This is a genomic window from Streptomyces sp. B5E4 (assembly GCF_039871555.1).
Classification (GTDB): domain Bacteria; phylum Actinomycetota; class Actinomycetes; order Streptomycetales; family Streptomycetaceae; genus Streptomyces.
This window is the reverse complement of record NZ_JBDPMI010000007.1, coordinates 115,344-230,686: the sequence shown is the minus strand read 5'-3', so window position 1 is coordinate 230,686 and position 115,343 is coordinate 115,344. Positions and strand designations below refer to the sequence as shown.

Below are 115,343 nucleotides of genomic sequence, written 5' to 3'. Positions count from 1 at the left end.
AGTCCTGTAGTTCCGGTCCCGAGCCCGTCGACGCCAGCAGGAAGCCGAAGAGCACTGCGACGATCGCAGGCCCGGCCTTGACCGAGCCGCTGCGCATCAACACGATCAGGATGATCCCCATCATCAGCACCACGGACAGTGAAATCGCCACGCCTCATCACCCCTAAGTTCTCTTTTCTCCTCCCAGGGCATCCACCGCCTGCGCACCCTGGTGGCGTATCCGAAGTCGTGCAGGTCGCCGAAGCGAGAGGTGTCCACTTTCGATTTGTGTCGTACCGAGACCCGTCGGGAGGCGTCTCCGGGACCGGCGCTTCGCGGACCTGCGCGTCGCCGACGGGACGGGAAGCAACCCCGGGTGCCCGGTCGTTGACCATGACCAGGCCCGCGCCGCACAGCCTGGCGAGGGCATCGGTGTCAGGCACCGCGCTTGTCGATGAGGATCGGACTCCGGTCATCGGCCGGGGGCGCGGCGTGGGCCCGTTCGCCGCCGGTTGGCGCATCGACGGGTCCCTCGACGGAGACGTGGGGCAGGATTCGGTCGATCGCCTTGGGCAGATACCAGTTCCATTTTCCGAACAGCTGCATGGCCGCCGGTACGAGGATCGTGCGCACCACCAGGGCATCGAGCAGGATGGCCACGGCCACGCCGAGCCCGAACTCGGCGATCATGCGCATGCCGACGAACAAGAAGGCCGTGAACACGCAGATCATGATGATCGCGACAGCCGTGATGATCTGCCCGGTGGCGGCCTGGCCGCGGCGGACGGCGAGGTTGTTGTCGCCGGTGTGGAGCCATTCCTCGTGGATGCGGCTGACCAGGAACACCTCGTAGTCCATCGACAGCCCGAACAGGACGGCCAGCATCATCGGCGGCAGGAACGACTCCACGGGCCCGGCCGGGCCCGCGCCCAGGGCGGACGAGCCCCAGCCCCACTGGAAGACCGCGACCACGATGCCGAACCCGGCGCCGGCCGAGAGCAGGTTCATCACCGCCGCGGTGAGCGGGATGAGCACGCTGCGGAACGCGAGCATCAACAGCAGGCATCCCAGGACGACGACGATGGTGACGAACAGCGGCATCTTGCCGCTCAGTTCGGACGCGAAGTCCTTGTGCACGGCGGTCTGCCCGCCGACGTAGACGGTGAGCCCGTCCTCCTCGTGGGCGGGGATCACGCGGTCGCGCAGTGTGTCGATGAGGTCCGACGTCTGCTTCGACTGCGGGGATTGCGTGGGGATGACCTGCATGGTTCGCACCGTCGCGGCGGGCGTGGCCGGAGGGGTCCGTACGGACGACACCCCCCGAACGGTCCCGATCTCCCGTCCCAGCCGGGTGAAGTCGGTCGCGGCCTGCGGGGACGGGACCTTCGCGACGAGTTGCAGCGGGCCGTTGTGTCCCGGGCCGAAGCCGTTGGCGAGCAGGTCGTAGGCCTGACGCGTGGTGGTGTCGGGCGGGTTGTTGCCGGCGTCGGAGGACCCCAGCCTCAGCGAGAAGAACGGGATCATCAGCACCACCATGACCACGGTCGCCATGATCGTCAGCGGCACCGGCCGCTTCTGCACGAATCCGGCCCATCGGGCCCACCTGCTGGAGGCCTGAGCCTCACTCGGCCCTTCACGCTTGAGCCGGGCGCGTTGACGGCGGCTGAGCACTCGCGTTCCGAACAGACCGAACAGGGCCGGCAGCAGGGTAACGGCGACCGCGATGGCGAACGCCACCATGATCGCCGCCGACAGTCCGATCCCGGACAGGATGCTGAACCCGAGGATGAGCAGGCCGAGCATCGCGACCGCGACCGTACCGCCGGCGAAGATGACCGCCCGGCCGGAGGTGTTCATGGCCGCCACGGTCGCTTCCTGCGGACTGAGCCCGGCCCGGATGCCGTTGCGGTAGCGGGCGACGATGAACAGCGCATAGTCGATGCCGACGCCGAGACCGATGAACGCGGCGATGATCGGGGCGGTGCCGGGGACGCTCATCACCTGGGTGAGGAGGTCGATCGCGAAGATCGCGCTGCCCAGCGCCAGGACCGCGGCGATGAGCGGGATGGCCATCGCCACCAAGGACCCGAACGCGAACAGCATGACGATCGCCGCGGCCAGGATGCCGATCAGTTCGCTGCTCGATGTCGAGGGCTTGTCCAGCTCCCCGATCGCCTTTCCTCCGAACTCCACCCGCAGCGCGTCGCCGCGCAGCTTCGAGCCCAGGTCCACGACCTGCTCGATGTTCCCGGTGTCCAGGCTCTGGCTCTGCTCGGTGAAGGTGACCGTCGCGTAGGCGGTCTCGCCGTCCCGGCTGATCTGCGCCGACCCCTTGGGATCGAACGGGCCGGCCACCGCGCCGACCTCGGGCACCGCGGCCACCTCGGCCAGCATCCTGTTCACATCGGCCTTGACGGCCGGGTCGGTGACCTTCCCGCTGGTCGCATGCAGCACGATGGTGCTCGTGTCGCCGGAGGTGCGGTCGAACTCCGTCGCCAGCAGCTCTGCCGCCTGGGTCGATTCCGTGCCGGGCAGGGTGTACTCCTCCGAGAAGGAGGAGCCGCCCGCGGCGCGCACACCACCCGCCAGGACCGCGAGGAGCAGCAACCACCCGCCGATGACGATGAACCGGTGCCGGAAGCACCACCGCGCGATCCCGCTCATCGGCTTCCGCCCGGAAGCCGGATCTGATGGTTGTGGAAATGGAGCACAACTCTGCTTTCGTGAGTAGGTCGGGCTCAGCGCCTTGCCGCGCTGCACGGCCCGCTCAGCCTTGTCGCACGGGCCTCCCTGCAGCTCACAGCCTGCCTCCGCGGCGGCCCGGGCGTCGTCAGGCTGCGGACTGGAACGGGCGTCCGGCCAGGGGGGTAGCGGCCGTCGGCATACAGTCCTGGATGTACGCGCGGGTACGACCGTGACCCGAGGGCCTCGCCGCCGTGCGTCTGCCGTACGGGTCGGCGCGCGCAGCCGGCGCGTACGACTTGTACGGTGGCTGCCTGCGGTGCCCTTACCGACGTCCACATTCGGAGGCCGGCGATGACGATTCGGGTGGTCGTAGCAGACGACCACATCCTCGTACGGGCCGGCTTCAGCGTGCTCGTGAACGCCGCGGCGGGGATGGAGGTCGTCGCCGAGACCAGCACCGGCCGCGACACCGTGGCGGTCGGCCGCCGGCACCTGCCCGACATCATCCTGATGGACGTACGGATGCCTGACATGGACGGCATCGAGGCCACCCGGCAGCTACTCGGCGACCCGGCCACCGCGGCCATCCGGATCGTCATCCTCACCACCTTCGACCTCGACGAGTACGTGTTCGCCGCCCTCAAGGCCGGTGCCAGCGGCTTCCTCCTCAAGGACACCCCGCCCGAGCAGCTACTCGCGGGAATCCGCACGGTCGCCGCCGGCGACGCCCTCCTCGCGCCGAGCGTGACCCGGCGTCTCATTCGTGACTTCGTCAACCGCCCCGCCCTCGACTCGGGCGTCTCGCCCACCCTGCTCGACCCGCTCACGGAGCGTGAGAGAGAAGTCCTCGTCCATGTGGCCGCCGGACACTCGAACGCCGACATCGGCGCACAGCTCAACATCAGCGTCGCCACCGTCAAGACCCACGTCAGCCGGCTGTTCAGCAAGCTGCAGGCGCACGACCGCGCCCAGCTCGTCGTGATCGCCTACGAGACCGGCCTCGTCGAGCAGGCTCGACGGCGATAGGCCGGCGCCTGGGCGGCGGCCAAGCTCACCCGCGGAGGTGAGCGGACCTCGAACGGTCCTCGACCGGGCCGCTCAAGAGCCGGCCCTCGGTCCTGTCTGTGCAGGTCACAGAGTCGTGTCCGAGGGCTCGGGTGGCGCGGGGTCCTCGGGCGTCGTGGCGGCGGTCATGGGGCTGGATTCGCCCGTACGCAGCAGTGCCTGGACCCGGAAGCCGTGGCCGTGAGGACCGGCGCGCAGGTAGCCGCCGAACAGGGCCGCTCGCTCGCGCATGCCGATCAGCCCGTGACCGGCCGTGGTGGCAGGCCCGGCGGCGGAGCGGAGTACGGAGTCCTCCCGGCGGTGTGGCCCGGAGGGGCCGCTGTCGGTGACCTCGATGAACACCTCCTCGGTGCGGTACTCGATGCGGAGGGTGGCCCGGGTCGGCCCGGCGTGGCGTACGACGTTGGTGAGGGCCTCCTGGGCGATGCGATACGCGGACAGGTCCACCGCGGCGGGGAGCCGGCGGGCGGTGCCGCGGATATCGAGGCGCAGGTCGATGCCGGCGCTGCGGATCTGGTCGGCCAGCGCGGCGGTGTCGGCCAGCCCGGGGGTGGGAGTGAGCGCGGGATCGACGGCGTCCTCGTGGCGCAGTACCTCAACGAGCAGCCGCATCTCGTGGAGGGCCTGGCGGGTGGTGGTCTCGACGATACCGAGGGTCTCCACCACCTGGCCCGGATCGCTGTCCATGACCATGCGCGCGACACCGGCGCGTACGGCGACGAGGCTCATCGAGTGCGCCACGATGTCGTGCAGTTCGCGGGCGATGACCAGGCGTTCGTCGATGGCGGCCTGGCGGATCCGGGCGGCGTGCTGCCGTTCGCGTTCGGCCTCTTGCTCGGCAGCGGCGATGATCCTGTTCCGGCGCTCCCGGGCGGCAAGGCCGGCGAACCAGCCGACGCAGACGATCGCGACGTTGGCGACGAGCACGGCCGGCCAGCCCGGGGAGAAACGCCCGATGCCGACCCCGGCGGCCATCAGAAGGCCGGCGGCACCGGGGGGAACCCACCAGAACGCGTACTCCGCCGTCGCCGCGACGGTGTAGCCGGTGAGGGCGACGCAGACCGACACCTGCGGTGCCCCGCCGAGCGCGGCGACCGCGAAGGCAAGGAGCGACGCCACGGTGAACGACGAGCGCGGGCGGAGTCGGCGGGCAGCGACGGCGAGGGCGGCGAAGACGGTGCCCGCGGTCCGCAGCGCGTGCTCGCCGCCGGCGGCCTGGTGGGCGCCGCTGCGGGCGTCGGCCCAGAGCAGACCGACGCACAGCAGGACGGCGAGCGCGAAGTCGAGGAGGACGAGAGGGTGCGGTCGCCTGGTGAGAATTCGCTGGACCTGCCGTGCTGGAGCGTTGCCGGACACGCCGTCAGGCTACTCATGGGGAGGGGGCCGGTTCGTCAGGTCACAGTCGTGTTCACCGGGTGCATCGCCGACTGTACGCGGGCGGGCCGTACATCTCTGGTCGCATCCGAACCCCCTCCGACGCGGGCACGGCCGGGACAAACGTCGACGGAGTGGAGCCAGGACCGTCCTGGCTCCACTCCGTGCTGGGGCGTGTCACTGGAACTGTGCGAAGAACCTCCAGATCTCTGCCTTGGTCCAGGTGGTGACGCCGCTTTCGTTGGGGGAGCCGTCGACCGGACCGGGTATGTGGCCGCCGTCGAACGCGGCCCATTGGACCGGGTACCCGGCACGGCAGCCCGCGTAGGTGGTGGTGATGTGCGTTCGGCTGCCCGGTGCGGGCTCGCGCGGGCTCTGGGGGGTGCAGCCGTTGTTGCTGACGAATTTGTCGCGCAGGGACCGTCCTTGCGCGATGTTGAGGACGGAGTCGCTGATGCCGTGGATTCCGAAGTAGGCGATGGGCTGGGTGCCGCCGCTGCATCCGCTGATCTGGGCGCCGGAGATGACCGCGACGGCCCTGAAGACGTTCGCCCGGCTGCATGCGAGTGCGTAGCTCATGCCGCCGCCCCAGCTGAACCCGGTGGCGAAACGCTGTGCCGTGTTGACACAGAGGTCGCCCTCGATCAGACGGATCATGTCGTCGACGAACGTGACGTCCTCACCGCCCGAATTGGCCCAGCCGTTTCCGAGGCCCTGGGGGGCGACGAGGATGGCGCTGTTGTTCGACTGTTCTTGCTGGCCGTAGTAGGACCAGGCGGTCCCGCTCGTTCCGCCCGAGGCGACCTCGCCGGCGGTTCCGCCCCGCCAGTGGAAGGCGAAGATCAGCCGGTAGGGGCGGCTGTTGTCGTAGTTGGCGGGGACCCTGAGGATGAAGCTGCGGCTCTTGCCGCCGCTCTGAATCGTGTGCGTACCGCTCGTCAGGGTCGGGGGGCTGCCGCATCCACCGCCGCCGCCATCGGACGACAGCTTGACCATCTGCCATTGCTGGTTGGCGCCGCCCCAGTCGGCATACTGGACGACGTTGGCGCCGTCGGCGGTGGAGCCGTCCTGCACCTCCACCGCCTTGCCGCTGTTGCGGTTGATCAGCCGGACGTGGCCCGCGTCGGAGTCGGCCAGGCGGAACTGCTGGTTGGCCCCGTTGTGGTCGGCCCACTGCTGGATCGCGGCGCCGTCGGCGGTCGAGGCGCCGGACACGTCGAGGACCTTGCCGGAATGCCGGGCCTTGAGCCGGTAGAAGCCGCCGCCGGAGTCCACGAACTGCCACTGCTGGTTGGCCCCGTCGTGGCGCGTCCACTGGCTGACCCGCGCGCCGTCGGCGGTGGACACGCCGGAGACGTCGAGCGCCTTGCCGCTGGTGCGATTGACCAGGACGTACCAGGCGTTGGTGTCCACCGTCGCCGCCGCGGCGGGCGCCGGATTCACCACGGCGAGCATGCCGATGGCGAGGGCCGCCGCCACTACGGCGGCGATCCGGGACCACCAGCGGTGTCTTCGTGGAGAGGCGGAGGAAGCCGCACCGTAGGTCTTCATCGATTTCACCCTTTCGTTCGAGCAGATCCGCTCAGGTGCGGGTCCAGCGCTGGTTGCTGCCGTTCGAACAGGAGTAGAGCTGGATCAGGGTGCCGTTGGCGGTGCCGGCTCCGGTGGCGTCGAGGCAGAGGCCGGATTGGACGCCCACGATGGAACCGTCGGAGTTGAGGCGCCATTTCTGGTTGTCACCGCCCCAGCAGCTGTAGATCTGGACTCTGGCGCCGTTGCCGGTCCCGGCCGCGTCCAGGCACTTGTTGCCGTAGACCCGCAGCTCGCCGGCGTCGGTGGCGGCCCACTGCTGATTGGTGCCGCTGTGGCAGTCCCACAGGTGGAGCTGGGTGCCGTCGGACGTGCTGGCGTTCGGCACGTCCAGGCAGCGGCCAGAAGCGACGCCCTTGATCAGTCCGGAATCCCCGGGCGGTGTGGTGGAGCCGCCGTTGAGCGCGTTGAGGACGGCGGTGTAGGCGGGCTTCTTACTGCCGTCGCCGTTGAACAGCAGCGGTGTGTCCTGCGCCCGCCAGGAGTCGGTGTCGCGCACACCCCAGACAGTGATGCCGAGGCAGCGCGGGACGGCCAGGCAGTCGTTGGTCACGTTGGCGTACGTCGTGGGCGAGGCGCCCTGGATGTCGAGTTCGGTGATGGCCACGTCGACGCCGAGGGCGGCGAAGCTCTGCAGGGTGGTGCGGAAGTTGCTGTGGTAAGGGCTGCCGCTGTTGAAGTGCGACTGGAAGCCGACGCAGTCGATCGGTACGCCGCGCTGCTTGAAGTCCCGCACCATGGCGTACACGGCCTGGGTTTTGGCCCAGGTCCAGTTCTCGATGTTGTAGTCGTTGTAGCAGAGCTTGGCGGCCGGGTCGGCGGCGCGCGCGGTGTGGAAGGCGACCTCGATCCAGTCGTTGCCGGTGCGCTGCAGGTTGGAGTCGCGCCGTGCGCCCGAGCTGCCGTCGGCGAAGGCCTCGTTCACGACGTCCCACTGGGTGATCTTGCCCTTGTAGTGGCCCATCACACCGTTGATGTGGTCGACCATCGCCTGGCGCAGCGTGCTGCCGCTGAGGTTCTGCATCCAGCCGGGCTGCTGGGCGTGCCAGGCCAGGGTGTGGCCGCGCACCTCCTTACCGTTCTGCACCGCCCAGTTGTAGACGCGGTCACCGGCGGTGAAGTTGAACTGACCCCGCTGCGGCTCGGTGGCGTCGATCTTCATCTCGTTCTCGGCCGTCACCGAGTTGAACTCGCGGCTCGCGATCGACGTGTACGCCGAGTCGCCCAGCCTGCCCGAGGCGATGGCGGTGCCGAAGTAGCGGCCGCTCTGCGCCGCCGCGGCGCCGAGCGTGCTCTCGGCGGCGTGCGCGGGCGGCGGCGCGGCCAGCGTGCCGACCGCACCGAGGACGCAGACGACCAGCGCCAACAGCAGGCCGCGGAGCTTCCGGCGGACGACGGGTCTGGGAAGGGCATACGAGCCCATGACTGTGCCTCCAAGGTAGAAGAGGCCGGGGGGCCGCCACGCGGCGCCGCGTACCTCTCCGACGGTGCGAAGAGCCAGGACGCACTCGTGCGAACCTCACCGGGATGAAACGGGGTGGCACTGGTGCTGTGGTGCGCGGATCTGTCGTGCCGCAGTACGGGGGAATCTGTCGGTTCGAGATCTCGAACTATGGTCAGCCCCTCAGACGAGGATGATTGAGGGGTGGGCGTGGGTCGTCAACACTCTTCGCAGAAAAAGTTTCCGTTAACAGCTCGAAAATTTCGAACAGGCCGCGCAGTTCACGTGCTGGAGCGCGCGACGAGGCTGGTGGGGAGGATCAGGGAGCTGGGGTCCTCACCCGCGATGAGCCCGGCGAGCATGCGCGCCATCTCGTTGCCCAGGGCTTCGATGGGCTGGTGGACCGTGGTCAGCGACGGTTCGGCGATCCGTGCGATGTCCAGGTCGTCGAATCCCACGACCGCGACGTCGGCGGGCACCGCACGGCCCGAGCCGCGCAGCGTGCGCAGTGCGCCGGCCGCCATGTTGTCGTTGGCGGCGAACACTCCGTCCAGCTCCGGCTGCCGCTTCAGCAGCATTGCCATGGCGGCGGCGCCGCTGGGTTCGGTGAAGTCCCCGTACTCCGGCGGGAGAGGCCGCAGTCCTGCGAGGATCATGGCCTCCCGGTAGCCGCGGTGACGCGCACGGCTCGCCTCGGCGTCCGGCAGCCCGCAGATCATGCCCACCCGCCTCCGGCCGCGGGCGAGCAGGTGCTCCGTGGCCTCGCGGGCGCCACCGGCGTTGTCGACGTCCACGTACCACGGCGGATCGAATCCCGCCGGGCGCCCGCCGAAGACGACGGGGACCTCCGCCTCCCGAGCGAGGTGGAGCACGGGGTCGTTCTCCCGGACGGCCATGAACATGGCGCCGTCGACCCCCCGGGCGCGCAGGAGTTCCGCGAGCCGCCGCCGGCTGCGCTCACTTGCCGCGAGGCACAGCATCAGGTGCAGGTCGGCCCCCTCCAGGGCGCCGGAAGCGCCGACGATCACCTTCGCGAAGAACGGGTCCGCGAAGATCGACGGAGCCTCGCCCGAGATGACGAGAGCGACCGCGCCTCTCTGGCGGGTGGCCAGCGCCCGCGCCGTCGTGTTCGGCACGTAGTCGAGTTCCCTGATGGCCCGCAGGACCGCCGCACGCTTCGCCGGGCTGACGTGGGGCGCGTTGTTGAGCACCCGCGAGGCGGCCGAGCGGGAGACGCCGGCGCGCTCGGCCACTTCGTCGAGCGTGGGCTGTCGGCGCGGCACGTCTGTCATGGATCCCGGGGCCTCTCCGGGCGTGGTTGCGAGGACGTCCCCCATACGCCGGGAGCGCTTCCAGTCCTGGGACCCTAACGACTGCCCGCCCTCCGGTGAAGAGTGGCCGCGCGCCAACTCTTGACAGGTTCCCATCAGCGCCCACACGATGACCGGTAGCACTCGCGAATCTCTGCCACAAAATGGGAGCGCTCCCAAAGGTCGGCGCTCCCGTGCGCCACTCGTGCTCGGAGTGCGGCAGCCCGACATCGTCGCACCGTCATGCCGCGGGCTCAGGACGAGAGCCTCGCGGCGTTCCCCTTCATGAATGAGGTTCACCGATGCGCAAACTCATACGCGGGGCGGTGGCGGCGCTCCTCGCTCTGCCGCTGTTCCTGGCGTCGTCTCCATCCGCGCAGGCGGCGCCCACCCCGCTCGCCATGACCAGCGGCTTCTACGTCGACCCGAACTCCAGCCCCGCGGTCTGGTCGGCCGCCAACCCCGGGGACGGCCGGGCCTCCGCGATCCGCAACTCCATCGCCGGCACCCCCATGGCCCGTTGGTTCGGTTCCTGGAGCGGCGACATCGGCTCCGCAGTAGGGTCCTACACCGGGGCGGCCCAGGCGGCCGACAAGCTGCCGCTCCTCGTCGCGTACAACATGTACGGCCGTGACGCGTGCGGTGGGCACTCGGGCGGTGGAGCCGCGTCGCCGTCCGAGTACGCCGGGTGGATCGACGCCTTCGCCCGCGGTATCGGCAGCCGTCCGGCAGTCGTCGTACTGGAGCCCGACGCCCTTGGCGACTACAGCTGCATGTCCCAGGCGCAGATCGCCGAGCGGCAGAACATGCTCACCAACGCCCTCTCGCGGTTCCGGTCCAGCGCGCCGAACGCCTGGGTCTATCTCGACGCGGGCAACCCCCGCTGGGTCGACGCCTCGACCATGGCCCAACGTCTGCACTCCTCCGGACTCAGCCTCGCCCGGGGCTTCTCCCTCAACGTCTCGAACTACTACACCACCTCGGAGAACGTGTCCTACGCCGGCGGCGTCAACCAGGCACTGGGCCAGCGCTACGGCTACAGCAAGCCGTTCGTCGTGGACACCAGCCGCAACGGCAACGGCTCGAACGGCGAGTGGTGCAACCCCGGCGGACGCAAGATCGGCACGCCCACCCAGCAGGGAGGCGGCGCTGAGATGCTCCTGTGGGTCAAGACCCCGGGAGAGTCCGACGGCAACTGCGGTGTCGGATCAGGCTCCACCGCCGGGCAGTTCCTGCCCGAGGTCGCCTACAAGATGATCTACGGCTACTGACACCGGACAAGCCTGTCAGCCGTGCACGGGCCCGCAGGCCCGGGCCGACGCCACCCCTGCTGAACACCGGACAACCACAAGCAACCGCCCGTCCCGCGGCGAGCGGGACTCCCGCGGGACGGGTGCGCCGAAAGGAGCGGCATGCTCACTCGATCACGAAGGCGACTGGCCCGCCTGCTCGCGGCGACGGCCGCGGTGCTGACGCTGTCCGCCGCGGCGCCCCACCAGCCGGTCGCCCAGGCCGCACCCGGCAGCCCGGCCGTCACCCCGCCGCTGGGCTGGAACAGCTGGAACAGCTTCGGCTGCGGCGTCACCGAGGACATGGTGCGCCAGGCGGCGGACGCCATGGTCAGCTCGGGCATGCGGGATGCGGGCTACGAGTACGTGGTGGTCGACGACTGCTGGTTCGACCCGCAGCGTGACGCCCAGGGCAACCTGCGCGCCCACCCGGCGAAGTTTCCCAGCGGGATGAAGGCGCTCGGCGACTACATCCACAGCCGCGGCCTGAAGTTCGGCCTCTACCAGGTGCCCACCGAGCGCACCTGTGCGCAGCGCGTCGGCACGTTCCCCGGCTCGACCGGCAGCATGGGGCACGAGGTGCAGGACGCCCGTACCTTCGCCTCCTGGGGCGTGGACTACCTCAAGTACGACTGGTGCTCGCCCGCGGGCACGCGCGACGAGCAGGTGGCCCGGTTCTCCCTGATGCGCGACGCCCTGCGGAACACCGGCAGGCCCATCGTCTACAGCATCAACCCGAACAGCTTCCACGCGATCACCGGCTCCACGTACAACTGGGGCGAGGTCGCCGACCTGTGGCGCACCACCGAGGACCTGCTCGACATCTGGCAGAACGGCAACGTCAACAGCTACCCGATGGGCGTCGGCAACGTCGTCGACGTCAACGCCCCGCTCGCCGCCCAGGCCGGCCCGGGCCACTGGAACGATCCGGACATGCTGGTCGTGGGCAGGCCGGGGCTGTCGCTGACCGAGTCGCGGTCGCATTTCACCCTCTGGGCGCTGATGGCCGCGCCGTTGATGGCGGGCAACGACATCCGCACCATGTCCGCCGACGTCAGCGCGGTGTTACGCAACCAGCGGCTGCTGGCGGTGAACCAGGACCCCCTGGGCGCCGGCGGACGGCGGGTCCGCGACGACGGCGCCACCGAGGTGTTCGCCAAGCCCTTGTCCGACGGCTCGGTCGCCGTGGGCCTCTTCAACCGCGGCAGCAGCACCGCCACCGTCAGCGCCTCGGCCGCACAGATCGGCCTGGCCGGCGGGGCGTTCACGCTCACCGACCTGTGGACCGGTGCCACGTCGAGCACGAGCGGCCAGATCAGCGCGAGCGTACCGGCGCACGGCGTGACGGCCTTCCGGATCACCGGGGGCGCGCCGCTCGCCGCCGAGACCTCCCGGATCCGCGGTAACGGTTCCGGCCGCTGCCTCGATGTGGAGAACTCCTCCACGGCCGCGGGCGCCGCCGTCGTGATCTGGGACTGCCACACCGCCGCCAACCAGCTCTGGACGACGTGGGCCGGCGGAGAGATCCGCGTCTTCGGCGACAAGTGCCTGGACGCCGAGAACCAGGGGACCGCGAACGGCACCCGGGTGATCACCTGGACCTGCAACGGCCAGGACAACCAGAAGTGGAGCTTCGCCGCCGACGGTTCGATCCGCAACGTGCACGCCGGACTGTGCCTGGAGACGAGCGGTGCGGCCACCGCGAACGGCTCGCGGCTGGTCCTGGGGGCCTGCGGCGGCCAGACCCACCAGCGGTGGACCCGTAGCTGACCCCGATACGACCGAGGAGGCGACCCCCCATGTCCGACCCACTGCGCCCCTGGAGCCGCCGGAGCCTACTGACGGCCGCCACCGGCCTGGCCGCCGCGACCGCGCTGCCCCTCGCACAACCCGCCCATGCCCGGCCGGCCGCGGCATCCCCCGCCGCGGCGAACGCAACGCTGGCGACGTTCACCAACCCGGTCCTGTGGCAGGACTTCGCGGACATCGACATCATCCGCGTCGGTGACACCTATTACTACTCCGCCTCGACGATGCACTACTCGCCGGGCGCGCCCATCCTGCGCTCCTACGACCTGGTCAACTGGGAGTTCGCCGGCCACTCGGTGCCGGTGCTGGACTTCGGGAGCAAGTACGACCTGAACGGCGGCCGCGGCTACGTCCGCGGCATCTGGGCCTCCTCACTGGGCTACCGCCCGAGCAGCCGCACGTTCTACTGGGTGGGCCAGATCGACTTCGCCCGCACCTACCTCTACACCGCCACGTCCGTCGAAGGGCCCTGGACCAGACACGCCTCCCTCGGCAACGTCTACTACGACGCGGGGCTGCTGTTCGACGATGACGACACTCCCTACGTGGCCTACGGCAACACCGCCATCCACGTCGCCCAGCTCGCGCCGGACGCACGCACCCAGGTCCGCTCCCAGCAGGTGTTCAGCACCCCGCCGAGCGTCGGCACTCTGGAGGGAGCCCGTTTCTACAAGATCAACGGGAACTACTACATCTTCCTGACCCGTCCGGCCAACGGTCAGTACATCCTGAAGTCCAGCTCCGGCCCCTTCGGCCCGTACGACATGCGGCAACTCCTGCTCAACCTGCCCGGGCCGATCGCAGGGGGCGGGGTGCCGCACCAGGGCGGCCTCGTGAGCACCCCGGACGGACGGTGGCATTACATGGCCTTCGTCGACGCATACCCCGGCGGCCGGGTCCCGGCGCTCGCCCCGATCACGTGGACCTGGGACGGCTGGCCCGTACTGCAACTCGTGAACGGTGCCTGGGGACAGTCGTACACCGCACCGCTGCCTCTGCGCCCCGTCGCGCCGATGACCGGCACGGACACCTTCCAGGGCACCCGGCTCGGCCCGCAGTGGGAGTGGAACCACAACCCCGACACCTCCAGATTCTCCGTCGGCAACGGGCTGGCCCTGCGCACCGCGACGGTGACCGACGACCTGTACAACGCCCGCAACACCCTGACCCATCGCATCCAGGGACCCACCTCCACCGCCACGATCGAGCTCGACTGCTCCCAGATGGCCGACGGCGACCGGGCGGGGCTGGCCATGCTGCGCGACTCCTCCGCCTGGATCGGCCTCAAGCGCGAGGGCGGCACGACGCGCGTGGTGATGGTCGACGGCCTGACCATGGACGGCAACTGGAACACCACCGGCAGGGGGACCGAGCGCGCGAGCGTGGGTTTCACGGGCAGCCGGATCTGGCTGCGCGCCCGCGCCGACATCCGGCCCGGGAGCGGACGGCAGGCCCAGTTCTCGTACAGCACCGACGGCAGCGGCTTCAGCCCGCTCGGGCCCGCCTTCACGCTCAACAACGCCTGGCAGTTCTTCATGGGCTACCGCTACGCCGTCTTCAACCACGCCACCCGGGCACTCGGAGGCAGCGTGCGGGTGGCGCGTTTCGACGTGGCAACCCCGTGACCCGGGGCGCGGAGGCGACCGCGAAGACGGTTCACAGACGTGACCAGTGTTCCTGGGACTGACAAGCCGGGAGGGATTTGGTAAGACAGGTTCATGTCAATGAATCGACGGTCGTTCATGGGTGCGGTCGCGGCGGGCGCGGCCCTGGGACCGAACGCGGGCAGGCCCGCGGGCGCACAGGACCGCGAGGGCGCGCCCCTCGGTCCCGCCGAGACGCGGGACGACGACTACGACGGCTCCGACATGTGGCTGCGCTACGTGCCCGTCAGCGATCCGCACCTGCTCAGGCAGTACCGGCGGCAGGTGACGGCCGTCGTCGTGGAGAACGCCGACCGGAACGCTTCCTACCGCCACACACCGGACCTGGGCATGGCTCCGGGATCGACCGAGCGGCTGATGGCCTCCACCCTGGGGGCTGCCAGGGAGGAACTGGTCCGGGGCCTGAGTGGGCTGCTGGACCGGCCGGTGCGGGTACTCCCGCGGCCCGGGGACGTCCTGCCCGACGGCGCCGTCGTCGTGGGGACCCCGGAGAGTTCACAGGCCGTGCGCCGACTCCTGCCGGCCGGCGAGGTGGAACGCGTGGGCCGGGACGGCTTCGTCATCAAGTCGGTCTCCCAGGGGCGTCGGACGTTCACCCTCATCGCGGGCACCACCGAAGTGGGCGCGCTGTACGGCACGTTCGCCTTCCTGCGGCGCATCCAGACGCACAAGCCGATCACGGACCTGGCACTCACCGAGACCCCGAGGGTCGCCAACCGCCACCTGAACTACTGGGACACCGAGCGTCTCTACGCCGGCAACGACGAGCCGGGAACGGGCGGGCTGCGCGGCGAGAACGGCGCGATCTTCAACTTCGCCGCGACCGGCGCCAGTGCCCCGCTGAACCTGCCGGTCGTCCTCGACCGCTACCTCGTGGCGGCGCGGGCGATGGCTTCCGTCGGGATCAACGGGATCACCATCAACAACGTCAACGCCGACAACTCCTACCTCACCCCCGCGTACATCGCCCAGGAGGCCGCGCTGGCCGATGCGCTGCGGCCGTACGGGATCAGGCTCGCCCTCTCCATCCGGTACGCGGCGCCCCTGGACGGCCGCTTCGCACCGGACACGCTCACCGAGGAGCAGATGGCGCCCACGGACGCCGGCTTCCGGGCATGGTGGACCCGGAGGGCCCGGCGGATCCAGGAGTCCATACCTGATTTCCTCGGTTTCACCGTGAAGGCCAACTCCGAGGGCCAGCCGGGCCCTCAGGACTTCGGCCACGACCACGGAGACGGCGCCAACGGCATGGCGACCGCTGTGGCACCTCTCGGCCTGAAGATCTACTGGCGGACGTTCGTCTACAACCCCGACGTCGACAGCGACCGGCTGAAGCGCGCCTACCTGGAGTTCGGTCACATCGACGACGAGGCCCAGCCCGACGGAACGACCGGCCGCTTCCTGGACAACGTGTTTCTCCAGACCAAGAACGGCCCTCTGGACTTCCAGGCCAGGGAGCCCGTCCACCCGATGTTCGGCCGGATGGAGAACACCAACCAGGCCCTCGAACTCCAGATCACCCAGGAGTACACCGGCCAGAACCGGATGCTCTGTTTCCTGGCTCCCATGTGGGAGGAGATCCTCAAGACCGACACCCATGCCACGGACGCGCAGGGCCGGCCCCTCGACAGGCGCCTGGTCGGCCACATCGTGGACGGAACGGCCCAGGGCCACTCGGACACCGCGGTCGTCGGCGTGGCCAACCTGGGCAACGCGGACAACCTGACCGGACACCACTTCTCCCAGGCGAACCTGTACGCCTTCGGCCGCCAGTCCTGGGACTGGACCGCGGACTCCGCGGACATCGCCGTCGACTGGGTGAGGATGACCTGGAGCAACAGCCGGAACGTCGTCGACGCGATCGTCTCCATGATGATGGGCTCCTGGGAAGCGCTGGTGAGCTACCAGACCCCCCTCGGGATCGCACACCAGTTCACCGCCGACGTCCACTACGGCCCCGGCCCTTCGGAATCACACCTCCCGCGCGACGACTGGAACCCCGTCTACTACAACAAGGCGGACAGCGTGGGCCTCGGCTACGACCGTTCCCCCACCGGAAGCAACTTCACCGCCCAGTACTCCGCCACCCTGGAAGCGGCCTACGGAGACCTCGGCACCGTCCCCGAGAACCTCATGATGTGGTTCCATCACGTGCCCTGGGACCGCCCCATGAGCAGCGGCAGGATCTTCTGGGACGAACTCGTCCACCACTACTACTCGGGTGTCCGGTACGTCGGCGGCATGCGCCGAACCTGGGACTCCCTGGAACCCCGGCTCGACGCCCGCCGGTTCGCCGAGGTCAGGGCCAAGCTGGCGCTCCACGAGTCGGACGCGGCCGACTGGCGGGACACCTGCGTGAGCTACTGGCAGCGGTTCAGCGGCAGAGACGTCCGCGTACCGGACTGAACCGCACCCGGCCGCGGGCACGGGCACCGCCGTTGATGTGCCCGTGCCCGCCGGCCTAGCCGGTCGGACCCGCGCGGGAGATCACTTCGCGGGCCCCGGCGGGGATGTCGCCCACGTTGAAGGTGACGTTGTCGCGGGCGACGTTGCCGCGCTGGCCGTCGACGATGCCGGTGATGGCGGGGTTGGTCGTGTAGTTGCCGACCAGGGTGAGGTCGCCGGTGCGGTTGCCGTTCTGGTTGTTGGCGTGCGCCCACTGCCCGGCGCTGCCGACGAAGACGTTGCGGCTGCCGCTGAGATAGCGGGAGCCCTCGTCGAAGTACAGGCCGAGTTGCCCGCTGTTCTCGCAGTAGTTCTCGTCGACGACGCCGCCCGGAATCGCGGAGAGGCTGTAGATGCAGCCGGCGTCGAACATCGTCTGCACGACGTTGCGCACGTGGTTTCCCACGACACGCACGTCACGCAGCGTCGTGGGAGTCTGGTAGACCGGCTGGAAGTCGTAGAGCCCGCGGTTGACGTACTCCGGGCTGCCGCCGGGATCGTTGGCGCCCCAGCCGTAGCCGATCCCGATGCCGGTGTAGGGCATGTCGGAGACGTCGTTGTGCTCGATGGCCAGTCCGGAGATGTAGCTGGCGAAGATGCCGTCCTGGTCGAGGTATTCGAGGGCCGTGGAGTAGATGCGGTTGTTCCTGATCAGGATGTCGCTGTTGGTCATGCGCGGGTCGGACGGATGGTGCGCGTCCGGGCGTACTCCGCCGGCCACGATGCCGCCGCCGGCGCTCGCGGTGAAGGTGTTGCCCACGACCGACACGTTCTTCGCGCCCAGTCCCACTCCGGTGCCGTGCGCGTTGGCGTCGTTGCCGATGCCGAGGCCGACGGAGCCGAGGTTGACGAAGCTGTTGTCCTCGAAGCCGATGTCCTCTGCCGCCGACACCTGCACCGCCCCGGGGGCCTGTGCCCAGTTGTTGCGTGCACCCTCGAAGCCGCGGCAGCCGACCGCGCAGGAGGTGAAGGCGTCGGACGGCCGGTGGGGCTGGACTCCCGTGATGAACGCGCCCGTCTGCTGGTTGGCGTATCCGTTGGGGCTGCCGGGGTGCAGCCAGGTGGTGCCGGTGAAGGTCAGCCCTTCGAACCGGAGGTTGCGGGCCGGCTCGTCGTAGGTGCCGCCGACCTCCAGCAGCGACTCCAGCCGCGGCAGCTCGACCTGCGCGCGTTGCAGGTCCTGCCCCGGAAGCGGCTTGTAGTACAGCGTGCCTGCGGTGGTGTCCAGGTACCACTCACCGGGCTCGTTGAGGAATCTCTTGGAGTTCAGCAGGGAGAACACGGGCGTACGGAACGGGGACTGGACGGTGTCGTACCCGTAGGTGTTGTTGTCCCAGGCCGGTTGCTGCATGACGACCCTTGAGCCGGAGATGCTCTGTACGGGGGCGAACCGGTTGGTGAACGAGAGCTTCGCCTGGAGTTCGATGCGCCTCTGGTCGGGCAGCGTGGCGAGGTAGGCGAGGTCCGGGTTGTCGAGGGTGAAGCCCGTCGCGTCGAGCGTGATGTCGGACCGGGACAGCCCGGTCCGCGCGCGCTGCGCCGGTACGCCGTCCACGTAGAGCTGGCGGCTGTCGAAGCCGGTGCCGACGTCGGCCTTGTAGACGCCCGTCGCGGGGTCGTCGAGTTCCCAGTCCGTGACCGGTTCCGCGCCGCTCACCACGGCTTCCGCTCCCGGTGCCGCCGTCCAGGTCACGGTGTGGCCGTCACGGCCGGAGTCGGCGGCCCCGAGGCGCAGCGGGGAGCTGAGACGGTGGATTCCCTTCAGCAGGCTCACCTTCACGTCGCCGTCGCCGCGGCCGGCGAGGTTCCGTGCCCGTCGCTGCGCCTCCTCCAGGGTCTGCAACGGCCGCTCGGCGGTCCCCGGGCCGTCGTCGGCGGCCCGCGGAGCGCCCGTCGGAGCGACGACGAGGGTGTGATGCCGGGGTGCTGCGAGGGACTCGGTGGGCAGGGCGGCGAGGAGTCCGGCGGCCAGGGCCGCGGCTGCCGCCGCCGCGCTGATGCGTGCATACCGTGCGCGGAGTGGGGGCATGGCCGTGTCCTTTCTTCGCGGTGGGGAGTCAGGGCCGGGCGTCGTGGGGCACCCCGTCGAGGTGCTGTGGCGTGGGGAGCGGTCCGGGGTGGTGAGTGGCGGGGCGGCCGCGGTCATCCACGGCCAGCAGTCGCCGTCCGGCGTACTCGGGCCGGACGTCCGGGCCTTCGCACGCGGCGGCGGGCCGGGGGCGTACCGCCGCCGTGATCGCTTCTTCGTCGACCTCGATGCCCAGCCCCGCCGAGTCGCCGAGGACGAAGGCGCCGTCCTCGACCCGCAGGTCGAAGGAGAGACCGACGGGCTCCCGCAGGTTCTGCAGTTCGCTTGCGAAGTGGTTGGGCACGGCTGTCGCGGCGTGCAGCAGGGCGATCGGAGAGCCGCCGATCGGGCTGACCGGCAGGTCGTGGGCGTGCGCCAGGGCGGCCACCCGCAGGAAGTGGGTCACGCCCCAGACCGCGGCCGCCTGCACGATGTCGACCGCGCCCTGCGCCAGAAGCGAGCGGTACTGTTCGAGCCCGGTGAGGTTCTCCCCGCTCGCCACCGAGGCGCGGATCCCCCGTCCGACGGCGGCCAGGCCCTCGGCGTCCCAGCGCCGTACGGGCTCCTCCACCCAGGTGAGGTCCAGGGTCTGCTCCAGCTCCCGGACATGGCGGACCGCCTGCTTGCGGGTCCAGTTCTCGTTCACGTCGAGCATCAGGGCGGGCCGCATCCCGCGCCCGGCCCTGGTCAGCACCTCCCGTACGAGGGTCAGGCGGTCGCGGTCCCGCTCGATGTCGAGACCGCCCTTGAGCTTGGCCGCCCGCAGGCCACGCTCGGCGTAGACCTGATAGACCGTGGCCAGGTCGTCGTCGCCGAGTGCGATGTCGAGGCCGGACGCGTAAGCGGGAACTCGCCGGTCCCGTCCGCCCAGCAGGCGCCACAGCGGTTCACCGGCCGCCTTCGCCTTGATGTCCCACAGGGCGGTGTCGAGCGCGCCGATGGTCCCGAAGACGGCTCCGCCGTGGCCGGCCTTGAACGCCTGCCGGAGCATGCGGTCGTAGAGCGCGCTCACGCAGCGGGGATCCTCGCCGTCGACGGCGGGGAAGACGGCTTCCCCTGCCGCGTGGGGCCCCAGTCCGACGCCGGTGATCCCGGCGTCGGTGTCCACCAGTACCACCGGCACCGGCGTGATCCCGTCGGTGAGGACGCCGTTGGCGTCCCCGACGGGCCGGCCCCAGTCGAGGAAGGTCGTCAGCGTGCGATATCCGGTGATCCGCATGTCAGCCCTTCGTGGCACCGGCGGTGATCCCGTCGGCTATCTGGCGCTGGAAGAAGAGGTAGATCACGAGGACCGGCAGGGCGGCGATCAGCACTCCGGAGGCGAAGGTGGGGATGTCGTCGGAGTACTGTCCGCGCAGCGAGGTGACACCCACCATGAGCGTGCGGTGTTCGGCGGACGGCATCATCAGCAGGGAGATGAGTACGTCGTTCCAGCAGAACAGGGCGTTGAGGATGCCGACCGACAGCAGCGCGGGACGGCCGATCGGCAGCATGATCCGCCGGTAGACGCCGTACAGCGTGTTCCCGTCGACGCGGGCGGCGTCCACGATCTCGCGCGGGATCCCGGAGTAGTAGCTCGTCATCAGGAAGATCGAGAAGGGGAGGAACTGCGCGACATAGGCGAGGACCAGCCCGGGGTAGGTGTCGATGAGGCCGGTGTCCGCCATGACCTGCGCGAGCGGGACCATGACCACCTGGAACGGAACGAACAGCGCCGCGAGGAAGCACAGGAAGAGCGCCCGTGACCCCCGGAACCGCAGGTGGCTCAGCGCGAACCCGGCCATCGATCCGATCAGCAGGAGAAGCGCGACGGCGGACGACACCACGACGACGGAGTTGACGAAGTACCGGCCGAGCCCGACGCTCGTCCACGCCGTGGCGATGTTGTCCCAGCGCAGGGAGTCCGCCGGGGAGAACCGGTCGAGGATGTAGTCGCGGCGGGACTTCATGGCGACGTTGGCGGTGAACACAAGGGGGTAGACCGTCGCGAGGGCGAGAGCCGCCATCGGGACGGCGACCACCCAGCGCCTCCGGCGGGGAACGCGCATCAGTGCTCCCTCCCCGCGCGGCGGAGCAGCCCGATCTGGACCAGCCCCACCACGAGCATGATGAGGAAGAGAACCGTCGAGGCGGCCGAGGCGAGCGCCGGGCGGTTCATCTGCCCCTGCTGGATCCAGATGTAGTACTCCGGCAGGTAGGTCGACCCCTCCGGTCCTCCGCTGGTCATCACGTAGAGCAGGCCGAACATGGAGGTCAGCATCCCGATCATGGTGGTGACGAAGACGAACTGGATGGTGCGGGACAGGCCGGGGACGATCACGTGCCGGATGACCCGGGCGAGCGACGCACCGTCCACGCGGGCGGCGTCGAGGAGGGTGGTGTCCAGCGTGGAGAAGCCGGCGAGGAAGACCACCAGGGCCATCCCGAACGTCGCCCAGATATGCACCCCCACGACGGTGAACATGGTGACGTCCGGATCGCCGAGCCAGTCGACCGCACCGATGCCGGCCTTTTCCAGAAGAGAGTTGAGCGGACCGTCGAAGGCGAGCAGGAGGTTGAAGATCGCGCCGACGATCACCGGCGAGAGCACGGCCGGGAAGAAGTAGACGCTCCGGAAGAGCCGGTGCCCTGGCACGCGCAGGAAGATGAAGGTCGCCAGCATGCCCGGGATCGCCACCGCGACGGGGAGCAGCAGCACCAGCAGGCCGACGTTCTCCAACGCGGTGTGAAAGAGCGGGTCGTCGAAGAGTTCGGCGTAGTTGTCCAGGCCGACCGAGGTCCCGTCGCGCGCGCCGTCGCCGGTGAAGGAGTAGTTCACACCCAGGAGCAGCGGCCACAGCCGAAGCGTCGCGATGACCAGGACGGCCGGGGCCACCAGGACGTAGGGCGCGAGGCGCTCCGCACGCTGCGCGCCGAAAGCACGCGGGGAGCCCGTCCCCGCGCTCGTACGGCGTACGCGCCGCGGGGTCTTTGTCCTGCCGGCCCGCTCGGCACCGGCCCGGACGACCGACGGCTGCGTGCCTCCGAGCAGCACGAGGGTCAGCCCTTCCGGTCGGAGTCGGCCAGTTGCTTCAGCGCGTCGTCGACGCTGGTCGAACCGCTCAGGATCTGCTGCGAGAGCCTTCCCATCAGATCCAGCGTCTCGGTGGACAGTGCGACGTGCAGCGCGGGCTTGCCGGCGCCGATCTCCGAGGTGATCGTGGACAGGGCCGCGCCGCCGTCCGACACGTCGACGGTGGTGTCGGAGACGACCGCGCCGGCGTCGGCGTAGAACGCCTGGAGAGCGTCCTTCGAGGTCAGGGAGCGCACCAGGTCTGCGGCGAGGGCCGGCTTCTTCGTCCACTTCGCGACCGCGTAGCCGATTCCGCCGTCGTACGGCAGGACGGGCTCGGCGTCGGCCTCGGCACGCGGAGCCTGCATGACGCCGATGTCGTCCGGGTCCAGGAACTCGCCGAAGTCCTTCCAGTGCCCGACGTCCGACATCAGCCCGACGACGTGCGCTGCCTCGCCGGACTGGAAGAGGGCGAAGGCGTCGTTGAACAGTGCGGTCGAGTTGGCCCCGGCGTTGTTCAGACCGGCGTCGCCGGTCTCCTTCCAGAGTTCGAAGATCCGCCGCACGCGCGGAGAGGTCCAGTCCCGGTCACCTGTGATCCAGGCGTCGTACTCGCGCGGGGTGAGGACGCCCGGCCCCAGGCCCGAGAGGAAGAACTGGATGCCGAAGCCCTCCTTGTTCCCGAGGGAGAGGCAACTGGCGTCCGTCGCCTCGGTGATGGCTTCGCAGTCGTCGGTGAACTCCCTCCACGTGGTCGCCGGGCGGCCGGGGTCGAGCCCGGCCTCTTCGTAGAGCGCCTTGTTGTAGTAGAGGGGGTGGCCCTGCAACGTCACCGGTGCGGCATAGGTCTTGCCCTTCGCGGTGAAGGCTTCCCAGCCGGCCAGCCGCTGCCTGTCCTCGGTGACGTAGTCGTCAAGGGGAAGGAGGGCGTCTGTGCGGTCGCGTATCTGGCCGCCGCCGTTGAAGAGCATGACGTCGGGGCCCTTGCCGGCCTGAATGGCCGTGCCGAGCAGGGTGTAGTACTGGTCGAAGGGCTGGGCCACGAACTCGACCGTCACATCGGGGTGCTCTTCGGCGAAGTCGGCTTTCGCCTGCTCGATGTAGGAGGCTGCCGTCTCTTCGCCGGACTTCCAGTCCCAGACCACGAGTGTGCCGTCCGGGGTGCCGGACGACGAGCCGGAGCCCGCGCTGCCGCAGCCGGACAGCAGCCCGGCGACCAGGACGACCGACCACAGTGCTGGCCGCTTCATGTCGATCACTCTCCGTTGCTGCCGGAAGACGGCGGGCCATCGCCGATGGCTCGGAAACGTAACTCGTATGACGTATTACGTCAATGCCTCGTCGCGTATGATTGACCGCCTAGTCATGGCGCCGCGTGGTCGCGGGGCCGCCGGAGGAACCATGACGACATCCCAGTCAGCAGCCCAGAGCAACTCCCCGCCGCCCTCCTGGGCGCAGCGACCGGCGAGCCTCGCGCGGGCGGTCACGGCCGAACTGGTGGGACGTATCGTCCGCGGGGAGCACCCACCGGGAACGCCGCTGCCCCCCGAGCCCGCTCTCTGCGAGACCTTCGCCGTGAGCCGGACCGTCGTCCGGGAGGCCGTGAAGGTCCTCCAGGAGAAGGGGCTCGTGCAGGTTCGCCAGGGTTCGGGAACCACGGTGACCGCACCGGCGCTGTGGAACATGCTCGACGAGCAGATCCTGGCCGCGAGCATCGCCCAGGACGAGAGCCTGGCGATCCTCGACGACCTCGTCGTCACGCGGCGCCTGCTGGAGTCCGACATGGCCAACGTCGCCGCCCGGCTGGCCACTCCAGAAGTCGTCGACCAGTTGCGCACGCTGGTGGACCGCATGGACGAGCTGGTCGACGACCACGTCACGTACGCCGAGTACGACCGCGCCTTTCACGACGTGATCATGCAGTCGTCGGGGAACCGCATCGCCCGTGGAGTGGTGCGCGCTCTGGAGAGTCAGGTCGTCAACACCGCGCGGTACATGGGGCATCCGGAGCGTGCCATGTGCGTCGCGTCCAACCGCGGTCACCGCCGCATCTACGAGCGCATCGCCGCACACGATCCGGGCGGCGCCGCCGAGGCGATGTTCACCCACATCACCGAAGCCTGGCTCGTCCGCCGCAGCGCGCCGGGCGACCCGGTGCGGCTGGCACGTTAGCGGCCGTTCCTGCAGGCCCGGCGCTGGTGCGGCGGCCCGCGCCCGCAAGCGGGCCAGCGGGCGTTCACGCGCCGTCTCCGCTACGCCGCGATCCCAGGGCGTTCGCACGGTACGTGTGTCCGGACCGCGCGGCGAACTCGATCAGGTCCGGCTCGGTCTGCTCGGGCCGGACCTGATCGCCACCGGTCAGATCGAGGACCTCGTAGCCCCCGCGGAACATCTGGCTGCGGACTTTCACCGCTCCTTCGCGGTCGGGGGTGAGGGAGAGCTGCGTGGCCCGGCCGCCGGTCCAGGCCGCACCCACCGTGTAGCCGGCGCGCCCGCGCAGCCCCTCGACACTCCCGTTCGGCCAGGCCGGCGGCAGTGCGGGCAGCAGGTGCAGTTCGCCGTGGTGGCTGTGCAGCAGCATCTCGGCGATGCCGGACGTCGCGCCGAAGTTGCCGTCGATCTGGAACGGCGGGTGCAGGTCGAACATGTTGGGCGCGAGCCTGTCCGGCGTCACGAGATCGCGGATCAGGTCGTGTGCTCTGGCTCCCTCTTCCATACGCGCCCAGAAGTTGATCTTCCAGGCCAGCGACCAGCCCGTTCCGTCGTCGCCGCGCAGTTCCAGGGTCCGGCGGGCGGCCTCGAACAGCTCGGGTGTGCCGCGCTTGGTGATCTGGTTGCCGGGGTGCAGACCGTAGAGGTGGGAGACGTGCCGGTGGAACTGCTCGGTCTCCGTCCAGTCGTAGAGCCACTCCTGGATGTTGCCGCGGGCACCGATCCGCGTCGGGGCCAGCCGCTCCCGCGCCGCCAGGACCTGACCGCGGAAGTCGGCGTCCACGCCCAGGATCTCGCCGGCCCGGGCGCAGCCGTCGAACAGGTCACGCAGGATCTGCATGTCCATGGTGGGCCCCGCGCAGACGGACGCGTTCGGGTGGTGGGCGAGCTCCGGCGAGTTGGACGGGTTGGTGACCAGCCAACCCAGGTCCGGCTCCACGACCAGCGTGTCGAGGAAGAACTGCGCGGCGCCCTTCATGGCGGGGTAGTTGGCGCGCAGGAAGCCGATGTCGCCGGTGTACTGGTAGTGGTCCCAGATCATGGTGGCGAGCCATGCCCCACCGGTCTGCCACATGCCCCAGAACGCCCCGTCCACGACCGAGGTACCCCGCCATGCGTCGGTGTTGTGGTGCGTGACCCAGCCGCGGGCGCCGTACTGCACCATGGCCGTGCGGGCGCCGGTCGCCGTGAGGTCGTCGATCATGTCGAACACCGGCTCGCAGCACTCGGAGAGATTCGTCGATCCCGCCGGCCAGTAGTTCATCGGCAGGTTGGCGTTGAGGGTGTACTTCGAGTCCCAGGGCGGGGCCATCTGGTCGTTCCAGATGCCCTGGAGGTTGGCCGGCTGGGTGCCGGGCCGCGAGGAGGAGATCAGCAGGTACCGGCCGTACTGGAAGAGCAGCGCGGAGAACTGCGGATCGTCCGCACCGCCGTGCTGGGCGATCCGGACGTCCGTCGGCTGATCGGCCGCTCCGGTACGGCCGAGGTCGATCGTGGTCCGACCGAACAGTTCCTGGTAGTCGGCCACGTGCCGGCTGCGGAGGTCGTCGTACGGGATGCTCTGCGCGGCGCCGAGGTACTGGCGGGCGGTACCCCGGTAGTCGCCGCCCACGTTCCGGTAGTCGACGTAGCTGGTGCCGATGGAGACCAGCAGCGTGACGCTGTCGGCGCCGGCCACCCGGAGCGTGCCGCCCGAGCCGGATACGGTGCCGCCCTCGGCAACGGCTCTGGCCAGCGCGAGGAACCGGACCGAGCCGGCGATGCCCTCCATACTGCCCGAGATCCCTTCCAGCGCGATCGTCGTTCCGTCGGGGCTGGATGCCGAGGCGCTCTGCGGGCTGGCGAACGTGGCCGTGAACGAGAGGGACCCCGGCGTATCGGAGGTCAGGCGCATGACAATCACCTGGTCCGGTGCGCTGGCGATCACCTCACGGTGGAACCGCACGCCGTTCGCCACGTAGGTCACCGCGGTGGTCGCGGTGGTGAGGTCGAGCCACCGTCGGTACCCGGACGTTCCACCGCTGCCGGGAAACGTGAGGGTGAGGTCGCCGACGGGCTGGTAGGCCAGCTCTCCGGCCGGCCGCCCGAGCATCGTCCGGTCGATCAGCGACTGCGCCTGTTCCCACTGGCCGTCGAAGACCAGTTGCCGGATCTGCGGCAGGGCATCGGCACCCGCGGGGTTGGCGGGGTCGTAGGGGCCGCCCGCCCAGAGGGTGTCCTCGTTGAGCTGAAGCCGCTCGGTGCCGACGTTCCCGAAGACCATGGCGCCGAGGCGGCCGGCCCCGATCGGCAGCGCGCGCAGCCAGTCCGAGCCGGCCGGTGCGTCGTACCACAACGCCAGGTCGTCGACCGCCCGTACCTCCGGGGGTGCGGCCGAGCCGGCACGGGCGGCAGCCGTCCATGGGACAGGCATCATGACGGCTCCGGTGCCCGCCGTGCCGAGCCTGATCATCTCCCTGCGCGTCAGTCTCCGCATCCTGATCCTCCACTGAGTCCTGGCAGAGTCCCGGCGGTTCCCTCGTCGCTCAGGCGACCGGCGGGCGACGGTGACGCCGCGCCGTCGGCCCACGGCCTGCGCGGCTCGGTACGGCGAAAGGCACGGTCAACGCAGCTCAGCGGGCCTGCGACACCGCGTACGCGACACGCGCCGGCAGCCTCTGGTGAAACCGGGCCCGCATCCGGTCGAGCCGGGCCCGTCCGATGGCGCCCACCACCGGCCGCGTCCGGTCCGCCGATGACCTCATCGGGCGTGACACGCGGGAGACATTAAATGTCCCGGGACACCAACGCAACCCTTCTCACGCAGTCTTCAACCACGCAAAAGGGAAACAGCTCTCTTTACGCCTCTGATACACCGGATCTCACCGCGTGGAGACCGCGCTCCACCGACGGCTCACCTGGCTGGACATCAGATGTATCGTGCTTCGCATTACCCAGGAGGCCGAGGCTGGAGGCCGTGCGATGTCACTGACCGACAAGGCGATCAGGCGCATTCGGGAGCTGATCGCTTCAGGGGAACTCCCGCCGGGTGCGAAGCTGCCGCCAGAGCAGCAACTGGCCGCGGAGCTGGGCCTGTCCAGGGGGCTGATGCGCGAGGCGGTAAAGGCGCTGGTCGTCGCCCGGGTGCTGGAGATCCGCAGGGGCGACGGCACGTACGTCACGACCCTGGAGCCGAGGGTCCTCCTCGAAGGGCTGGGCTCCGCCGTCGAACTGCTCCAGGGTGACACCCTGCTGGAACTCACCGAGGTGCGCCGGCTCTTCGAGCCGGTCGCCACCGGTCTGGCCGCCACCCGCATCTCGGCCCGCGAACTCGCCGGGGTGGCGGGACATCTGGCCGCCATGCACGCGGCCAGGGACGACGTCGAACTGCTCAACAAGCACGACGCTGCCTTCCACCAGGCCGTCGCCTCCGCCACGGGTAACCAGACACTGGCGAGCCTGCTGGAGGGAATCTCCGGCCGAACGGTACGGGCCCGGGTCTGGCGCGGGATGGTCGACGGCGACGTCGCCGACCGGACACTCGCCCAGCACCAGGAGATCTACGACGCGCTGGCCGCCGGAGACGCCGCGCTCGCCGAGGCCGCCGCGCTCATCCACGTCAGCACCACCGAGGCGTGGCTCCGCAGACATCTCACCCCCGCCGCGAAGGACGCGTCGCACGCGGAGGCCGGCACGTGAGGGTGCAACTGGCCTACGGCGAGCACGGGCTCGGCATCGAGGTTCCCGATACGGCCACGATCGTCGCACCGGTGCACCGACGCGGAGCCCGCGACCCGTCGGCCGTGCTGCGTGCCGCGCTGCGCGAGCCCGTGGCCGGACCGCCGCTGCGCGAACGCGTGTGCCCCGGGCAGACCGTGGCGATCTCGGCCTGCGACGGCACCCGTCCGCAACCACGGCACCTGATGATCCCCGCCCTCCTCGCCGAACTCGACGGCATCGTCCGGCCCGAGGACGTGGTGATCCTGGTCGCCACCGGCACGCACCGCGGCAACACAGACGCTGAGCTGCGCCGGATGTTCGGCGACGCCGTCGTGGACACCGTGCGGGTCGTCAACCACGACGCGTCCGACCGCGCGGGCCTCACCTGGATGGGCATCCACGGTGCCGGCGTGCCGGTATGGCTCAACAGCGAGTGGGCCGCGGCGGACGTGCGGATCACCACCGGCTTCGTCGAGCCGCACTTCTTCGCGGGCTTCTCCGGCGGGCCCAAGCTCGTCGCGCCGGGGCTCGCGGCGCTGGAGACGGTCCTCGTCCTGCACGACGCCACCCGCATCGCCGACAAGCGCGCGACGTGGGGCGTCACGCACGGCAACCCGGTCCATGACGACGTGCGGGCGATCGCGGACGGCACCGGCGTGACGTTCGCGCTCGACGTCGTACTCAACCGCGGCCAGGAGATCGTCGCCGCCTTCGGCGGGGACCTGCCGGCCATGCACGCCGCCGCCACCGCGGAAGCCGCGCGGACGGCGATGCGTCCGGTCGGCACCCGTTACGACGTGGTCGTCACGACCAACTCCGGCTTCCCGCTGGACCAGAACCTCTACCAGGCGGTCAAGGGCATGTCCGCCGCGTACCAGGTGGTCCGTCCGGGCGGCACGATCATCTGCGCGGCCGAGTGCCGCGACGGCTTCCCCGACCACGGCGCCTACCGCGAAGTCCTCTCCTCCGCACCGTCGCCGCAGGCGCTGCTGGACGCCATAGGCACCCGCACCGAGACCGCGCCAGACCAGTGGCAGGTGCAGATCCAGGCCGCCATCCTGGCCCGTTGCCGGGTCGTCATGCACACCGACGGCCTGTCCGCCGCCGACCTCGCGGCCGCCCACCTCGAGCAGACCGGAGACGTCACCGCGGCTGTCGCCGAGGCGCTGGCCGCTGCCGGCCCCGCAGCCCGTCTGTGCGTGCTGCCAGAAGGGCCTCAGACCATCCCCTACCTGCGTGACGCGATCGCCTCATGAAGCTTCCCCACCGAATATTTCGAGCCTGAAATCGAAATTAGTTCGCGAAGGGGGTTGACGCGCCGGGCCGACCCTCCAATCATCCATGTCTGAGAGTTCGACCACAGTTCGACATATCGAACACTCGGGGCCTCTACGGCCTGCGATTCGGCAGGCCGCCGCGCACGGCAGTACTCGCAAAGCCAGTCCTTTCGTTCCGGTGAGGCTCCCCCCGCGCGTGTCCGGACTGCCGGACATGCGACGCCCGCGCGGCGGGCCCTCCGGCTGAGCCGCGATGGAGAACCCCCATGCCTCTGTCGAACCGACGCCGACGCACGCCTCTGATACGGGCCGCCCCGGCGCGTCGCGCCCAGGCGTCCGCCCCGCAGATCCCTTCCCCCCACAGGAGTGTCCTCGTATGTCCATGAAACGGCGCACGGCTCTGAGCGCCCTGCTGGGCGTGGGTATAGCCGGAACGACGGGGGCGGCCTCCCCGGCCGTCGCCGCACCGGCCGCCGCCCGCCTCGCTCCCCGGCCCGCCCTCCTCCGGCAGGCACCGGCCCAGGACTTCGCCATCGGGGTACGTGAATACAACTGGTCCCGTGGCAGCCGGCGGCTGTTCACCAAGATCTTCTACCCGGCCACCGGGTCCCCCGGCGGCAACCCCGTCCCGAACGCCCCGCTCGCCGACGGCGTCTTCCCCGTCGCCCACTGGAACCACGGCGCGTACGGCAACTCCGACTCCTACGCCTCGCAGACGCACGCGATAGCCTCCGCCGGCTTCATCTGCCCCGCCCCCTCGATCAGCGACAACACCAACATCGGTTCCGTGTACGGAGGCGAATGGTCGAGGGACGTCTCCGAGGTCATCACCCAGACCCTGGCGCTGAACGAGGCCTCGGGCAGCCCCTTCGCCGGACAGATCGACACCGTGGCCGGCGTCGGCGTCTCCGGCCACTCGATGGGCGGCATGACCGTCCACGGCCTGCTGACCAAGTGGCCGGACGACCGGATCAAGGCCGCAGTCCCGGTCGCCTGCGTGGACATGGGCGACCCGGCGGGGCCGGGCGCCAACGTGCTGTTCATCCACGGCGACCAGGACCCCACCTGCCAGTACGGCCTGGCCCGCCAGGCATACGAGGAGCTGTCCGCCCCCAAGGCGTTCCTCACCCACGTCGGCGCGGACCACGCCGCGTATCTCAACCCGGGCTTCCCGACCTTCGATCAGACCCAGGACACCCTCGTGGACTGGTTCCGCTGGAGCCTGTACGGCGACACCGCCGCCCGCGACCGCCTCCCCGGGGGCGCCACCGCACCCGGCACCCGCTGGGAATCCGTCCTCGACTGAACCACCGGGTCCGGTGCGGCCCCGGCCGCACCGGACCCTCGGCACCGTTTCCGGACAGAAGCCGGACGGCACCTGTCACCCTCCACCGGAACACAAGGAGCAGCCATGCCCAGCACCTCCCGCAGGCGGCGTACGCGCCGCCTTACCTGGTCGGCCGCCGCGGCCGTCACGTCCGCCGGTCTGGCGGCGGCCGGCCTCCTGGCGTTCCCCGGCAGCGCCCACGCCGCCGGCACACTCGGCGCCTCGGCGGCCGAGAGCGGCCGCTACTACGGCGCCGCCGTGGCACCCAACCTCCTCGGCGAAGCGAACTACACCGCCACGCTGAACCGTGAGTTCAACAGCATCGTCGCCGAGAACGTCATGAAGTGGGATGCCACCGAGCCCAGGCAGGGCCAGTTCACCTTCCAGGGCGGAGACCAGCTCGTCGCCCACGCCCAGAGCAACGGCATGTCCGTACGCGGCCACACACTGGTCTGGCACGCCCAGCAGCCCTCCTGGGTCAGCGGTCTGACCGGCGGCAACCTACGCCAGGCGATGCTCAACCACATCGACGGAGTCGCCGGTCACTACGCCGGGAAAATCGACTCCTGGGACGTGGTCAACGAGGCGTTCGAATGGGACGGCAGCCGCCGCCAGTCCAACCTCCAGCAGCAGATCGGCAACGGCTGGATCGAAGACGCCTTCCGCGCCGCCGACGCCGCCGACCCCGGCGCCACGCTCTGCTACAACGACTACGGCACCGACGGCGTCAACGCCAAGAGCGACGCCATCTACCGCATGGTCCAGGACTTCCTCGCCCGCGGCGTACCCATCGACTGCGTCGGCTTCCAGTCCCACCTCGACTCGAACTCCAACCTCGGCAGCTACCGGCAGAACCTGCAGCGCTTCGCCGACCTCGGCGTCGACGTGCAGATCACCGAGCTGGACATCGGCGGCTCCGGCACCGCCCAGGCCAATGCCTACCGCACGGTCACCGAGGCGTGCATGGCGGTGTCCCGCTGCACCGGCATCACCACCTGGGGGATCACCGACAAGTACTCGTGGCGCGGCCAGGACACCCCGCTGCTGTTCGACGGCAATTACCAGAAGAAGGAGGCGTACAACGCCGTACTGGAAGCCCTGAACAGCGCTCCCTGACGTCCGGCGTACGCCGTCCCCCACGGGGCCGGGCCGTCCTGCAGAGCGCAGGTCGCAGGGCAGCCCGCCCCGGCACCCCACGGAAGGTTCACATGCCCAGACACTTCAGAAGGTATCTCGCGGCGGCGGTCTGCCCGCTGCTCGTCACCGCAGGCGCCGCCACGATGCTGTCGCCGGCCGCGGCCGAACCTGCCGGGACGGGCGACACCCGGCAGGCGCAGTTCCAGCAGGTGACCCTCGCCAAAGGCGCGAGCGAGATGGGCGAGCCGATGGCGCTGGCCGTGCTGCCCGACCGCTCGGTGCTGCACACCTCGCGCGACGGCACCGTGCGGGTCACCGACCCGCAGGGCACGACCAAGATCGCGGGCAGGCTGAACGTCTACGCCCACGACGAGGACGGCCTGCAGGGGGTCGCCATCGATCCAGGCTTCGCCGCCAACCGCTTCGTCTACCTGTACTACGCCCCCGCGCTCGACACGCCGCCGGGGGACGCGCCGAGCACCGGTTCGGCCGCGGACTTCAAGCCGTTCGACGGCGTCAACCGGCTCTCCCGGTTCGTGCTCAAGAACGACGGCACCCTCGATACCTCCACCGAGAAGACGATCCTCGAAGTGCCGGCGAACCGCGGCCAATGCTGCCACACCGGTGGCGACATCGACTTCGACGCCGAGGGCAACCTCTATCTCTCGACCGGCGACGACACCAACCCGTTCGGCTCCGACGGCTACACCCCGATCGACGAACGCGGCAACCGCAATCCGGCGTTCGACGCACAGCGGTCGGCGGGAAACACCAACGACCTCCGCGGCAAGATCCTGCGGATCAAGGTCGCCGACGACGGCTCGTACGACATCCCGGAGGGCAACCTCTTCGCGCCCGGTACCGACAAGACCCGGCCCGAGATCTACGCCATGGGCTTCCGCAACCCGTACCGGATGAGCGTCGACAAACAGACGGGTGTCGTCTACGTGGGCGACTACGGACCGGACGCCGGGTCCGCCTCCCCGAGCCGGGGCCCGGCCGGCATGGTGGAGTTCGCCCGGGTGACCGGCGCGGGCAACTATGGCTGGCCGTACTGTGTCGGCGACAACCGGCCCTACGTCGACTACGACTTCGCCACGGGCGCCTCCGGCCAGGCGTTCAACTGCTCCGCGCCCGTCAACAACTCGCCGAACAACACCGGCCGGAGCACCCTTCCGCCGGCCCGGCCCGCGTGGATCCCCTACGACGGCGGTTCCGTGCCGGAGTTCGGCAGCGGTACGGAGTCCCCCATGGCCGGCCCCGTATACCGCTACGAACCGGACCTGGACTCGGCGGTCAAGTTCCCGCAGGAGTTCGACGGTGACTTCTTCGCCATGGAGTGGGGGCGCCGCTGGATCAAGAACATCGCCGTGAACGCCGACGGCAGCCGCGGCGCCATCGGCGGCATCCCGTGGTCCGGGACCCAGCCCATGGACGCGGCCTTCGGCCCCGACGGCGCCCTGTACGTCCTGGACTACGGCACCGGCTGGTACGCCGGGGACCAGAACAGCGCCCTGTACCGCATCGAGAACGTTCCCGGGGCCGCGGAGTCACCAGGGCAGGAGGGCTGACCGGGCACGGCCTGTACGGCACCCCGACCAGCCGGCGCCGTGCCGGGCACTTCGCCGCCCGGATCGGCGTCGGGACGACCACCACGGAAGGGAACATCCACATGTCCGAGCTCCCGACCCGCCGGACGCTCCTCGGAGGAGCCCTGGGTGTCGCGGCGCTGCCGGTCGTGACGGCTCCGGGCGCCGCGGCACTGCCGCTGCCGACCCCGGGCCCGTCCGCGGCTTCCGGCGACCCGTACGAAGTCCTCGTCTTCTCCAGGACGGCGGGCTTCCGCCACGACGCCATCGACGAGGGGATCACCGCGCTCCGGGAACTGGGAGCGGAGAACGACTTCCAGGTGACCGCCACCGAGGACGCCACCGCGTTCACCGGCGACAGCCTCGCGCGCTTCAAGGTGGTCGTGTTCCTGAACACCACCGGCGACGTGCTCGGCGCCGCCCAGCAGGCAGCGTTCGAGGGGTACATCGCGGGCGGCGGCGCGTACGTCGGCGTCCACTCGGCCGCCGACACCGAATACGACTGGCCCTGGTACGGCGGACTGGTCGGCGCCTACTTCCACTCCCACCCGCAGATCCAGAGCGCCACGGTCGTCGTCGAGGACCGGACGCACGACGCGACCGCCCACCTCGCCGCGACCTGGCAGCGCACGGACGAGTGGTACAACTACCGCACGAGTCCCCGCGCCGGCGCCCGCGTGCTGGCCTCGCTCGACGAGTCCAGCTACAGCGGCGGCACCATGAACGGCGACCACCCCATCGCGTGGTGCAAGGAGTACGCGGGGGGTCGCTCGTTCTACACCGGCGGCGGGCACACGGCCGAGTCGTATGCCCAGGCGGACTTCCGGCGGCATCTGCTCGGCGGCATCCGCTGGGCGGCGGGCGCCGTCGGCCCCGGCATGTGACGCGCTGCGGGCTCCCGGATACGCGGAGAAGGGTGCCAGGACCGGGACACGTGCGGTATCCGGGTGCTCCCAGAGTGGTGGGAAGGCTGCGGCGCGGGGGGTGGTGGGTCCCGCGCCGCGGCTGCTTCCGCGTCAGCGGGGCGGGGTCATGCGCTGCAGGAGACGGTGGGCCAGTTCCAGTTGCCGTTGGCCTGGATGGTCACGCCCCAGTTGTTGCCGCTGCCGTTGGGCCTGGCGACGAGTGTCTGGCTGTCGGGGTAGCTGGCGCTGATGTTCCAGGTCGCGATGATCTTCGCGGGCGACGGGACGTTCATTCTCACGGTCCAGTTGCTGGAGCCGGACGTCGCGACGTTCAGGTTGTACCGGTCGCTCCACCTCTCCCCCGCGGACAGGGTCGAGGTGCATGCGCCGGGTTCGCCGGGATCGCCGCCGCCGGTACCGTCCAGCGTGATGTTCGAGCTGCCGCTGCTCTGGTAGCCCTCGGTCGCCATGATCATGTAGTAGTTGAAGCTGCCGAGGTTCATACCGGCGCGGGACCAGGCGTCGAAGTGGTTGCCGGTGTTGATGGTGCCGCCCGTGCGCCTGCCACGGTTGACGCTCCAGTACTGCGGGAAGGTCTGGTTGCCCTCGACGGACGGGGCGTTGTAGCGCATCGTCCGGTAGATGTCGTACGTGACACCGTCGCTGGTCACCGAGCCGCGGTTCTCGCCGGTGGGCCGGTAGCTGCCGTAGTTGTCGACGATGTAGTACTCGACGAGCGGGTTCGAGGTCCAGCCGTAGAGGCAGAGGTAGCCGTTGCCGGACGGGCTGAAGCTGCCGGAGTAGTTCACGCTGCGGCGGCTGCCGTTGCTCCAGCCCTTGCCGCAGACGAAGTTGCCGGTGTTGCGCCACGAGGTGCTGTAGTTGCCGCCGGATCCCATGGTCATGGAGACCGTGTTCTGCGCGTCGGTCCAGAACGAGTAGTAGTAGCCGTTGTGGGTGCCGGTCTGGTTGGTGGTGACGGTCTGCGCGTGCGCCGTGCCCGGCAGCAGCAGCGGCGACGCGGCCACGGCCAGGGTGCCGGCGCCGCCGACGACGAATCGTCTTCGGCTGAGCGAGCGGGCGGGATCGTGGTGCGTGTCCATGCTTCCTCCTCGACAAGGGGCTGGAGAGGGGCAGGCAGCGTGATGAGACGCCACGAACATGTCAGCGGGATGCGGTCGGTCGTCGTACGGCCCCAGACCGGTGGACCGCGGCCCGCTGGTGAGCGAATCGACAGTGGCGAACGCCCGTCGACGCCATGAGAGTTCCCCAGGTCGCCCATGCTGTCAATAGTTTCAGTCTTAATCACGCAAATTTCGAAGCACCCTTCCACCAGGGCCGGTGTTGCTCATATACCGCACACGCCCAAGGGGGCTTCCCACCCCTGACGAGCTGGGACACAGCGACCCCGGGGCGCGTCTCCTGCATAGCCGAAAGTTTCGCGAAGGCTATCGCGCCAGTCTCTTTCATCGAGAACCCCACCTCTCCCACCTCGGGCGTTCGGTATTTCGCACGCCATTCGGAGGAGCACACGCCGTCGGCCACCGGACGGCGGGCATGCCCACGTCGGCTCCGCCGACCGACTCGGAGCCATGAGGCCGGCTTGACCTGCGGCAGTTCATCCACGGCCAGCGCGATTGTTTCGGCCCCAACAACGAATCATGCGGGAAGGGTTGACGCCGTTCACCGGCTCCCTATCATCCACACTGCCCGATACTTCGATCCTCGTTCGATATCACGAACGGATCGACATGGACAGTCCGGGCAGCCTCTGACCGGGCCGACCGGAACCGCTTGCTCAAAGATGAGGAGGTTCCCATGCGCAGACGAAGTTCCAGCCGCACACACCCGTTGGTGGTCCTCGCCACTGCGGTTGCGGTCCTGATCGCGTTGGCGCCGACGATCGGCGCCGGCCCGGCTCAGGCGGCAAGCAGCGGCGCCTTGCGCAGCGCCGCATCCAGCAAGTGTCTCGACGTGGCCAACGCCAGCCAGACCGATGGCGCCTACCTGCAGATCTGGGACTGCTCGGGCGGGACCAACCAGCAATGGACGCACACGGACAGCAATCAGTTGACCGTGTACGGAAACAAGTGCCTGGACGTTCCCGGCCATGCCACCACGCCCGGTACCCGAGTGCAGATCTGGTCCTGCAGCGGCGGTGCGAACCAGCAATGGCGGGTGAACTCCGACGGCACGATCGTCGGCGTGGAGTCCGGGCTGTGCCTGGACGTCTCCGGCGCGGCTACGGCCAACGGCACGGCGGTGGTGCTCTGGACGTGCAACGGCGGCAGCAACCAGAAGTGGTCCGGCCTGTCCGGGACGCCTGGCGGCGAGTGTGCGCTTCCTTCGACGTACCGGTGGTCGTCGACGGGCGTGCTGGCGCAGCCGGCGAACGGGTGGGTCTCGCTTAAGGACTTCACCAGCGTGGTGCACAACGGCAAGAACCTGGTCTACGGGACGCAGTTCTCGGGATCGTCCTACGGCTCGATGATGTTCACCCCCTTCTCGGACTGGTCGAACATGGCGTCGACCGGCCAGAACGGGATGAACCAGGCCGCGGTGGCACCCACCCTGTTCTACTTCGCGCCCAAGAACATCTGGGTGCTGGCCTACCAGTGGGGTCAGTGGCCCTTCATCTACCGCACGTCGAGCGACCCCACCAACCCCAACGGCTGGTCCGCGCCGCAGCCGCTCTTCACCGGCAGCATCTCCGGCTCCGGCACCGGCCCGATCGACCAGACCCTGATCGCCGACGGCCAGAACATGTACCTGTTCTTCGCCGGTGACAACGGCAAGATCTACCGCGCGAGCATGCCGATCGGGAACTTCCCGGGCAACTTCGGCTCGTCGTACACGACGATCATGAGCGACTCGACGAACAACCTGTTCGAGGGGGTGCAGGTCTACAAGGTCAAGGACCAGAACCAGTACCTCATGATCGTCGAGGCGATAGGGGCGAACGGGCGCTACTTCCGCTCGTTCACCTCCTCCAGCCTGAACGGTTCATGGACCCCGCAGGCCGCGAGCGAGGGCAACCCCTTCGCGGGCAAGGCCAACAGCGGTGCCACCTGGACCAATGACATCAGCCACGGCGACCTGGTCCGCAACAACCCCGACCAGACCATGACCATCGACCCCTGCAACCTGCAGTTCCTCTACCAGGGCAAGGACCCCGCCGCCGGCGGCGACTACAACCGGCTTCCCTGGCGGCCGGGCGTGCTCACCCTGCAGCGCTGACCCGCCCGGTCCGCGGTGATCACGATACGTCGCGGGCACCGGCAGGCCGGAACTCACCGCTTCGAGGAACCCCAGCCGCGCGCCGGCTGGGGTTCTTCCTTCCGTGTTCGGGCCCGGGATCACCCATCGGCCGCGGCACGCGGGCCCGGCGGTGCCGTCGACGCGCGTGTCACCAGTTCCGTGGCGAGTTCGATGTGGTGCGACTCCACCTTTTCGCCGTTGGCCAGGCGGAGGGCCGTGCGCAGGGCGACACCGCCCATCTCCCGTAGCGGCTGGCGTACGGTCGTCAGCGGTGGCGACGCCGTCCGGGCGAGGAGCGTGTCGTCGAAGCCGACCACGCTCAGGTCCTCGGGGATGCGCAGGCCGCGGGTGCGGGCGGTCTCGATGACGCCGAGGGCGATCTCGTCGTTGCCTGCGAATATCGCCGTCGGCGGCTCTTCGAGGTCCAGCAGTGCCGCGGCGCCGGCCAGGCCGGTCCGGTACGTGAACTCTCCGGGCCGGAGGTAGGCGGGGGGTACGGGTGCTCCCGCCGCCTCCATGGCGGCGCGGTAGCCGTGCGCGCGGGCCTGGTTGCATGCGGCCGTGGCCGGTCCGCCGAGATGGGCGACGCGGCGGTGACCGAGGGAGAGCAGGTGCTCGGTCGCGGCCAGGCCACCGGCGAAGTTCGTCGCTCCGACGCTGTTGACCCGGCTGTGCGGCAGGTGCAGCGGGTCGAGGACGACCGCCGGAAGGCCGGCCCGGGCCAGCGCTTTCAAGTGCGCGGCGGTGTAGACGCTGGTGATACCGATCAAGGCGCGACGGCCGGCTGTGACCAGGTCCCGGGCCCAGTGCGGGGCATGGGACGACTTGCCGACCACCACCGAGGCCCCCAGCTCGGCGGCCGCGTCGACGATACCCTCCACCGCCTCGGCCACATACGGCCTGAGGGCGCCCGCGAACTGCACCTCGATGGTCGCGCTCTGCGGCGCCTCGGTGTGGCGGAACACGGGTGCGAAGTAGTCGTGCCTGTGCAGCAGTTCCAGGACCCGGGCACGGGTCTGCGGCGCCACGTCGGTGCGGTCGTTGACCACTTTGGACACGGTCGCCACCGAGACCCCCGCCGCTCGGGCGATGGTCGCCAAGGTGGTGCGCCTAGCGTCCGTCGGCATCGGCTTCCCCCTGCTGTCTGTCCACCGGTGTGGTGAGCCGCCGGTCGTGACCGACCACACGGGTGGGGCCGGTCAACCGTACGGCAACCCGGCAGGGGAGATCCGCCGAGGAGGTGCCGACGAGCACCTCGACCTCCCCCGGTTCGACGATCCGCCGGAGATCCCGGCCGGTGAACGCGGTCCGGTCGGCATGCACGTGGAACCGGATCCGCGCGCTCTCGCCCGGTTCCAGCCGGACCGGGACGAAGCCGGCCAGCTGCCGGACAGGGCGGGTCACCTGGGCGACGACGTCGCGCAGATACAACTGGACGACCTCGTGGCCGGCACGGGCACCGGAGTTGCGCACCCGTACCGACACGACGAACTCACCGTCGGTGGGTATATCCGTCGCGCTCACGCGCAGATCGTCGACCGCGAAGGCGGTGTAGGACCTGCCGTATCCGAAGGGGAACAGCGGGGTCGGGTCGATGTTGCTGATGCCGTGGGTGTTCCCGCCAAGCGGTGGCTGCAGGTACGTGCCGGGCTGACCGCCCGGACGGCGGGGAATCTGGACCGGCAGCTTGCCGGCGGGCTGGACCCGGCCGGACAGCACACCGGCGACCGCCGCCGCGCCCTCCTGACCGGGCATGAACGCCTGGACCAGACCGGCGGCGCGGGGATGCACCTCGCCCAGGGCGTACGGGCGGCCGGAGACCACCACCACGACCACGGGCGTCCCGGTGGCGAAGAGCTCCGCGAGCAGATCGGCCTGCACGCCCGGCAGCCGCAGATCCTCGGCGTCGCAGCCCTCGCCGGACGTGCCGTTGCCGAACATGCCCGCGCGGTCACCCACCACCGCCACGCACAGGTCCGCCTCGCGGGCCGCGTCCGCCGCGGCGGCGAAGCCGGAACGGTCGCCGCCCGAAACGTCGCACCCCGGCTCGTGGACGATCTCGGTGTCCGGAAGCTCGCGGCGCAGCGCGTCGAGGACCGTCGGTGCCGCCACGCCGAGGGCCAGGCCGGGATGGCGGGGCAGGACGTGGTTGGGAAAGGCGTAGCAGCCCATGAGGGTACGCGAGTCGGCGGCGCACGGCCCGATCACGGCGAGCCGGCCCGGCGCGGTACGTCCGGCGCCGAGAAGCGGCAGCGCGCTGCCTTCGTCGAGCAGTACGACGGATCGCTCGGCCAACTCCCCGGCGAGTTCCCGGTTTTCCGGTGAGTCCAGATCGACCTCGGCGGCCGCGGCGACCGAGCCCTCGGGCGTCCAGCCGGGATCGAGCAGCCCGAGCTCGACCTTCTGGGTGAGCAGTCGGCGCACCGCCCGGTCCACCAGGGACTCGGGCAGCTCGCCCCGGGCGACCCGTTCCACGAAGTGGCGGCCGAAGCCGACGGTGTCGGGCAGCTCGACGTCCATGCCGGCGCTGAGCGCCAGCACGCCTGCCTGCTCGGGGTCTGAGGCCACCCCGTGCATGCCGGCGAGAAACGCGACCGCCCCGTAGTCGGAGACCACCGTGCCGGTGAACCCCCAGTCGCCGCGCAGCAGATCGGTCAGCAGCCAGGAGTCGATACCCGCGGGGACGCCGTCCACCTCGGAGTACGCGTTCATCACGGATCGGGCCCCGCCCACCGCGATCGCGGTCTCGAACGGCGGCAGCATGACGTCCGTCAGCTCGCGGCGGCCGAGGGCGGCCGGCCCGTGGTTGCGGGCGGCGCGGGACGCGGAGTACCCGGCGAAGTGCTTCAGGGTGGCGATGACGCCCGCACCCTCAAGGCCGGCGACGTAGGCGGCGCCGAGCATCGAGACCAGGTACGGGTCCTCCCCCATGGTCTCCTCGACGCGGCCCCACCGGTAGTCGCGGACCACGTCGAGGACCGGGGCGAGACCCTGGTGCACGCCGACCGCCCGCATGTCCCGCCCGATCGCGGCACCCAGCCGTCGCACCAGATCCGCATCGAACGTCGCCGCCCACGCGAGGGCCGCCGGATAGACCGTGGCGCCGTAGGTGGTGAACCCGGTGAGGCACTCCTCGTGGACCAGCGCGGGGATGCCGAACCGGGAGCCCCGCAGGACCGTGTGCTGCGAACTGACAAGCTCGGCGGCCCCCTCGACCGCGGTCACCGGCCGGCTGCCGTACACGCGGGTGAGATGGCCGAGGCCGTCCCGGCACGCCTCGGCCAGGGGAATGCTGCCGGACTCGAACACCTCCTGGATCGGCGCCACGCGCGGCCCTCCGGCCCGCCCGTCACCGTCTTCGCCCGGGTGCGCCGTGGCGTTGCCGATCCAGCGGCTGCCGAGCTGCGCGACCTTCTCCGCCACCGTCATCTCGGCCATGAGGGCCTCGACCCGGTCCGACACGGGCAGCGCCGGGTCCCGCCAGCGGGGCGTGCCACGGCCCGTGACCGGTAGTGATTCAGCCGTGGGCATCGCGCACTCCTCTGCACTCGATCTGCAAGTCTCGAAAATCTTTCGACCCCTGTGGGGTTGCCTCAAGGTCACCTCCGCCCGAGCGTACGCGTACAGACCTTGCCCTACAACGGACTTACGCATGCCTTGACAGCCAAATGCTTGATACCTAACTTGCACCCACCAGGTTCAACAAGTTCAGGATTTCGAAAACTTTTCAGCCCTGGCCCGCCGGAAGCTGACGGCCCTTCGAGTGCGGAGAACACACATGGAGATCCACCTCTCTCGTCGTACCCTCCTCGGCCTGGCGGCCGGTGTGCCGGCGTCCGCGGCACTCGCCGCCTGCGGCTCATCCGGACCCGGCAAAGGCGCGGACGGCGGCACGGCCACGTACTGGCACCTGAGCGGCCAGCCCCAGGAAGGCGTCAGGACCGGCGCAGTGGAGCGGTTCAACGAGGCCAACCCCAAGGGGCAGATCCAGGTCACCACCTTCGAGAACGACGCCTACAAGACGAAGATCAAGACCGCCATCGGGGCCGGGAAGGCACCCACCGTCATCTGGGGGTGGGGCGGTGGCACGCTGCGCAGCTACGTGGAGGCCGACCAGGTCGACGACCTCACCCCGTGGTTCGACCAGAACCCTGAGATCAAGAACCGGCTCTTTCCGTCCTCGTTCGGCGCGGCGACCGTCGACGGAAGGATCTACGCGATGCCGTTCGAGAGCGTGGAGCCGATCGTCCTGTTCTACAACAAGAGGGTCTTCGACGACGTCGGCGTGGAGCCGCCCGAGACCTGGGACGACATCATGGCCCTGGTGCCCAGGTTCAACGCGGAGGGCATAGCGCCGTTCTCCCTCGGCGGCCAGTCCCGGTGGACGAACATGATGTGGCTGGAGTTCCTGTTCGACCGCATCGGCGGCCCCGAGGTGTTCCAGGCCGTCTTCGACGGCGAAAAGGACGCCTGGTCCCACCCGGCCGCCATCGAGGCGCTGACCAAGGTGCAGGACCTGATCAAGGCAGACGGATTCATCAAGGGCTTCTCCTCGATCACCGCGGACTCCAACGCCGACCAGGCGCTCCTGTACACCGACAAAGCCGCGATGATGCTGCACGGCTCCTGGTCGTACGGCATCCAGCAGGCCGAGGGCGGAGACTTCGTCTCCAGCGGCGGCCTCGGGTTCATGAACTTCCCGCCCGTCGAAGGCGGCAAAGGCGATCCGGGCAACTCCGTCGGCAACCCCGCCCAGTACCTGTCCATCTCCTCGAAGGCCAGCGCCGAGCAGAAGAAGATCGCAAAGGACTTCTTCGCCACCGGCGTCCTCACGGACGACGAGGTGAAGGAGTGGATCGACACCGGGGCGGTGCCCATCGCGAAGGGCTCGGAGAAGCTGCTGGCCGAATCCGAGAGCGCCGAGTTCCTCCAGTTCGTCTACGGCATCGCCAGCAACGCGAAGACGTTCGGCCAGTCCTGGGACCAGGCGCTCAGCCCGACGGCCGCCGAGACGCTGCTGGACAACATCGCCCAGCTGTTCCAGTTGTCCATCTCGCCACAGCAGTTCACCGACAACCTCAACGAGGTCATCGGCAAGTGAGCACCCTCACCGGCTCTACGGGACGCGGGGACCGGCGCGGCATCCTGCCCTGGCTGGCGGTTCCGGCCCTGCTCTTCTTCGTCGGCTTCGCCGTCGTCCCGCTCGTCGGCGTCCTCCTGCTGAGCTTCACGACGTGGGACGGGATCGGCGACATCCACCCGTCCGGGCTGACCAGTTGGCGTGCGGTGCTCACCGATCCCGGGCTGCCGCACGCCCTCTGGGTGACGTTCCTGGTGATGGCCGTGTCCTGGGCGGTACAGACACCGGCGAGCATTCTGCTCGGCACGTTCCTGGCCGGCCGCCAGCGCTACCGCGCGGTGCTGAGCCTGGTCTACTTCGTCCCGCTCCTGCTCAGCTCCGCGGCGATCGCGGTCGCGTACAAGGCGCTGCTGGACCCCAACTTCGGGCTGGGCGCCGGACTGGGGACCGAGTGGCTCAGCAAGGACTGGCTGGGGCGCCCCTGGCTCGCGTTCGGTGTCGTCGTCTTCATCGTCTCCTGGCAGTTCATCCCGTTCCACTCGCTGATCTACCAGGGGGGCGTCCAGCAGATCCCCCAGTCCCTCTACGAGGCCGCACAGCTGGACGGCGCGGGGCGGATCCGCCAGTTCTTCAGCATCACGCTGCCTCAGCTCAAGTACACCATCATCACCTCGTCGACGCTGATGGTGATCGGGTCGCTCACCTTCTTCGACCTCATCTTCGTCCTGACGGAGGGCGGCCCCGGAGACGCCACCCGGGTCCTCGCGCTGGACATGTACAAGCGGGGCTTCCAGGCCAACCTGATGGGGCCGGCCAGCGCCATCGCGGTCGTGCTCGTCCTGATGGGCCTCGCCATCGCCCTGCTCCTGCGCCGGCTCGGGGGCCGGGACGCCGGTGAGAGCCAGCTTGAGGGGGCCTGACGTGACCACCACGCTGACCAAGCCGCGACCGCGGAAGACCATGCCCCGTGAGCGGCGGCCACGCCCCGGTCCGCCCGCGCGCCGACGCAACTGGCTCGGCGGTCTGGCCGCATGGTTCTGGCTCGCCGTCGTCGTCGTACCCCTCTACTGGATCCTCATCACCAGCCTCAAGGCCCAGAGCAACTACTACGCGAGCAACCCGCTGGCGCCGCCGGGCGAGCCCACACTGGACAACTACGAGCTGGTCCTGGAGTCCGACTTCATCAGCTACTTCGTGAACAGTGTCGTGGTCACCGTAGGCGCCGTGGTGCCGGCGGTGACGGTCTCCTTCATGGCCGCCTACGCCATCGTGCGCGGCTGGCGCCTGCGGTTCCTGCGCGTGGTGAACGGGCTGTTCCTCATGGGCCTCGCCATCCCGCTGCAGGCGACGGCGATCCCGGTCTATCTGATCATCATCAAGCTGCAGCTCTATGACAGCCTGCTGGCGCTGATCCTGCCGTCGATCGCCTTCGCCATCCCGCTGTCCGTGCTGATACTCGCCAACTTCATCCGTGACGTGCCCAAGGAGCTGTTCGACTCGATGCGGGTGGACGGGGCCACCGAGTGGGGAACACTGTGGCGCCTGGCGGCGCCGCTCACCCGGCCGGCCCTCCTCACCGTCACCATCTTCAACGCGCTGACCATCTGGAACGGATTCCTGCTGCCGCTGATCCTCACCCAGAGCCCCTCCCAGCGGACTTTGCCCCTCGCGCTGTGGACCTTCCAGGGCGAGTACGGAATCAACATCCCCGCAGTCCTGGCCGCCGTCGTCCTCACCACCCTGCCCTTGATCGTCCTGTACGCCTTCGGCCGCCGCCAGCTGCTCAGCGGTCTGACCGCGGGGTTCAGCCGGTGACCCCGACCGGCCGGCTCCGCTCCACGGCGCCCGGCGGCCCGAAGGGAACACCTCCTGTGCGTACGTACGACAACCCTGTGATCAGCGGGTTCCATCCCGATCCGAGCGTGTGCCGGGTCGGCGACGACTACTACCTGGTGTGCTCCAGCTTCGAGTACTTCCCCGGACTGCCGCTCTTCCACAGCAAGGACCTCGTCCACTGGGAGCAGATCGGCAATGTGCTCGACCGGCCCGGGCAGTTGCCGCTGCCTCTCCCCGGCGCCAAGGCGTCCGGCGGCCTCTACGCCCCCACGATCCGCCACCACCGGGGCCGGTTCTGGGTCATCAACACCAATATCGACGGCGGCGGCAACTTCGTCGTCTCGGCCGAGCGGCCCGAGGGACCGTGGAGCGACCCGGTCTGGATCGACCTGCCCGGGATCGACCCCGATCTGGCGTGGGAGGAGGACGGCACCTGCTGGTGCGCCTTCTCCGGGCCCGAAGGCGGCATCAACACGGCCAGGATCGACCCGGTCAAGGGGGAGGTGCTGGAAGGGCCTTTCGCCACCTGGTCGGGCACGGGCCTCAAGTTTCCCGAGGCGCCGCACCTTTACCGCATCGGCGACTGGTGGTACCTGCTGATCGCGGAAGGCGGCACCGAACGCGGCCACTGTGTGTCCATCGCCCGGGGCCGCTCGCCGCGCGGCCCCTGGGAGGGCGCGCCGGCCAATCCCCTGCTGTCCCACAGCGGTACCGCCCGCTCCGTCCAGAACACCGGCCACGCCGATCTGGTCGAGGCTGTCGACGGCAGTTGGTGGATGGTGCTGCTCGGCGTCCGGCCCCGCGGCTTCTCCCCCGACGTGCACGTGCTCGGCCGCGAGACGTTCCTGACCCCCGTGGAGTGGACCGGGGACGGCTGGCCCGTCGTCGCACCCGTTCCCGAGAGCCACACCGCACCGGGCGGTGCCTGGCACCCCGCGCCGGCCCAGCCCGCCCGCGACGACTTCGACGTGCCCGCCCTCGCGCCGCACTGGATCTCGCCGTTCGCCCGCCGAGTGGACTCCTGGTCGCTCATCGAGCGTCCCGGCTGGCTGGCGCTCAGCGCCACCGGCGCCACCCTCGACCGCCCCGGATACACCTTCGTCGGCCGCCGCCAGCAGCACCATGACTGCCGCGTCACCGTCGCGATCGACCCGGGTACGGGACGCGGCGGCCTCGGCGTCCGCCTCGACGAGGCCCACCACTACGAACTGGAGGTCGGGAACGGGGAGGCCGGCGTCGTCGCCCGCATCGGTCCACTGCGCCAGACCGTGGCCGGCCGACCGGTCCCGTCCGGGCCGCTGACCCTCACCGTCACGATCCGCACGTCCCGCCTCGTGCCCGCGTCGCCCGAACTCACCGATGCCAGGGCCACCGGCCCCGACACCCTCGCCTTCTGGCTCGGCGATCCCGACACCCCGGGCGCCCGGCCACTCGCCGAACTGGACGGGCGCTACCTGTCCACGGAAGTCGCCTGCGGCTTCACCGGCCGCGTCATCGGCATGTACGCCACCGAAGGCACGGTCGCCTTCGACTGGTTCGAGTACGCCCCGGCCTCGCCGCCCTCCGCTTGAGCCCGGCCGAATCGGCTCCGCCTCCCGCGCCGCCGGATAGCGCTGAATCCACCGGCCCCTCGGGCCGGCGCATCCGTTTACAGCTCGGAGGAGGAGCGCTACTCTCATCTGGGAGCGCTCCCAAACATATGATGTCTACGGCCCACGCTCTCCTGGCCGACCCCGCCGCCGGCGCCCGAAGGAAGACCCCCCATGCCTGGTCCACGATCCGGTCACGTGAAGCGGCCCGCCCGCAGACTGCCGGGAACCGGAGGAACGATGAAGAAGGTGCTTGTGCTCGTCGGCGACGCGGCCGAGGAACTGGACACGATGTACCCGATCTTCCGTATGCGCGAAGCGGGCCACCAGACGGACGTCGCCGCGTTGACGCGTCGGGACGTGCAACTGGTGATCCACGATTTCGAGCCGGGGTCCGACGCCTACACGGAGAAGAACGGGCGCAGGCTCCCCGTCGACCTGGCCTTCTCGGAGGTCGATCCGACGGGGTACGCGGGCTTGATCATCCCTGGTGGCCGTGCTCCCGAGTACATCCGCCTCGACGCCGACGTCCGTCGCATCACGGAGCACTTCTTCGCCCAGAACCTGCCCGTGGGCACGGTGTGTCACGGACCGCAGGTACCGGCGGCCTACGGCCTCCTGAAGGGTCGCAAGACGGCAGCGTTCGGGCCCCTGGCCGCCGACATGGAGAACGCCGGCGCGACGGTCGTGGACGAGCCCGACGTCGTCGACGGGAACATGGTCTCCTGCCGGGGCTGGCCGGATCTGCCGGAGTGGTCACGGGCGTTCGTGTCGGTTCTCGAACGCTCCGCCGGCCCTGCCTGACCGCCGTCGCGTGGGCATTCCCGTGGGTGGCACGCGCCCGGACGGCACGAGGACGCCGCGTACCGGCATCGAGGGACGGATGCTCCGGACCGCCGGGGCGGAGACCTACGTGCGCGAGGCGGGTTCGGGTCCGGCCGTCGTCCTGCTGCACGGCTCAGGCCCGGGTACCACGGGTGCGGCCTGGGAGCCTCTCATGGCTGCCATGGCACCCGGCTTCCACGTCATCGCACCCGACTTCGCCGGCTTCGGTCGGAGCAGGCTGCTCCCCGGTTCTGCGGCCGGCGGAGAGCACTCCTACGGCCGCCGCGTGTGGACGGCGCAGGTCCTGGAGCTCCTGGACGAGCTGGCGCTGGACCGCTGCGCCGTCGTCGGCAACTCCATGGGCGGCGCCATCGCGCTGTCCGTGGCCCGTGCCCGGCCGCGGACGGTCGCCCGGCTGGCGGGGATCGGCACCCTCGGCATCGACATGCCGCTACCGCCCGGTCTGGACCAGCTCTGGGCGTACCGGCCCGGGCGCGCGGCGGCCCGCGGGCTCCTTGAGCTGCTGCACGTCGACGAGGCGTTCCGCACCGCCGAGGCCGTCGAGGCACGGCTGGCCGCCACTCTCGAGCCGGGTCCGCTCAAGGCGTTCGCCGTCATGTTCCGGCCGCCGCGCGAGCGATGGGTCCGTGACCTCGCGCTGACCGCCGGCGAACTCGGGCGGATCCGGGCGCCCACGCTCCTCGTACACGGCACGGAGGATCGCGTCGTGCCGCTGGAGTCCAGCACCCTGCGACTTCTTCACCTGCTGCCCGATGTGAGGGCGCACCTGTTCGGGGCGTGCGGGCACGCCGCACCGGCCGAACGACCGGCGGAGCTGCACCGGCTCCTGACGACCTTCCTGGAGGAGCCCTGGACGACTTCGCTACCCCGCACCCACCCACCCGGGTGATCTGACACGCCGGCCCTCAGGACGCCGTCGCCGGCCAGACCCATCAGTTTGCGAAGGACCTTCCCTTTCCGACCGGCGATGCCGGAGCCGCATTCCACACGAGAGGCCCCCCACATGAAGGAACGACACCGCAAACGCCCACGCGCCCTCGTAGCGCTGGCCATGGCCCCGCTCCTCGCGACCGGCGCCCTGACGGCGACCGCGTCCCACGCCCAGGCCGCCGAGTCCCGGGTCCTGCTGTTCACCAGGGCCGTCGGCTACGTCCACGGCTCCATACCGGCCGGCATCCGGATGTTCCAGGAGGAGGCGGCCGAGCAGGACATCGAGCTTGTGCAGACCGACGACCCGGCCATCTTCAACGACGCCGAACTCGCCGGGTTCGAAGCCGTCATCATGCTCCAGAACTCCGGCATGGTCTGGGACACCGGCGAACAGCGTCAGGCCATGAAGGACTACGTCACCGCAGGCGGAGGCGTGGTGGCCATCCACAACAGCCTCGACGCGGGCATCGAGGGTGAGTTCCCCTGGTGGGACGAGACCGTCAACGGCGGCGCCCACATGCCCGGCCACGCAGCCGGCATCCAGGAGGGCACCGTTCACGTCGAGGACCCGGACCACCCCTCCACCCAGGACCTCCCCGCATCCTGGACGCGGCCCGAGGAGTGGTACAACTTCGCCCCCAACCCGCGGGCGAACGTCCACGTACTCGCCACGGTCGACGAATCCACCTACGACCCGGGCGAGTTCGCGATGGGCGAGGACCATCCCATCTCCTGGTGCAGCGTCGCCTCAGGCGGCAAGGTCTGGGCCACCGCCATGGGTCACGATGCCGCGTCCTACGCGGAGGAGGACTTCCGCAAGCACGTGATGGGCGGCGTGCAGTGGGCGTCGGGCAGCATCCCGGGAGGGTGCGGGACGGAAACGCCCGCACAGGACACCTTCGCAAAGGTGACGCTCGACGACGACACCGCCGATCCCATGGAGCTGGACGTCGCTCCGGACGGCCGCGTGATCTACATCCAGCGCGGCGGCGCGGTACGCGTCTTCGACCCGGCGACCCAGTCCACCACGACCGCGGGAAACCTCAAGGTGTACACCGGCGGTGAGGACGGGCTGATCGGACTGGCCCTCGACCCCGGCTTCGCCACCAACCACAAGATCTACCTCAACTACTCCCCCGCCGACAGCGCGGCAGACGTCAACAGAGTGTCCGGCTTCACCCTTGACGGGAACACGCTGGACCTGCCGAGCGAGCAGCGGGTGATCGACATCCCCGCCTACCGGGACCGGACCTACCCGGAGCCCGGCCACACCGGCGGCAGCCTGGAGTTCGGCCCGGACGGCACCCTCTACATCGGCACGGGCGACGACACCGCGCCGAACCTCGACCCGGCCTGGCGCGGCTACGCCCCGCTGGACTGGCGCGCGGGCCATGAGATGCAGGACTCGGCGCGCACGGCCGGCAACACCAACGACCTGCGTGGCAAGATCCTGCGCGTCCAGCCCGCCAACGGCGGCGGATACACCATCCCCGACGGCAACCTCTTCCCCGTGGGAACGGCGAACACCCGCCCCGAGGTCTACGCCATGGGCTTCCGCAACCCCTTCCGCTTTTCCGTGGACCCCGCCACCGGCGCCGTACACATGGCCGACTACGGGCCCGACCGCCGTGGGGTGACCGACGGCCGCGGCCCCGCCGGCATGGGCGAGTACAACGTCATCACGGAACCCGGCAACTACGGCTGGCCCTTCTGCCACGGCAACAACCAGCCTTACGCCCCCTACAACCCCGACACGGGCCAGACCGGCCCGAAGTTCGACTGCGCCAACCCCGTCAACGAATCTCCCAACAACACCGGGCTGACCGCACTGCCTCCGGTGCGGACGCCCGCCATGTGGTACGGCTACGACACCTCGTCGGAGTTCCCCGAACTCGGCGCGGGCGGCATCGCCCCGATGGCCGGACCCGTCTACCGCTTCGATGCCGGCAACCCGTCCGGCACCAAGTTCCCGCAGTCGTTCGACGGCTCGGCGTTCTTCTACGAGTGGGACCGCAACTTCATCAAGGAAATCCGCCTCGACGGGAGCGGCGGCCCGGGGGCTGTCAACGCATTCATGTCCGGCAGCGGGTTCACCAGGCCGATGGACATGACGTTCGGCCCGGACGGCTCGCTCTACCTCCTGGAGTGGGGCAGTTCCTTCGGGGGCGGCAACAACGACTCCGGCCTCTACCGCATCGACTACCGAGGTGCCGCAAGCGCCCCGGCCGCCCACGCGAACGCCCCGGTGGCCGCACCGTCCGCCACGGCCGCCCAGGCGTGGTGGACACCGGGCGCCTGAGCCGCCTTCCCTGGGGCGCCGATCCGTACCCCGTGCCGAACGCAGCACACGGACCGGGGAGCCGAGGGTGCCGGCCGGCTCACCGGTACCCTCGCTCCAACCAGCAGTCGGGCGGCCCGGCGGCTCTCGCCGGGCCGCCCTGGTGTGCAGGTTGAGCCGGGTCCGCGGCCTACGCGGCGCGGCCGATCTCGCTGCGGGCGGCGGTACGCCTGATGTCACGGGCCTCCGGCCGGGTGATCACGCCGTCTTCCACGAGCTCCGCTGTCACCTCCCGTACGTGCCCGCGGAACTCGCCCGGGTTGCTCCACGGCTGTTCGTCCAGGATCCGATCGTTGATCGTGCATCCGCCGCCGACCTCGTAGTTCGTCACCCCGCTGTCGACGTCGCCGACGACCACCGTCGCCCGGTCATCGGGAGTGGCACACTCCCCCGGCTCGGCTCCTCCCTTGCCGAACTCCATCCAGTTGACCCGCACCTGACCGTCCGGGAAGACGAGGTAGAGCGGGAACGTACCCTCGGTCGGCTTCAGGTCCACCGTCACGTTCTGCCAGGTCGCAGCGCCCTCCGCGAGCACGATGCGCGCATCGTTGCCCTGATCGGAGGAGTCCGCGACGTGCGCGCCGCCGTCCTCGTCGAACCGGTACCAGGCGAGGTTTCCACCGCCCACGTCGCCGCCGGGGGCGGCGGTCAGCGACTTGATCTCTCCCGGCGCCAGGGCGCGGTCGAAGATGTTGAAGTCGTCGACCGTGCCGTTGAGCAGCGGGTCCGCCGACCACTGGGAGTCGCCGATCCAGTTCTGCGCCGTGGGGCCCAGATCCGACGGGTCCAACGTGATGTTGTCGTTGGTCCCGATCGGTTCTCCGTTGAGGTACAGCGTTCCCGTGGTGCCCGACAGGGTGACCGCGACGTGCTGCCAGCCGTCGGTGGGCAGCGGCTGCGAGCCGTCGATCTGCTGTTCGCCGGAGCCGGTCGTGATCGCGAACCTGAGGTTGCCGGTGCCGCCGGCGCTCGGCGTCAGGAACATGTTGTTGCCGGTGCCGGAGCCGAAGTCGAAGATCCGGGCCCAGCTCTGGCCGCCGGACCAGTTCACCCATGCGGAGACGGTCAAGTCCTCGGCACCCTCGACGATGCCCGTGGGCAGTTCCACCTTCTCCGACTCGCCGGACCCGCCGAGTCGGACGGCGCTGCCGAAGCCCTCCGGGCCGCCGGCCCGCGGCACCTCGACGCTGCCCTCGATCTGCGCGCTGCCCAGCAGTTCGCCGTCGGGCGCTCCGCGCCGTACCTCGACCGTGGCGTCCGCGGCAGCCGCCGCACGGAGCGTCACGTCGCCGATGCCGTCGAGGTTGTAGGGGTCGTACGACGCCCAGGCGCCGCCCCCGGCGGTGATCGCCTCACCGCCGCCGGTCTCCTCGTCTTCCGCGTCGCCGACGCTCACCTTCGACGAGTCGCCGAAGTGCTCGACCTCCTTCCGCGTCTGCTGCAGGAAGTGCGTCACGCCGCCGGTGAGCGCCGGCGCGCCGGCCTCGCCACCGAGGTCGGTGTAGCTGGCGGTCACGGTGAGCGCGATGTCCGCGGCTTCGCCGTGGTCCGCGTCGCTCTGGGTGGTGAGCACCCCTTCGCAGCCGTTCTCCACCTCGCCCGGATGCACATGGGCGTTGCCGCCCTCGTCGTGGTAGAGCCCTTGCTGGACGGTCACGCGCTCGCAGTCGATCGCGTCGCCTGAGCCGTCCTCGGCGTCCGAGACCGAGACGGTGAAGGGGATCTCGTCGCCCCAGTCGAAGACCTGGCCGTTGCGTGGCAGTTCCACGGTCACCTCGGGGCGGGTGTTGCCCGCGGTGATCGTCACGTTGGAGCTGCTGGAACGTCCCGACGGGTCGGTGACCGTGAGCTGCGCGGTGTACTCGCCGGGCTCGCTGTAGGTGTGGGTCGGGTGGGGCTCGTCCGACGTCGTTCCGTCACCGAGGTCCCAGGCGTAGGTCAGTTCGTCTCCGTCCGGGTCGTGGCTGCCCTCGCCGGAGAACGCGACGTCCAGCGGAGCGGGCCCGGAGTCCTTGTCGACGGCGGCCTTCGCGACGGGGGTGCGCGCACCCTTGGTGTAGTTGATCTTGTAGAGGCCGGAGTCCGGGTTGACGTTCGCCCCGCCGTAGTTGAAGTCCATGCCCCACTCGATCAGGTACATCGCCCCGTCCGGCCCGAACTCCATGTCGTGCGGGCTGCGGAAGGTGGTGTTCGGCATGAACCTTTCGAAGCTCTTGTAGTCGCCGTTCTCGTCCAGTCGGAGCGCGCCGATCCACTTGCGCGACCACTCCATGACGAAGACCGCGTCGTCGTAGTACTCAGGGAACTGCCCGTCTCCCAGCAGTTCGGGGTCGTAGTGGTACACGTCGCCGGCGTACGCGGAGCGCCCGCCGCCCTGGGGGAGCTCCGGGAACTGCGGCGACTGCCCGTACGGATACCAGACGAAGGCGTCCTTGGCCGGCGGGACGGTGTCCAGGCCGGTGTTGAACGGGGACGTGTTGGCCGGCCCGTTCTCGCAGTCGAAGGACTCACCCGGGGTGCCGGAGGCGAAGTCCCATTCGCGGTAGGCCCGGTTGTCGGCGATGCAGTACGGCCAGCCGTAGTTGCCGGCCTCGCGGATCTGGTTCCACTCGTCGTAGCCGCGCGGGCCGCGGTCGGCGTTGTCGCTGCCCGCGTCGGGACCGACCTCGCCGGCGTAGACCCAGCCGGTCTCGTCATCGACGGCGATCCGGAACGGGTTGCGATGGCCCATCGTGTAGATCTCGGGCCGGGTCTTCTCGGTGCCCGGCGGGAACAGGTTGCCCTCCGGGACCGAATAGGTGCCGTCGTCCTCGGGGGTGATCCTAAGAATCTTGCCGCGCAGGTCGTTGGTGTTGCCGGAGGTGCGTCGCGCGTCGTAGGAGTGCTTGGCGTCCTCGCTGTTGTGGTTGTCGTGCACGCGCCCGTCGATCGGGGCGAAGCCGTCCGACGCGAAGTGCGCGGTGTCGTCGCCGGTGGAGATGAAGAGGTTGCCGCCGGGGCCGAACCGCATCGAGCCGGCGGAGTGGCAGCACACCTCCCGCTGGTGCGGGATCTCCAACAGGACCTTCTCGGACTCCATGTCCAGGGTGTCGCCGTCGGCGGTGAATCTGGAGACGTGCTGCACCTCGGGCGACGGTGCGCTGTAGAAGAGATAGACCCACTGGTTCGTCTCGAAGTCGGGATCGAGGGCGATGCCCAGCAGCCCGTTCTCGTTGCCGCGGTGGACCGGGATCTGCGCGGCGGTCCGCACGGCCCCGTTCTCGGGGTCGTAGACCTTCACCGTGCCGCCCAGCTCGACGTAGAAGACACGTCCGTCCGGGGCGACGGCCAGCTCCATCGGGTTGGCCGTGTTGTCGTCCAGCGCGACCTTCTCGAAGGAGGACTCCGTCGGGCTCCCTTCGCGGGGTTCGCCGCAGTCGCCCTGGGCGGCGCCTGCCGCCCACTGGATGCCGCCGAGGATGTGCTGGCGCAACTGCGGCTCGTCGTAGTCCTCCGGGCTGTGGCCCAGCGCCGAGTACCAGGTCCGGCCGCCGTCGAAGGCGGAGCACCAGGCGATCGGGTGGTCGTCGCCCATGGCGTCCGGGCCCGGGTCGTACGTCGACTCGTCCAGCGTCGCCAGGACGTGGACGTCCTCACGGGGATTGGCGGTGAAGTTGTACCACTCGTCTTCGCGGACCCATTCGGCCGGCAGCCCGGCCGTCGACGGATGTGCGGGGTCCTCTATCCGTACGGTCGCCTCCTGGAACTGGTCGGCGCCGGAGGGGTGGCTCTTGAAGAACGCGCCGCCCATGAGTTCGGACCACCAGGGCCAGTCCGTCTTGTCCATGTTCGACGACGAGTGCAGCCCGACGAACCCTCCGCCGCGCTGGACGTAGCGCTCGAACGCGTGCCGCTGTCCGGTGTCGAGGGTCTTCTCACCGTCGGTGAAGAAGGCGATGGCCTCGTACTGCGCCAGCCCTTCGTCGGTGAAGACCGAGGCGTCCTGAGTCTCGGTCACCGTGAAACCGTTCTCCTGGCCGAGCTGTTCGACGGCCGCCAGGGCGGACGGGATCGAGTCGTGCCGGAAGCCGGTCGTCTTGTGGAAGAACAGCACGTCGTATTCCTGCTCGGCGTCCTGTGCCGCGCTGGTGGCCATTCCTGGAAGGAACGAGACCAGCAGCGCGATCACCACCGTGAGCAGGGCATGTCTGTGGCGTTGTCGCATAGTCCTCTCCGTCGCTTCGTTGCGGGTGCAGACCGAAGAAATCAAGGGGTACGCAGGCGTCCGGCGGACAGCCCGGCGAGGAAGGACAGCCCGTCCACGGCGATCGCGTCCTGGCTCGGTGCCAGTGGCCGCCAGATCGAGGCGGCCGTCGCGATCGTCTCGTTGTCCCCGGTGAACGACTCGATCACCAGTGGGCCCCGGTAGCCGGCCACGTCGAGCGCGGTGAGGATGCCCGGCCAGTCGAGGTGGTCCGCGCCCGGAGCGCCCCGGTCGTTGGCGCACACCTGGACGTGGGCGATCCGGTCACCGGCCCTCCGGACGGCCGCCGGAATGTCCTGCTCTTCGATGTTCATGTGGTAGATGTCCAGGGCGACGCCGCAGCCTTGGGCCGGGAGCCCGGCCAGCGCGTCGAGCGTCTGGTCGACGGTGTTGACCACGCTCGTCTCGTACCGGTTGAGGGGTTCGACCGCCACGGTGACGCCGGCTTCACGCGCATGCTCGACCACCGGGGCGAGGCCGTCCCGCAACTGTTCGTAGCAGGCGCGCCGCTCCGCGTCGTCCATCCGCCAGGTGCGCCCCACCGAGGCATAGAGCGGGCCCGCGACGACCGGCGAGGATACGGTGGCCGCCGCGTCGACCACGCGCCGCAGGAGATCTTGCGTGGCGGCGATCGTCTCCCCGCCGGCCGCCACCAGCTCGCGCCCCGGTCCCATCGCCACGACGAGGGTGGCCGACAGGCCGAGCGAGTCGAGCAGCTTCGCCGCCCGGCCGGGATCCCAGTCGCCGACGTTCTCCACCGGGAGCTCGATCACGTCGAAGCCCCACTCCCGTACGCGGGGTGCCAGCTCGGCCAGCCTGCGGTCGGTCAGGGGCGAGGTCCACACCCAGGTGTTGACGCCGAACGTCCTTGCCGCCTTCATCGATTCTCCCATCGCGATTCCCTTCGTCCACCGCACGGCCGGGGCCCGGACGTCTCACCCAGGTGCCCGGCCGGCGCCGCCGACGCCGAGGTACCTGTTCTGCAGGTCCGGCCGGTGGAGCAGTTCGTCGCCGGTGAACTCGGCCTCCAGCCGGCCGGACACCATGACGAGCTGCCGCCGGGCCATCCGGACCGCGGCGCGCAGGTTCTGCTCGACGACGAGTACAGCCACCCCCTCGTCGACAAGGCGGTGCACGACGTCGACGAGGACGTCCACGATGGTCGGAGCCAACCCTTCGGACGGCTCGTCCATCACGATCAGGTGCCCGTTCAGCAGCAGCGCCCGTCCCACGGCGAGCATCTGCTGTTCGCCGCCCGAGAGCGCGGCACCGCCGTGTTTCTTGCGCTCGGCCAGCCGCGGGAACAGCTCGTAGACCGCCTCGGGCGTCCATCGCTTGCCGCGTGCCCGCCTGGCCAGCATGGTCAGGTGCTCGTCGACGGTCAGCGACGGGAACAGCCGCCGGCCCTGCGGGACGTAGGCGATACCGGCGCCGGCGATCTTCTCCGGCGTCCGGCCCTCGACCCGCTCACCGCGCAGCCGGACCTCCCCGCCCGACGCCGGCAGGAATCCGACCACGGTGTCGCAGAGCGTGGTCTTCCCCATGCCGTTGCGGCCGACGATCCCGACGGCCTCGACGCCCATGCTGAAGCCGAGTTCCTCCAGGACCACGGAGGCGCCGTAGCCGGAGCGCAGCCGGCGAACGTCGAGAAGGGGGGCCGTGCTCATACCGGTGCCTCCGTGCCCAGGTAGATCCGGTGGACGTGTGGATCAGCGCGGACCCGGTCGGGGGTGCCAGCCGTGACCTGCTCCCCGTCGGCCATCACCACCACCCGCTGGGCGATGCTGAATGCCACGTCCATGTCATGCTCGACGAGCAGCAGGGTCAGGTCCTCGTCGAACGAGTCCAGCAGCTCGACGAGGCGTTCGCGCTCGCCCCGCGACAGGCCGGACGCCGGTTCGTCGAGCAGCAGCACGTCCGGCCTCGTGGCGATCGCCATGCCGAGTTCCAGTTGGCGCTGCTGCCCGTGGGCCAGTTCTCCCGCCGTGGCGTCGAGCTGTCCCGCCAGCCAGACCCGGCGCGCCACGCCGGCGGCCTCGTCGCTCATCCGCCGGTCGGTGGACGACCGCCACAGTGCCCGGTGCCGACCCCGCACTCCGGCGAGCGCCAGGTAGATGTTCTCGCGTACGGTGAGGCCGGCCAGGGCCCGGGCCTTCTGGTACGTCCGTGCGACGCCGAGCCGGGGCCGGTAGCGCGACGGCCGGTGGACACACTCGACGCCCTTGATGAGGACGGACCCGCCGGTCGGCGTGACATCGCCGGCGATCACGTTGAACAGAGTGGTCTTTCCGGCTCCGTTCGGTCCGATGACTGCCAGCCGCTCGCCCCGCGCGACGGCGAGGTCGACACCGTTCAGGGCGAGCAGGCCGCCGAACGCCACCGTGAGCGCGCGGACCTGGACGACGGGCGCGCTGCCGGCAGGCTCGGACGGCGCCGTATGGGTGTGGGCCATGACCGGGGTCTCCTATCTCTGCGGGGCGCCGTCGACGACGGGGATGGCGTTGCCCTCCCAGGGCAGGTCCCGCTTCTCGCACTCCGGGAAGTCCCGGCCCGGCGACGGGGTGTGCGGGCCGAACGTGCCGCCGAAGGTCTGGTCGACGCCGGGAACGATGGCCACGCTCTCCTGTACGACCTCGTCGGAGTCGTCCACGGCGAGGCGTGAGAGCCCGACGTCGACGATGCCGCTGCGGTTCTCGTCCAGGCTGATGCTGCCGTGCGGCAGGTCGAGGGTGAGGCCGGCGATGGCGGCCTGGAACGCCTGGGGGTCGGAGATGTCGCCGTCGACCGCCTTGAGTCCTTCGACCAGCGCCACGCCGGCCGTGTAGTACCCGTAGAAGAAGCCGAAGGCCGCGGCGGTGGACGGCGGGGCGGGATCGTTGCCGCTCAGCGATCCCGGGATGGACTCCCACGTCTCGTCGGCGGCGGCCAGGTACTCCTTGATCTCCGGGGTCTGGATGTCACCCGGCAGGGTGGCGAAGCCGCCGATGTGCGCGCCGGCGATGTCGGTGCCGAGCGCCTGCGCGAGGTCCGGGTTGAAGAAGAAGTTGCCCGCGTGCTCGTCGCCGGTGAGGTCGCCCTTGGCGTTGACGAACGCCTCGAGCGCGGCCTGCGTACCGGTGCCGCCCACGGCCCAGAAGTAGCCGTCCACCTCATCCGGGTTCGGGAGCTGGGATATGTAGGAGGAGTAGTCGGTGGTGCCCAGGGGCGGGAACACCCGGTGGGTGACCTCGCCGCCGACGCCGCAGAAGTCGGCGATGAAGCCGGCCGCCGACGTGTGGCCGAAGCTGTAGTCGTCGGCGATGACCGCGACCTTGCGCCAGCCCTCCTCGTGGTAGAGCAGGTCGCCGAGGCCGGCGTTCCAGATCGCGCCGTCCCCGTAGAAACGGAAGTAGTTCGGCGCCTGGACCTGCAGGGTCTGCTCCTGCGAGCCGGAGATGCCCGCGAACACCGTGAGGTCGGGCTTGCCCTTCGCATACTCGGCGACGGCGATGCCCTCGTCGCCGGAGAGCGGGCCGATGATGACGTTGGCTCCCTGCTGCTCCACCAGGCGGCGCACCTCCTGGAGGATGCGGTCGGCGGTGTCGTCGCCGCAGCCGATGCCGACGAGTTCGATCGGGGTGCCCGCCACCTCCGCGCCGCTGAAGCCCTTCAGCGCGCTGGTGGACGATTTCGGGCCGGCACCGGCGAACCGGGCGAAGGCCAGCGTCGTGCCCGCGACCACGTCCTCGTGGAACCCGCCGAACGGGCCCTCGCACTGGCCCAGGATCCCCAGCCGGACGCCGTCGCCGTCCTCGGGCGAGAACTCGGACGACTGTTCGTCGGCGGGCAGCCCGGAGGAGCTGTCGTCCCCGCTGCATCCGGCGGCCACCAGAGCCAGGCTCGCCACCATGGAGAGTGTCAGTGCCGCGGGGCGTCTGAGTGCGCTCATGATCGTGTAACTCCCAGTTCCTTCTCGGTCGTACGAGTGGACGGCGCTTCTCCGGTGGACGGGTCCGGACCTGTTCGGATGCGCGGCCGGGGGCTGGGGCGCAGTCGCCGGGCGATTCCGGTCAGCCCTTCGGGAGAGAGCAGCATGATCAGCAGGACGATCACTCCGATCACGGTGTTGAACCGGGCCTCGGTGATGCCGATCCGGTCGATCAGCGGCAGATCGCGCAGGTAGGTGAAGATAAGTACGTAGACGAAGGCGCCCAGCCAGGCGCCCTCGAAGGACGAGATGCCGCCGATCACCGCAATGATCAGCAGGATCAGGGTGGGTCCGATCGCGATCGACGCGGGGTCGATCTGGCCGTTCCACCACACGTTGAGCAGGCCGCCCGCCCCGGCCACGAACCCGGCCAGGGTGAAGGCCAGCGTCCGGTGCAACGGCACGTTGAACCCCAGCGACGCCATCCGGACCGGATCGTCGCGGACGCCCTGCAGCGTCAGCCCGAAGCCGGTCCGCCCGACGGCCCGGAAGCCGAGGTAAGTCAGCACGGAGAGTCCCAAGGCCGTGTAGTACAGGCGTACGGGCGGCCCCAGGAGGTCCGGCCGCTGGATGCTGGTGAGGCCGCCGGGCCCGGAGATCTCGACGATCTGGGCGAACACGTAGTAGCCGATGACGGCGTAGACCATCGTGAGCATCAGGAAGTAGAGCCCTGTGGTGCGGCTGGCGAGTGCGCCGAGGACGAACGCGGCCGCGGTGGTGACCGCGACGGCGAACACGACCGCCGCCCAGGGATGCCAGCCGAGGTTCAGGCCGCGGGCGCCGGTCTCCTGGGCCGCGTTGCCGAACATGAAGCCTGCGATGCCGAAGAGCAGGAACTGGGCGAGCGAGGTCATCCCCCCGTACGTGGCGAGGAAGACGATGGTCGCCGCCGCCAGGCCCAGGATGAGCGTCTGCGTCATGACGAAGTTGACGAAGTACGCCGTCGCCAGATTCGGCAGGAGCAGCAGGACGACGACCAGGGCGGTCCCGAGGAGGTTGCTCCGGGTCAGCAGATGACGCGCGGTCATGCCGGTCTCCCGAACAGTCCGTAGGGCCGGATCGCCAGGACCAGCGCCAGCAGGACGAAGGTCATGATGATCGCGTAGTAGGAGTACTCACTCGGCAGGTAGGCGGGCGAGAACGCGACGACGGTGCCGTACAGCAGCGAGCCGGCCGCGGCGCCCCGGAGCGAGCCGAGGCCGCCGACGATGACGACGACGAGTGAGTTCAGCAGCCAGTTTCCGTCGGTGCCAGGCGCGGCTCCGGCGAAGGAGGCCCCGAGCACACCGCCCACCCCGGCAAGGAACGATCCGACGAAGAACGTGATCGCGAAGACCAGCTTGATGTTGATGCCGAGTCCGCGCACCATCTCGCGGTCGTCCACGCCGGCGCGTATCACGGTCCCCATGCCCGTCCTGGTGAGCCAGAGCCACAGCAGCATGCCGACCAGCACGGCCACGCCGAGGATGAACAAACGGGTGACGGGGTAGCGCTCGCCCTCGACGGAGAAGAAGTGTGTGATCGCGCCGGGCCAGACCATCGTCTGGGCCAGCCCGCCGAACTCACGCAGCATCTGGTCGGCCAGGACGACCGTGAGGGCCAGCGTCATCAACGCCTGGCGCAGTTCCTGGCCCTCGTTCCACTGCAGGAAGAGCTGCTGGACCGCCAGGCCGGCGACGGCCGCGACGCCGGCGCCGACCAGCATCGGCACCAGCCAGTCGAGCATGCCGACCTGCGCCGGTTCGATGTTGCGTGACTGGCCGACCATCGCCTCCTGCACACGGATGGCGAGGTACGCGGCCAGCAGGAACAGCGAGCCGTGGGCCATGTTCACCGTGCGCATCAGGCCGAAGATCAGGGTGAAGCCTGATGCCGCGACGAACAGGAGCCCGGCGAACGTGACCGCGTCGAGCACCGTGACGAGGAACTTGCCCGGGTCCTCCGCCGCGGGTCCGGCCGGTGTGCCGTCGGCGAGGAACACCACCCACACGGCAACGGCGGTGACGGCCAGGCCGACCGCCCAGACCGGCAGCCTGCGGAGGGCCGTGCGCCGGCGTGGTGCCCGGTGTCCCGGCCCGCGCCGCCGGCTCGCGTTCAGGGGGCTCCCGCCTGCACGCGTACGGGCGCTCCCCTCTTCCACATCGTCGTGTGCTGCCTGTGGTGAGTCGATCCGGGCAGGCTTCATCCGTTCCTCCAGGTGCTCGGTGCCGTGAAGCGGCGCGTGTTCTGGTTCGCTCGGGCGGGCACACCGCGCGTCGCCCCACCCGCCCGGTCGATGCATCCGCCGCCGGTCAGTTCGCGGCGGAGCCCTGCTCGCGGAGCTCCTCGTAGTCGGGGAGCGCCACCCGCGCTCCCCCGTCCATCGCCGAGGCGTGCGCGCAGATGCCCACGGACGTCCAGTTCGCCGCGGTGACCTCGTCGATCGCGGACGCCCGCTCCTCGACGATGCTCCGGATGAACTCGTGTGCCAGATGCGGGTGCGAGCCGCCGTGGCCGCCGCCCTGGACGAAGGAGAGGTGCTCGTTCTCGTCGTCGTAGACGCCACGCGTCGTGAACGGAGCGATCTGAGGCGGCAGTCGGTGCCCGAAGTCCGGGATCCCGATACTCTTCGGCTTCTCCCCGGTGTGCAGCACATGCCCGGAGCCCTGTGTCTGCTCCCATTCGAAGCTCGCCCGGCTCCCGAACACCGTGAAGCTCTCCACGTACTCACGTGCCGTCTCGAAAAGCGAACGCGCGATCTCGGCACCGACGGGTGTACCGCGGAGGGTGATCAGGGCGCTTTCGACGGCGAACGGTGAACCGTACTTCTCGGCGAGGCGCGGGGAGATACGGCCCGAACCGATACACACGACGCTCTCCGCCAGCGCACCGGCGAGACTCAGCACCGGACTCACCGCGTGCGTCGCGTAATGCATGGGCGGCAGGCCTTCCCAGTACCCGGGCCAGCCCGCCATTTCCTGGTAGTGGGCGCCGCGCAGGAACTGGACCCGGCCTATCGTGCCGTTCGCCACGAGATCGCGGACGTGCAGAAACTCCCGGGAGTAGACGACCGTTTCCATCATCATGTACTTCCGGCCCGATTCCCGGACAGCGGCGACAATCTCCCGGCATTCTTCGAGCGTCGTGGCCATCGGCACCGTACACGCGACGTGCTTGCCGGCCCGGAGCGCCGCAACGGTGTGCTCGGCATGTTCCGGAATCGGGGTGTTGATGTGGACGGCATCGATGCCGGGGTCCCGCAGCATCGCGTCGAAGCTGGTGAACCGGCCCGGGACACCGAAGTGATCGGCGACGTGCGTCAGCGCCGTCTCGGTGCGCTGGCAGACAGCCGCCAACTCGGCATCGGGGTGCGCCTGATAGATGGGGATGAACTCGGCACCGAATCCGAGGCCGGCAATCGCCACCCGTACCTTCTGCGTCATCGTTGACCTCCCATGGCCGTGTAGATTACGAACGGCGGCGGAGACCAAGCCATGCGTTATCCCGCAGTCTGGCTTAGAGTTTTTACATGCCCGCCCGCCAGACTCGTCACGTCGCGCTGCTGGTCGAGACCTCGAACGCGTACGCCCGCGGTGTGCTGGTCGGCGTGAAGAGGTACGTCGAGGCCCACCCGGGCTGGTCGATGTATCTCGCCGAGCACAGCCGCCACGAGACCGACTTCTCCTGGCTCGAAGACTGGCACGGCCACGGCGTACTGGCCCGCATCGAAGGCGCCGAGACCGCTTCTTTCATCCGGCGGCTCGGTCTGCCCACCGTCGATCTCAGCGCCGCCCGGCTCGTACCCGAACTACCCGGCGTCGAGACCGACGACGGCACGATCGCGCGGTGGGCCCTCCGGCACTTCGAGGAACGCGGACTGCGGCACTTCGCCTTCTGCGGCGACGAGAGATTCGGCTGGTCCCTGAAGCGCGGCGCCTGGTTCGCCGAGCACGTGCGCGAGCGCGGCTCGGTTCCGCGGGAGTTCCGGATGAAGTCCACGGGCATGCGCGCCGCCGACCGCGAACTCCTCGCGGAATGGCTGCGCGGCCTTCCCAAACCCGTTGGTGTCTTTGCTTGCTATGATATTGCCGGTCAGGAAGTGCTGGAGGCCTGCAAGACCGCCGACCTGGCAGTGCCGGACTCGGTCGCCGTCATCGGTGTCGACAACGACGAACTCATCGGCAACCTCACGGCCCCGCCGCTGTCGAGCATCGAGCCCGACACGACGCGGACGGGATATCTCGCCGCCGAGCTCCTGGACCTCATGATGCAGGGCCGCGCCCTCGAACCGGGCCTGCGCCTGATCGAACCGACCCGTCTCGTCACCCGGCAGTCGTCGGACATCCTGGCCGTGGACGACCCCCTCGTCGCCGAGGCTCTGCGGTTCATCCGCGACCGCTCGGACCAGAATCTCGCGGTAACCGCCGTCCTCAGGCATATCGGGCTCTCCCGACGCGCACTCGACCACCGTTTCCTTCGGAGCCTTGGCCGGACCGTCCACGGCGAGATCGTGCGCGTCCGGGTGGCCCACGTCGCCGAACTGCTCTCCTCCACGGACTGGACCCTCCAGCAGATCGCCCAACGGCTCCGCTTCAGCCATTCCGAGTACATGAGCGTCGTGTTCAAGAAGCACACCGGCAAATCACCGGGTCAGTACCGCCGGTCGGTGAACGGGTCCGTCGCGCGTCAGGCCTTCTGGAGTGAGTAGCCGCACGAGTCGATGACGAGATATCGGACAGAGTCCGGGATTTCGTGTGCAGAATGCGAGGCTCCACGAGCGGGCCGGATCGCGGGACACCGGGACTGTTCCTTCAGGTCAGACGGATGACGTTCCAGGACATGGGCTCCAGCACGGCCCGCAGGACCCCGCCCGACAGCGCCGTGCCCTCCGCCCCGCGCGGCGTGACACGGTCGGGGTCGGCGGCGGTGTTGCGGGCCTCGGGGTCGGTGTCGGACAGCACGCTGTGCTCGGAGACGCGGGTCACCCCCATCCCGCGCACGGCGATCTCCACCGGGAGCCCGGCGTGCTGCGAGCGGTTGACCGCGAAGACCGTGACGGCGCCGCTCACCTCGTCCCGTACGGCGGTGGCGTGCAGCAGCGGGACGTGGCCGTATCGCGCAGTGTCGTACGTCGGGGACTCGGCACGCACATCAAGGACCGTGCCTCGGCCGTGGCGCGCCGCCTGGGCGAAGGGATGGAACGTGGTCTGCCGCCAGGCCGTGCCGCCCGGCTCCGTCATGATCGGTGCGATGACGTTGACGAGTTGCGCGAGGCAGGCCAGCTTCACCCGGTCCGCGTGCCGCAGCAGCGCGATCAGCAGCGAGCCGACGACGACGGCGTCGGTGACGGTGTAGTTGTCCTCCAGCAGCCGCGGGGCCTCGGCCCAGTCGGGCGGGTTCCGGTCGAACTCGGCGTGGAAGCGCCGCTGGTACCAGACGTTCCACTCGTCGAAGGAGAGGTTGATCCGCTTCTTCGACTTCAGCCGCGCCCGTACGTGGTCGCAGGTGGCGACGACGTTGTCGATGAAGGACTCCATGTCCACGGCCGAGGCCAGGAAGGAGTCGCGGTCGCCGTCCACTTCCTCGTAGTAGGCGTGCAGGGAGATGTAGTCGACCAGGTCGTAGCACTCCGTGAGGACCGTCCTCTCCCACTCGGCGAAGGTCGCCATGGCCTGGTTCGAGCTGCCGCACGCGACCAGTTCCAGGCCCGGGTCGATCTGACGCATCGCCCGCGCGGTCTCGGCGGCCAGCCGCCCGTACTCCGCCGCGGTCTTGTGGCCCGTCTGCCACGGTCCGTCCATCTCGTTGCCCAGGCACCACAGCCGGATGCCGTACGGCTCCTTGCTCCCGTGCGCGATACGGAGGTCCGCCAACGCGGTGCCCTCGGCGTGGTTGGCGTACTCCTGGAGCTCGATGGCCTCGGCGACGCCCCTGGTGCCGAGGTTGAGGGCCAGCACCGGTTCGCAGCCCGTCTTGCGGAGGAAGTCCGCGTACTCGTGGAGCCCGAACTGGTTGCTCTCCGTGGTCCGCCAGGCCAGGTCGAGGCGGCGCGGCCGGTCCTGCCGGGGGCCGACGCCGTCCTCCCACTTGTAGCCGGAGACGAAGTTGCCGCCGGGGTAGCGGACGGCGGTCACCCCCAGCTCGCGAATGAGGTCCAGGACGTCGGTGCGCAGCCCGGCCGGGTCGGCGGCCGGGTGGCCCGGCTCGTGGATGCCCGTGTAGACGCACCGGCCGAGGTGCTCGACGAAGGAGCCGAACAGCCGCGGGTCGGCCTCGCCCACGGTGAAGGCGGGGTCGAGGGTGAAGCGTGCGGTGGCGCTCATGGGTTCCTCTCTGTGGGTGCCGGGGTCGGTTCGCTGCACGGCCGGTGTCACTTCCCCGCGAGGCCGGTGTGGGCGACACCGCGGACGATCTGGCGCTGGAAGAGGGCGAAGACCACCAGCAGCGGCAGTCCGGCCATCACCAGGGAGGCCATCACCTGGGAGTAGCGGACGCCGTAGCTGGACTGGATGTTGACGAGACCCACGGGCAGCGTCATGCCGTTGGGGTCGGTGGTGACCAGGAAGGGCCAGAGGAAGTTGTTCCACGTATGGATGAAGACGAAGATCGAGACCGCGGCGAGGATGGGCCGGGACAGCGGCAGCACGATCGTGAAGAACACCCGCCAGCGGCCGGCGCCGTCGCAGAAGGCCGCCTCCTCCAGCTCGCGCGGCACCCCTTCGAAGAACTTCACCAGGATGAACACCATCGCGGGCACGGCCACCTGCGGCAGGATGACGCCCCAGTAGGTGTCGACCAGGCCGAGCGCCGCCATTTCCGCGAAGAGCGGCGCCATCAGCACCTGCGGCGGCACCATGATGCCCGCGAGTACGACCGCGTAGAGCGCCTTCCGGCCGCGGAACTCGGTGCGCGCGAACCCGTACGCCGCCATGGCACACAGCAGCACGGTCAGCAGGGTGGTCATCACCGAGATGTAGAGGGTGTTGAGCATCCAGCGGGGGATGTCCCCGGCCGCCCACACCTTGTCGTACGCGTCGAAGGTGACGCTGGAGCCGATCCAGGTGAGCGGGGTCTCGACCTCCTCGCCCATGGGCTTGAGCGAGGTGGCCAGGGCGTAGGCGAGCGGGAGCACCCAGGCGGCGGCGAGGACGAGTGCGGCCAGCAGCATGGCGACGCGGCCCCGGGTCCAGCGCGGCCGCCGGCCGCCGCCGGTGCCGCCGGCGGAGGTGGGCGCGGTGGACGAGACCGGGTCCGGGCGTGAGGTGTCGGCCGCTGCGCTCATGAGGTGCTCTCCTGCCGTGTCCTGCGGGCGAGGTGCAGGTGGATGAGGGAGACGAGGACGATCAGGGCGAAGAAGATGTACGAGGCGGCGGAGGCGTAGCCGATCCGGTAGCCGGTGAAGCCCTCCTCGAAGACGTACATCAGGGTGGTCCTCGTGGAGCCGTCCGGCCCGCCCTGGGTCATGATGTAGACCTGGTCGAAGATCTTGAGCGAGGCCAGCAACTGGAGGATCACCACCACTCCCGTGGTGCGCCGCAGCATCGGCAGGGTGAGGTGCCACAGGCGCTGCCAGGCGCTCGCGCCGTCCAGCTCGGCGGCCTCGTAGAGGTGTTGCGGGATGGACTGCAATGCCGCGAGGTAGAGCAGGAAGTTGAAGCCCACGGTCCACCAGATGGTGGTGATGACGATGGAGAGCATCGCGTACTGCGGGTCGGTGAGCCAGCCGATGCCCGGGTGCAGGCCGAACTCGGCGAGCACCTGGTCGGCGAGGCCGAAGTCGGCGGGATAGATGATCCACAGCCACAGGAGCCCGACGACGCCGGAGGGCAGCAGATAGGGCGCGAACCAACTCAGCCGCCACAGCCAGTCCACGAAGCGCAGGCCGTGCGCGAGCAGGGCCATCACCAGGCCGAGCAGCACCAGTGGCACCGTGGACAGGAGGGTGAACCAGACGGTCTGCCAGAGCGCCTCCCACATGTCGGGGTCGGAGAGCGCCTCGGCGTAGTTGTCGAACCCGACGTACTCGCCGCCGCTGCCGGTGATGTTGTCGCTGGTCAGGCTCATCTTGATGCCGAGCACCACGGGCCAGACCAGGAAGAGGGCATAGAGGACGAGGAAGGGCGCGACGAACATCAGCCCGTGCTCGAAACGGCTGTGCCGGATGGCGGTGCCGCCGGGTACGGGTGCGGGGGCGCCGGTTGCGTCGTGCGCAGCGGTCGCGTCCCGCTCGGTCCGCGTGGGTGCGGTCATGCCCGATCACCTGCCGGGGCCGGCACGTCGCCGAGCGGACTGGGCGTGTCGAGCAGCTTCTTCAGGCCCGCCGTCGCCTCGGCCAGGGCGCTTTCGGGTGTGCGGGATCCCGTGAACACCCCGGAGAAGGTGTGCCCCAGCTCCAGCCACATCAGGGAGGCGGAGCCCGCGAACCAGGCGGGCGGGTCGAGTGCGACGTAGTCGATCACGTGGCGGTACTCGGACTGCGGCTCCAGCTTGAGGTAGGCGGGCTTGCTGAGCGTGGGGGTGTACGCGGGTATGTGCCCGCCGCTGGCCCAGTCGGCCGAGTGCGTGAGCATCCAGGCGACGAACCGGTGGGCGGCGCGGTTGCGCTCGCCGCCGCGGTCCTCCTGGTGCGGCAGGACGAAGGAGTGGGAGTCGGCCTGGGCGGCCGGGCGACCGAAGAGGTTCGGCACCGGGGCCATCGAGAACGGCAGCTCGGTGCCCAGATACGTGCTGACCTCCCAGTCGCCGTTGAGGGCCAGGCCCGTCTCGCCCGCGTTGAAGATCCCGACGCTTCCCTGGTAGTCGGCGATGCGGACGGCGAGCCCTTCGTGGGTGAGCATGCGCATGAACTCCAGCACGCGCAGGGCCTTGTCCTCGTCGAGCGTGAGGCGGGTGCCGGTGTCGTCCAGCAGGGTGCCACCGGTCTGCGCGTAGAAAGTGGCGAAGACCCGGGCCGGGCCCGCCGCGTCCGCGCCGGTGGTCTCCATGACCAGCGGCGGCCGGCCGGTCACCCGGCGGATCGCGCGTAGCGCATCGACGAACTCGCCGACGCCTTCCAGGGTCTTGATCCGCCCGTCCGCCCGCAGCAGCCCCGCCTGCTCGCAGATCTCGGTCTGGTAGTAGAGCACGAGGGGGTGGGTGTCGAGCGGTACGGCGTACTGCTCGCCGCCGATCGTGCCGCGGTCCCAGATCTCCGCCGGGAAGTCCCCGGGGCGTACCCCGTACTCGGCGAGCAGGTCGAGGTCGAACGCGTCCAGCAGCTTTCCGGGACCGAAGCCCGGCAGCCGCGCCAGGTGCAGCACCGCCACCTCGGGCGCCCGGCCTCCGGCGCCGGCCATGCCGAGCTTGGTGTAGTACGGCGCCCCCCACTCCAGTTGGGCGGCGTCCAGCGCGATGCCGGAGTGCTCGGCTTGGAACGCGTCGAGCATCGCCTGCATGGTGACGCCGTCACCGCCGCCGAACAGGTGCCAGTAGCGAAGCGGCGTCTTGCCGGACGCCACGGAGGAGGGCGCGGCGCAGCTCGCCGCGCCGACCGCGCCCGCGCCGGTGAGCGCGACGAGCCCGGCAAGCCCGGCGGCCGAGCCGAGCAGGCCCCGGCGACTTGGTCGTGGAACGGAGGGAACAGCTGGCGGTAGGGACATGTGGGGTGGCTCCTCACCGGGGGCAGTTGGTTCGTAATTTCGAACAACGACCGGCTTTCCGGACGGAACGTAGGCTCGAAGCGTGTCCACGTCAATGCCGGAAGACCACCAATCCCCTCCGGCCCACCCCGCGCCCGACGCATTTCTGCGCCGCACCGACCGGCAGATCCCCCCGGGCGTCACCCACCTCGTCCACCACGGACTGCGGGGCAGAGGCGGCTCAACGGAAGCCGCGCCTCCCGTGGGGGTTGCCCACCCCGCGGCCCCGGCCGGCGCCCGGTCCCGGTGACGTGCCGTCGGCGTTGACGTTGCACTTCGGGTTGCCTCCACCGCGGGACGTCCACGTGATCACCGCCGTGCAGAGTCTGCCGCCCTGAAGTAATTCGTATTAGCACCTTGACGAGGCCTCCAGGCCCGAAGAGTCTGTGCGATCAGCCGGACGGCCTCGCACCGTCGGCTTTCTCGCCGCTCTCATGACCTCCAGGAGACGCCCCATGACGTACGGATCCCCGCTGTCGCGCCGCGTGCTCATCACGGCGGCAGGAGCAGCCGGCCTCGCTGCCGCCATGCCCGCCCCTCATGCACTCGCCGCCGGCACCCTGCCGACACTGCCGCCCCTGCCCCCGGGCGCACCCTCCCGGCGTGCCTTCGCCGCCGACGAACAGCTCTACGCCCCTTACCTGGTCAGCCTCGCCCAGATGGCCAACGACGTCGAGGACGACGGCTTCATGGGCGGCGGCTGGTGGCGCTCCCCCGCGGCTCCGTACAACACGCGAGTCCAGGAGCACGTCTACACACTGAGCTGGTTCCTCACCAAGAACCGCTCCTGGAACCCGTACCGGGGCGACTCCGCCCTCCTGGCGCGGCTGGACGCGGCGCTCGGCCACTACCTCGGCCTCCAGCACTCCGACGGCTCATGGCCGGAGTACAGCGCCGGCGAGCACTCCCTGGCCGCGACCGGCTTCGCCCTCGGCTACCTGAGCAAGACCCATGTGCTGCTGAAGGACGCCGGGCTGCTTCCCGGTCGGCGCAGCCAGATCGCCCGCGCCCTGCACGGGGCCATGACCTGGCTTCTCGATCCGTCCAACACCCGCGCCTGGCAGGCCCCGATCAGATACACCAACCAGGTCACCGCCGGACTGGCGGGAGCCGCGCTGGCGCTCAGAACCAACCCCGACGCAACCCTGCGGGGCCAGTTGAACAACGCCTTCGCCCGCATGGCCGAGAACGGGCAGGGCCCGGCCGGCTTCTTCTACGAAGAGGGCGGGATGGACATGAACTACAACTTCGAGGTCATGCTGCCCGAGATGGCCGACGCCTGGCGGCAGTCGCACAACGGGCACCTGGTGGCCATGGCCCGGAAGTACACCGACTGGCTCGGCTACAACCTGCTGCGGGAACCCGACGGCTCCGGCTGGTTCTGCAACATCGCCCCCTCCTCCCGTACCAGCACCCTCGCCTACGACGACACCCGGCCCGACCCGGAACGCACGGCGCTCAACAACCAGTTCGTCCCCGTGGTGTCCGCGCTGGGCGCGTTCATGTCCGCCCGGGAGGATCTTGCGTCGGCCCGCGGCTCCTGGGCCGCGGACGCCTCGCCGGTGGCCGGGCTGACCAAGCAGAACACCTCTCCGCGGATCCTCACCCACGCGATGTACGACGAGGAGTACCCCACGCGGTCGGCCAGGAACCGGGCGATCAAGGCCGTCCCGTACCTTGCCTCGAAGAACTTCACCGAGCGCCGCACCGACCAGGGCCAGGACTTCCTCTACATCCGCCGCCCCGACGTCTACCTGGGTGCCTACCTCGGTGCCCGGCCGACGAGCAGGGCCCGCACCGGCCTCAGCTTCCTGTGGCACCCGGTCGCCGGGACCGTCATCCAGTCCCTGAACGACAACAACTACGGCGTGTGGGCCACCGTCCTTCCCGGTCAGGCACCGGACTCCAACGGGCCCCAGGCCGGGCAGTTCTTCGGCGGCAGCCCCTACGCCTTCCGCTTCGGCACACCCAGCGGGTCGGTCGTCACCGACGTCGAGGTCGGCAACGGACTGGTCCAGCGCTCCGTCCGGGCCCACTCGCCGGCGACCGAGACGGTGCCGCTGATCCTCCGGGCATCCGACCGCGTGTTGTTCACCGACGGCACCGCCCTGTCCTGGGGAGGCTCCACCACGGCCACCGCAACCGGTATCGACGTCCAGCGTAACTCCGGCGTCATCCAGATCCGCTGGGGCGCTGCCCGGAACGCGAGCATCGCCGCCGCCTCCGTCACCTACCTGCGTGACGGCAGCAGGCGGATGCACATCCTGAAGGTCCCGCACGACGGCTCCCTCGACGTCAGCATCCGGCTTGCCTACTGACGGCCCGACCGGGCAGCGGAAGAGAAAATCTGCGGATTCCTGCGCAGGGCCATGAGCAGGTCCGTGCGTTCCGCTGCCCGCCCGGAGCCACGGAAGCGGCCGACGACCCGCGCAGGCCGTAGCCGCTCCCGCACGCACCGGACGGGTACTCGACACCGCGAAGCCGCTCTCGGCTCGGGTGGCGACGCCCCCTGCCGCACACCAGGCACCCCGCGTCGGCCCGGTGCGCCGAAACCCGTGAAAGGGAGACGTACGCCAACCCGGCGTGCGAACGCGGAGCGAGAACGTGGTTTGGCCGCGGCCTCAGCGGCCACTCGGAGCCGGTCATGAGTGAGAAGAGGAACGGTAAGGACGAAGCCCGTTCGGAGACGAAGGGAAGCGCGACGAAGTCGGCGGGGGTGATCTCCGCCGTGCGCGAGCAGTTCAGTGAGCTGATGGCGGCCCAGCGACACGCAAAGAAGGCGGCTCCCGTGAAGCCCGAGAAGACGATCAAGGGCGTCAGGGCCGACGTAGAAGCGATCAAGGAGAGGGCGGACAACCATGACAAGCGCCCAGAGCACTCAGGACGATCTGCGCATCGCGGTGCTGAAGGCACGCTGTCGACTGGGTGACACCCTGGCAGAACTCAACTCCAGGCCCACCCGAAGCACCGGATCCGCGGCAAGGTGGCCGACCTTCAGGACGCCGAAGCGGACACGCACGGCCGCCACGGGTGCGACCCACGCGGGTCTCGAAAACCCCCTGTCCACCGGCTCGTGGTGACCGCGGTGGTCGTCCGCCTTGCCTACCTCACCCTGGGAAGCCGCAGGAAGCAGAGGTGAGCCGGGTGCCGGCGCTCGGGGGGACTGCCGAACCGACCGGCACGAGCCGCGCAGCCGCCCGCCCCACCGTCGTCACGACAGTCGGGCGGGCGGGGTCGACACGGGGCACGTGCCCCAGTGGAGACTAGATACGCCATCCCGTGTACCGGGAGACCGGGCCACGCCGGCTGAGCCCCGAACGGCGGCCCGCCGCGTACGCCGAGACCCCGACGGCCAGGACGGCAGCGGTCCCCAGGACGACGGTCCTGCGGGCGTTGAGCGCCTTCCAGGTCGCTCCAGCAAGGGACACGGCCTTCGTGGACAGCGAGCCGACCCGGTCCGAAACGCTGAGCCCGGTGTCCGCGGCCTCGGCAAGAGGCTCTTCGGCCCGCTCCGTCTGCTGCCCGACCTCGTCGACGACAGCACCCGGCTTGCCCTTGGTCTGCGACTTCGCGGCTGTGACCTTCGCGTTGCCCTGCGCGGTGTTCGTTCGTCCGTTCGCCCTAGTCATGTTCTGCGGGTATCCACCGAGGACCGGAGGAAACCGATCGCGTGAGACCGCTGTGCACGCTCATACCTCCTGCTTACGCGAGCCTGACCGGCGTCGCTCCCGCAGGCGTCGCGGCCAGCTTGGGGTGTCGCCGAGGTGAGCCCAAAAGGGGCCATGGGATGATCTTGTAGCCGTGAGGTCCAGGCCCGTCACCCGTTCGGCTCAGTGCCGTTGGTGGTGATGTTGACCATCGTCCGGGGCCTGGGGCGGGTTGTGACCTCGATCGAACGGACCGCGTATCCGCCGTTCAAGCGGTTGATCACCGCGCACGAGCTGCATCTGTTCTTCTCGCCGACGCGCGAGGAGCTTGCCTGGCGAGGTGAACACCGCGATCTGCGACGGCATCCACGACCGGACCGGCCCGGCTGAGCGGACTGGCCTGGCACGGTTGCTGGAGGACCGCGACGGCGACGGCACCACGCTGTTCAACCGGCTGAAGACGCCCGCGCAGGGCCCGAGCTGGTCGCACTTCAAGAATCTGACCAAGCGCCTGGAGTGGCTGGACGGCCTCGGCGATACGGACGTATGGATGGACGGGGTGGCCGCGGGCAAGGTCACCGACTTCGCCGGGGAGGCGGACGCCGCCGACGTGGCGGCTGCGCGACTACAGACCCGTCAAGCGCCTCGCGCTGGTGGCCTGCCTGGTGCACGAGGCACGGATGCGGGTCCGTGACGACCTGGCGACGATGTTCTGCAAGCGGGTGGCGACGAAGGGCAAGAAGGCGAAGCAGGAGCTGGAGGAGATCCGGCTGGCCGAGCGGGAGATCGTCGAGGCCCTGATCGGCAACTACCGCACCGTGCTGAAGCACATCGACGAGGGCGGTCCGGCTCATGCCGCAACGAGGGCCTGGTCATCGACCCGGAGACCGGCATCCCCTCGCTCAAGCCACACCGCTCGGAGGGTCAGCGGCCCTCGGCGAAGCGGCTGGAGGAGGAGATCAAGGCGAGGATGCCGGAGCGGTCGCTGATGGGCATCCTGGCCCGCACGGCGTACTGGGTGGCGTGGTGGTGACGGTCCGGGCCGGCCTCCGGCAACGAGCCCAAGAAGGCCGACCCGTTCGGCCGCTACGTGATCACGACGCTCGTGAAGGGCACGAACATGGGCCCGTACGAGGCCGCCCGGCACATCCCCGGCGTCTCAGGCCATGAGCTGTCGTACACGGCGAACCGGCACTTCTCCATCTGCTCACGAACGCGGCGATCTTCCACAATGCCCTGGACATCGCCGAGATCGTCCGCCAGCTGCTGGAGGAGGGCTGGACGATCGAGCCGGAGGACCTGGCTCACATCTCGCCGTACCTGACCGAGCGCATCAACCGGTTCGGCGAGTACAGCACCCACGAGCTCGGCATCCAGCCGGAGGCGTACGACCCGAAGCTGGACGTGGACTCCACCCCGCTGCGCGAGCCGGACCCGGCCGCGGCCGGGTTCGGTCAGGCCGCCTGAAAGGCCGGGGCCGGTCCGCAGCCTGGCACGAACCGGCAGCTCGACACCTTGGCCACTCACTGCGTTTCACCCCTCGCCCACGCCCTGCCCGGTGAGGGAGCGGGCCAGGTGGGCCCGCAGGCCGGCGCGCGCGGTCTCCAGGTCTCCGCTCGTTCACCCACCTGGGGGCGGGGCTGTCCGGGCTGTTGTTGCGGTGTGCCGGGCGGGGTCAGGGGGTGTGAGGGTGTCGAGCCGGGCGGCGAGGTCGGGGTGGGCGGCGACCAGGTGGGGGCGGGCGGCGGTCAAGGGGGCGATGAGGTCGGCGGGATCGTCGTGGGCGAGGGCCGAGTGGAGTTCGCTGAGCGAGCGGCGGGCCGCGGCGGGCAGGTCGATGAGTGCGGTGATCTGTCCGGCGAGACGGCGCAGGTCGGCGGCGTTGCGGCGGGCCCAGGCGGCGGTGGTGCGGTCGGCGGCACGGGCCTGGCGGGTGGCCGTCACGCGCTGTTCGCCGGTGGTCCCGGCCGGGCCGGGGCGGCCGCGCAGGTAGCGGCGCTCGGCGGCTTGGCGGCTGGCGACTCCGAGGGGGTGGGCGAGGTCGGCCCAGCTGGCGCCGGCGTCGCGTGCGGTTTCGATCAGGCCGGTTTCCCATCCGGCGAGCTGCTCGCGGACCTGCCGCAGCAGCATCAGGGAGGCCAGCGCCTGCTCCGGCCTGGGACCGGGGATATCGGGGATGCCCTTGGACTCTTGCTGGGCGACGCGCAAGGCGTCGTCTATGGCGTCAAGGGCCGCCGCGGCGGCAAGGAACGACGCCGGGCTGTGGGCGTCGGTGCTGGGCGAGGACGGCTGGTCGGCCGGATTCACGGGCACCTCCCTCGGGCTTGTCATCAGGCAGACGACATCATGTTTGTCATCCATTGGATGACATGTTACAACGGTGTCAGCGAAGCGCATTGGCAGTAACTGCCTGAACCTGCTGGAGGTGTTTTCACGATGTTGATGCGCACCGACCCCTTCCGTGAGCTGGACCGGCTGGCGCAGCAGCTGATGGGCCCGGGTACCTGGTCGAGGCCGTCGGCGATGCCGATGGACGCCTACCGTGAGGGCGACGAGTACGTGGTGGCCTTCGACCTGCCGGGCGTCACCCCGGACGCGCTCGACATCGACGTCGAGCGGAACATGCTGACCGTCAAGGCCGAGCGGCGGCCGGCGGCGAAGGCCGACGACGTGCAGATGGAGCTGTCCGAGCGGCCGCTGGGCGTCTTCTCCCGCCAGATCGTGCTCGCCGACACCCTCGACACCGAGCACATCAAGGCCGACTACGACGCGGGCGTGCTCACCCTGCGCATCCCGATCGCCGAGCGCGCCAAGCCCCGCAAGATCTCCATCGGCGTCGGGACCGGCCACAAGGAGATCTCCGGCTGACACCGGCCGGACAGGTGCGGAGGACGGGCACCTGATCTCCCCCTCACCCGCCCTCCGCACCCCTACGGGCAGTCCGAAGAAGTAAGGGGTGGCGGCCGAGATGACTCTGCGACGCGAAGCGTTCCTCGACCACGTCAAGGAACGCGGCGAGTACGGCACTGCGGAGGAAGCCGAGCGCGCGGCCCGGGTGGTGCTCGCCCTGCTCGGCGCGCACCTGGTCGGCGAAGTCCGCGCCCAGCTCGCAGCCCGCCTGCCGGAGGACTTCGCCCTGATCCTGCTTAACCCGCCGCAGAGCGCCGAACCGCTGCCCCCGGAGCGGTTCGTCCGGGCGACCGCAGCCTGGATCGAGGGCGCCACCGAGCAGACCGCGACCTGGGACGTCAGCGCCGTCCTGTCCACGGTCGCCGACACCGCCGGCGATGACCTGCTGGGGCAGATCCTGCTCCAGCTCCCCGCCGGCTACGACCTCCTCTTCGGCCGCCCCCAGCCCACCTGACTAGCGGTGCCGCACACCGGCACCGCTCCACCCTGGCTTCACGAAAGGCATGCACCACAGTGATCACCGACGTGCGCGTACCGTCTGAGCACCAGCAGCCGTACGGGACGGCGTACGAGCAGATGCTGGAGAAGGTCCGCTACGAAGGCGCCTACCCCACCCGTGAGAAAGCAGAGGAAGCCGTCCGCCTGGTCCTTGCCGGGCTGGGGCGGCAGCTGACCGGCGACGAACGCGTCGACCTGGCCGCTCGCCTGCCCCTGGAGGCCGCACGCCTCCTGACCGCGCAGATCCCCGACACCCAGCCGCTCACCGGATGGGCCTTCGTCAAGGACCTCGCCGCCCGCTCCGGCGCCTCCCTGGCCACCACCCGCTGGGACACCGGCTCCGTCTTCGCAGCCGTCGCCGCCCACGCTGGCCCCGACCTCAGCACCCGCATCCTCCACCAGCTCCCCACCGGCTACGCGCTGCTGTTCGGCCAAGCCGAACTCAACCCGGCCGCGTAAACGGGCACCCGGCGCCCGGCGGGCCGCGACGAAGGACCTCCGGCCGGGCTTGGTGAAGTCCCCGATCACCCAGATCGGGGACTTCCGCTTTCCGCCCGCCCGACATGTAGCTGTGCGTGATGACCGTCGCAGGCTGCGATTCTCATCAACGACCCTTTGCCGGAGCAAGATCACTCGACGGCCGGGAAGGCTCTCCGAACCTCGGATCGGTTCGCATCACTCGCTCTCACTCAAGAGCGGGACGGACCCCCTTCTGAGACTTGCATTGGGCGAAAACCGCGGCTCATGACGGACCCTCGAACTGCACCCGTGTCCGACGCGGACAACATCGAGTGCCACCCGTGTCCGCGCTGCGGCGCCGAGGCCGGATCGCCGTGCCGTTCGCGCGGCGGCGCGGTCGCCGGCGCCTCCCACACCGGCCGCTTCACCAAGGTGCCCCGGCTGGCGAAGCTGCTGCGGGTGCCGACCCCGGCCGCCGGGGCCCTGGGCAGCCGTGGCGTCCAGTCACCCCGCCCCCGGCGCCGATCGGCCCGGACACCCCGACCGCCGATATCCGCATCGGCTACGCGCGCTGCTCGACCCTCGGCCAGGAACTCGACTCCCCACTCGACGCGCTCGCCGCCAAGAACATCCCCCGGGACAAGATCTTCGCCGAGAAGATCAGCACCCGGGTCCGGGTCCGCCCCGCATGCGAGGCCGCGCTGAGCGCAGCCCGGGAGATCAAGGCCCACGCCCCGCACTGCCGGGTGATCCTCACGGTCTACGAGATGAAGCGGCTCGGCCGCGACGCCGCCGAACTCACCGCGCTCGCCGACCACCTGTCCGCCCACGGCCTGGTGCTGGAGATGCCCGCCGGACCGCTGGCGGGCATGTACGACCCCAGCGGGCACGGCAGGCTGCTGTTCGCGTTCTTCGCGGCGATGGCGGAGACCGAGCGGGAGACCATCCGGGAGTCCACGCTTGAGGGGCCAGACGCTGCGGGCCCGCAAGGGAAAGCACGGCGGCCGGCCGCCGGTCATCACCGAGGACATGCTGCACACCGTCCTGCGGCGCCGGGCACTGGGCGAGAGGAGCGGTCGTCTTCTTGCTCTGGGTGTGGCTGACCGCTGCCCAGGCTCAGCCATCGGAACCCCCGGACCTTGGCATGGGGAGCCGCCCAATAGATCGGTCGGCTGGTCCGGGGACGCGGCCTCGACGTCACGTCCGGCCCCGCGGTTTCCGTACCGGTCATTTCGCTACCTTTCGCCAGCCGAGGCCCGCAACGCGGCATGACCGCGGTCCGAACCTCCCGCCGGGTACCCCGGACGACGGCGCACCCACTTCGCGGCCGTGGCCCCCAATGCCCGCATGCCGTGGACTGAGTGGTTCGACACGGCATCCGCGCCTGTATGGGTCGCGAGGTCCCCCCTCGTTCCCCCTCCGGGCGCTGACACCCCCGGTGCCGGACGGCCTCCGACCGGCTACGCCCCCACCCGGCGTGGTGAACCGCATGGCGGTGGCGAGCCGGGTACCGGGTCCGGTGAGGCGGTCACGGTCGGCGCCGAGCAGCGCGTAGCGCCGGTCGCGAGCGTGGTCCGCGTGGCCGGCGGTTCCCGGAAGCGGTCAGCGGGCGTCGACGCTGCGCAGCGTGAGGATGCGGACGGTGCGGTCGCCGGGGTGGGGGTCGCGGCCGTGCCAGCAGCGGTAGTTGTCCAGGACGAGGATGTCGCCTTCGTCGAGGCGGAAGCGCGGCAGGGGCGGCTCAAGGGCGCGGACCGTCTGGTCGAAGCAGGTGAGCATGGTCCGTACGCGGTCGGCGTCGGGGTCGCGGTGCAGCGGGGCGGCGCCGTCGGTGCGGCGGACGATGCGTCGGCCGGTGCGGGTGTATTCGACGTGCCGGCCGACGCGCGGGACGTCGGGCAGGCCGCGCAGTCCCGCCCAGGCGCCGTACAGGTCGATGTCGGTGCCGGTGAGGAAGTCGTGCAGCGTGGGATCGACGGCGGCAAGGGCATCGATGACGCGGTAGGCGTCCGCGGCGAAGGAGTCGCCGCCGGAGGCTGCAGGGCGCACACACTGGACGAGGACGAAGTCCTCGTCGGGGTCGCGCCGGCGGCGCTGTGCGCCGCCGATGTCGACGACGAGGTCGAAGCCGTCGGCGTGCAGGTGGACCGGGTCGCCGTCGCGGGAGGTGCGCAGCCGATGCGGATAGACCTCGGCCAGCCGGCTGCCCAGGACCTGGGCGGCCGCGACGACGAGGGCGTCGGCCGTGGTGTCGTAGCCGGTGAGGACGACGGTGCCGGTACGGGCCAGGTGGTCCGATGCCTCGTGCGCACGAGCGGCGGGCAGCCGGGCGGGGACGACACCGTGGCCGCCCGGGTCGGCGGCGGGTGCGGGGATGGCCTGGCGCGATGCGAGATCGTGGCTCATGCGTCCTTGCTCACCAGGGGTGCGGGTGACGGGTGAAGTGCCGGGCGCAGGGGGTGAGGTCGGTGGCCGGGGGCGAGGAAGCTCCTGCGCGGTCCGCGCGGGTGACGCGGCATCACGCCCATCAGGATGGCAATCATGTTCAATAACCCTGGACGGTCGAGGGCGGAAGCCGGAGGAGGTTGAGGCGGTAGTCCTCGACCTGCGGCAGGCGCTGACCGGCGAGCCCGGCGAGCATGTCCCGGTACTCCGCGGACAGTTTCTCGTGCACCTGGCGCGGAAGGGTGGTGACCGTGTGCGAGGCGAGCACCCGGGCGCCGGGGATCCAGCCGGCCACCTCGGCCGGGTCCGCGCACGCCCACCGCATCCGGGCCTCGACCTTGCTCAGCGCGTCGTGCGTCTCCTGCGTGCCGACGACGCCGGGGCCGGCGGTGTCCAAGGCCAGCAGGCTGCCGGGGAACCGCTCCCCGATCAACTCCACGACACCGCGCGCCTCCGCCTCCGTGAGGAACGGCAGCACCGCCTCGGCGGCGAAGAAGTACGGTCCCGCGCCGCCCAGCGCGGCCGCCTCGCCGGCCCAGGACTCGTCGGTCACCGAGGCGGCGAGCATCGTCCGGCGGCCGGTGTCGGCGAAGAAGTTCCGGCGCAGCGCGATCACGTCGGGCAGGTCGAACTCCAGCCAGCTCGCGCTGCCGTCGCCGATTCGCTCGTAGCGGGTGTTGAGTCCGACGCCGATCTCGACCACCGTGCCACTCGGGTGGGCGGTGAGGAACTCCCGTACCCACCGGTCGAACAACGCGGTACGCAGCACGGTGCCGACCAGGCTCGGCAGTTCGTCGAAGCGGGCGAAGTCGTAGAAGACCGAGGCGACGATCTCCTCGGCCCGCGGATCCCGCAGGGCGGGCTCGTCCTTGCGGTTCTCCACCGCGCGTCCGTACAGCGGTATCAGCAGCGTCTCCTGGACCGTGCCCAGATCCACGTGGCGCTTGGTCACGACGGCCTCCCGCGTGAAAGTCGGTGTGCCACGACGGTCAGTCCTCGAATCGCAGCAGGCCACGTTGATGCGCACGGACCAGGTGCCGCGGCACGCGGTGGGTGGCGCCGTCGACCGTGACCGGCACCAACTGCGGGGCGACAGCCGCCCACTGAGCGCGGCGGTGGCGGGTGCGGCTACGGGAGAGCTTGCGCTTGGGTACGGCCACGGCGGTCCCCTTTCACCAACTGGACTTGCGGACGCCGGGCAGGTGTCCGGCGTGGGCATGGGTGCGGACGTTGATACGGGACAGACCGAAGGCACGCAGGAAGCCACGGGGGCGGCCGTCGACGCTGTCGCGGTTGCGTACGCGCACAGGGCTGGCGTCCCGCGGCTGGGCACGCAGTTCGCGCTGCGCCGCCGCGCGGACGTCCGGCGGGGTGTCGGGTCTGCGGATGAGGTCCTTCAACTCCGCGCGGCGGGCGGCGTAGCGGGCGACGACGGCCCGACGCCTCTCGTTCTTCGCCACCTTGCTGGTCTTCGCCATCGGATCTTCTCCTTTCGGGCGCACATCCGCGCCAGGCCCCCAGACTACATGAAAACGATAACCGTTACGGTATATGCTGCGGCCATGGCCAGCAACGAACTGCGTCCGGTGATCAAACTCCGCTCCACGGCGGGCACCGGTTACACGTACGTCACCCGCAAGAACCGCCGGAACAACCCCGACCGCCTGCACCTGCGCAAGTACGACCCGGTCGTACGCCGCCATGTGCTGTTCCGCGAAGAGCGCTGAAGGGAGCCGCACGCATGAAGCCCGGCATCCACCCCTCCTACGGCCCCGTCGTCTTCCGCGACCGGGCCGCGGGGTTCGCCTTCCTCACCCGGTCCACCGCGACCGGCGAGCAGACCGTCGCCTGGGAGGACGGCAACACCTACACCGTCATCGACGTGGAGATCTCCTCCGCCAGCCACCCCTTCCACACCGGCCGGACCAAGGTGCTGGACACCGCCGGCCGCGTCGAGCGGTTCGAGCGCCGCTATGCCCGGCACCGGGAGGGCTGAGTTGACCCGGGAACGGACGCCGCTGCAGGTGGTCGTCGTCGCCGGGCTGCACCGCGAGGCGCGCACGGCGGCGGTCGAGTCGCTGCTGCGGGCGCATCCCGGAGCGGTCGCCGTGCACCACGACCTGGCCGGGATCGAGGGCGGCCGGATGCCGCGTACCGTACGGGACACCGGCGGGGTACGGGACCTGGGCCTGCCCCGCATGGCCACTCCGTGCGGCTGCTGCGCCGTGCGCGACGACCTCGTCCCCACGCTGCTCTCGCTCGCCACCGGTGGTGGGCACCGGCTAGCGGTGGTCGAGCTGTGGGACTCCGTCGAGCCGCGCGCCATCGCCGAGTTGATCGCCGCCGCACCGAAGGAGGCCGTCGAGCTCGCCGGCGTGCTCACCGCCGTCGACACCGACTCGCTGGTGCCGTTCCTCACCTGCGGCGAGGACCTGGCCGAGCAGGACCTCGCCGTGGCGCCCGACGACCAGCGCACCGTCGCCGACACCTTCGCCCGCCAGCTCGAGTACGCGACGGTGCTGGCCGTCACCTGCGCCGGCGCCGCCGAGCCGGCCGACGCCGCGCTGCTGGACCAACTCCACGCCACCGCCCTGAAGGCGCGCATCGGCTCGACGGGCCTGGCCCGCGCCGCACTTGCCGGCTTCGACGTGGACGCCGCCGCGTCGCGGCACCACCCGGCCTGCGCGTTGCTGCCCCAGGAGGCCGACGAGCACGGCGTGGCCACCCTCGTCTGGCACCGCACCCGCCCCCTCCACCCTGGCCGGCTCTACGCGGCCCTGGAGGACATCACCTGCGCCGCCGTACGCAGCCGGGGCCGCCTCTGGCTCGCCGACCGCCCGGACGCCCTGCTGACCTGGGACGCCACCGGCGGCGCGCTGTGCATCGAGCACGCCGGACCCTGGCTGGCCGCCCTGCCCGGGGCCGCCTGGGAACTGGAGCCCGCCGCACGCCGCGTCGCCGCCGCCATCGACTGGCATCCCGAGCACGGCGACCGCGGCCAGCACCTCACCTTCACCGCCCCAGGACTGGACCGCGACGCGCTGCGGCGGCTGCTGGACGCCTGCCTGCTCACCGACGCCGAGTACACCGCGGGCCCGGCCTCCTGGCGCACACTGTCGACCGCGTTCGACGCCCTGCTCGGCACTCCCGCCTGACCGCGGTGCACCCACCCGGAACCCGGCGGCGGCCTCCCGCCGCCGGGAACCCGCAGCCCCGAACCGGCGGCCACGCCCGTGCCGGTCCGACCAGCGGAGCATCGCCATGACACAGACGGAGCTACGCAGAACCCGCCAGCGCGCCGCCGTGATCAGCGCCCTGCAGCGCGGTGGCGGCTTCGTATCCGCCCAGCAGTTGCATGCAGAGCTGGCCGCCCACGGTGTGGCCGTCGGCCCGACCACCGTCTACCGCACGCTGCGCGGGCTGGAGCGGGCCGGCCACGTGGACGTCGTCCGGGAGGAGTCCGGTGAACGGCTGTACCGGCCGCGCCCCGAGGCCGGCCACCGGCACTGTCCGATCTGCCGCCGCTGTGGCCTCAGCAGGGACGTGGACACCGAGGTGGTCGAGCGCTGGGCCGACCGCCTCGGTGCCGCAACCGGCTTCGCCGAGATCGAGCACACCCTCGAACTCAGCGGCATCTGCGGCCCATGCCTGCCCACCGCGCGGCCCGAGCGAGCCTGACAGCGGCAGCCACCGCACGGTCGGCCGGGTCAGCTGTCGAGCTCGCGCAGGTATCGCGCGAACTTCTCCAGGCCGTCGACGTTGCGCGGCCCGCTGATGCCCTCGTTGTAGTCGAGAACGAAGAAGTTGTCCTTCCTGACCGCGGGCAGGTGCCTGGTGTGGGGCGAGGACTTCAGGAAGTCGATTTTCTTCTCCGCGGGCTGGTCGCCGTAGTCGAGGACGATGACGACCTCCGGCTCGGCATCGGTGACCGCCTCCCAGCCGACCTGGGTCCAGCGCTCGTCGAGGCCGGCGAAGATGTTCCGGCCGCCGGCGGTGGCGATGATGTCGGTGGGAGGAACCTGGCTGCCGGCGGTGAACGGCTGGTCGGTGCCCGAGTCGTAGAGGAAGACGGGCACGGGGTCGCCCTCGGGCGCCGCGGCGGCGACGGTCCGTACGCGCTCCTTCAGGCCGGCGACGACCTTGTCCGCCTTGTCCTCGACGCCGAATATGCTTCCCAGTCGTTCGAGGTCGGTGTAGAGGGCCTCGAACGGGCCGGCCTGCTCCGGGTGGCCGGGGTAGTTGTAGCAGCTCTCGGTGTGCATGAAGCTCTGGACGCCGAGCTTGTCGAGGATCTCCGGGGTGATGCCGCGCTCGTCGCTGAAGCCGGAGTTCCAGCCGGCGACGACGAAGTCGGATCCGGCCTCCACGACCAGCTCCTTGTTGAGCAGGTCGTCGCTGAGCATCTTCACCTTCGCGTACTCCGACGCCCACGGCGACTCGGTCACCGGCGGGTTCGCGGGCGGCATCACGTAGCCGTGCACGTACTCGGTCAGGCCGAGGCTGAACAGCTTGTCCGCGCTGCCGCCCTCGTACACGACCGCGCGTTGCGGGCGGGTGTACTCCACCGGCTCGCCGCAGCGGTTGACGGTGGTCGTGGGCGCCTTCCCAGCGTCATCCGAGTCGACGTCAGCACCGCAGCCGCTGAGGAGCAACACGGCCGCGAGAGCGGGGCCGAGCGCCGTACGAGGGCGGAGGGGAAGGATTACGGGCATGACGGGATGCCGCCTTTCAGAGCCGAGGGGTTGAGCGAGTAGAGCAGTTGCGGAGCGCCCGTCAGCGGGTGCGGGACGACGGTGGCGGTGACGCCGAAGACGTCGGCGACCAGCTCCGCGGTGAAGACGTCCGCGGGTGGCCCCACGGCGGTCAGCCGGCCGTCGGAGAGCACGCCGATCCGGTCGCAGGCCAGGGCGGCGAGGTTGAGGTCGTGCAGGACGACGAGGACCGTGAGGCCGGCGCCGCGCAGGTGGGAGAGCAGGTCGACCTGGTGGCGGGCGTCGAGGTGGTTGGTCGGCTCGTCCAGCACCAGGATCTTCGGCTCCTGGACGAGGGCCCGGGCCAGCAGCACGCGCTGGCGCTCCCCGCCGGAGAGGCTCAGGATTCCGCGCCGGGCGAGGTGGCGGATGTCGAGCTGCTCCATGGCCCGTTCGCACAGCTCCCGCTCGCGCGACCCGAGCGGCCGGTTGCCGCGCAGGTGCGGGGCGCGGCCGAGGGCGACGACCTCCTCGACGGTGAAGTCCAGTTCGACGGCGCCGTCCTGGGTGGTGGCCGCGACGAGCTGGGCGCTACGGCGTATCGGGAGCCGCGTGAGATCGTCCCGGCCCACCCACACCGTGCCGGCGCTCGGTCGCAGCGCCCGGTAGACGCACTTGAGCGCGGTGGACTTGCCGCTGCCGTTCGGACCGACCAGGCCCACCACCCGACCGCTCGCCACGTCGAGGGACAGCTCGCGCACCAAGCTCCGGCCATCGACGGTGACCGTCAGCCCGTCCAATGTCAGGTCCATCGTCAGCGGCCTCCGAACACGTAGGTTCTGCGACGCATCAGCGTGATGAACACCGGAACGCCCACAAGTGCGGTGATGACGCCCAGGGGCAGCTCGCGGGGAGCCACCAGCGTCCGGGAGACCAGGTCGGCCCAGACCATGAACACCGCCCCGGCGAGGGGCGCGACGGCCAGCACCCGGGCGTGGCCGGCGCCGGCCACCATGCGCACCACATGGGGCGTGACCAGCCCGACGAAGGCGATCGCGCCACTGACCGCGACCATCGCACCGGTCACCACCGAGACGAGCACCAACAGCCCTCTGCGATGCCGGTCGGGGCTGACGCCCAGACTTGCCGCGCTCTCGTCTCCCAGCGCCAGCACGTCCAGCGGCCGGGCGTGCCGGTACAGCAGGGCCAGGCCCAGCAGCACGGCCGCGGCCACCAGCGGCAACACACCCCAGGTGGCGGCGCCGAAGCTGCCCATGGTCCAGTACAGGACGGTGGCCGTGGCCTCGCTGTCCGGCGCGAAGTAGACGATCACGCTCATCACGGCCTGGAAGCCGAGCGCCATCGCCACCCCGGTGAGCACCAGCCGCAGCGGCGCCAGTGTCCCGCCGCGGCCGACGGCGGCTGCGTACACGAGGAGCGAGGCCACCAGCGCGCCGACGAAGGCGCCTGCCGAGACGGCGTAGATGCCCAGACCGGCGAGCCCGCCGCTCACCGAGATCGCGACCGCGCCGACCGACGCCCCCGAGGAGACACCCAGAATGAACGGGTCGGCCAGCGCGTTGCGCACCAGCGCCTGGACGGCGACGCCCATGGCGGCGAGCCCCGCGCCCACCAGCGCCGCCAGCAGCACCCGGGGCGTACGGATCTGCCAGACGATCTGATACGTCGTCACCTCGCCGGCCTCGACGCGACCACCGGTGAGCGCAGCCCACAGGTAGCGGGCCGTGTCGCCCGGCGCGACCGCCGCAGGCCCCAGCCCGATAGCCACCACCACGGACACCAGCAGTCCGAGAAGCAGGACGCCGCAGGCGACGGCCAGCCCCGTACGGGAGCCCAGCCGATCCCTCAGCCGTATCTCCGCTTCGGCACCCGCGTCGGCCGCCTGGGACTTCTCCGCTACCGGCCTGCCCCCGGCCGTTTCCGTACGCATCAGTTGAGGTGCGCGACGTACCGCTGAACCGCTTCGCGCAGCCCGCGAGCAGAACGGCGACGCAGACGGCCTCGACACGGCTCGTGACCCATGAGCGGTCTCCCGTCCAGAGAGTTATTGGTAATGATTCTCATTTTTATATCATGGCGACTCCATCCCGTCGCCCACCGCGGACGCAGCCTCACAGCCGGACCGCGAGCCCACGATCCCGATGCCCTCCGGGCCATCAACCTCATCCACGTGCCTGGGAGGAACCGTCACTCCGAGGCACAAGCCGTCATCGTGACCAGGTCGCGTCTCACCGGTGACCGGCGCAGGAGCCAGGATCCAGCCCGACCAGGCCGAACTTCGCCAGGCTCTGGCCGGTCACCGTTCAGGCGGCGGCGGCCTGCGTTGCGTAGAACGCGCCGACCGCCGCGGCCAGGCCGCCCAGCAGCAGCCGCAGCGCCCTCTCGGGCACGTGGGCCTGGACACGGGCGCCGAAGTAGCCGCCGATCAGCCCGCCCAGCCCGCAGGCGAGTCCCAGCGACCAGTCCGGCGCGATGTCCTCGCCGCCGGTGAGGGACAGCAGCGCGTAGGTACCGGCCCCGACCGACGACGTCAGGAAGGTCGCGGCGAGCGCGGCCGGTGCGACCCGGACGACGGGCATGCCCCGGCCGACCAGGATGGGGCCGAGGAGGGAGCCGCCGCCGATGCCGTAGATCCCTCCGACCACCCCGACCACCAGCGCAAGCCCGGTAACGGCGCGCGGCGACGGCTCAGCCGCCCGCAGGGTGCCGGGGCGGAGGGTGCGGACCACGAGCCATGCACCGAGCGGCAACAACAGGACGGCGACCAGCACCCGGAAGACACCTCCCCCGGGCACGGCGAAGACGCGCACGGCGGCGCCGACGACGACGCCGGGCAGGCTGCCCGCGATCAGCCGCCGCGTCAGCGGCCCGTACAGCAGGCCGTCCCGCCCATAGCGCAGCAGGGCGCCCGGCCCGGCGACGACGTTGTACAGGAGGTTGGTGGGCGTCACGGCCGGGCTGGGCACGCTCAGCACGCTCAACTGGACGGGCAGCAGGAAAACGGCACCGGAGACCCCGACCGGCGCGGTGACGAACGCGATCACCACCCCGGCGGCGAACCCGAGAACGCCAGCCGACCAGTCCACGTCATCTCCCCGTCCGAACAGTCACGCTTGCTGCTGGTACGAGTGGCGATTCTTGCTCACCTCGATGCGCGGATCTTCCCACGAGCCCCGTGACCTGGCGGAGTACACCGGATGCGGCGGGAGTGTGCGGTCGGTGGCAGCCCGGCTGAATGGGCCCCGGCGCCCCGGCCGGGGCGGGGCGCCGGGGCCGGCCGGCCGGTCAGAGGCCGGCCTTGCCCGGGTTCATGATCCCGGCCGGGTCGAGGGAGTTCTGCAGGGTGCGCATGAGATCGAGACCGGATCCCAGTGCCTCCCGCATCCACGGGGCGCGCTCCAGGCCCACCCCGTGGTGGTGGCCGATGATCGCACCGGAGCGCAGGCTCTCCTCGATCACGGACCTCCACACGGCGTCGTACGCGGTCATGGCCTCCTCGTCCGAGGCGAACTCGCCGCGGACGATGGCGTAGAGCGCGGCGCCCTGGTCGTAGACATGACTGACGTGCGCCATGAACTCGTCCATGTGCGGCGCCGCGGCCTGCTTGAGGCGCTCGTAGAGGCCCGGAAGTTCCGACCATGTCGCGGTGACCTCGATCGCCTCGGCGACACCGCCCGGCTTGCCGACGGCGTCGGTCGACCAGGAGTAGTCGAAGCGGCGCTGCTCCCAGTTCACGCCGGGCTCCGGTCCGAGGGCTTCGCCGCCGTGCTCCGCCACGTGCCCGAGAGTGATCTTCTCCTGGGCCGCGACGAGGTCGGGGGCGCCGTCGAACGCGAGGATGGTCAGCCAGCCGGGTGTTCCGGCGAACGTGGCGTGCTTGGCGGATGCTTCGACGGGATCGTAGATGCGTACCACCGCGGGACGGACGCCGTCGATCAGGGAGCGGCGGACGGCTTGCAGGGCCTGCTCGAAGGTGTCGAAGCGTGCCGAGTTGAACAGGCGCGCCCCGGGCTGGGGGACGAGCTTGAGGGTGACGTGCGTGATCACGCCGAACATGCCCTCGGACCCGATGAACAGCTGCTTCAGGTCGGGCCCGAGCGAGGCGCGCGGCATCGAGCGGGTCTGCACGATCTCGCCGCTGGGAAGCACGACCTCGAGGTCTCCGGTGCGGTCCTCGATGTTCCCGTACAGCGACGAGAAGGTGCCCGATCCCCGCATCGTGATGCACCCGCCCACGGAGGCGAGGTAGTACGACTGCGGGTAGTGGCCGATGGTCAGGCCCGAATGCCTGATCGCCTCGTCGAGCTCGGACAGCCGGACACCGGCACCGACGGTGACCGTCCGGTTGGTCACGTCGACCTCGCCGATGCTTGTGAAGTCCGCCATGTCGAGTACGACGCCCCCGCGCACCGGGATGCCTGCGCCGACCGTCCCCGACCCCAGGCCGCGAGGCGTCACGGGGATGCCGTGCGAGGTCGCCCAGCGCATCACCCGGGACACCTGATCGGTGGTGGTGGGACGGACGACGAGTGCGGCGGTCGCAAGCGGGGCGTCGTTCGCCTCGGCCTTCTTGCTGCGAACCGATGCGTCCGCGGACATGGCGCGAAGCTCCGCGGGGGCCGAGACGAGAACGGCCCCGTCGACAGTGGCGCGCAGTTCGTCCAGCGCCTCCTGCGGAACCGTGGCGATGGCACCGGTGGTCATTGCTGCTCCCTACGTACGTCGTCGATCGCTCAGGGCGGCGACTGGGGCGCCGGCCGTTTCGCCACCTTCGCCGGCCGCCGGTGCCGGCCGTCAAAGGCGTTGACACCCGGCGTCAATCCGGTCCCGCGAAAGGGGCCTCGTTGTCACGGCGTGGCAATGTCCTTGCATCCCGGCGCGACGCTCTGATCATGGCGAGAAACCGGCGGCGCAGCACGCAGGCCGGACCACGACGCGGTGGAGGAGAACATGGGCACACGCCACGTCCTCGTGCTCGACGAGGGCACCACGAGCACCAGGGCCGTACTGTTCGACGACCGGTCCCAGGTCGTCGCGAGCAGCGCGCTCCCCCTTGCGATCACGACGCACGCCGACGGGCGCGTCGAGCAGGACGCGGCGGAGCTCTGGGAGGCTTCCCGGTCCGTGATCAGCGATGTGGTCGCCACCGCCGAGGACGGCGGGCTCGGCATCGCCGCGCTGGCCATCGCCGTCCAGCGCACCACCACCGTGCTCTGGGACGCGGAGACCGGGCAGCCCGTCGCCCCGGTCGTCAACTGGCAGGACACCCGCGCGGCCACCCGCGCGGCCGAGCTCTCCGCCCGGTGGGCAGGGCGGGCCAAGGCCGCCACGGGCCTGGTACTCGGAGCCGCGCACCTCGGTCTCCACCTCGACGCGCTGCTCACCGGGGACCCCGCCCTGCGTGACCTGGCCGAGCAGGGCCGTCTGCGTGCCGGGACCCCGGAGAGCTGGATCATCTGGAACCTGACCGGCGGAACCGACGGAGGCGTCTTCGCGACCTCCACCTCGTGCGCGGGCTCGACGGGACTCCTCGACCTGGGTACGGGCCATTGGTGGACGGCGCTCCTCGACGAGCTCGGCATCCCCGCCGCCGCACTCCCCCGGGTGCTGCCCGAGGACGCGGACTACGGCACGACGCGCCCCGGGCTCGTCGGAGCGCGGCTCCCGATCACCGGGGTCCTGGGCGACCAGCAGGCCGCGCTGTACGGCCACGGCGCGTTCCGGGCCGGCACGGTGAAATGCACCCACGGCACCGGCAGCTTCATCAACTTCCACATCGGACGCGACCCCATGGACGCCGGGGACGGCGTCGACTGCCGCGTCGCGTGGACCGCCGCGGGGTCCCGTGCCCACATGCTCGAAGGAGGGTCCTTCGTCAGCGGCAGCGCGGTCGACTGGATGGTGCACCAGATGGGCGTCCTGCCCGCGGCCGACCGGATCGACACGGTCTACGCCGAGGGCAGGGCGGACTCCGGGCTCATCAGCGTCCCGGCACTCGCGGGCTTCGCCGCTCCCCACTGGGACGCCACGGCGCGCGGCATGATGATCGGCTTCAACCGGGGCACGACCGCCGCGGACGTGGTGCGTGCGACCGTCGACGGCACCGCCCACACCGTCGTCGACATCATCGAGACGATGGCGCGCAACGCCACGACCAGCCCGACCGTGGTGATGGCGGACGGCGGCCTCAGCCGCTCGGACGCGCTGCTCCAGTCGCAGGCCGACCTGCTCCAGATCCCCGTGGTCCGGGCCGCACACGCCGAGTACGTCACGGCGCGGGGCGCCGCCTGGTGCGCGGGCATCGCCCACGGCGTATGGGCCGGCGAAGAGGCGGTGAGCGCCACGATGACCGAAGGGCGGCAGTTCACACCGCGCATGAGCCCGGAGGAGCGGAACATCCGCCGGCAGGCGTGGCAGGACGCGGTCTCACGAGCCCTCGGGTGGCGGCGTGCGCAGTTGCCGGCGGCGTCTGCCGAGGACCGGCAGGACTGACCCGGACCACACGCCGCTGCGCGCTCAAGCCCTGCCCTCGCCGCCGATCGCCGCGGAGAACTCCTTCGCGGCGGGCCTGAGCGCGCGCAGCAGCTCGGACCGCCGGGCCTCGCTCATCACCGGGCGCTTCGTCGAGACGGTCAGCGCCCCGACCGCGCGACCGCCGACGCCCACGACGGGCACCGCGACGCACGTGATGCCGAGTGAGTACTCCTGGTGGTCCTCCGCGAAACCCTGCTGCCGCACCCGCAGGCACTCGCGCTCCAGCTCACGCAGGTCCGTGATCGTGTACTGGGTGAACCGCTCCAGCGGTCGCACGCTGTACGCCTCAAGCGCGGACCGGTTGTACGCGATGAACACCTTGCCGCTCGCGCTCGCGTGCAGCGGGCGCCGTGAGCCCGGCACGATCGGCGGCGACTTCTCCGAGACCGGGGAACTCCTGCTCGCCGTCGCGACCGTCACCGCGGTCCCCTGGTCGCACACCGTCACATGGACCGGCTCACCGGACCGCTCCGCGAGTTCCTCGCAGAACATCCGCGCCCGACGCAGAAACTCCCGCTGGTCGGAGGTGTTCTGAGCCAGACCCGCGATCACCGGCCCCAGCCGGTAGCGGCTGCGCTCACTCGCCCCGGTCACCATGCCCAGGGCTTTGAGCGAGGCCAGGTGCCGGTACGTGGTGCGCTGGCCCAGCCCGGTACGCATCTGTACCTCGGCGGCATTCGCGCCGGCCGGACCCGCTTCACCCACGGCCTGCAGAACGAAGAAGGCACCCTGCAGGACGGCGGGAACCTTCGTCTCGTCGGCCACGATCGCTCCCTGATCCATGTGATCCATGTGATCCACGGAAAGTCGACATCTTTCGGATTGGATCAGCACTCATTCCGGTTCGCAAAAGAGGCACGACCTTCGTTGACACGCGGCGTCAATGAATTGGACCTCCCGAAGCCTGCACCGCAGGATTCCCAGTAGATCCGAAAGAATCCTGCCGATCATGCTCCTCGGCAGATGTACCACACGAGGTGGCCGCCACGATGTCCCGTGCTCTGCGCAGTGCCGTCGCGAACCAGACCGCACCCGTCGCCTTCGACCGTGAGGCAGCGCTCGCCTCGTTGCGGGGGACGCCGCTGGACGTACTCGTGGTCGGCGGCGGCATCACCGGGGTGAGCGTCGCGCTCGACGCCGTCACCCGCGGTCTGACCGTCGGGCTCGTCGAGCGGACGGACTTCGCCGCAGGGACCTCCTCGGCCTCCTCCAAGATGATCCACGGCGGGCTGCGCTACATCGAGCAGAAGGAGGTCCGCCTCGTCTACCACTCGCTGCTCGAACGCCAGCGCATGTTACGAGCGCGCTCCGCACCTGGTCAGCCGGCTGCCTTTCCTCTTCCCGATCTACCGCACCGAGGGCGTGTTCAGCCCTGCCGTCGCCCGCACCCTCCGTGCGGGCCTCGTCGCCTACGACGCGCTGGGCGGCTGGCGGATCGGCCGGCGCCACCGCCGGATCTCCCGCGAGCAGGTGCTCGCCCAGTGCCCCACTCTGCGCCCGGAAGGACTGCTGGGCGGCCTGCTGTACTTCGACTGCCGGACCGACGACGCCCGGCTGACCCTCGCCGTCGCGCGCACCGCCGCCCTGCTGGGGGCCCACGTCGCGAACCGGGCCGAAGTCGTCGCTCTCGAGTCGTCCCCGGGCCGGCACATCGCCACCGTCCGCGCGACGGGAGCCGACGGGACGAGCGAGGACCTCCGGGTACGGGCGAAGGTCGTCGTCAACGCCGCAGGCGTGTGGAGCGACGCCGTCAGCACCCTGGCCGACGCGGACCACCGCCACCAGATCCGCCCCGCCAAGGGGGTCCATGTGGTCGTTCCCTGGGACAAGGTGCGCAGCCAGTCCACGCTCACCTTCCCGATGCTCGGGGGAGCGCGCGGCAAGGGCGGCAAGGGATTCGTGGTGCGCTGGGGAGACCACTGCTACGTCGGGACGACCGACTCGCCGTACACCGACGACCTCGACGACCCGCGCTGCACCCGAGCCGAGGCCCGAACCCTGCTGGAATCCCTGAACGCCGCGCTCAGCACGGAGATCACGGTCGAGGACATCACCAGCACGTGGGCAGGTCTGCGCCCGCTCATCGACACCGGCGACGGCGACACCTCCGAACTCAGCCGCGAACACGAAGTCACCGTGCAGGACGGCGTGGTCACTGTCGCAGGCGGCAAACTGACGGTGGCGCGCACCATGGCCCAGATCGCGACCGACAAGGTCTGCGGGCTCCTCGGCACCCGCCGCACCTGCCGCACCGCCGCCCTGCCCCTGGTCGGCGGTGCCGACTTCGATGCCGAGGCGGTCGAGGCGACCGGCGGTCGCTTCGGCCACCTGAGCGGCCGGTACGGCACGGAAGCCCGATTCGTCGAGGACCTGATCGCGGCGACTCCCTCTCTCGCCGAGCCGATGACTCCGAGCCTCCCCTACCTCTGGGCGGAAGCGGTCTACGCGATCCGCCACGAGATGGCCCGGACCGTGACGGACGTACTGCAGCGCCGCATCCCGGCACGGATCCTCGACTCCCAGGCCGCCGCCTCCGTCGCGGACCGGGTCGGGGAGCTGCTGGCGGCCGAGCACTCCCTCCCCCCGCACGAGGTCGACCGGCAGGTGGAGGAGTTCGTCGCGGACGTGCACCGCGAGCGCGAGACACTCGGCCTCACGGCAGCCGACGCTGTCCCGTGATCGGCGGGTGAGGGGAGGGCCGGCGGGCGGCAGACCTGCCCGCTGATGAGGAGCGGGCGGTTGCTGTGACTGGTCAGGCGGTGATGGCGTACTCGGTGAAGTGGCCACAGGCGGCGAAACCGAGGCGGCGGTAGACGGGTTCTCCGTCGGCGGATGCCTGCAGCACCGCGGTCTCGTAGCCCGCGGCGCGGGCGGTGCGCAGGGTCGCCACGGTGATGGCGCCGCCATAGCCACGGCGGCGTTCGGTGACGAGCGTGGCGATGTTGTAGATCCCGGCGACGCCCGCGTGGAGGAACACCTCGGCCGAACAGACGGGGCGGCCGTCGACGTAGCCGACCAGGTAGCGGGCGGGGCAGTCGGCGGTGAGCGCCGAGTCGGCGGCGGCGAAGAACCGGCGCACCGTGGCCGCGGGCGGGCTCCAGTTCGCAGCGAGGACCGTGGCGTAGTCGGCGAGCTGCTCCGCAGTGGTCGCCGGGCGGATCTCCAGGCCGTCGGGGTGCACCTCGGGGAGAGGACCGCGCAGGTCCTTCCACATGCCCGTCTCGGTTTCCGACGCCTCCAGGCCGACGGCCTCGAGGTGCTGGGCAAGATTGCCCGGTGTGGAGGCGGGGCCCACCCACCAGGAGAAGGGGCGGCCGGTGGCGGCCAAGGTCCGGGCCACCTCCGCGGCGCGGGTCGGTGCGGTGTCCGGGGCGAAGCGGGCCGCCGCGACGATGTTGAAGGTGTCGTCGGCGAGACCGCTGTCGGCGATCACCAGGTCGCCGGTCTCGGTGACGGACGCGCCCTTCATGTTGCGGTGCAGGTGGCAGGCGTGCTCGGCGAGATTCCGCTCCATCGCGAGCGGAAGGCCGGACTCATCGACCGACGGGAGATCCATTGGCTTCACGGTGACCCATTCCAGCATGTCGGCTGGAGTACGCACAGATCCTCATTCCGTACCTGTGAGAAGGCTCCTCCTCATGCGGTCCTGCGTCGTCGCGGCGCGGCGGAGATCCGGTGTGCGCCGGTTCATCCCGTGGTCCGGACCGTGATGCCCGCAGGCGCGTGGATTGTCGGGATGCCGTCGGCGGATAGCGCGATCTCCAGGGGGGCGCCGCCGAGTTCGAGGCCCGCTGCGCGGAGAGGGAGGAGGGCGCCGGGGACCTGCGGGGAGACCGTCAGGGTGCCGTTCGGGACATCGGGAGCGAGGCCCAGCAGCGACTGCAGTACCAGCACCCCGGACGCAGCCGCCCACGCCTGCGGGCGGCACGCTGCCGGGTACGGGGCGGGACGGCTGCCCTGGTCCGTGCCGTAGCCGGCGAACAGTTCCGGCAGCCGGGCGTCGAAGTCGCCGGCGGCGCGGAGCAGGCCGGTGGCCAAGGCCGCCGCGGGCTCCGGGAAGCCGGCGCGAGCGAGGCCGTGCACGGCGATGGCGGTGTCGTGCGGCCAGACCGAGCCGATGTGGTAGCCGAGCGGGTTGTAGCCGCCGGAGTCGCTGCTGAGCGTGCGCAGCCCGAAGCCCGAGTCGAGGTCGCCCTCGGCCAGCCGCCTGGCCAGCAGGGCGCTCTCCTCCGGATCCAGCAGGCCGGTGCCCAGCAGATGCCCGAAGCCGGACGTCACCGAGTCGACGGGGCGCTTGTCGCGGTCCAGCGCGACGGCCGGATACCGACCGCGTGCGTCCTCGACCCAGAATGCCTCGCGGAACCGGGACTTCAGGCGCTCCGCCCATTCCTCCCAGCGCTCCGCGCCCGGCCGGCCGAAGGCGCGCAGCAGCGCGGCGCCGCCCCGGGCGGCCTCGTACGCGTAACTCTGCACCTCGCACAGGGCGATCGGCGGCTCCGCGAGCCGGCCGTCGCGGAACCGGATGCCGTCTCCGGAGTCCTTCCAGCCCTGGTTGGCCAGGCCCGCGCCGGTGGTGTCGACGTACTCCAGGAAGCCGTCGCCGTCGGCGTCGCCGTACTCGCTCATCCAGGTCAGGGCGCGCTCGGCGTGCGGCAGCAGCGCCTCGACCTCGGCCGGGTCCAAGCCCCAGCGCCAGGCGTCGTGCAGCAGGGTCACCCACAAAGGGGTGGCGTCGACCGTGCCGTAGTAGACCGGCGGCAGCGACGAGGACCTGCTGGGAAGGCGGAGGCCGACGCGGCGTACCTCGTGCAGGATCTTGCCCGGCTGCTCCTGGGTGGCCGGGTCGGTGACGGCCCCCTGGCGGCGGGCCAGGATCCGCAGCGTGCTCGCGGCGAGCCGGGTGCCGAGCGGCAGCAGCATCCGCGCGGCCCACAGCGAGTCGCGGCCGAAGAGCGTGGCGAACCAGGGGGCCCCGGCCGCGAGGAACAGGTCGTCGGGGCGCCGGGGGTCGGCCAGCAGGAGGCGTTCGAGGTCGGCGTGGGACTGGTCGAGCCAGGCGTCGAGTCGGCGGTCGGCGCTGCGTACTTCGGGCGTGCGCCAGGGTGGGCGGCCGAGGGCCGCGGCGGGGAACGGCTCGCCCTCCGCATCCTCGGCGGTGCACACGAGGTCGGCTTCCCAACAGTCGCCGGGGGGCAGCGCCACCTCGAAGTGCAACCGGCCGCCCGAGGCACCCGCCTCGATACCCGTGGGCGCGGGGACGGCGGCCAGCCGTACGGTGACGGTGGCGTCGCCCCAGACGAGCGTGGTGCCGGTGGCGACGTCGATGGCCGCCGCGACCGGGCCGGGTGGCCGGCCCGCCTTGACCTGCTCCATGGCCGCCAGATCGGTGCCCGCGCCCACGGTCAGCCGTATCAGGGCCGGGATCCCGCCGGAGTTGCGCACCCGCAGCGACTCGGTCAGCCGGCCCGGTGCGACGGCGCGCCGCCGCTCCAGTACGACGGCGGGGTCGGCGGTGGTCTCGGCGACTCCGCGCAGCACGGTACGGAACAGCGCCCGGTCCGCGCCCTCCAGCCCGCCCGAGACGGGGGCGACGGGCACGCGGTCGGCGGAGACCGACAGCTGTGCCAGAGCGCGGCGTTCACCGTGGTAGAAGCCGTCCGCGCCGTCGCACATCTGCCCGTCGGGCCGGGAGACGGCGAAGGCCGGCGCGTGCAGCGTGACGCAGCGGTCGTGCAGGAAGGGCTGCAATCCCGCGTGGGAGACCGATTCGGCGCCGGTCCCCTCCGGGGTCTTGACACTCATCTCGGGTGAGGACCAATCTCTGGGGCATTGGAGCGTTCCAAGGACTGTAAGTGCAGTTCAGATGGATCACAATCCTTTTGGATCGCTCCAACTCGTGGATCTTCAAGGACTTTCACGGAGTTCCGCGGACTGGCACCGGGAGCACGGCGCAGGAGGGACAGCGATGGCACAGCCGTCAGGGCAACGGGCAGGAGCGCCCCAGCGGGCAGGCGCGGCGGGGAACGTGACGCTGGCGATGGTCGCCGCCCGCGCCGGGGTCTCCCCGCAGACCGTCTCCAACGCCCTCAACGCGCCCGAGCTGCTCCGCCCCGACACGCTGGAGCGCGTGCGTCAGGCCATCGACGCCCTCGGCTACCGCCCGCACCGCGCGGCACAGACCCTGCGCACCCGCTCCAGCAAGCTCCTCGGCTACGGCATCCAGCCCGTGCCGCCCGGCACCGCGACCCCGGTGCTCGATCACTTTCTGCACGCGCTCTCGCAGACCGCGGACGAGGCCGGCCATCGCATCCTGCTGTTCGCCGCCCCCACCGGGCCCGGGCTGCTGGAGGCGTACCAGGAACTGCTGGACACCCACAACGTCGACGGCTTCGTACTCAGCGGCACCGCGCACGGCGACCCCCGGCAGGCGTGGCTCGCCGGGCGCGGCGTACCGTTCGCCGCCTTCGGCCGGATGTGGTCGGGCCGGAAGGTCGGCGACTGGGTCGACGTCGACAACGCCGCCGGCACCGACGCCGTGGTCGACCACCTCGTCGGCCTCGGCCACGTGCGGATCGCCTTCCTCGGCTGGCCGCGCGGCTCCGGGACGGGCGACGAGCGGGCCACGGGGTGGAAGCGCGCCATGCAGCGCCACGGGCTGCCGGTACGCGGCCGGCGGGCGGAGAGCGAGGACGACGTGGAGGCCGCCCGGGCCGCCGTGGGTCCGCTTCTCGACGCCGGCGCCACCGCCATCGTTGCGGCCAGTGACACTCTCGCCGTCGGCTGCTACCGGGCGCTCGCCGACCGCGGCCTCGCCCCGGGCGCCGACGTGGCCGTCACCGGGTTCGACGACACCCCCGCGGCACCGCTGCTCACGCCGGCGCTGGCCAGCGTCACGCAGCCGCTGGACGCCGCGGGCCGGGAGTGCGTCCGGCTGCTGCTGGCCCGTATGGCCGACCCCGGCCGCGCGCCCGAACGGCTGCTGCTGCCGCCCTCGTTCGTCGTCCGTGACTCCGCGGCCCCCACGGGGTCCGGGCCGCGCCCGCACCACTGAGCCGTCCCCTACGAGCCCTCTCCCCCGCGCCGCATCCGAACACCGCACCCCTCCCCCTGTCCCGAGCCGCAACCCGAAGGACTCCCCATGAGAAACCGCACCTCTCTGGCCGTACTCGCCGGCGGCCTCAGCCTCCTCGTCGTCACCGGCTGTTCCTCCGGCTTCGAAGACGACGACACCGAGCAGGACGACGGCGGCAAGCAAGAACTCACGGTCCTCATCGCCTCCTCCGGCGCGGCCGAGACCAGCGCCGTGGAGAAGGCGGTCGCCGGCTACGAGAAGTCCTCCGGCAACGACGTCCGCGTGCAGGCGGCGAAGGACATGAACCAGCAGCTCGGCCAGGCCTTCGCCGGCGGCAACCCGCCCGACGTCTTCTACGTCGCCTCCGACCAGTTCGCCAACTACGCCTCCGGCGGCTCCCTCTTCCCCTACGGCGACCAGGTCGAGAACGCCGAGGACTTCCCCGAGGCGCTGCGACAGTCGTTCTCGTACGACGGCGATCTGACCTGCGTGCCCAAGGACGCCAGCTCCCTGGCCCTGGCCGTGAACCCGAAGCTGTGGAAGGCGGCCGGCCTCACCGAGGCGGACTACCCCGCAAGCTGGGCCGAGTTGGAGAGCGTGGCGAAGAAGCTCACGGACGGCGACGTCACCGGGCTGGTGACCAGCGAGGAGTACCAGCGCCTCGGTGCGTTCATGAAGCAGGCAGGCGGGTGGATCACCGACGTCGAGCAGACGGAGATGACGGCCGACTCCCCGGAGAACGCCGAGGCACTGGGATTCGTCAAGCGCGGACTGCAGGACGGCTGGTGGAAGTACGCGAAGGACGTCGACGCGCTGAACGCCGGTGAGGCCTTCGGCCAGGGCAAGGCCGCCATGACCATCGAGGGCAGTTGGTTCGCCGGCCAGATGGAGCACGACTACCCGGATACCGATTACCGGCTCGTCGAGCTGCCCGACGGTCCCGCGGGCAGCGGCGACCTCGCCTTCAGTACCTGCTGGGGCGTGGCACAGGACAGCGCGCACCGCGCCGCCGCCGTGGATCTCGTGCGGCACCTCGCCGCGCCGGAGCAACAGGCCGCCATGGGCGAGGGCTTCGGCGCCATCCCGGCCCGGGAGAGCGCGGCGGAGACGTACTTCGGCGACCACCCCGACCGCGAGCCCTGGACCCCTGCCGGCGAGGGCATGCAGGGACCGGTGACCGTCCAGGGCATGGACAAGGTACTCGCCCAGCTCAACAGCGAGCTGCTCGGCCTGAAGGGCGCGGACCCGGCGACGATCCTCGCCGACCTGCAGCGCAACGGAGAGCCGGTGATAGAAGAGAGCGCCAAGTGAGGCGCAGGGCCACCTTCCGCGGCCACGAGAGCGTCTGGGGCTGGCTGTTCGTCAGCCCCATGGTGGTTGTCCTCGGGCTGTTCCTGGCGCTGCCCGTGTTCATGGCGATGTGGGTGTCGCTGCTCGACTGGAACGGCCAGTCCAACCCCTTCACCGGTGGCGAGGCGGACTTCGTCGGCCTGGACAACTACCGGGCGCTGCTCACGCAGGACGGCCTGGACCGCACGCTCTTCGCGACCTCGCTGCGGAACAACGCGTACTACGTCCTGCTCGCCGTGCCGCTCGCCACCTCGACGGGTCTGCTTCTCGCCCTGGTCGTCAACCAGCGGCTGCTGAAGGGCCGCGGGCTCGCGCGCACCACGTTCTACTTCCCGTCCGTCACCAGCTCGATCGCCGTGGCCACGGTGTTCCTCTTCCTCTTCCAGGGCAGCGGGGCGGTCAACAACCTGCTCTCCCGGGTCGGCGTCGAGGGACCGAACTGGCTGAACGACCCGCGGGGCGTGATCTGGGTGCTGCTCGGCGGGCTCGGCCTGGTCGACCCCGACGATCCCAGCGCGTCCCTGGCGGCGCACGACTTCCTCGGGCTGCCGCTGACCGAGTGGCTCGCCGGTCCTTCGGTGGCGCTGCTCACACTGGTGCTGATGGCGACCTGGACCACCTCCGGCACCTTCATGCTGATCTTCCTGGCCGCCCTGCAGAACATCCCGCGCGAGCTGGAGGAGGCCGCGGCGCTCGACGGCGTGGGCCGTCGCCGGATGTTGTGGCACGTGATCCTTCCGTCGATCCGCCCGGTGGTGTTCCTGGTACTCACCCTGGCGCTGATCGGCAGCTGGCAGGTCTTCGACATGGTGTACGTCATGGGGCAGGGCTCCCCCGCCAACACCACGCTGACGCCGGCCTTCCTGTCGTACAGCTCGGCCTTCGACAGCGCCGACTACGGGCAGGGCGCGGCGGTCGCCTTCCTCCTCTTCGCGATCATCCTGACGCTCGTCGCGCTGCAGCGCCGACTGCTGCGCGAACGCGGCCCCGGCCGGGACCGGCTCTGGAACCGAGGGCGGCGGGGCATCTCACAGAGGAGCCGCGCATGATCTCCACCGACACCACGTCCCGCGCCGCGGAAGACGGCCGCACCATGGCCGTGAAGCGCGCTGCTCGCGGCAGGTCCGTACGTCGCCTGCGTCTCGGCACCCGCCTGCTCGGCCGGCGGCGCCCGGCAGGCGACCCCCGGGACGAGCGGCCGGTCCTGCCCCGGTTCCCGCGGCCCGCGCGTCTGTTCGGCTACGCGCTGGTCGCGGGCCTGGCGCTGCTGTATCTGCTGCCCTTCCTGCTGCAGATCTCCAACAGTTTCAAGACCGAGGCGGACGCGGCCGCCGACCCGCTGGCGCTGTGGCCGTCGACGCCGACGACGGTCACCTACGAGCGGCTGTTCGGCCTGGGCGGGACGGCGGACAGCGTGCCGTTCCCGCGCTGGCTGGCGAACTCCGCGCTCGTCACCGTGCTGATAACGGCGGGGCGGGTGCTGTTCGACTCCATGGCCGGCTACGCGCTGGCCCGGCTGCGGTTCCCCGGCCGAGCGGTGCTCGCCGGCTTCGTCCTGGCCGTGATGGCGGTGCCCGGGGTCGTCCTGCTGATTCCCAGGTTCCTCGTCCTCAACAGCTTCGGCATGTTCGACACCTACTCCGGGATGGTGGTGCCGCTGCTGGTGGACGCGGCCGGGATCTTCATCATGAAGCAGTTCTTCGAGACCCTGCCGCGCGAACTGGAGGAAGCGGCGCGGATCGACGGGGCGGGGGTGCTGCGCACGTTCTGGTCGGTGGTGCTGCCCATGGCAAGACCCGCGCTGATCACGCTGACGATCCTGTCCTTCCAGGGCTCCTGGAACGAGTTCACCCACTTCCTGGTCGCCACGCAGTCCGAGCAGTACGAGACGCTGACCACGGGCCTGGCGAGGTTCGTCTCCGGTGGCCTCGGCGGCGGCAGCCAGTTCCCGCTGAAGCTCGCGGCGGCGGTGCTGTCGACGGTGCCGGTCGCGGTGCTGTTCTTCTTCTTCCAGCGCCACTTCATCCGTGGGGCCAACGCCGGAGCGGTCAAGGAGTGAGAGCGGTAGCTGTCCGGTCGGCGGAGGGTGGCGCCGGGTACGGCCGGCGCGCTGGCCGCGTCCCCTCCGGCGTAGGCCGTGTGACGGAGAGACGGCCACCTGCGTCGGCCTCGCCGGCACGGAGGTCGCCGTCGCCGGCGCGTTGTGGGAGGTGGTGCATCACGCGCAGCGCAGCCTCGGTTGACCGGTGCGCCCGCCCGGGGCGAGAGCGCCCGGTCCGAGCGTGATCAGGCCGGGCGGCGGCGGGGCAGGGACGCCGTAGGGAGGCGGTCACGTGCCAGGGCGGCCGCCTCGCCCCGCGAGGCCACGCCGAGCTTGGCCAGGATGTTGGCCACGTGGAACTTGACCGTGTGCTCGCTGATGTTGAGGTTGCCGGCGATGACGCGGTTGCGGTGCCCGTGGACGAGTTGCTCCAGGACGTCGTGTTCCCTGGGGTTGAGCACTTCCAGCGTCCCGCCGGGCCGGGTCGCAGGCGCTACCAGCGGGAGCGACACGGTGATCGTGGTGCCCCAGCCCGGTACGGCGTCGAGGACAACGGCACCGCCCAGCCCGGACGCCCGCTCGCGCAGCCGGTGTACCGCCGGCGAATCGGACGGGATCGTGCCGGGCCCGTCGTCGCGCACGGTGACGCACAGGTCCTCGTCCGCGGTCTCCCAGGCGACTCTGATACGGGTGTGCCCGCCCTCGTCGAGCAGGGCCAGCACCGCCCCCCGCACGATGGCGCGCGCGGCGGCGGCGACCTCGCCCGGCAGCCGGCGTCCCGGCTCGGCGGGCGCGGCGAGGTCGAGGGTGATGTCGTCGTGGCGGGTCAGCAGGGCGAGCTTGTCCGCCAGGATGGCGAAAGCCTCCCCCGCGCTCTGCTCGCGGGTGTCGCGCTCGCCTCCGGTACGGATTTCGATCAGGGCCGGTACGGCGAGGTCGATCGCGGCGCGGCGGGCGGCGGAGTCGTCCAGCCGGCCGGCGCGCAGCACGCCCAGGAGCCCGGTGAGGGTGGCGGCGTAGGCGTCGGTCAGGTCGGCCATGGCCGTCCCGGGCGGAGCGGACTGTACGGGCTCGACGCCTGAGACCTGGTCCGAGATACGCGAAATGGCCAGGTCGACGAGGTGTTGGACGGTCACCTGCGCGGTGGGCGGGGGCTCGTCCGGGCCGGACAGCACGATCGCCAGCAGCCCCCTCGGAGACTCCCCCGCGGGCTCGGCCGCCGGGGAGGTCACCACCAGGACCTTGCGCTGCACACCGCCCAGCGGGAGCTCCCCGAACCACGGCCGGTCGATCCCCACCAGCCCCGCCAGGCGTCCCCTCTCGGTGGCGGTGACGTCGTCGAGTCCGTGAGTGCGCAGCGGGGACATCAGGACGCAGTCGCCGGTGAGCAGGACCAGCCCGTCATGGGGCACGATGCCGTCCAGGACGTCCGATACCCGCGGCAGGACCCGCTCAAGCGGTGCCCGCAGGATGCTGAGCGCCGCTTCCAAGGCGGCCGGCCACGACTCCTTTGCCATGCCTCCCACGCTAGCTCTCCCCGGAGGGGGAGGGCGCCTGCTCCTTCGGCTGGCCGAACCCGCTCCAACGACCGGTCCGCCCCACCCGGGTTCGCGCCCAGGCTGGTGTGCGTCGCTCGCACAACGAGACCCACGCAACGAAAGAGAGCAACCATGATCGACACGCCTGCGCCGACGACACTGATCGTTGTGGCGTACCACAGCGGACACGGGCACACGGCGCGGCTGGCCGAGTCCGTACGGGACGGGGCGGGGCTGGTCGAGGGCGTCCGGGCAGAGTTGCTCCCGGTGGCCGATATCACCGACGGCCAGTGGGACTTGCTCGACGCCGCCGACGCGATCGTCTTCGGCTCGCCCGTCCACATGGGAGCGGCGGCCCCCGAGTTCGCCACGTTCGGCCGTGACTCGGTGGCGCGGTGGACCACGCTGCGCTGGAAGGACAAGATCGCCGCCGGCTTCGTCAATTCCGGGTCCAAGAACGGCGACAAGCTGCACGTCCTGCAGGGCATGGCCCTCCTGGCGGCCCAGCACGGCATGCACTGGATCAGCCTCGGCATGCCGGGCGGATGGAACTCCAGCACCGGGTCGGAAGACGACCTGAACCGGCTCGGCGTATGGCTGGGCGCCGCTGCCCAGTCCAACGTCGACGAGGGCGCGGAGGCGATGTCCAAGTCCGATCTGCTCACCGCTGAGCACCTCGGCACCCGGGTCGCCGAGCAGACCCGGATCTACCGCGCGGGGCCGGCCGTCTGATACCGACCGGGGAGCGGCAGGGACTCCGTGTCATGGCTGGTCGAAGAGCCGGGCGAAGTCGTCCACCATCAGGTCGGCGCCCTTGAGTTCGGCGGTCGTCTCGGCATCGAGGATGTCCGCGTGGATCAGGTCGTATCCCTTGTCCACCGCGCGTTTCCTGACGTGGGCCGCGATCTCCGGACCCACGTGCTCCTCCCAGCCGGGTGCGTAGGTCGCCCCGCCGGTGGGTCCGAGGGGGAGGACGATGCCGGGCGGGCCGGGGCGGTACGCGGTGAGCGTGCCGCCGCCGTCGATGAGCGTACGGATATTGGCCGCGATGACCCCGGCGTGGTCGATGGCGGCGCTGGCCTGCTTCGCCTCGGGGGTCGCGATGATGTCTCCGAGGGCGAAGACGCGGGGCAGGCCCGGCAGCCGCAGGTCGGAGGTGACGGCGAGCCGGCCGTCAGGCCCGCGCGCGGCGAGCAGGTCGTCGCCCAGGTAGTCGGTGGCCGGCGGGCCTCCGTAGCAGCGAAACCAGATGTCGGCCGTGAGACGTTCGCCCGACTCCAGGGCGACGGTGAACGTCTTCGCCTCGCCGGGTTCCGAAGGGGGCCGCTCGCGCAGGCGGTCACCGAGGATGACGCGGACGCCCAGGGCGTCGAGTTGGCGGTGCAACTCGTTCCGGAACAGATCCGGATAGTCACCCGGGACGATCGGGTGGTCGGGAGCGACGATCGTGATCGTCTTCTGTGGCCATGCCGAGGCGAGTTCTCCCGCCAGTTCGAGGCCCACGGGGCCGGCGCCGAGCAGGAGGATGGCGTCGGCGGCTTCGACGTCGTGGTGGGTGGTGCGGTAGGCGCGTACGGCGGTGTCGCCGGCGGTGCTGTGGGGCTTGGCCGGGAAGGGGTAGGCCGATCCGGTGGCCAAGACGATGTGGTCGGCTTCGATCCGGTTCCCGGAGGCCAGGAGGACGGACGACGCGTCCACGCGGGTCGCCTCGTCCTGGAGGAACGTGCCCCGGCTGAGCAGGTTGTCGTAGGGGAAGAACATCCGGTCCGTCCATCGCGGATCCACCAGACTTCGCAGTGCGGCGATGTGGTGGACGAAGGCGTCACGGGGGTCGATGAGGATCACGTCGGTGAAGGCGTCGAGCGTCTTGGCGACGGTGATGCCTCCGTATCCGCCGCCGACGACGGCCACGGTCGTGTGCATGGTGCGCTCCTGGTCGTGGGTGTTGCGTGTCATCGGGGCCGGTGGGACAGCAGGTTCGTCGGCGTGATGGTGCGTACGTGCACCACGGCGTCGAACCACTCGTCGAGCGGGCCCGTCGTCAGGTAGTGGTCCTGGTCGGCCGCCGCGTCGTAGAGCCCGCCTATGCCCCGCAGCCGGTGCGGCCCACGCAGCCATGCGGCGACCGGTTCCGGCTGCGGCATGCGCAGGTCGAGCAGGTAGCGGTCGGGGCCGGCCGCGGTCAGGACGGCGTCGGCCGAGTCGGCCGCCGGCGGCGGCACGTGCTGTCCGGGATGGAGTCGGCTCACGTCGCCCTGCCCGAAGGCGATGAGGAGCGAGAAGTAGCGGCTGCCGAGTCGCCGTCGCAGCTCGTTGCCGACGCTCCGGAAGCTCTCCAGCGGTACGACGGGTTCCAGACGGGCTGCGTTCGCGGTGAACGAAATGCCCTCCCAGTACGCGACCTTGACCCCGTCGTCCTGCGCCAGCCTGGTCATCTCCGCCACCGACCGGCGCCGGACGGCGGCGTAGTCGTAGCCGCCTCCGGCGAAACCGGCGGTGTGGAAGTCCACGATGAGCCGGGCCTTCTCCAGCGCATCGGGCCGTTCGGCGGCGCCGGGAAGGGCTGCGACGAGCCGGAAGGCGTCCTGCGCGTGGTCGGCGAAGCGCCGCCCGGGGTGGGTGCCACGGCTCCGCTGCACGTGCTCGGGCACCTCATGGGCGGTCACGATGGTGTCGTAGTGGAGGCGAACCTCGCCGTACGCCTCCCCGCCGCCCGCCCGGGCCACCTGGTCGAGGACGGCCCGGTAGTCGGCCGGCCGCGCAGCGGGAGGCTGCAGCCCGACCAGCCGCAGCGGATCGCGGGGATGCCGCTGGTTGAACGACCGGGCCCACTCGACGACAGCGAGCATCTCCCGTGTGCGCCAGGGCACCCACAACTCCCTCAAGGCGGTCAGCGGGTCTCCGGTACCGGTCCGGACGTAGCCGTCCAGAGCCGCGACCACCGACTCGTCGTCCTGGAAGGCGAGCACGCGGAATCCCAGGTGCTCCACCAGGACGCGCAGGACCCGGTGTCCGAGCACCGTCACCTCGTGACCCGCGCGGGTCGTCTCGCCGATCCCCACGATCGCCGCGTCGGCCAGCATCGCCTCCAGGGGTCGGAGGTCGGTGAGTGCCGCTTCCGGATCGGCCTCCCTCAGCGCGTGCGCGTTCACGCCGACCCACTGTCGCACCGCCGACGATCCGTCGCCTCGTACACCCGTCACCAGTCGCTCCCCTTCCTTGCCCCCGGCCTCACATGGATGAGCCTAGGAAGCGGTGACGAGACAATGAATGCGTGACTGTCGCAGATTCATGTGTGTACGTATCATCTGGCTCGGCAAGCGATGTCGAGAGCATGCAGGTCGAAGGTGGACATCCTCAGTGACGTGATCTCCGCCCTCCGGGTCGGGCGCCCGGATGGCGAGCGAGTCGAGTGGTATGCGCCCTGGGGCCGGCGGTTCGCGGATCAGCCCGGCACCGCCGGTTTCCTCGTCGTGCTCCAGGGCTCGTGCTGGCTCATCGAGGACGCCGTCGCTCCGGTCCGGCTGGACCCCGGCGACTTGGTGTTCTCTCCGCACGGCAACGGATACGCCCTGGCCGACAGCGCGGACACACCGCTGGTCGAGCGCCCGGGGGACGTCCCGGCGACCCGGTGCCCGGTGGGCCGGGGCGACAGTCCGGATCCGCCCGCGCACGACTCCGGCCGCCAGCCCCACGCCGTCACCCTGTGCGGCGGCTACCGGCTCGCCCCGCACCCGTTGCACCCCCTGCTGCGCGAACTGCCCGCGACGATTCACATCCCCGCCCGCCTGGGCCGCCACCCCGAGCTACGGGCAGCGGTGGACATGCTGGGCGCCGAACTCGACAGCAGGCGACGGCCGGGCACGGACGCGCTCGTGGCGGTCCTCCTCGACATGCTGCTCCTGTGCAGTCTGCGCGTCTGGTTCGAGGAAAGACAGGACACAAGTACGGCCGCCAGTTGGGGCGCGGCCCTCGCGGACCGCGGCCTCAGCGCCGCCCTGAACGCCATACACGACGACCCCGCCCACCCCTGGACCGTGCAGGAACTGGCCGACAGGGCACGGATGTCCCGCGCTACGCTCTCCCGCCGCTTCACCGCCCTCGTCAGGCAGCCGCCGTTGACGTACCTGACGTGGTGGCGGATGAACCTTGCGGCTCAGTTGCTCGGAGCCGACCCGGCCAGTCCGCTGGACGCCGTGGCTGCCCGTGTCGGCTACACCTCCGAGTTCGCCTTCGCCACCGCGTTCAAACGCCACTTCGGCCTCTCCCCCGGCAGATATCGACGACGCGCGACGACGCGCACCTAAAGCGTGTTGCATACGGCTGCGTCCAGGCAGGTCAGGGCCGGTGGGTGCGGTTTTCCGCTCATGATGCGAGGGCGGGGTTGTGCAGTGGGCGACGGCCTCGACCGCGTGGTGGAGCCCGTTGCCGTGATGTCGGCAGTCGCGGAGGATCTTCTCGTTCTTCATCCGGCCGGTCACATGCTCTACCCGGGCGCGGACCTTGCGGTGGGCGGAGTTGTCGTCCTCCTCCCGCTTGAGCGGGGCCCGTCCGGGGCGCTTGTGGTGGGGCACCGCCATTCCGCAGTTCAGGTAGGCGCCGTCGGCAACACCACGACCACCGCCGACGGCGGCTACCCGGGCACCGGCCTGGTGATGCCGCACCGCCGCCGCAAACACGAAAGACTTACCGACTGGCAAAGGACGCACAACACCACCTCGACGCGAATCCGCCGCTGCTCGGCGGCAAGGTGAGGGAGGCGGGACGGGACGAGGAAGTCCCTGACGTAGCCGCATGGGGTCCAGTGGGTCAGCCTGCTGCACGAAGGTCGCTTCGGGGTCACCGACGCGGACTGACCTTGACTGGGAAGCCGGGCGACGGGCGGGGCGGGGCGGGGCGTGACGATGCTGTTCACAGGCTGATCGCCTGAGGAGGGAACATCTTGCGCTTTCTCTCACGACTCCTGGCGCCCGTGGTGATTGTGATCGCGGCGCTCTTGGCGCGCTCCTGACTGCCACGTCGGCGGTTTCCACGCCGAAGGTCGCCCCGGCGGCGTCAGCGACGCAATCCGCTCCGGCGGGCGTCCCTCTGTCCCTTGCCCCCGGCCAGGCCGCCGGCTTCGGTGACGACGTCGGCGCCGCCGCCTATCGTGACTGTCCCGTCGGCTTCATCTGCTTCTGGTCCGACCAGAACGGCCAGGGCCATGGACCCGGATACGAGAGCCGTATCGGCAGCAGTGTCGCCGACGACAGAGGCAACCTCAGCGGCCTCTGCCTCGGGGCTCCCTGTGCCGCCACAACTCCACCGGCTGCCCGAACCGATCGCTGGATGAGGTGCCGCTGGTGGCTGTAGAGGAGGGCCACCGGCGGCGGCTTGGTCGTGCCCGGAGTGGCGGGGGCGTTCCGCGGGTAGGTGACCGCTGGCATCGGGCGGGTCTGCGAGGGGAGCGGATGACGTCCTCCGCACGCGACGGCGACAACGGCGCGCTGCCGCAGCCGGATGGCGCCAGGACGGTGGATGACCTGGTGTCCCGGTTGCGGGAGTTACGCGCCTGGGCAGGTGTGTCGGAGCGCGAGGTGCACCGGCGGGTCTGCCGCGCCCGAGCCGATCGCCGGGTGCCCGAGGTGCCCGCCTTCGACACCGTGCACCGGTGCTTCCAGCCGGGCCGCCGACGGCTCGACGCGGACTTGCTGGCCGACGTGGCCGAGGCACTGATGGTCGGGGGAGCCGCCCGGTGGCGGGCGGCCTACGCGCGGGTGGTCGGCGGGTCGGCTGACGCCGGGGTGGCCACGGTGGCGGGTGCGCCGCCCGACGACCTCCCGGCGTTCACCGGCCGCGAGGCCGAGTTGGCCGCGTTGCTGGCACCGAGCGTGGCCCCGCGTGTGACGGTCGTGGAGGGCATGGCGGGGATCGGTAAGACCACCCTGGCCGTGCGTGCCGTTCACCTGCTGCTGCGGCGCGAACGGTTCGGCGCGGTGCTCTGGGTCAACCTCCGCGGGCACACTCCCGACCTGCCGCCCGCCGCCCCGGAGGCAGTGCTCGAAGGGTTCCTGCGGCGGCTGGGGATGTCCGCCGACCGCATCCGGCTGCTGGACGCGGGCGGCTGCGTACGGGAGTTCCGCCGCCGGGCGGCCCGGCTGCGCACCCTGGTGGTGCTGGACGACGCGGGATCGGCGGCGCAGGTGGCGCCGCTGCTGCTCGGCGAGGGCTGCCGGACCCTGGTCACCAGCCGCCATCGGCTGACCGGACTGACCGGCGCCGGGCGGCTGCCGCTTGAGGTGTTCAGCCCTCGCGAGTCGCTGGACCTGCTGCGCAGGACCGCGGGCGCGGAGCGTGTGGATGCCGACCCGGTGACCGCCGCGCTGATCGCCGGCTCGGTCGGCCACCTGCCGCTGGCGCTCGGGGTAGTGGCCGGGCGGATCCGGGACCGGTTCGGCTGGACCCTCGCCGACCACCTGGAACTCCTCACCGGGCAGCGGGCCCGGCTGCGGTGCGAGGACAGCGTCGAGCTGGCGCTCCGGCTCTCCTACGAGAGCCTCGCGCCCGACTGCCGGCGGCTGTTCCGGCTGCTGGCCTGCCACCCGGGCCCCGATGTGGACTCCTGGACCGCCGCCGCGCTCACCGGGACCGACCGGTCGGCTGCCGCGGCCGGGCTTGCCGCCCTGCACGCCGCCCACCTCCTGCGCCAACCGACACCCGGGCGATACGAGTTCCACGACCTGGTACGCGTCTACGCGACGGCCCGTGCCCACGACGAGGAACCGGCGCGGACCCGAAGGGCCTCGTTCGACCGGCTGTTGGCCTACCACCGGCACGCCGCTGCGCGGGCGATGGCCGTTCTGGCGCCCTACGAGCGCCACCGCCGTCCGGCGCCTGGTCCCGGTGGTTCAGACCTGCCCCCGCTGCCCGATCGACGGGCGGCCGCGGCATGGATGGACAGCGAACGGGACGGCCTGCTCGCCGCCGCCGTAGCCGCGGCCGAACGGAGTGGCGCGCAGCGAGGCGGCGCGCAAGGGGTCGGCGCCGGTCACGCAGGGGTGCTCTCCGGGCTGCTTGCCCGGTACCTCGACACCGCCGGCCACTATCGCCAGGCCGAGGCGCTGCACGGCCTGGCCGCCCAGGACCCGGACCCCGCCACCCGGGCCGTCGCGCTGGCCCGACTCGGCGCGGTGCACTGGCGGTTGGGCCGCTTCCCTCGGGCCGAGGCCAGCTTCCGACAGGCGCTGAGGGGGTTCCGCACACTGGGCGACCGGGCTGGCGAGGGCTGGGCACTGGGCAACCTCGGCGAAGTGCTTCAGCACCAAGGCCGATACCCAGAGGCCCGCCATCACTACACGGCGGCACTGGCCATCGCCCGGGAGCTGGCCGCGTCGCACGGCGGGCGGGAACGGCTGGGTGCGCACGGGGTGCTGTATGAGCCGCTGGGCCGCTTCGCGGAGACGTTCGAGACCGGCGCCGAGATTCTGGCCATGAACCAGGAGATCCTGACCGTCGCGCGGACGGTGGGCGATCGGGTCAGCGAGGCCAACGTGCTGGGCAGCATCGGCTCCATCGAACGGCACACCGGGCGCTACCCGGCGGCTCTGACCGCCATCCACCAGGCGCTTGAGGTGGTCCGGGAGATCGGCCACCGCAACGCCGAAGTGACGCTGCTCAACGAACTGGGCACCACACTGCGGGTTTCCAGCGGGGCTGCGCAGGCCCGGCAGGCGTTGGAATGTCACCGGCTGGCCGCCGACCATGCCGCGGAACTGGGCGACCGGTACCAGCAGGCGCGGGCCCTGGAGGAGACCGGCCACTGCCACCGGCTGCTGGCCCAGCCGGACGCGGCCCGCGCCTCTTGGCAACGGGCCCTGGAACTGTTCGGCGAGCTCGGCACCCCCGAGGCCGCCGCGCTGGGCACGCTGCTGTCCGAGGAAGCCCAGCACGACCGCAGCGGGACCCGGTCATCCTGAGGCCTGGGGCGAACGGCGCGACCCATGAGCAGGCGCCCAGCCGTGGCCGCCCGTACTCAGGGGCATCGCGAAAGCCGGGACAACAGCGCAAGTCCCCAGCTCGAACACCTTCGATTTCGGCGCCGGGTCGAACCGCTCTCCGCGGATGAACCCCGCGGGAGAGCGGTTGGGTGGCTGATCAGGGATGGGGGTACCCCTGGCACTTGAGCGGCTGGGCATTCACGTCGTCAAGACAGACCACGACCCTCGTAGCCCCACCAGGTACATCAGCTGGGATCGTCAACTCGAAGGGCTTCACCCCGTCGCACAGGGTACTGGTGCTCCTGACACCCAACGAGTGGCCGGCGGAATCGTACGTCATCACCCACACCCTTCGGCAGCCGCTGCTGGGGATGGCCCGCCACGTCCCCGTGAAGCCGACCGACCTGTAGTACCAGGTGAGAGTGCCACGGACGTATGTGGCCCCGTACGTGACATCGACAGGGGTGGTCGGGTAGGCGGCGGGAGCGGCAGGTGCCGCCGGGGCCGATGCGGCGAGAGCGCCAGGTACCGCGGTGACCGACGCGGCCGCCGGGCTTTGGGCGTGGGCCGCCGTCGTTCCAGCCGCCGCGGCCAGGCCCATCACGAGAGCGCCCACGCCGATGCCGACACGTCTGATCGCTTTCATCTTTCCTCCCCATGCTGCGTGGACCCCCGGCTGGGATGATCCTGGCAGCCGGCCACCCGGCCGTCGTGCGTCCCGGTCAATGTCGGTCAATCGACCTCGTCCCGCACCGGACGCCTCAGCTCTGGTCACGCCGACGATCATCTCCCGCTGCCGAAGACGAACCTGAGCACGGCGGTGGCGACCTCCCCGGCACCACAGGCACGCGATATCGGCGCCGTCGAACCCGGCGCTATGCTGGACAAGCGTCCACCGCCGCCACTCGCCTCTCAAGCCATGGTTGGGCGAAAGCGTCGAGGAGACCGTGCTGCTAAAGCTTGTCCCGCATATGGGCGTGCGCTGGCGTTTTTCCTGACGGTACGGTCCTCGGGTGGAGTTGAAGAGGGTGAGCGAGTGCCCGTTGCACGGGGGCGGAGTGTGTCCTGATCACCTGGTCGGGCGGCGTCTTAAGCAAGTAGTGGCTTCGTGGCATCTGTACGGCGCGGAGGCTCCGTCCGGCCCGCTGGACGTGTGGCTGATCGACAGCGAGGCGGTGGCCACGCACGTCACGACCGGATCGGACTGGTGCCTGATAGTGGAGACGTCGCCCCCCTTCGCGGGATACGACATGGCGGATTCAGGTCGCGTCGAGGTGGCTCCGATCAGCGGCGAGACGCCGTTCGCGGATCACCTCGACGAGACAGTACTGGCAGTCAGCGAAAAAGGTGACCCGGACAGCGGGCGGCAGGCAGTCGCGATCACCTTCGGCTCCGGCCGTGTCCGCTGTGAGACCTGGTCCGGCGAGCTCCACCTATCCGGCAAGTGAGCATCACGCCCTCACATGCGGGAACCGTGTGAGGATCCCGCCGTGGCCAGTGTGATCACGGCGTCGCCGTCCTGGATAGCCCCGTTCACCGGGTAGGCCTCGCTCGGAAAAGGACGACTCTGGGCTACCTTGCCGACCGCGACCATATGAATATCGCCACCAGCCAAGCGTCCCCCTGGCCGTCCCCGGACTTCCCTGATGGCCGAGCATTCCCAGGGGCAACGTGCGTCCGCGAGCCTCCGGTTACGCCATTGGAGTGGCTGAAGTCACTGGATCAGTACTTCTCCTCTGACACGCCGTTGATCCGGTTATGGATCCACGACACTCCTGGGAGCAGAATCGGGCGATCGCCGAGGAGTTCTGCTATTACGACGAGCAGGTCAGGATCGCCGAGACGGTCCTTGCCCAGGCACAGAGCGCACGCCAGCACGCGTTGGCCGCTTTCGCGGTCAGCCTCGGACGAGACCGTTCAGCAGCCGACTTGCTGGGACTTGCCGAACGTGATGTACGGTCCGCGCGCCGTAGCGTCGGCAGGAAAGAAGCCCGCAGCGTGGCCGATGAGTTGCTGGCTTCCTTCCACCGTCGCGCCATGCGGGAAGGTTCCGGAGGCGGAGGCCGTACGGACGAATCCGATGCGCCGGCCTCCGCCGGGCCGCTGCCGCTGTCGGCGCTGGACGAGGCACTGGCGGAGGGCTGGCGCAACGGCGTGGACCTGCACGCGCTGGCCACGGAGGCCGGCGTGGAGGTGAATACCGTGGTCGACCGTCTCAAGACGCTCTCCACCCAGGGCCTACTTCCTGATCCCGACTCCCCGACCGTTCCCCGCGGCCGGCATCGCCGCACCGACAACTCCGAGCACCACTCCCCCGGGTCAGTGCCCACCGGGCAGCAGAACCCGCGGGATGCCGGGGAGGCCGAGGCGGACGTGCCGCTGGATCCCTGGGCTGCCTGGGAAACCGAGTTCTCCGCCGCCGCGGGGTGTCCGCCCCCGATGCCGCATGCCGCAGCCGAGCCGTCACAAGGCCGGATGCTCATCACCATGGTGGTACCGAAAACGTAAGGGGAGCCGGGTGGTTCGTGCCCGTCAGCCGTAGGTCGTGAGCAGCGGGGTGTCTTCGTCCGCGGACCCGTCGAGGTCCCGGGTGAGCTCATGACGTACGGCGGTCCGGGCAGCAGGTGCCCGTACCGCCGTGTCGGGGGCCGTGTGGTCACTGGAGGGAGCGGTGGTCGCGGACGAAGGGCAGCCGGGCCCAGATGCGGCCCAGGCCCCAGGTGTGGCCGGCGTAGGTGGCGGCGAGGGCGACGGCCACGGCCGCGTAGATGACGTGGTAGTCGATGAGGGGGTTCGTCGACATGCTCGGCGAGCCGTCCGACAGGTGCTTCGCCGGGGGCCACTCCGCGATCCACATCAGGGCCATCATCACCGTGGTGCCCAGCGCGGCGAGCCGCAGCGCCACGCCGAGGACCAGCGCGAGGCCGATGCCGAACAGACCGAGCATGAACAGCCAGTCGGCCCAGGCGTCGCCCGCCCAGGAGTGGAAGGTGCTCTCCATCGGACCGACCGCCACGTTGCCGAGGAAGCCCTCGGCGGGCGAGCCGCCGTCGATCCAGGCACCGTTGCCCGGGGTCGAGTAGCCGAGGCCGAAGGCCTTGTCCAGGAAGGCCCAGAGGAAGACGAGACCGGTGATCACCCGGACACCGGCCAGAACGTGGCCGACCACCGGGGACGTGGCCCTTTCGCCCGCCGCGGCCTCGGTCCGGTTCCCGTTCGTCGAGCGCGCCGCACGACGCTGCGGCAGGCGGAGGGCGGAGTGCCGTGGGGGCTGCTGGTGCACTGCCATGATTGTGCGCTCCCTTTGCGTGATTTCTCGTTGCCGTCCGGTCCGTTCACCTCCAATCTCCCGTTCGGGGTGCCGTCTGCGGATGGTCTGACGAGGGCGTGCGTACGGGGCCGATGGTCGCCGGGGCGAAGGGCTCATCGGACCCGGCGCGGCGGCCTGATGGGCGGGCACGAGGACGACCGGGCGGCCGGCTCCCTGCAGCCCCTCCGGCAGGGAGGTTCGGCCGGGCCCGGCGCGCGTACGCCGTCCGGGCCGGGCGGCGGCCCCCGGGGGGACCTGTCGACCGACCGCGGCGGGTCCATCGGCCCTGCGGTCGCCCCCGGGAGGCACCTGAGGCGTACCGGCCTCGCGCCGGATCCTGGTCGCGGTCCCCTGCCGGCGGGGGACCGCCACCGGAGGGAGAGAGTTCATGATGAACACGAGCACCGGTCTGCTCGGCGCGCTGCAGCCCGAGACGCGGGAGCGTCTGCTGGAGACCGCGGGGAGCGTGTCCTTCGACGCAGGGCAGCGGATCTTCAACGAGGGCCAGCGCGCCGACCGGTTCTGGATACTGCGCACCGGCTCGGTCACCCTCGACCTGCATGTGCCCGGGCGCCAGGCCGCCACCGTGGAGACGCTCGGTTCCGGCGATCTGCTGGGCTGGTCCTGGCTCTTCCCGCCGTACCAGTGGCACCTGGGGGCGCAGGCCATGAGCCCGGTGCGCGCCCTGGAGTTCGACGCCCGGGTGATACGGGCCCTGTGCGAGGCGGATCCGGTCACCGGCCGGGACGTCGCCCGCCGGGTCGCCGAGATCATCGGTCACCGGCTGCAGTCGGCCCGCACCCGTCTGCTCGACCTGTACGGGCCCTACGGCAGCGGGTCGTGGCTCTGACCCTGCCGGGTGACGCGGTACGGGGAGGGCCCGGTCAACCGCCGGCGGGCGGCGAACCCGTACCGGGCCCGGCATCCCCGGCGCCGTGCTCTCCGTGCCTGCGCAGGCCGAAGATCGTGGACCGGATGATTTCGACGGTCTCGTCGAGTTCGCGCACGGCGCGCAGCAGTTTCTCCTCGCCCTCCGGGGTGCGCTCCAGGCGGACCGTGCTCTGCAGCGTCATCCCGGTGGCGAAGAGCCGCTGGATGGCCAGGTCGTGCAGGTCGCGCGCGATCCGCTCGCGGTCCGAGGACAGCGCCAGCCGCTCGGCGTCGCGGCGGCGGTCGGCCAGTTCCAGCGCCAGCGCCGCCTGCCCGGCGAAGCCCTGCAGCGGCGCGGTCTCCTCGGGGGTGAACGCCGGTTCGCCGGAGGCGCGGGCGAGGAACAGCACGCCCCGCCGGCCCTCCTCGGTGCCCATCGGCACGGCGACCGCGGGGCCGAGGCCGATGTCGCGCAGTGTGTTGCCGTACAGGCGCGGCTCGCTCTCAACGTCGTCGCTGAGCACGAGCTCCCCGCCGGCGTACGCGAGTCCGGACAGCGAGTCGTGGACGGGCAGCAGCCTCTCCCGGTGTGCCTCGGCGCCGGGGCCGCGGGCGAGCGCCACGCGGAGCCGCGCGGCTCCGGGCACGGGCAGCGCCACCGACCCCAGCCGCGCGCCGAGTTGTCCCCGGGCTCGTTCGACGATCAGGCCGAGCACGGCCTCCTCCGGTTCTCCGGACAGCAGCGCGGCGGTGACCTCGGCGGAGGCGGCGAGCCACCGCTGCCGCCGGCGGGACTCCTCGTACAGCCGGGCGTTCTCGATGGCCACGCCCGCGGCGGCGGCGAGCGCGGCGAGCACGGTCTCGTCCTCGGCGTCGAACTCCTCCCCGCCGCGCTTGTCGGTCAGGTAGAGGTTGCCGAAGACCTCGTCGCGCACCCGGATCGGGACGCCGAGGAAGGAGTGCATCGGGGGGTGTCGGCCGGGGAAGCCGGCCGCGGCGGGGTGCGCGGATATCTCGCGCAGCCGCAGGGGCTCCGGGTGGTCGATGAGCATGCCGAGCACGCCGCGTCCGCACGGCGGTGCGCCGATGGCCGCCTCCTGCTCCTCACCGGCGCCGACCGGCAGGAACCGCGCGAGCCGCCGGTCTCGGCGGCCCTCCTCGGCGAGGACGCCCAGGGCACCGTAGCGTGCGTCGACGAGGTCGACCGCCGCCTCGACGATGCGCCGCAGCACCTGGCCGAGTTCCAGGTCGCGGCCGACGTTCAGTACGGCGTCCAGCAGACCGTGCAGCCGGTCGCGGGTGCCGCGGACCTGCTCGACGTGCAACTGCAGTTCCCCCAGCAGGTCGTCCAGTCGCAGCCGGGGCGCCCGGCCGCCGGCACATGTGGGTTCACCTGGCATGCAGTCGTCCCTTCGGCAGAGCCCTTGCGCGGCGACGGCGCCGTACGTCGGCCATCTTCCCGGTCGTCGATCTTGCGGGTCGTCGATTTTCCCGCCAGGGTCCGTCGTCGCGGCGGCGGGCGCGTAGGGCCGCCCGGGACGCGGCGGGGGGACCGTCCGGCTCCCGTCTCCCGGGACGTAAGGGAAGGCCGGCGTCCCGGCCCGCCTCGTCGCCGGGCCGACCCGGCTCCTGCCACCGGCCCGCACGGGACGGATAATCGTTCTGCGTTCAGGTGCTCACGTGCCCGTATGGCAGCGGGTGTGCGACCGATCCCCGAGGAGACCCATGGCCGACACCCCTGCATCCACCGCGCAGCGTCCGATACGCGTCTTCCTGCTCGACGATCACGAGGTCGTACGACGCGGCCTGCACGATCTGCTCGACGCCCAGCCCGACATCGACGTCGTCGGGGACGCCGCCGACGCCGCCGAGGCGCTGGCCCGCGGCCCGGCCCTGCGGCCCGACGTGGCGGTCCTGGACGTGCGGCTGCCCGACGGAGACGGGATCACCGTATGCCGCGAGCTGCGCTCCCGCATGCCCGGGCTGGCCTGCCTGATGCTCACGTCCTTCGACGACGACCAGGCGCTGCTCGACGCCATCCTCGCCGGCGCCTCCGGCTACGTGCTGAAGGAGATACGCGGCGCCGAGATCGTCAACGCGGTACGTACCGTCGCCACCGGCCAGTCGATGCTCGACCCGGCGACCACGACCCGGCTGATGGACAGCCTGCGTCAGGAGGCGGAGCCCGACCCCGGGGACGCGGCGCTGGCCTCGCTGACCGACCGCGAGCGCGACATCCTCCAGTTGATCGGCGACGGGCTGACCAACCGGGAGATCGGCGAACAGCTCTACCTCTCCGAGAAGACCGTCAAGAACCACATC

At 70.6% G+C, this 115,343-nt stretch carries 90 protein-coding genes and 6 pseudogenes (2 of these 96 cut by a window edge); 47 read left to right on the top strand and 49 right to left on the bottom strand.

The genetic code is table 11. The annotated features are described in order from the left end of the window. Positions 1-151: the 5' portion of a hypothetical protein gene (locus ABGA99_RS12555; protein ID WP_347580793.1), read on the bottom strand. The gene continues 44 nt to the left of window position 1, outside the view; the window shows 151 of its 195 coding nt (coding positions 1-151); it begins with the start codon at positions 149-151; its stop codon lies beyond the left edge, outside the window. A 263-nt stretch (positions 152-414) separates the two neighbouring features. After that, positions 415-2,739, bottom strand: coding sequence for an MMPL family transporter (locus ABGA99_RS12550; protein WP_347582640.1), 2,325 nt, complete (start codon positions 2,737-2,739; stop codon positions 415-417). Between the two features lie 276 nt (positions 2,740-3,015). On the opposite strand from ABGA99_RS12550, the gene ABGA99_RS12545 reads away from it, so the two are divergent. Next, positions 3,016-3,690, top strand: a complete 675-nt coding sequence (locus ABGA99_RS12545) for a response regulator transcription factor (protein ID WP_347580795.1) — start codon at positions 3,016-3,018, stop codon at positions 3,688-3,690. Positions 3,691-3,795: 105 nt separating this feature from the next. Here the strand turns inward: ABGA99_RS12545 and ABGA99_RS12540 are convergent, their stop codons facing one another. From ABGA99_RS12540 to ABGA99_RS12525, 4 genes are all read right to left on the bottom strand, one after another. Continuing rightward, positions 3,796-5,085, bottom strand: coding sequence for a histidine kinase (locus ABGA99_RS12540; protein WP_347582639.1), 1,290 nt, complete (start codon positions 5,083-5,085; stop codon positions 3,796-3,798). A 195-nt stretch (positions 5,086-5,280) separates the two neighbouring features. After that, complete coding sequence (locus ABGA99_RS12535) at positions 5,281-6,654, bottom strand: RICIN domain-containing protein (RefSeq protein WP_347580797.1); 1,374 nt, start codon at positions 6,652-6,654, stop codon at positions 5,281-5,283. A 31-nt stretch (positions 6,655-6,685) separates the two neighbouring features. Then, positions 6,686-8,116 (bottom strand): endo-1,4-beta-xylanase, encoded by a 1,431-nt coding sequence (locus tag ABGA99_RS12530; protein ID WP_347582638.1) that lies wholly within the window; start codon positions 8,114-8,116, stop codon positions 6,686-6,688. A 299-nt stretch (positions 8,117-8,415) separates the two neighbouring features. After that, complete coding sequence (locus ABGA99_RS12525; RefSeq protein WP_347580799.1) at positions 8,416-9,426, bottom strand: LacI family DNA-binding transcriptional regulator; 1,011 nt, start codon at positions 9,424-9,426, stop codon at positions 8,416-8,418. Positions 9,427-9,746: 320 nt separating this feature from the next. On the opposite strand from ABGA99_RS12525, the gene ABGA99_RS12520 reads away from it, so the two are divergent. From ABGA99_RS12520 to ABGA99_RS12505, 4 genes are all read left to right on the top strand, one after another. After that, positions 9,747-10,715, top strand: coding sequence for a glycoside hydrolase family 6 protein (locus ABGA99_RS12520; RefSeq protein ID WP_347580800.1), 969 nt, complete (start codon positions 9,747-9,749; stop codon positions 10,713-10,715). Positions 10,716-10,856: 141 nt separating this feature from the next. Then, positions 10,857-12,503 carry a ricin-type beta-trefoil lectin domain protein gene (locus ABGA99_RS12515; RefSeq protein WP_347582637.1) on the top strand — a complete coding sequence of 549 codons (1,647 nt, stop codon included), beginning with the start codon at positions 10,857-10,859 and terminating at the stop codon, positions 12,501-12,503. A 29-nt stretch (positions 12,504-12,532) separates the two neighbouring features. Beyond that, positions 12,533-14,167, top strand: a complete 1,635-nt coding sequence (locus ABGA99_RS12510; RefSeq protein ID WP_347582636.1) for a glycoside hydrolase 43 family protein — start codon at positions 12,533-12,535, stop codon at positions 14,165-14,167. 93 nt (positions 14,168-14,260) lie between these two features. After that, positions 14,261-16,612: an alpha-glucuronidase family glycosyl hydrolase gene (locus ABGA99_RS12505; protein WP_347582635.1), complete on the top strand. Its 2,352-nt coding sequence runs from the start codon at positions 14,261-14,263 to the stop codon at positions 16,610-16,612. Positions 16,613-16,667: 55 nt separating this feature from the next. Here ABGA99_RS12505 and ABGA99_RS12500 read toward each other — a convergent pair whose 3' ends face one another. The 5 genes from ABGA99_RS12500 to ABGA99_RS12480 all read right to left on the bottom strand — a co-directional run bounded on the left by ABGA99_RS12500 (position 16,668) and on the right by ABGA99_RS12480 (position 23,021). Continuing rightward, the gene (locus ABGA99_RS12500) at positions 16,668-18,680 is read right to left on the bottom strand and encodes a right-handed parallel beta-helix repeat-containing protein (protein WP_347582634.1); all 2,013 of its coding nucleotides are present in this window, start codon (positions 18,678-18,680) and stop codon (positions 16,668-16,670) included. Positions 18,681-18,708: 28 nt separating this feature from the next. Further along, positions 18,709-19,938, bottom strand: a complete 1,230-nt coding sequence (locus tag ABGA99_RS12495; RefSeq protein ID WP_347582633.1) for a mandelate racemase/muconate lactonizing enzyme family protein — start codon at positions 19,936-19,938, stop codon at positions 18,709-18,711. Between the two features lies 1 nt (position 19,939). Continuing rightward, positions 19,940-20,767, bottom strand: a complete 828-nt coding sequence (locus ABGA99_RS12490) for a carbohydrate ABC transporter permease (RefSeq protein ID WP_347577587.1) — start codon at positions 20,765-20,767, stop codon at positions 19,940-19,942. Continuing rightward, complete coding sequence (locus ABGA99_RS12485) at positions 20,767-21,597, bottom strand: sugar ABC transporter permease (RefSeq protein WP_347577776.1); 831 nt, start codon at positions 21,595-21,597, stop codon at positions 20,767-20,769. The genes ABGA99_RS12490 and ABGA99_RS12485 overlap by 1 nt, the downstream gene beginning before the upstream one ends. A 161-nt stretch (positions 21,598-21,758) precedes the next feature. Beyond that, positions 21,759-23,021: an extracellular solute-binding protein gene (locus tag ABGA99_RS12480; protein ID WP_347577588.1), complete on the bottom strand. Its 1,263-nt coding sequence runs from the start codon at positions 23,019-23,021 to the stop codon at positions 21,759-21,761. A 151-nt stretch (positions 23,022-23,172) separates the two neighbouring features. On the opposite strand from ABGA99_RS12480, the gene ABGA99_RS12475 reads away from it, so the two are divergent. Then, on the top strand, positions 23,173-23,943 hold the full coding sequence (locus tag ABGA99_RS12475) for a FadR/GntR family transcriptional regulator (protein WP_347577589.1): 771 nt from the start codon (positions 23,173-23,175) through the stop codon (positions 23,941-23,943). 64 nt (positions 23,944-24,007) lie between these two features. Here ABGA99_RS12475 and ABGA99_RS12470 read toward each other — a convergent pair whose 3' ends face one another. Next, positions 24,008-26,458 (bottom strand): glycoside hydrolase family 95 protein, encoded by a 2,451-nt coding sequence (locus ABGA99_RS12470; protein ID WP_347577590.1) that lies wholly within the window; start codon positions 26,456-26,458, stop codon positions 24,008-24,010. A gap of 485 nt (positions 26,459-26,943) precedes the next feature. Between ABGA99_RS12470 and ABGA99_RS12465 the strand changes: the two genes are divergently transcribed. The 6 genes and pseudogenes from ABGA99_RS12465 to ABGA99_RS12440 all read left to right on the top strand — a co-directional run. Then, positions 26,944-27,660, top strand: a complete 717-nt coding sequence (locus tag ABGA99_RS12465) for an FCD domain-containing protein (RefSeq protein WP_347577591.1) — start codon at positions 26,944-26,946, stop codon at positions 27,658-27,660. After that, entirely contained in the window at positions 27,657-28,937 is a 1,281-nt protein-coding gene (gene larA, locus ABGA99_RS12460) for a nickel-dependent lactate racemase (protein ID WP_347582632.1), read from the top strand. The genes ABGA99_RS12465 and larA overlap by 4 nt, the downstream gene beginning before the upstream one ends. Positions 28,938-29,334: 397 nt before the next feature. After that, positions 29,335-30,264 (top strand): alpha/beta hydrolase, encoded by a 930-nt coding sequence (locus ABGA99_RS12455; RefSeq protein WP_347577593.1) that lies wholly within the window; start codon positions 29,335-29,337, stop codon positions 30,262-30,264. A gap of 105 nt (positions 30,265-30,369) precedes the next feature. Then, positions 30,370-31,386, top strand: a pseudogene (locus tag ABGA99_RS12450) (endo-1,4-beta-xylanase); the annotation flags it as partial. Between the two features lie 179 nt (positions 31,387-31,565). Next, a pseudogene (locus ABGA99_RS12445) lies at positions 31,566-32,963 on the top strand (PQQ-dependent sugar dehydrogenase); the annotation flags it as partial. A 131-nt stretch (positions 32,964-33,094) separates the two neighbouring features. Beyond that, positions 33,095-33,874: pseudogene (locus tag ABGA99_RS12440) on the top strand (ThuA domain-containing protein); the annotation flags it as partial. Positions 33,875-34,041: 167 nt separating this feature from the next. Here ABGA99_RS12440 and ABGA99_RS12435 read toward each other — a convergent pair. Then, on the bottom strand, positions 34,042-35,019 hold the full coding sequence (locus ABGA99_RS12435) for a glycoside hydrolase family 11 protein (RefSeq protein ID WP_347577594.1): 978 nt from the start codon (positions 35,017-35,019) through the stop codon (positions 34,042-34,044). 715 nt (positions 35,020-35,734) lie between these two features. Here ABGA99_RS12435 and ABGA99_RS12430 point away from each other — a divergent pair. After that, positions 35,735-37,153 carry a non-reducing end alpha-L-arabinofuranosidase family hydrolase gene (locus tag ABGA99_RS12430; protein WP_347582631.1) on the top strand — a complete coding sequence of 473 codons (1,419 nt, stop codon included), beginning with the start codon at positions 35,735-35,737 and terminating at the stop codon, positions 37,151-37,153. Positions 37,154-37,272: 119 nt separating this feature from the next. Here ABGA99_RS12430 and ABGA99_RS12425 read toward each other — a convergent pair whose 3' ends face one another. Both ABGA99_RS12425 and ABGA99_RS12420 read right to left on the bottom strand, forming a co-directional pair. Beyond that, on the bottom strand, positions 37,273-38,301 hold the full coding sequence (locus ABGA99_RS12425) for a LacI family DNA-binding transcriptional regulator (RefSeq protein ID WP_347577596.1): 1,029 nt from the start codon (positions 38,299-38,301) through the stop codon (positions 37,273-37,275). After that, positions 38,285-40,705, bottom strand: coding sequence for a glycoside hydrolase family 3 N-terminal domain-containing protein (locus ABGA99_RS12420; protein WP_347582630.1), 2,421 nt, complete (start codon positions 40,703-40,705; stop codon positions 38,285-38,287). The genes ABGA99_RS12425 and ABGA99_RS12420 overlap by 17 nt, the downstream gene beginning before the upstream one ends. Before the next feature lie 247 nt (positions 40,706-40,952). Between ABGA99_RS12420 and ABGA99_RS12415 the strand changes: the two genes are divergently transcribed. The 7 genes and pseudogenes from ABGA99_RS12415 to ABGA99_RS12385 form a co-directional block, all read left to right on the top strand. Then, positions 40,953-42,275 (top strand): extracellular solute-binding protein, encoded by a 1,323-nt coding sequence (locus tag ABGA99_RS12415; protein WP_347577598.1) that lies wholly within the window; start codon positions 40,953-40,955, stop codon positions 42,273-42,275. After that, entirely contained in the window at positions 42,272-43,174 is a 903-nt protein-coding gene (locus ABGA99_RS12410) for a sugar ABC transporter permease (protein WP_347577599.1), read from the top strand. Before ABGA99_RS12415 ends, ABGA99_RS12410 begins: the two co-directional genes overlap by 4 nt. A 1-nt stretch (position 43,175) precedes the next feature. After that, on the top strand, positions 43,176-44,069 hold the full coding sequence (locus ABGA99_RS12405; RefSeq protein ID WP_347577600.1) for a carbohydrate ABC transporter permease: 894 nt from the start codon (positions 43,176-43,178) through the stop codon (positions 44,067-44,069). Between the two features lie 56 nt (positions 44,070-44,125). Continuing rightward, the gene (locus ABGA99_RS12400) at positions 44,126-45,661 is read left to right on the top strand and encodes a glycoside hydrolase family 43 protein (RefSeq protein ID WP_347577601.1); all 1,536 of its coding nucleotides are present in this window, start codon (positions 44,126-44,128) and stop codon (positions 45,659-45,661) included. Between the two features lie 258 nt (positions 45,662-45,919). Then, positions 45,920-46,483, top strand: coding sequence for a DJ-1/PfpI family protein (locus tag ABGA99_RS12395; RefSeq protein ID WP_347577602.1), 564 nt, complete (start codon positions 45,920-45,922; stop codon positions 46,481-46,483). Between the two features lie 79 nt (positions 46,484-46,562). Beyond that, on the top strand, positions 46,563-47,414 hold the full coding sequence (locus ABGA99_RS12390) for an alpha/beta fold hydrolase (protein WP_347577603.1): 852 nt from the start codon (positions 46,563-46,565) through the stop codon (positions 47,412-47,414). A gap of 114 nt (positions 47,415-47,528) precedes the next feature. Then, positions 47,529-49,658, top strand: a pseudogene (locus ABGA99_RS12385) (ThuA domain-containing protein); the annotation flags it as partial. Between the two features lie 265 nt (positions 49,659-49,923). On the opposite strand, the gene ABGA99_RS12380 reads toward ABGA99_RS12385, so the two are convergent. The 8 genes from ABGA99_RS12380 to ABGA99_RS12345 form a co-directional block, all read right to left on the bottom strand. Further along, a complete protein-coding gene (locus ABGA99_RS12380; protein WP_347577604.1) occupies positions 49,924-53,997 on the bottom strand; it encodes a ThuA domain-containing protein in 4,074 nt (1,357 codons plus the stop codon). A gap of 41 nt (positions 53,998-54,038) precedes the next feature. Continuing rightward, positions 54,039-54,917, bottom strand: a complete 879-nt coding sequence (locus tag ABGA99_RS12375; protein WP_347577777.1) for a sugar phosphate isomerase/epimerase — start codon at positions 54,915-54,917, stop codon at positions 54,039-54,041. Between the two features lie 54 nt (positions 54,918-54,971). Continuing rightward, positions 54,972-55,703: an ABC transporter ATP-binding protein gene (locus tag ABGA99_RS12370; RefSeq protein ID WP_347577605.1), complete on the bottom strand. Its 732-nt coding sequence runs from the start codon at positions 55,701-55,703 to the stop codon at positions 54,972-54,974. Then, positions 55,700-56,488, bottom strand: coding sequence for an ABC transporter ATP-binding protein (locus tag ABGA99_RS12365; protein WP_347577606.1), 789 nt, complete (start codon positions 56,486-56,488; stop codon positions 55,700-55,702). The genes ABGA99_RS12370 and ABGA99_RS12365 overlap by 4 nt, the downstream gene beginning before the upstream one ends. Positions 56,489-56,500: 12 nt before the next feature. After that, positions 56,501-57,964, bottom strand: coding sequence for an ABC transporter substrate-binding protein (locus tag ABGA99_RS12360; protein WP_347577607.1), 1,464 nt, complete (start codon positions 57,962-57,964; stop codon positions 56,501-56,503). After that, a complete protein-coding gene (locus ABGA99_RS12355) occupies positions 57,961-59,031 on the bottom strand; it encodes a branched-chain amino acid ABC transporter permease (protein ID WP_347577608.1) in 1,071 nt (356 codons plus the stop codon). The genes ABGA99_RS12360 and ABGA99_RS12355 overlap by 4 nt, the downstream gene beginning before the upstream one ends. After that, positions 59,028-60,188: a branched-chain amino acid ABC transporter permease gene (locus ABGA99_RS12350; RefSeq protein WP_347577609.1), complete on the bottom strand. Its 1,161-nt coding sequence runs from the start codon at positions 60,186-60,188 to the stop codon at positions 59,028-59,030. The genes ABGA99_RS12355 and ABGA99_RS12350 overlap by 4 nt, the downstream gene beginning before the upstream one ends. A 106-nt stretch (positions 60,189-60,294) precedes the next feature. Beyond that, a complete protein-coding gene (locus ABGA99_RS12345; protein ID WP_347577610.1) occupies positions 60,295-61,473 on the bottom strand; it encodes a Gfo/Idh/MocA family oxidoreductase in 1,179 nt (392 codons plus the stop codon). A gap of 104 nt (positions 61,474-61,577) precedes the next feature. Here ABGA99_RS12345 and ABGA99_RS12340 point away from each other — a divergent pair, with 104 nt between their 5' ends. Continuing rightward, complete coding sequence (locus ABGA99_RS12340; protein ID WP_347582629.1) at positions 61,578-62,690, top strand: DNA-binding transcriptional regulator; 1,113 nt, start codon at positions 61,578-61,580, stop codon at positions 62,688-62,690. 103 nt (positions 62,691-62,793) lie between these two features. On the opposite strand, the gene ABGA99_RS12335 is transcribed toward ABGA99_RS12340, so the two are convergent. From ABGA99_RS12335 to ABGA99_RS12320, 4 genes are read right to left on the bottom strand one after another with little or no spacing between them, the layout of a single operon-like run. Beyond that, positions 62,794-64,305: an alpha-N-arabinofuranosidase gene (locus tag ABGA99_RS12335; RefSeq protein ID WP_347577612.1), complete on the bottom strand. Its 1,512-nt coding sequence runs from the start codon at positions 64,303-64,305 to the stop codon at positions 62,794-62,796. 47 nt (positions 64,306-64,352) lie between these two features. Further along, on the bottom strand, positions 64,353-65,264 hold the full coding sequence (locus ABGA99_RS12330; protein WP_347577613.1) for a carbohydrate ABC transporter permease: 912 nt from the start codon (positions 65,262-65,264) through the stop codon (positions 64,353-64,355). Then, positions 65,261-66,232 carry a sugar ABC transporter permease gene (locus ABGA99_RS12325; RefSeq protein ID WP_347577614.1) on the bottom strand — a complete coding sequence of 324 codons (972 nt, stop codon included), beginning with the start codon at positions 66,230-66,232 and terminating at the stop codon, positions 65,261-65,263. The genes ABGA99_RS12330 and ABGA99_RS12325 overlap by 4 nt, the downstream gene beginning before the upstream one ends. After that, positions 66,229-67,569 carry an extracellular solute-binding protein gene (locus ABGA99_RS12320; protein ID WP_347577778.1) on the bottom strand — a complete coding sequence of 447 codons (1,341 nt, stop codon included), beginning with the start codon at positions 67,567-67,569 and terminating at the stop codon, positions 66,229-66,231. The genes ABGA99_RS12325 and ABGA99_RS12320 overlap by 4 nt, the downstream gene beginning before the upstream one ends. A gap of 545 nt (positions 67,570-68,114) precedes the next feature. Between ABGA99_RS12320 and ABGA99_RS12315 the strand changes: the two genes are divergently transcribed. Both ABGA99_RS12315 and ABGA99_RS12310 read left to right on the top strand, forming a co-directional pair. Then, entirely contained in the window at positions 68,115-69,977 is a 1,863-nt protein-coding gene (locus ABGA99_RS12315; RefSeq protein WP_347577615.1) for a hypothetical protein, read from the top strand. A gap of 326 nt (positions 69,978-70,303) precedes the next feature. Beyond that, positions 70,304-70,588: a hypothetical protein gene (locus ABGA99_RS12310; RefSeq protein WP_347577616.1), complete on the top strand. Its 285-nt coding sequence runs from the start codon at positions 70,304-70,306 to the stop codon at positions 70,586-70,588. 334 nt (positions 70,589-70,922) lie between these two features. Here the strand turns inward: ABGA99_RS12310 and ABGA99_RS12305 are convergent, their stop codons facing one another. Next, entirely contained in the window at positions 70,923-71,288 is a 366-nt protein-coding gene (locus ABGA99_RS12305; RefSeq protein WP_347577617.1) for a hypothetical protein, read from the bottom strand. 219 nt (positions 71,289-71,507) lie between these two features. On the opposite strand from ABGA99_RS12305, the gene ABGA99_RS12300 reads away from it, so the two are divergent. Both ABGA99_RS12300 and ABGA99_RS12295 read left to right on the top strand, forming a co-directional pair. Then, positions 71,508-71,696 carry a hypothetical protein gene (locus tag ABGA99_RS12300; protein WP_347577618.1) on the top strand — a complete coding sequence of 63 codons (189 nt, stop codon included), beginning with the start codon at positions 71,508-71,510 and terminating at the stop codon, positions 71,694-71,696. After that, positions 71,647-72,000: a hypothetical protein gene (locus ABGA99_RS12295; protein ID WP_347577619.1), complete on the top strand. Its 354-nt coding sequence runs from the start codon at positions 71,647-71,649 to the stop codon at positions 71,998-72,000. The genes ABGA99_RS12300 and ABGA99_RS12295 overlap by 50 nt, the downstream gene beginning before the upstream one ends. Before the next feature lie 230 nt (positions 72,001-72,230). Here ABGA99_RS12295 and ABGA99_RS12290 read toward each other — a convergent pair whose 3' ends face one another. The 3 genes from ABGA99_RS12290 to ABGA99_RS12280 form a co-directional block, all read right to left on the bottom strand. After that, the gene (locus ABGA99_RS12290; RefSeq protein WP_347577620.1) at positions 72,231-72,371 is read right to left on the bottom strand and encodes a hypothetical protein; all 141 of its coding nucleotides are present in this window, start codon (positions 72,369-72,371) and stop codon (positions 72,231-72,233) included. 21 nt (positions 72,372-72,392) lie between these two features. Next, the gene (locus tag ABGA99_RS12285) at positions 72,393-72,833 is read right to left on the bottom strand and encodes a hypothetical protein (RefSeq protein WP_347582628.1); all 441 of its coding nucleotides are present in this window, start codon (positions 72,831-72,833) and stop codon (positions 72,393-72,395) included. A gap of 93 nt (positions 72,834-72,926) precedes the next feature. Further along, complete coding sequence (locus ABGA99_RS12280) at positions 72,927-73,613, bottom strand: type III effector protein (protein WP_347577621.1); 687 nt, start codon at positions 73,611-73,613, stop codon at positions 72,927-72,929. Positions 73,614-73,742: 129 nt separating this feature from the next. Between ABGA99_RS12280 and ABGA99_RS12275 the strand changes: the two genes are divergently transcribed. From ABGA99_RS12275 to ABGA99_RS12260, 4 genes are all read left to right on the top strand, one after another. Beyond that, positions 73,743-74,174 carry an Hsp20/alpha crystallin family protein gene (locus ABGA99_RS12275; protein ID WP_347577622.1) on the top strand — a complete coding sequence of 144 codons (432 nt, stop codon included), beginning with the start codon at positions 73,743-73,745 and terminating at the stop codon, positions 74,172-74,174. 100 nt (positions 74,175-74,274) lie between these two features. Next, positions 74,275-74,670 (top strand): DUF2267 domain-containing protein, encoded by a 396-nt coding sequence (locus ABGA99_RS12270; RefSeq protein ID WP_347577623.1) that lies wholly within the window; start codon positions 74,275-74,277, stop codon positions 74,668-74,670. A gap of 59 nt (positions 74,671-74,729) precedes the next feature. Next, positions 74,730-75,173, top strand: coding sequence for a DUF2267 domain-containing protein (locus ABGA99_RS12265; protein WP_347577624.1), 444 nt, complete (start codon positions 74,730-74,732; stop codon positions 75,171-75,173). Positions 75,174-75,514: 341 nt separating this feature from the next. Further along, positions 75,515-76,276: a recombinase family protein gene (locus tag ABGA99_RS12260; RefSeq protein ID WP_347577625.1), complete on the top strand. Its 762-nt coding sequence runs from the start codon at positions 75,515-75,517 to the stop codon at positions 76,274-76,276. A gap of 499 nt (positions 76,277-76,775) precedes the next feature. On the opposite strand, the gene ABGA99_RS12255 is transcribed toward ABGA99_RS12260, so the two are convergent. From ABGA99_RS12255 to rpsN, 4 genes are all read right to left on the bottom strand, one after another. Further along, positions 76,776-77,579, bottom strand: coding sequence for a TauD/TfdA family dioxygenase (locus tag ABGA99_RS12255; RefSeq protein ID WP_347577626.1), 804 nt, complete (start codon positions 77,577-77,579; stop codon positions 76,776-76,778). 139 nt (positions 77,580-77,718) lie between these two features. Then, positions 77,719-78,570, bottom strand: a complete 852-nt coding sequence (locus tag ABGA99_RS12250; protein ID WP_347577627.1) for a class I SAM-dependent methyltransferase — start codon at positions 78,568-78,570, stop codon at positions 77,719-77,721. Positions 78,571-78,607: 37 nt separating this feature from the next. Then, positions 78,608-78,778 (bottom strand): 50S ribosomal protein L32, encoded by a 171-nt coding sequence (rpmF, locus tag ABGA99_RS12245; protein ID WP_347577628.1) that lies wholly within the window; start codon positions 78,776-78,778, stop codon positions 78,608-78,610. A gap of 12 nt (positions 78,779-78,790) precedes the next feature. Beyond that, a complete protein-coding gene (gene rpsN / locus ABGA99_RS12240; RefSeq protein ID WP_347577629.1) occupies positions 78,791-79,096 on the bottom strand; it encodes a 30S ribosomal protein S14 in 306 nt (101 codons plus the stop codon). Positions 79,097-79,180: 84 nt separating this feature from the next. On the opposite strand from rpsN, the gene rpmG reads away from it, so the two are divergent. The 4 genes from rpmG (at position 79,181) to ABGA99_RS12220 (ending at position 81,296) form a co-directional block, all read left to right on the top strand. Then, complete coding sequence (gene rpmG, locus ABGA99_RS12235; RefSeq protein WP_347577630.1) at positions 79,181-79,345, top strand: 50S ribosomal protein L33; 165 nt, start codon at positions 79,181-79,183, stop codon at positions 79,343-79,345. Between the two features lie 14 nt (positions 79,346-79,359). Next, positions 79,360-79,614 (top strand): type B 50S ribosomal protein L31, encoded by a 255-nt coding sequence (locus ABGA99_RS12230; protein WP_347577631.1) that lies wholly within the window; start codon positions 79,360-79,362, stop codon positions 79,612-79,614. A 1-nt stretch (position 79,615) separates the two neighbouring features. Next, positions 79,616-80,773: a GTP-binding protein gene (locus ABGA99_RS12225; RefSeq protein ID WP_347577632.1), complete on the top strand. Its 1,158-nt coding sequence runs from the start codon at positions 79,616-79,618 to the stop codon at positions 80,771-80,773. 106 nt (positions 80,774-80,879) lie between these two features. Next, the gene (locus ABGA99_RS12220) at positions 80,880-81,296 is read left to right on the top strand and encodes a Fur family transcriptional regulator (protein WP_347577633.1); all 417 of its coding nucleotides are present in this window, start codon (positions 80,880-80,882) and stop codon (positions 81,294-81,296) included. Positions 81,297-81,325: 29 nt separating this feature from the next. Here ABGA99_RS12220 and ABGA99_RS12215 read toward each other — a convergent pair whose 3' ends face one another. From ABGA99_RS12215 to ABGA99_RS12195, 5 genes are all read right to left on the bottom strand, one after another. Then, on the bottom strand, positions 81,326-82,330 hold the full coding sequence (locus ABGA99_RS12215; RefSeq protein ID WP_347582627.1) for an ABC transporter substrate-binding protein: 1,005 nt from the start codon (positions 82,328-82,330) through the stop codon (positions 81,326-81,328). After that, positions 82,321-83,121, bottom strand: a complete 801-nt coding sequence (locus tag ABGA99_RS12210) for an ABC transporter ATP-binding protein (protein ID WP_347577635.1) — start codon at positions 83,119-83,121, stop codon at positions 82,321-82,323. Before ABGA99_RS12210 ends, ABGA99_RS12215 begins: the two co-directional genes overlap by 10 nt. A 2-nt stretch (positions 83,122-83,123) precedes the next feature. Then, positions 83,124-84,260 (bottom strand): iron ABC transporter permease, encoded by a 1,137-nt coding sequence (locus ABGA99_RS12205; RefSeq protein WP_347582626.1) that lies wholly within the window; start codon positions 84,258-84,260, stop codon positions 83,124-83,126. A gap of 373 nt (positions 84,261-84,633) precedes the next feature. Next, on the bottom strand, positions 84,634-85,416 hold the full coding sequence (locus tag ABGA99_RS12200; RefSeq protein WP_347582625.1) for a TSUP family transporter: 783 nt from the start codon (positions 85,414-85,416) through the stop codon (positions 84,634-84,636). A gap of 199 nt (positions 85,417-85,615) precedes the next feature. Further along, positions 85,616-87,034 (bottom strand): FAD-binding oxidoreductase, encoded by a 1,419-nt coding sequence (locus ABGA99_RS12195; RefSeq protein ID WP_347577638.1) that lies wholly within the window; start codon positions 87,032-87,034, stop codon positions 85,616-85,618. A 246-nt stretch (positions 87,035-87,280) separates the two neighbouring features. Here ABGA99_RS12195 and ABGA99_RS12190 point away from each other — a divergent pair, with 246 nt between their 5' ends. Further along, the gene (locus ABGA99_RS12190; RefSeq protein ID WP_347577639.1) at positions 87,281-88,822 is read left to right on the top strand and encodes an FGGY family carbohydrate kinase; all 1,542 of its coding nucleotides are present in this window, start codon (positions 87,281-87,283) and stop codon (positions 88,820-88,822) included. A 24-nt stretch (positions 88,823-88,846) separates the two neighbouring features. Here ABGA99_RS12190 and ABGA99_RS12185 read toward each other — a convergent pair whose 3' ends face one another. Then, a complete protein-coding gene (locus ABGA99_RS12185) occupies positions 88,847-89,656 on the bottom strand; it encodes an IclR family transcriptional regulator (RefSeq protein ID WP_347582624.1) in 810 nt (269 codons plus the stop codon). A 197-nt stretch (positions 89,657-89,853) separates the two neighbouring features. Here ABGA99_RS12185 and ABGA99_RS12180 point away from each other — a divergent pair. Next, positions 89,854-90,117: pseudogene (locus ABGA99_RS12180) on the top strand (FAD-dependent oxidoreductase); the annotation flags it as partial. Positions 90,118-90,226: 109 nt separating this feature from the next. After that, on the top strand, positions 90,227-91,543 hold the full coding sequence (locus tag ABGA99_RS12175; protein WP_347577641.1) for a glycerol-3-phosphate dehydrogenase/oxidase: 1,317 nt from the start codon (positions 90,227-90,229) through the stop codon (positions 91,541-91,543). Between the two features lie 73 nt (positions 91,544-91,616). Here the strand turns inward: ABGA99_RS12175 and ABGA99_RS12170 are convergent, their stop codons facing one another. Beyond that, positions 91,617-92,378 (bottom strand): GNAT family N-acetyltransferase, encoded by a 762-nt coding sequence (locus ABGA99_RS12170; protein ID WP_347577780.1) that lies wholly within the window; start codon positions 92,376-92,378, stop codon positions 91,617-91,619. 173 nt (positions 92,379-92,551) lie between these two features. Next, on the bottom strand, positions 92,552-94,666 hold the full coding sequence (locus tag ABGA99_RS12165; RefSeq protein WP_347577642.1) for a glycogen debranching N-terminal domain-containing protein: 2,115 nt from the start codon (positions 94,664-94,666) through the stop codon (positions 92,552-92,554). A gap of 163 nt (positions 94,667-94,829) precedes the next feature. Between ABGA99_RS12165 and ABGA99_RS12160 the strand changes: the two genes are divergently transcribed. From ABGA99_RS12160 to ABGA99_RS12145, 4 genes are all read left to right on the top strand, one after another. After that, complete coding sequence (locus tag ABGA99_RS12160; RefSeq protein WP_347577643.1) at positions 94,830-95,915, top strand: LacI family DNA-binding transcriptional regulator; 1,086 nt, start codon at positions 94,830-94,832, stop codon at positions 95,913-95,915. A gap of 87 nt (positions 95,916-96,002) precedes the next feature. Continuing rightward, positions 96,003-97,247, top strand: coding sequence for an extracellular solute-binding protein (locus ABGA99_RS12155; RefSeq protein ID WP_347577644.1), 1,245 nt, complete (start codon positions 96,003-96,005; stop codon positions 97,245-97,247). Further along, a complete protein-coding gene (locus ABGA99_RS12150) occupies positions 97,244-98,335 on the top strand; it encodes a sugar ABC transporter permease (protein ID WP_347577645.1) in 1,092 nt (363 codons plus the stop codon). Before ABGA99_RS12155 ends, ABGA99_RS12150 begins: the two co-directional genes overlap by 4 nt. Next, positions 98,332-99,345, top strand: coding sequence for a carbohydrate ABC transporter permease (locus tag ABGA99_RS12145; protein ID WP_347577646.1), 1,014 nt, complete (start codon positions 98,332-98,334; stop codon positions 99,343-99,345). The genes ABGA99_RS12150 and ABGA99_RS12145 overlap by 4 nt, the downstream gene beginning before the upstream one ends. A gap of 227 nt (positions 99,346-99,572) precedes the next feature. On the opposite strand, the gene ABGA99_RS12140 is transcribed toward ABGA99_RS12145, so the two are convergent. Next, positions 99,573-100,844: a LuxR C-terminal-related transcriptional regulator gene (locus ABGA99_RS12140; RefSeq protein WP_347577647.1), complete on the bottom strand. Its 1,272-nt coding sequence runs from the start codon at positions 100,842-100,844 to the stop codon at positions 99,573-99,575. 153 nt (positions 100,845-100,997) lie between these two features. On the opposite strand from ABGA99_RS12140, the gene ABGA99_RS12135 reads away from it, so the two are divergent. Beyond that, positions 100,998-101,597, top strand: a complete 600-nt coding sequence (locus ABGA99_RS12135; RefSeq protein ID WP_347577648.1) for a flavodoxin family protein — start codon at positions 100,998-101,000, stop codon at positions 101,595-101,597. A 30-nt stretch (positions 101,598-101,627) separates the two neighbouring features. Here the strand turns inward: ABGA99_RS12135 and ABGA99_RS12130 are convergent, their stop codons facing one another. Together ABGA99_RS12130 and ABGA99_RS12125 are read right to left on the bottom strand one after the other, a co-directional pair. Further along, positions 101,628-102,788, bottom strand: a complete 1,161-nt coding sequence (locus ABGA99_RS12130) for an FAD-dependent oxidoreductase (protein WP_347577649.1) — start codon at positions 102,786-102,788, stop codon at positions 101,628-101,630. A gap of 29 nt (positions 102,789-102,817) precedes the next feature. Then, positions 102,818-104,035, bottom strand: a complete 1,218-nt coding sequence (locus tag ABGA99_RS12125; RefSeq protein ID WP_347582623.1) for an erythromycin esterase family protein — start codon at positions 104,033-104,035, stop codon at positions 102,818-102,820. A gap of 153 nt (positions 104,036-104,188) precedes the next feature. Here ABGA99_RS12125 and ABGA99_RS12120 point away from each other — a divergent pair, with 153 nt between their 5' ends. Further along, positions 104,189-105,172 carry an AraC family transcriptional regulator gene (locus tag ABGA99_RS12120; protein WP_347577651.1) on the top strand — a complete coding sequence of 328 codons (984 nt, stop codon included), beginning with the start codon at positions 104,189-104,191 and terminating at the stop codon, positions 105,170-105,172. A 58-nt stretch (positions 105,173-105,230) separates the two neighbouring features. On the opposite strand, the pseudogene ABGA99_RS12115 reads toward ABGA99_RS12120, so the two are convergent. Next, positions 105,231-105,475: pseudogene (locus ABGA99_RS12115) on the bottom strand (IS5/IS1182 family transposase); the annotation flags it as partial. 840 nt (positions 105,476-106,315) lie between these two features. Between ABGA99_RS12115 and ABGA99_RS12110 the strand changes: the two are divergent. The 3 genes from ABGA99_RS12110 to ABGA99_RS12100 all read left to right on the top strand — a co-directional run bounded on the left by ABGA99_RS12110 (position 106,316) and on the right by ABGA99_RS12100 (position 111,349). Next, positions 106,316-108,820, top strand: a complete 2,505-nt coding sequence (locus ABGA99_RS12110; protein ID WP_347577652.1) for a tetratricopeptide repeat protein — start codon at positions 106,316-106,318, stop codon at positions 108,818-108,820. A gap of 1,034 nt (positions 108,821-109,854) precedes the next feature. Then, on the top strand, positions 109,855-110,289 hold the full coding sequence (locus tag ABGA99_RS12105; RefSeq protein ID WP_347577653.1) for a hypothetical protein: 435 nt from the start codon (positions 109,855-109,857) through the stop codon (positions 110,287-110,289). 310 nt (positions 110,290-110,599) lie between these two features. Continuing rightward, positions 110,600-111,349, top strand: coding sequence for a hypothetical protein (locus ABGA99_RS12100; protein WP_347577654.1), 750 nt, complete (start codon positions 110,600-110,602; stop codon positions 111,347-111,349). 148 nt (positions 111,350-111,497) lie between these two features. Here the strand turns inward: ABGA99_RS12100 and ABGA99_RS12095 are convergent, their stop codons facing one another. Then, a complete protein-coding gene (locus ABGA99_RS12095) occupies positions 111,498-112,130 on the bottom strand; it encodes a hypothetical protein (protein ID WP_347577655.1) in 633 nt (210 codons plus the stop codon). 412 nt (positions 112,131-112,542) lie between these two features. On the opposite strand from ABGA99_RS12095, the gene ABGA99_RS12090 reads away from it, so the two are divergent. Continuing rightward, a complete protein-coding gene (locus ABGA99_RS12090) occupies positions 112,543-113,001 on the top strand; it encodes a cyclic nucleotide-binding domain-containing protein (RefSeq protein WP_347577781.1) in 459 nt (152 codons plus the stop codon). A gap of 34 nt (positions 113,002-113,035) precedes the next feature. Here ABGA99_RS12090 and ABGA99_RS12085 read toward each other — a convergent pair whose 3' ends face one another. Continuing rightward, positions 113,036-114,421 (bottom strand): GAF domain-containing protein, encoded by a 1,386-nt coding sequence (locus tag ABGA99_RS12085; RefSeq protein WP_347577656.1) that lies wholly within the window; start codon positions 114,419-114,421, stop codon positions 113,036-113,038. Between the two features lie 325 nt (positions 114,422-114,746). Here ABGA99_RS12085 and ABGA99_RS12080 point away from each other — a divergent pair, with 325 nt between their 5' ends. Further along, positions 114,747-115,343, top strand: partial view of a response regulator transcription factor gene (locus tag ABGA99_RS12080; RefSeq protein WP_347582622.1) — the 5' portion only. Its footprint extends 111 nt past the window's final position; the window shows 597 of its 708 coding nt (coding positions 1-597); it begins with the start codon at positions 114,747-114,749; the stop codon falls past the right edge of the window.

Excerpts from the sequence above, each read along its gene's own strand:
- ABGA99_RS12545 (WP_347580795.1), top strand. The coding sequence starts at position 3,016 with ATGACGATTCGGGTGGTCGTAGCAGACGACCACATCCTCGTACGGGCC.
- ABGA99_RS12535 (WP_347580797.1), bottom strand. The coding sequence starts at position 6,654 with ATGAAGACCTACGGTGCGGCTTCCTCCGCCTCTCCACGAAGACACCGC.
- ABGA99_RS12530 (WP_347582638.1), bottom strand. The coding sequence starts at position 8,116 with ATGGGCTCGTATGCCCTTCCCAGACCCGTCGTCCGCCGGAAGCTCCGC.
- ABGA99_RS12525 (WP_347580799.1), bottom strand. The coding sequence starts at position 9,426 with ATGACAGACGTGCCGCGCCGACAGCCCACGCTCGACGAAGTGGCCGAG.
- ABGA99_RS12520 (WP_347580800.1), top strand. The coding sequence starts at position 9,747 with ATGCGCAAACTCATACGCGGGGCGGTGGCGGCGCTCCTCGCTCTGCCG.
- ABGA99_RS12515 (WP_347582637.1), top strand. The coding sequence starts at position 10,857 with ATGCTCACTCGATCACGAAGGCGACTGGCCCGCCTGCTCGCGGCGACG.
- ABGA99_RS12510 (WP_347582636.1), top strand. The coding sequence starts at position 12,533 with ATGTCCGACCCACTGCGCCCCTGGAGCCGCCGGAGCCTACTGACGGCC.
- ABGA99_RS12505 (WP_347582635.1), top strand. The coding sequence starts at position 14,261 with ATGTCAATGAATCGACGGTCGTTCATGGGTGCGGTCGCGGCGGGCGCG.
- ABGA99_RS12500 (WP_347582634.1), bottom strand. The coding sequence starts at position 18,680 with ATGCCCCCACTCCGCGCACGGTATGCACGCATCAGCGCGGCGGCGGCA.
- ABGA99_RS12495 (WP_347582633.1), bottom strand. The coding sequence starts at position 19,938 with ATGCGGATCACCGGATATCGCACGCTGACGACCTTCCTCGACTGGGGC.
- ABGA99_RS12490 (WP_347577587.1), bottom strand. The coding sequence starts at position 20,767 with ATGCGCGTTCCCCGCCGGAGGCGCTGGGTGGTCGCCGTCCCGATGGCG.
- ABGA99_RS12480 (WP_347577588.1), bottom strand. The coding sequence starts at position 23,021 with ATGAAGCGGCCAGCACTGTGGTCGGTCGTCCTGGTCGCCGGGCTGCTG.
- ABGA99_RS12475 (WP_347577589.1), top strand. The coding sequence starts at position 23,173 with ATGACGACATCCCAGTCAGCAGCCCAGAGCAACTCCCCGCCGCCCTCC.
- ABGA99_RS12470 (WP_347577590.1), bottom strand. The coding sequence starts at position 26,458 with ATGCGGAGACTGACGCGCAGGGAGATGATCAGGCTCGGCACGGCGGGC.
- ABGA99_RS12465 (WP_347577591.1), top strand. The coding sequence starts at position 26,944 with ATGTCACTGACCGACAAGGCGATCAGGCGCATTCGGGAGCTGATCGCT.
- ABGA99_RS12455 (WP_347577593.1), top strand. The coding sequence starts at position 29,335 with ATGTCCATGAAACGGCGCACGGCTCTGAGCGCCCTGCTGGGCGTGGGT.
- ABGA99_RS12435 (WP_347577594.1), bottom strand. The coding sequence starts at position 35,019 with ATGGACACGCACCACGATCCCGCCCGCTCGCTCAGCCGAAGACGATTC.
- ABGA99_RS12430 (WP_347582631.1), top strand. The coding sequence starts at position 35,735 with ATGCGCAGACGAAGTTCCAGCCGCACACACCCGTTGGTGGTCCTCGCC.
- ABGA99_RS12425 (WP_347577596.1), bottom strand. The coding sequence starts at position 38,301 with ATGCCGACGGACGCTAGGCGCACCACCTTGGCGACCATCGCCCGAGCG.
- ABGA99_RS12420 (WP_347582630.1), bottom strand. The coding sequence starts at position 40,705 with ATGCCCACGGCTGAATCACTACCGGTCACGGGCCGTGGCACGCCCCGC.
- ABGA99_RS12415 (WP_347577598.1), top strand. The coding sequence starts at position 40,953 with ATGGAGATCCACCTCTCTCGTCGTACCCTCCTCGGCCTGGCGGCCGGT.
- ABGA99_RS12395 (WP_347577602.1), top strand. The coding sequence starts at position 45,920 with ATGAAGAAGGTGCTTGTGCTCGTCGGCGACGCGGCCGAGGAACTGGAC.
- ABGA99_RS12390 (WP_347577603.1), top strand. The coding sequence starts at position 46,563 with ATGCTCCGGACCGCCGGGGCGGAGACCTACGTGCGCGAGGCGGGTTCG.
- ABGA99_RS12380 (WP_347577604.1), bottom strand. The coding sequence starts at position 53,997 with ATGCGACAACGCCACAGACATGCCCTGCTCACGGTGGTGATCGCGCTG.
- ABGA99_RS12375 (WP_347577777.1), bottom strand. The coding sequence starts at position 54,917 with ATGAAGGCGGCAAGGACGTTCGGCGTCAACACCTGGGTGTGGACCTCG.
- ABGA99_RS12370 (WP_347577605.1), bottom strand. The coding sequence starts at position 55,703 with ATGAGCACGGCCCCCCTTCTCGACGTTCGCCGGCTGCGCTCCGGCTAC.
- ABGA99_RS12365 (WP_347577606.1), bottom strand. The coding sequence starts at position 56,488 with ATGGCCCACACCCATACGGCGCCGTCCGAGCCTGCCGGCAGCGCGCCC.
- ABGA99_RS12360 (WP_347577607.1), bottom strand. The coding sequence starts at position 57,964 with ATGAGCGCACTCAGACGCCCCGCGGCACTGACACTCTCCATGGTGGCG.
- ABGA99_RS12355 (WP_347577608.1), bottom strand. The coding sequence starts at position 59,031 with ATGACCGCGCGTCATCTGCTGACCCGGAGCAACCTCCTCGGGACCGCC.
- ABGA99_RS12350 (WP_347577609.1), bottom strand. The coding sequence starts at position 60,188 with ATGAAGCCTGCCCGGATCGACTCACCACAGGCAGCACACGACGATGTG.
- ABGA99_RS12335 (WP_347577612.1), bottom strand. The coding sequence starts at position 64,305 with ATGAGCGCCACCGCACGCTTCACCCTCGACCCCGCCTTCACCGTGGGC.
- ABGA99_RS12330 (WP_347577613.1), bottom strand. The coding sequence starts at position 65,264 with ATGAGCGCAGCGGCCGACACCTCACGCCCGGACCCGGTCTCGTCCACC.
- ABGA99_RS12325 (WP_347577614.1), bottom strand. The coding sequence starts at position 66,232 with ATGACCGCACCCACGCGGACCGAGCGGGACGCGACCGCTGCGCACGAC.
- ABGA99_RS12315 (WP_347577615.1), top strand. The coding sequence starts at position 68,115 with ATGACGTACGGATCCCCGCTGTCGCGCCGCGTGCTCATCACGGCGGCA.
- ABGA99_RS12310 (WP_347577616.1), top strand. The coding sequence starts at position 70,304 with ATGAGTGAGAAGAGGAACGGTAAGGACGAAGCCCGTTCGGAGACGAAG.
- ABGA99_RS12305 (WP_347577617.1), bottom strand. The coding sequence starts at position 71,288 with ATGACTAGGGCGAACGGACGAACGAACACCGCGCAGGGCAACGCGAAG.
- ABGA99_RS12300 (WP_347577618.1), top strand. The coding sequence starts at position 71,508 with ATGTTGACCATCGTCCGGGGCCTGGGGCGGGTTGTGACCTCGATCGAA.
- ABGA99_RS12275 (WP_347577622.1), top strand. The coding sequence starts at position 73,743 with ATGTTGATGCGCACCGACCCCTTCCGTGAGCTGGACCGGCTGGCGCAG.
- ABGA99_RS12270 (WP_347577623.1), top strand. The coding sequence starts at position 74,275 with ATGACTCTGCGACGCGAAGCGTTCCTCGACCACGTCAAGGAACGCGGC.
- ABGA99_RS12255 (WP_347577626.1), bottom strand. The coding sequence starts at position 77,579 with ATGAGCCACGATCTCGCATCGCGCCAGGCCATCCCCGCACCCGCCGCC.
- rpsN (WP_347577629.1), bottom strand. The coding sequence starts at position 79,096 with ATGGCGAAGACCAGCAAGGTGGCGAAGAACGAGAGGCGTCGGGCCGTC.
- rpmG (WP_347577630.1), top strand. The coding sequence starts at position 79,181 with ATGGCCAGCAACGAACTGCGTCCGGTGATCAAACTCCGCTCCACGGCG.
- ABGA99_RS12230 (WP_347577631.1), top strand. The coding sequence starts at position 79,360 with ATGAAGCCCGGCATCCACCCCTCCTACGGCCCCGTCGTCTTCCGCGAC.
- ABGA99_RS12220 (WP_347577633.1), top strand. The coding sequence starts at position 80,880 with ATGACACAGACGGAGCTACGCAGAACCCGCCAGCGCGCCGCCGTGATC.
- ABGA99_RS12215 (WP_347582627.1), bottom strand. The coding sequence starts at position 82,330 with ATGCCCGTAATCCTTCCCCTCCGCCCTCGTACGGCGCTCGGCCCCGCT.
- ABGA99_RS12210 (WP_347577635.1), bottom strand. The coding sequence starts at position 83,121 with ATGGACCTGACATTGGACGGGCTGACGGTCACCGTCGATGGCCGGAGC.
- ABGA99_RS12205 (WP_347582626.1), bottom strand. The coding sequence starts at position 84,260 with ATGCGTACGGAAACGGCCGGGGGCAGGCCGGTAGCGGAGAAGTCCCAG.
- ABGA99_RS12195 (WP_347577638.1), bottom strand. The coding sequence starts at position 87,034 with ATGACCACCGGTGCCATCGCCACGGTTCCGCAGGAGGCGCTGGACGAA.
- ABGA99_RS12190 (WP_347577639.1), top strand. The coding sequence starts at position 87,281 with ATGGGCACACGCCACGTCCTCGTGCTCGACGAGGGCACCACGAGCACC.
- ABGA99_RS12185 (WP_347582624.1), bottom strand. The coding sequence starts at position 89,656 with ATGGATCACATGGATCAGGGAGCGATCGTGGCCGACGAGACGAAGGTT.
- ABGA99_RS12170 (WP_347577780.1), bottom strand. The coding sequence starts at position 92,378 with ATGGAGCGGAATCTCGCCGAGCACGCCTGCCACCTGCACCGCAACATG.
- ABGA99_RS12165 (WP_347577642.1), bottom strand. The coding sequence starts at position 94,666 with ATGAGTGTCAAGACCCCGGAGGGGACCGGCGCCGAATCGGTCTCCCAC.
- ABGA99_RS12160 (WP_347577643.1), top strand. The coding sequence starts at position 94,830 with ATGGCACAGCCGTCAGGGCAACGGGCAGGAGCGCCCCAGCGGGCAGGC.
- ABGA99_RS12155 (WP_347577644.1), top strand. The coding sequence starts at position 96,003 with ATGAGAAACCGCACCTCTCTGGCCGTACTCGCCGGCGGCCTCAGCCTC.
- ABGA99_RS12145 (WP_347577646.1), top strand. The coding sequence starts at position 98,332 with ATGATCTCCACCGACACCACGTCCCGCGCCGCGGAAGACGGCCGCACC.
- ABGA99_RS12140 (WP_347577647.1), bottom strand. The coding sequence starts at position 100,844 with ATGGCAAAGGAGTCGTGGCCGGCCGCCTTGGAAGCGGCGCTCAGCATC.
- ABGA99_RS12135 (WP_347577648.1), top strand. The coding sequence starts at position 100,998 with ATGATCGACACGCCTGCGCCGACGACACTGATCGTTGTGGCGTACCAC.
- ABGA99_RS12130 (WP_347577649.1), bottom strand. The coding sequence starts at position 102,788 with ATGCACACGACCGTGGCCGTCGTCGGCGGCGGATACGGAGGCATCACC.
- ABGA99_RS12120 (WP_347577651.1), top strand. The coding sequence starts at position 104,189 with ATGTCGAGAGCATGCAGGTCGAAGGTGGACATCCTCAGTGACGTGATC.
- ABGA99_RS12110 (WP_347577652.1), top strand. The coding sequence starts at position 106,316 with ATGACGTCCTCCGCACGCGACGGCGACAACGGCGCGCTGCCGCAGCCG.
- ABGA99_RS12100 (WP_347577654.1), top strand. The coding sequence starts at position 110,600 with ATGGATCCACGACACTCCTGGGAGCAGAATCGGGCGATCGCCGAGGAG.
- ABGA99_RS12095 (WP_347577655.1), bottom strand. The coding sequence starts at position 112,130 with ATGGCAGTGCACCAGCAGCCCCCACGGCACTCCGCCCTCCGCCTGCCG.
- ABGA99_RS12090 (WP_347577781.1), top strand. The coding sequence starts at position 112,543 with ATGAACACGAGCACCGGTCTGCTCGGCGCGCTGCAGCCCGAGACGCGG.
- ABGA99_RS12085 (WP_347577656.1), bottom strand. The coding sequence starts at position 114,421 with ATGCCAGGTGAACCCACATGTGCCGGCGGCCGGGCGCCCCGGCTGCGA.